Annotated in this window: 111 protein-coding genes, 3 tRNA genes and 2 rRNA genes (2 of these 116 running past the window's edge); 48 read left to right on the top strand and 68 right to left on the bottom strand. The window is 45.9% G+C overall.

From position 1 onward, the window contains the following. From trpD to rpe, 5 genes are all read right to left on the bottom strand, one after another. A protein-coding gene (gene trpD / locus ACYQ05_RS07545; RefSeq protein ID WP_459819840.1) for an anthranilate phosphoribosyltransferase crosses the window boundary here: on the bottom strand, positions 1 to 179 show its 5' end (the start). The gene continues 862 nt to the left of window position 1, outside the view; 179 of the gene's 1,041 nt are visible here — the first part of the coding sequence; its start codon is at positions 177 to 179; its stop codon lies beyond the left edge, outside the window. Then, complete coding sequence (locus tag ACYQ05_RS07540) at positions 176 to 772, bottom strand: anthranilate synthase component II (protein ID WP_459819838.1); 597 nt, start codon at positions 770 to 772, stop codon at positions 176 to 178. The genes trpD and ACYQ05_RS07540 overlap by 4 nt, the downstream gene beginning before the upstream one ends. A 12-nt stretch (positions 773 to 784) precedes the next feature. Further along, positions 785 to 2,308: an anthranilate synthase component I gene (gene trpE, locus ACYQ05_RS07535; RefSeq protein WP_459819836.1), complete on the bottom strand. Its 1,524-nt coding sequence runs from the start codon at positions 2,306 to 2,308 to the stop codon at positions 785 to 787. Positions 2,309 to 2,315: 7 nt separating this feature from the next. Beyond that, a complete protein-coding gene (locus ACYQ05_RS07530) occupies positions 2,316 to 3,020 on the bottom strand; it encodes a phosphoglycolate phosphatase (RefSeq protein WP_459819834.1) in 705 nt (234 codons plus the stop codon). A 69-nt stretch (positions 3,021 to 3,089) separates the two neighbouring features. Continuing rightward, the gene (rpe, locus tag ACYQ05_RS07525) at positions 3,090 to 3,797 is read right to left on the bottom strand and encodes a ribulose-phosphate 3-epimerase (RefSeq protein WP_459819832.1); all 708 of its coding nucleotides are present in this window, start codon (positions 3,795 to 3,797) and stop codon (positions 3,090 to 3,092) included. A 143-nt stretch (positions 3,798 to 3,940) separates the two neighbouring features. Between rpe and ACYQ05_RS07520 the strand changes: the two genes are divergently transcribed. The 3 genes from ACYQ05_RS07520 to bioD are packed head-to-tail and all read left to right on the top strand — an operon-like array spanning position 3,941 to position 5,972. Continuing rightward, positions 3,941 to 4,372: a phosphate-starvation-inducible protein PsiE gene (locus tag ACYQ05_RS07520; RefSeq protein WP_459819830.1), complete on the top strand. Its 432-nt coding sequence runs from the start codon at positions 3,941 to 3,943 to the stop codon at positions 4,370 to 4,372. A 4-nt stretch (positions 4,373 to 4,376) separates the two neighbouring features. Then, a complete protein-coding gene (locus ACYQ05_RS07515) occupies positions 4,377 to 5,270 on the top strand; it encodes a phosphoribosylaminoimidazolesuccinocarboxamide synthase (RefSeq protein WP_459819828.1) in 894 nt (297 codons plus the stop codon). 6 nt (positions 5,271 to 5,276) lie between these two features. Continuing rightward, a complete protein-coding gene (bioD, locus tag ACYQ05_RS07510; RefSeq protein WP_459819827.1) occupies positions 5,277 to 5,972 on the top strand; it encodes a dethiobiotin synthase in 696 nt (231 codons plus the stop codon). On the opposite strand, the gene ACYQ05_RS07505 is transcribed toward bioD, so the two are convergent. From ACYQ05_RS07505 to ACYQ05_RS07480, 6 genes are all read right to left on the bottom strand, one after another. Next, on the bottom strand, positions 5,958 to 6,593 hold the full coding sequence (locus tag ACYQ05_RS07505; RefSeq protein ID WP_459819825.1) for a carbonic anhydrase: 636 nt from the start codon (positions 6,591 to 6,593) through the stop codon (positions 5,958 to 5,960). The genes bioD and ACYQ05_RS07505 overlap by 15 nt on opposite strands. Before the next feature lie 86 nt (positions 6,594 to 6,679). Then, complete coding sequence (locus tag ACYQ05_RS07500; RefSeq protein WP_459819823.1) at positions 6,680 to 7,213, bottom strand: hypothetical protein; 534 nt, start codon at positions 7,211 to 7,213, stop codon at positions 6,680 to 6,682. Positions 7,214 to 7,222: 9 nt separating this feature from the next. Next, positions 7,223 to 9,556, bottom strand: coding sequence for a VWA domain-containing protein (locus ACYQ05_RS07495; protein ID WP_459819821.1), 2,334 nt, complete (start codon positions 9,554 to 9,556; stop codon positions 7,223 to 7,225). 59 nt (positions 9,557 to 9,615) lie between these two features. Further along, positions 9,616 to 10,434, bottom strand: a complete 819-nt coding sequence (locus ACYQ05_RS07490; RefSeq protein ID WP_459819820.1) for a CbbQ/NirQ/NorQ/GpvN family protein — start codon at positions 10,432 to 10,434, stop codon at positions 9,616 to 9,618. Between the two features lie 147 nt (positions 10,435 to 10,581). Beyond that, on the bottom strand, positions 10,582 to 10,935 hold the full coding sequence (locus ACYQ05_RS07485; RefSeq protein ID WP_459819818.1) for a ribulose bisphosphate carboxylase small subunit: 354 nt from the start codon (positions 10,933 to 10,935) through the stop codon (positions 10,582 to 10,584). Between the two features lie 24 nt (positions 10,936 to 10,959). Continuing rightward, positions 10,960 to 12,378 (bottom strand): form I ribulose bisphosphate carboxylase large subunit, encoded by a 1,419-nt coding sequence (locus ACYQ05_RS07480; protein WP_459819816.1) that lies wholly within the window; start codon positions 12,376 to 12,378, stop codon positions 10,960 to 10,962. A 270-nt stretch (positions 12,379 to 12,648) separates the two neighbouring features. Here ACYQ05_RS07480 and ACYQ05_RS07475 point away from each other — a divergent pair, with 270 nt between their 5' ends. Beyond that, on the top strand, positions 12,649 to 13,575 hold the full coding sequence (locus ACYQ05_RS07475; protein ID WP_459819814.1) for a LysR family transcriptional regulator: 927 nt from the start codon (positions 12,649 to 12,651) through the stop codon (positions 13,573 to 13,575). A gap of 9 nt (positions 13,576 to 13,584) precedes the next feature. Further along, positions 13,585 to 14,544 carry a LysR substrate-binding domain-containing protein gene (locus ACYQ05_RS07470; protein WP_459819812.1) on the top strand — a complete coding sequence of 320 codons (960 nt, stop codon included), beginning with the start codon at positions 13,585 to 13,587 and terminating at the stop codon, positions 14,542 to 14,544. 159 nt (positions 14,545 to 14,703) lie between these two features. On the opposite strand, the gene ACYQ05_RS07465 is transcribed toward ACYQ05_RS07470, so the two are convergent. The 13 genes from ACYQ05_RS07465 to ACYQ05_RS07405 form a co-directional block, all read right to left on the bottom strand. Continuing rightward, positions 14,704 to 16,962 (bottom strand): nitric oxide reductase activation protein NorD, encoded by a 2,259-nt coding sequence (locus tag ACYQ05_RS07465; RefSeq protein WP_459819810.1) that lies wholly within the window; start codon positions 16,960 to 16,962, stop codon positions 14,704 to 14,706. A 24-nt stretch (positions 16,963 to 16,986) separates the two neighbouring features. Next, positions 16,987 to 17,790: a CbbQ/NirQ/NorQ/GpvN family protein gene (locus tag ACYQ05_RS07460; protein ID WP_459819808.1), complete on the bottom strand. Its 804-nt coding sequence runs from the start codon at positions 17,788 to 17,790 to the stop codon at positions 16,987 to 16,989. 124 nt (positions 17,791 to 17,914) lie between these two features. Further along, positions 17,915 to 19,294: a ribulose-bisphosphate carboxylase gene (locus ACYQ05_RS07455; protein WP_459819806.1), complete on the bottom strand. Its 1,380-nt coding sequence runs from the start codon at positions 19,292 to 19,294 to the stop codon at positions 17,915 to 17,917. Positions 19,295 to 19,502: 208 nt separating this feature from the next. Then, the gene (locus ACYQ05_RS07450; RefSeq protein WP_459819804.1) at positions 19,503 to 20,483 is read right to left on the bottom strand and encodes a LysR family transcriptional regulator; all 981 of its coding nucleotides are present in this window, start codon (positions 20,481 to 20,483) and stop codon (positions 19,503 to 19,505) included. A 103-nt stretch (positions 20,484 to 20,586) separates the two neighbouring features. After that, positions 20,587 to 21,651, bottom strand: a complete 1,065-nt coding sequence (fba, locus tag ACYQ05_RS07445) for a class II fructose-bisphosphate aldolase (protein ID WP_459819802.1) — start codon at positions 21,649 to 21,651, stop codon at positions 20,587 to 20,589. A gap of 111 nt (positions 21,652 to 21,762) precedes the next feature. Then, complete coding sequence (pyk, locus tag ACYQ05_RS07440; RefSeq protein ID WP_459819800.1) at positions 21,763 to 23,202, bottom strand: pyruvate kinase; 1,440 nt, start codon at positions 23,200 to 23,202, stop codon at positions 21,763 to 21,765. 350 nt (positions 23,203 to 23,552) lie between these two features. Beyond that, on the bottom strand, positions 23,553 to 24,746 hold the full coding sequence (locus ACYQ05_RS07435; protein WP_459819798.1) for a phosphoglycerate kinase: 1,194 nt from the start codon (positions 24,744 to 24,746) through the stop codon (positions 23,553 to 23,555). Between the two features lie 118 nt (positions 24,747 to 24,864). Next, the gene (gap, locus tag ACYQ05_RS07430; protein WP_459819796.1) at positions 24,865 to 25,863 is read right to left on the bottom strand and encodes a type I glyceraldehyde-3-phosphate dehydrogenase; all 999 of its coding nucleotides are present in this window, start codon (positions 25,861 to 25,863) and stop codon (positions 24,865 to 24,867) included. A 60-nt stretch (positions 25,864 to 25,923) separates the two neighbouring features. Next, the gene (gene tkt, locus ACYQ05_RS07425) at positions 25,924 to 27,918 is read right to left on the bottom strand and encodes a transketolase (RefSeq protein WP_459819794.1); all 1,995 of its coding nucleotides are present in this window, start codon (positions 27,916 to 27,918) and stop codon (positions 25,924 to 25,926) included. Positions 27,919 to 28,068: 150 nt separating this feature from the next. Further along, a complete protein-coding gene (locus ACYQ05_RS07420) occupies positions 28,069 to 31,161 on the bottom strand; it encodes an efflux RND transporter permease subunit (RefSeq protein WP_459819792.1) in 3,093 nt (1,030 codons plus the stop codon). A 3-nt stretch (positions 31,162 to 31,164) separates the two neighbouring features. Further along, positions 31,165 to 32,505, bottom strand: a complete 1,341-nt coding sequence (locus ACYQ05_RS07415) for an efflux RND transporter periplasmic adaptor subunit (RefSeq protein ID WP_459819790.1) — start codon at positions 32,503 to 32,505, stop codon at positions 31,165 to 31,167. 4 nt (positions 32,506 to 32,509) lie between these two features. Beyond that, positions 32,510 to 33,766, bottom strand: coding sequence for a multifunctional CCA addition/repair protein (locus ACYQ05_RS07410; RefSeq protein WP_459819788.1), 1,257 nt, complete (start codon positions 33,764 to 33,766; stop codon positions 32,510 to 32,512). A 13-nt stretch (positions 33,767 to 33,779) separates the two neighbouring features. Beyond that, positions 33,780 to 34,787 carry an NAD(P)H-binding protein gene (locus ACYQ05_RS07405; RefSeq protein ID WP_459819786.1) on the bottom strand — a complete coding sequence of 336 codons (1,008 nt, stop codon included), beginning with the start codon at positions 34,785 to 34,787 and terminating at the stop codon, positions 33,780 to 33,782. A gap of 126 nt (positions 34,788 to 34,913) precedes the next feature. On the opposite strand from ACYQ05_RS07405, the gene ACYQ05_RS07400 reads away from it, so the two are divergent. The 5 genes from ACYQ05_RS07400 to hisI all read left to right on the top strand — a co-directional run bounded on the left by ACYQ05_RS07400 (position 34,914) and on the right by hisI (position 38,453). Further along, complete coding sequence (locus tag ACYQ05_RS07400) at positions 34,914 to 35,213, top strand: YcgL domain-containing protein (RefSeq protein ID WP_459819784.1); 300 nt, start codon at positions 34,914 to 34,916, stop codon at positions 35,211 to 35,213. Between the two features lie 199 nt (positions 35,214 to 35,412). Continuing rightward, positions 35,413 to 36,024, top strand: coding sequence for a superoxide dismutase (locus ACYQ05_RS07395; RefSeq protein WP_459819782.1), 612 nt, complete (start codon positions 35,413 to 35,415; stop codon positions 36,022 to 36,024). A gap of 99 nt (positions 36,025 to 36,123) precedes the next feature. Then, positions 36,124 to 36,690: a thioredoxin family protein gene (locus ACYQ05_RS07390; RefSeq protein ID WP_459819781.1), complete on the top strand. Its 567-nt coding sequence runs from the start codon at positions 36,124 to 36,126 to the stop codon at positions 36,688 to 36,690. A gap of 175 nt (positions 36,691 to 36,865) precedes the next feature. Next, positions 36,866 to 37,987, top strand: a complete 1,122-nt coding sequence (locus ACYQ05_RS07385) for a 3'-5' exonuclease (protein ID WP_459819779.1) — start codon at positions 36,866 to 36,868, stop codon at positions 37,985 to 37,987. Positions 37,988 to 37,997: 10 nt separating this feature from the next. Next, the gene (gene hisI, locus ACYQ05_RS07380; protein ID WP_459819777.1) at positions 37,998 to 38,453 is read left to right on the top strand and encodes a phosphoribosyl-AMP cyclohydrolase; all 456 of its coding nucleotides are present in this window, start codon (positions 37,998 to 38,000) and stop codon (positions 38,451 to 38,453) included. A gap of 58 nt (positions 38,454 to 38,511) precedes the next feature. On the opposite strand, the gene coaD is transcribed toward hisI, so the two are convergent. Both coaD and rsmD read right to left on the bottom strand, forming a co-directional pair. Beyond that, a complete protein-coding gene (coaD, locus tag ACYQ05_RS07375) occupies positions 38,512 to 39,015 on the bottom strand; it encodes a pantetheine-phosphate adenylyltransferase (protein ID WP_459819775.1) in 504 nt (167 codons plus the stop codon). A 20-nt stretch (positions 39,016 to 39,035) separates the two neighbouring features. Further along, on the bottom strand, positions 39,036 to 39,644 hold the full coding sequence (rsmD, locus tag ACYQ05_RS07370; protein WP_459819773.1) for a 16S rRNA (guanine(966)-N(2))-methyltransferase RsmD: 609 nt from the start codon (positions 39,642 to 39,644) through the stop codon (positions 39,036 to 39,038). 65 nt (positions 39,645 to 39,709) lie between these two features. Here rsmD and ACYQ05_RS07365 point away from each other — a divergent pair, with 65 nt between their 5' ends. Further along, positions 39,710 to 41,086, top strand: a complete 1,377-nt coding sequence (locus tag ACYQ05_RS07365; protein ID WP_459819771.1) for a GGDEF domain-containing protein — start codon at positions 39,710 to 39,712, stop codon at positions 41,084 to 41,086. A gap of 76 nt (positions 41,087 to 41,162) precedes the next feature. On the opposite strand, the gene ACYQ05_RS07360 is transcribed toward ACYQ05_RS07365, so the two are convergent. After that, entirely contained in the window at positions 41,163 to 41,732 is a 570-nt protein-coding gene (locus tag ACYQ05_RS07360) for a Tll0287-like domain-containing protein (protein WP_459819769.1), read from the bottom strand. Positions 41,733 to 41,744: 12 nt separating this feature from the next. After that, complete coding sequence (locus ACYQ05_RS07355) at positions 41,745 to 42,857, bottom strand: TRAP transporter substrate-binding protein (RefSeq protein WP_459819768.1); 1,113 nt, start codon at positions 42,855 to 42,857, stop codon at positions 41,745 to 41,747. Between the two features lie 92 nt (positions 42,858 to 42,949). Here ACYQ05_RS07355 and ACYQ05_RS07350 point away from each other — a divergent pair, with 92 nt between their 5' ends. Beyond that, entirely contained in the window at positions 42,950 to 43,288 is a 339-nt protein-coding gene (locus ACYQ05_RS07350) for a HopJ type III effector protein (RefSeq protein ID WP_459819766.1), read from the top strand. Continuing rightward, a complete protein-coding gene (locus ACYQ05_RS07345) occupies positions 43,285 to 43,626 on the top strand; it encodes a hypothetical protein (protein ID WP_459819764.1) in 342 nt (113 codons plus the stop codon). Before ACYQ05_RS07350 ends, ACYQ05_RS07345 begins: the two co-directional genes overlap by 4 nt. 9 nt (positions 43,627 to 43,635) lie before the next feature. On the opposite strand, the gene ACYQ05_RS07340 is transcribed toward ACYQ05_RS07345, so the two are convergent. From ACYQ05_RS07340 to uvrD, 4 genes are all read right to left on the bottom strand, one after another. Continuing rightward, positions 43,636 to 44,217: a YfaZ family outer membrane protein gene (locus ACYQ05_RS07340; RefSeq protein WP_459819762.1), complete on the bottom strand. Its 582-nt coding sequence runs from the start codon at positions 44,215 to 44,217 to the stop codon at positions 43,636 to 43,638. Between the two features lie 65 nt (positions 44,218 to 44,282). After that, the gene (gene mnmC / locus ACYQ05_RS07335; protein WP_459819760.1) at positions 44,283 to 46,277 is read right to left on the bottom strand and encodes a bifunctional tRNA (5-methylaminomethyl-2-thiouridine)(34)-methyltransferase MnmC2/FAD-dependent 5-carboxymethylaminomethyl-2-thiouridine(34) oxidoreductase MnmC1; all 1,995 of its coding nucleotides are present in this window, start codon (positions 46,275 to 46,277) and stop codon (positions 44,283 to 44,285) included. Further along, entirely contained in the window at positions 46,274 to 46,999 is a 726-nt protein-coding gene (locus ACYQ05_RS07330; RefSeq protein WP_459819758.1) for an ABC transporter ATP-binding protein, read from the bottom strand. Before ACYQ05_RS07330 ends, mnmC begins: the two co-directional genes overlap by 4 nt. Before the next feature lie 9 nt (positions 47,000 to 47,008). Next, positions 47,009 to 49,210, bottom strand: coding sequence for a DNA helicase II (uvrD, locus tag ACYQ05_RS07325; protein WP_459819756.1), 2,202 nt, complete (start codon positions 49,208 to 49,210; stop codon positions 47,009 to 47,011). 231 nt (positions 49,211 to 49,441) lie between these two features. Here uvrD and trxA point away from each other — a divergent pair, with 231 nt between their 5' ends. The 5 genes from trxA to hemE all read left to right on the top strand — a co-directional run bounded on the left by trxA (position 49,442) and on the right by hemE (position 53,581). Next, positions 49,442 to 49,768: a thioredoxin TrxA gene (trxA, locus tag ACYQ05_RS07320; protein ID WP_459819754.1), complete on the top strand. Its 327-nt coding sequence runs from the start codon at positions 49,442 to 49,444 to the stop codon at positions 49,766 to 49,768. Positions 49,769 to 49,881: 113 nt separating this feature from the next. Further along, positions 49,882 to 51,138: a transcription termination factor Rho gene (gene rho / locus ACYQ05_RS07315; RefSeq protein ID WP_459819752.1), complete on the top strand. Its 1,257-nt coding sequence runs from the start codon at positions 49,882 to 49,884 to the stop codon at positions 51,136 to 51,138. Between the two features lie 70 nt (positions 51,139 to 51,208). Further along, entirely contained in the window at positions 51,209 to 51,463 is a 255-nt protein-coding gene (locus tag ACYQ05_RS07310) for a type B 50S ribosomal protein L31 (protein WP_459819750.1), read from the top strand. Between the two features lie 124 nt (positions 51,464 to 51,587). Continuing rightward, positions 51,588 to 52,409, top strand: coding sequence for a thermonuclease family protein (locus ACYQ05_RS07305; RefSeq protein WP_459819748.1), 822 nt, complete (start codon positions 51,588 to 51,590; stop codon positions 52,407 to 52,409). Between the two features lie 107 nt (positions 52,410 to 52,516). Further along, positions 52,517 to 53,581: a uroporphyrinogen decarboxylase gene (hemE, locus tag ACYQ05_RS07300; protein ID WP_459819746.1), complete on the top strand. Its 1,065-nt coding sequence runs from the start codon at positions 52,517 to 52,519 to the stop codon at positions 53,579 to 53,581. Between the two features lie 59 nt (positions 53,582 to 53,640). Here the strand turns inward: hemE and ACYQ05_RS07295 are convergent, their stop codons facing one another. Genes ACYQ05_RS07295 through mutY form a run of 3 tightly spaced genes read right to left on the bottom strand, consistent with a single transcriptional unit; the run spans position 53,641 to position 56,236 of the window. Further along, the gene (locus ACYQ05_RS07295; protein WP_459819744.1) at positions 53,641 to 54,843 is read right to left on the bottom strand and encodes an EAL and HDOD domain-containing protein; all 1,203 of its coding nucleotides are present in this window, start codon (positions 54,841 to 54,843) and stop codon (positions 53,641 to 53,643) included. Positions 54,844 to 54,893: 50 nt separating this feature from the next. After that, the gene (locus ACYQ05_RS07290) at positions 54,894 to 55,166 is read right to left on the bottom strand and encodes an oxidative damage protection protein (RefSeq protein WP_459819742.1); all 273 of its coding nucleotides are present in this window, start codon (positions 55,164 to 55,166) and stop codon (positions 54,894 to 54,896) included. 2 nt (positions 55,167 to 55,168) lie between these two features. After that, a complete protein-coding gene (gene mutY / locus ACYQ05_RS07285; RefSeq protein WP_459819740.1) occupies positions 55,169 to 56,236 on the bottom strand; it encodes an A/G-specific adenine glycosylase in 1,068 nt (355 codons plus the stop codon). A gap of 58 nt (positions 56,237 to 56,294) precedes the next feature. On the opposite strand from mutY, the gene thiS reads away from it, so the two are divergent. From thiS to trmB, 3 genes are all read left to right on the top strand, one after another. Further along, positions 56,295 to 56,498 carry a sulfur carrier protein ThiS gene (gene thiS / locus ACYQ05_RS07280; RefSeq protein ID WP_459819738.1) on the top strand — a complete coding sequence of 68 codons (204 nt, stop codon included), beginning with the start codon at positions 56,295 to 56,297 and terminating at the stop codon, positions 56,496 to 56,498. A 62-nt stretch (positions 56,499 to 56,560) separates the two neighbouring features. Then, positions 56,561 to 57,349, top strand: a complete 789-nt coding sequence (locus ACYQ05_RS07275; protein WP_459819736.1) for a thiazole synthase — start codon at positions 56,561 to 56,563, stop codon at positions 57,347 to 57,349. A gap of 9 nt (positions 57,350 to 57,358) precedes the next feature. Then, positions 57,359 to 58,060: a tRNA (guanosine(46)-N7)-methyltransferase TrmB gene (gene trmB, locus ACYQ05_RS07270; RefSeq protein ID WP_459819734.1), complete on the top strand. Its 702-nt coding sequence runs from the start codon at positions 57,359 to 57,361 to the stop codon at positions 58,058 to 58,060. Positions 58,061 to 58,090: 30 nt separating this feature from the next. On the opposite strand, the gene ACYQ05_RS07265 is transcribed toward trmB, so the two are convergent. Genes ACYQ05_RS07265 through rph form a run of 6 tightly spaced genes read right to left on the bottom strand, consistent with a single transcriptional unit; the run spans position 58,091 to position 65,430 of the window. Further along, the gene (locus ACYQ05_RS07265) at positions 58,091 to 59,248 is read right to left on the bottom strand and encodes a murein transglycosylase domain-containing protein (protein WP_459819732.1); all 1,158 of its coding nucleotides are present in this window, start codon (positions 59,246 to 59,248) and stop codon (positions 58,091 to 58,093) included. A gap of 7 nt (positions 59,249 to 59,255) precedes the next feature. Continuing rightward, entirely contained in the window at positions 59,256 to 61,394 is a 2,139-nt protein-coding gene (locus tag ACYQ05_RS07260) for an AsmA family protein (RefSeq protein ID WP_459819730.1), read from the bottom strand. Continuing rightward, on the bottom strand, positions 61,381 to 62,877 hold the full coding sequence (locus ACYQ05_RS07255) for a putative bifunctional diguanylate cyclase/phosphodiesterase (protein WP_459819728.1): 1,497 nt from the start codon (positions 62,875 to 62,877) through the stop codon (positions 61,381 to 61,383). The genes ACYQ05_RS07260 and ACYQ05_RS07255 overlap by 14 nt, the downstream gene beginning before the upstream one ends. After that, positions 62,874 to 64,049 (bottom strand): radical SAM family heme chaperone HemW, encoded by a 1,176-nt coding sequence (gene hemW, locus ACYQ05_RS07250; RefSeq protein WP_459819726.1) that lies wholly within the window; start codon positions 64,047 to 64,049, stop codon positions 62,874 to 62,876. Before hemW ends, ACYQ05_RS07255 begins: the two co-directional genes overlap by 4 nt. Before the next feature lie 6 nt (positions 64,050 to 64,055). Beyond that, a complete protein-coding gene (gene rdgB / locus ACYQ05_RS07245) occupies positions 64,056 to 64,676 on the bottom strand; it encodes an RdgB/HAM1 family non-canonical purine NTP pyrophosphatase (RefSeq protein WP_459819724.1) in 621 nt (206 codons plus the stop codon). Between the two features lies 1 nt (position 64,677). Beyond that, the gene (gene rph / locus ACYQ05_RS07240; RefSeq protein WP_459819723.1) at positions 64,678 to 65,430 is read right to left on the bottom strand and encodes a ribonuclease PH; all 753 of its coding nucleotides are present in this window, start codon (positions 65,428 to 65,430) and stop codon (positions 64,678 to 64,680) included. Positions 65,431 to 65,638: 208 nt separating this feature from the next. Here rph and ACYQ05_RS07235 point away from each other — a divergent pair, with 208 nt between their 5' ends. Together ACYQ05_RS07235 and ACYQ05_RS07230 are read left to right on the top strand one after the other, a co-directional pair. Beyond that, positions 65,639 to 65,851, top strand: a complete 213-nt coding sequence (locus ACYQ05_RS07235; protein ID WP_459819722.1) for a hypothetical protein — start codon at positions 65,639 to 65,641, stop codon at positions 65,849 to 65,851. 128 nt (positions 65,852 to 65,979) lie between these two features. Continuing rightward, positions 65,980 to 68,355: a penicillin-binding protein 1A gene (locus ACYQ05_RS07230; protein WP_459819721.1), complete on the top strand. Its 2,376-nt coding sequence runs from the start codon at positions 65,980 to 65,982 to the stop codon at positions 68,353 to 68,355. Here the strand turns inward: ACYQ05_RS07230 and ACYQ05_RS07225 are convergent, their stop codons facing one another. Then, positions 68,356 to 68,889, bottom strand: a complete 534-nt coding sequence (locus tag ACYQ05_RS07225; protein WP_459819719.1) for a gamma carbonic anhydrase family protein — start codon at positions 68,887 to 68,889, stop codon at positions 68,356 to 68,358. Positions 68,890 to 68,972: 83 nt separating this feature from the next. Here ACYQ05_RS07225 and ACYQ05_RS07220 point away from each other — a divergent pair, with 83 nt between their 5' ends. Continuing rightward, positions 68,973 to 69,332 (top strand): PilZ domain-containing protein, encoded by a 360-nt coding sequence (locus ACYQ05_RS07220; protein WP_459819717.1) that lies wholly within the window; start codon positions 68,973 to 68,975, stop codon positions 69,330 to 69,332. 110 nt (positions 69,333 to 69,442) lie between these two features. Here ACYQ05_RS07220 and ACYQ05_RS07215 read toward each other — a convergent pair whose 3' ends face one another. After that, entirely contained in the window at positions 69,443 to 70,384 is a 942-nt protein-coding gene (locus tag ACYQ05_RS07215) for a DnaJ C-terminal domain-containing protein (protein WP_459819715.1), read from the bottom strand. A gap of 151 nt (positions 70,385 to 70,535) precedes the next feature. Here ACYQ05_RS07215 and ACYQ05_RS07210 point away from each other — a divergent pair, with 151 nt between their 5' ends. The 3 genes from ACYQ05_RS07210 to typA all read left to right on the top strand — a co-directional run bounded on the left by ACYQ05_RS07210 (position 70,536) and on the right by typA (position 73,743). After that, a complete protein-coding gene (locus tag ACYQ05_RS07210; RefSeq protein ID WP_459819714.1) occupies positions 70,536 to 70,757 on the top strand; it encodes a YjfB family protein in 222 nt (73 codons plus the stop codon). A gap of 110 nt (positions 70,758 to 70,867) precedes the next feature. Continuing rightward, positions 70,868 to 71,713 (top strand): M48 family metallopeptidase, encoded by an 846-nt coding sequence (locus ACYQ05_RS07205; protein WP_459819712.1) that lies wholly within the window; start codon positions 70,868 to 70,870, stop codon positions 71,711 to 71,713. Positions 71,714 to 71,922: 209 nt separating this feature from the next. Then, complete coding sequence (gene typA, locus ACYQ05_RS07200) at positions 71,923 to 73,743, top strand: translational GTPase TypA (RefSeq protein ID WP_459819710.1); 1,821 nt, start codon at positions 71,923 to 71,925, stop codon at positions 73,741 to 73,743. A 38-nt stretch (positions 73,744 to 73,781) separates the two neighbouring features. Here typA and ACYQ05_RS07195 read toward each other — a convergent pair whose 3' ends face one another. Further along, complete coding sequence (locus ACYQ05_RS07195; RefSeq protein WP_459819708.1) at positions 73,782 to 74,096, bottom strand: MGMT family protein; 315 nt, start codon at positions 74,094 to 74,096, stop codon at positions 73,782 to 73,784. A gap of 39 nt (positions 74,097 to 74,135) precedes the next feature. Between ACYQ05_RS07195 and pip the strand changes: the two genes are divergently transcribed. The 5 genes from pip (at position 74,136) to ACYQ05_RS07170 (ending at position 78,546) form a co-directional block, all read left to right on the top strand. Then, positions 74,136 to 75,092, top strand: coding sequence for a prolyl aminopeptidase (pip, locus tag ACYQ05_RS07190; protein ID WP_459819706.1), 957 nt, complete (start codon positions 74,136 to 74,138; stop codon positions 75,090 to 75,092). 2 nt (positions 75,093 to 75,094) lie between these two features. Further along, positions 75,095 to 75,532 carry a D-aminoacyl-tRNA deacylase gene (gene dtd, locus ACYQ05_RS07185; protein WP_459819704.1) on the top strand — a complete coding sequence of 146 codons (438 nt, stop codon included), beginning with the start codon at positions 75,095 to 75,097 and terminating at the stop codon, positions 75,530 to 75,532. 2 nt (positions 75,533 to 75,534) lie between these two features. Next, the gene (locus ACYQ05_RS07180; protein WP_459819702.1) at positions 75,535 to 77,202 is read left to right on the top strand and encodes a putative bifunctional diguanylate cyclase/phosphodiesterase; all 1,668 of its coding nucleotides are present in this window, start codon (positions 75,535 to 75,537) and stop codon (positions 77,200 to 77,202) included. Between the two features lie 72 nt (positions 77,203 to 77,274). Then, the gene (locus tag ACYQ05_RS07175) at positions 77,275 to 77,883 is read left to right on the top strand and encodes a hypothetical protein (protein WP_459819700.1); all 609 of its coding nucleotides are present in this window, start codon (positions 77,275 to 77,277) and stop codon (positions 77,881 to 77,883) included. Next, positions 77,884 to 78,546 (top strand): hypothetical protein, encoded by a 663-nt coding sequence (locus tag ACYQ05_RS07170; protein WP_459819699.1) that lies wholly within the window; start codon positions 77,884 to 77,886, stop codon positions 78,544 to 78,546. 5 nt (positions 78,547 to 78,551) lie between these two features. Here ACYQ05_RS07170 and ccoS read toward each other — a convergent pair whose 3' ends face one another. The 9 genes from ccoS to ccoN all read right to left on the bottom strand — a co-directional run bounded on the left by ccoS (position 78,552) and on the right by ccoN (position 87,590). Then, positions 78,552 to 78,788 (bottom strand): cbb3-type cytochrome oxidase assembly protein CcoS, encoded by a 237-nt coding sequence (gene ccoS / locus ACYQ05_RS07165; RefSeq protein WP_459819697.1) that lies wholly within the window; start codon positions 78,786 to 78,788, stop codon positions 78,552 to 78,554. 177 nt (positions 78,789 to 78,965) lie between these two features. Next, positions 78,966 to 81,476 carry a heavy metal translocating P-type ATPase gene (locus ACYQ05_RS07160; RefSeq protein ID WP_459819695.1) on the bottom strand — a complete coding sequence of 837 codons (2,511 nt, stop codon included), beginning with the start codon at positions 81,474 to 81,476 and terminating at the stop codon, positions 78,966 to 78,968. Continuing rightward, the gene (locus tag ACYQ05_RS07155; RefSeq protein WP_459819693.1) at positions 81,476 to 82,015 is read right to left on the bottom strand and encodes a FixH family protein; all 540 of its coding nucleotides are present in this window, start codon (positions 82,013 to 82,015) and stop codon (positions 81,476 to 81,478) included. Before ACYQ05_RS07155 ends, ACYQ05_RS07160 begins: the two co-directional genes overlap by 1 nt. A 286-nt stretch (positions 82,016 to 82,301) precedes the next feature. Continuing rightward, positions 82,302 to 83,774 (bottom strand): cytochrome c oxidase accessory protein CcoG, encoded by a 1,473-nt coding sequence (ccoG, locus tag ACYQ05_RS07150; RefSeq protein WP_459819691.1) that lies wholly within the window; start codon positions 83,772 to 83,774, stop codon positions 82,302 to 82,304. 159 nt (positions 83,775 to 83,933) lie between these two features. Then, positions 83,934 to 84,071: a hypothetical protein gene (locus tag ACYQ05_RS07145; protein WP_459819689.1), complete on the bottom strand. Its 138-nt coding sequence runs from the start codon at positions 84,069 to 84,071 to the stop codon at positions 83,934 to 83,936. Positions 84,072 to 84,135: 64 nt separating this feature from the next. Next, positions 84,136 to 85,059, bottom strand: a complete 924-nt coding sequence (ccoP, locus tag ACYQ05_RS07140; RefSeq protein ID WP_459819687.1) for a cytochrome-c oxidase, cbb3-type subunit III — start codon at positions 85,057 to 85,059, stop codon at positions 84,136 to 84,138. 21 nt (positions 85,060 to 85,080) lie between these two features. Further along, positions 85,081 to 85,266: a hypothetical protein gene (locus ACYQ05_RS07135; RefSeq protein WP_459819686.1), complete on the bottom strand. Its 186-nt coding sequence runs from the start codon at positions 85,264 to 85,266 to the stop codon at positions 85,081 to 85,083. Further along, complete coding sequence (ccoO, locus tag ACYQ05_RS07130; RefSeq protein WP_459819684.1) at positions 85,259 to 86,080, bottom strand: cytochrome-c oxidase, cbb3-type subunit II; 822 nt, start codon at positions 86,078 to 86,080, stop codon at positions 85,259 to 85,261. Before ccoO ends, ACYQ05_RS07135 begins: the two co-directional genes overlap by 8 nt. Positions 86,081 to 86,153: 73 nt before the next feature. Then, positions 86,154 to 87,590: a cytochrome-c oxidase, cbb3-type subunit I gene (gene ccoN / locus ACYQ05_RS07125; RefSeq protein ID WP_459819682.1), complete on the bottom strand. Its 1,437-nt coding sequence runs from the start codon at positions 87,588 to 87,590 to the stop codon at positions 86,154 to 86,156. A gap of 444 nt (positions 87,591 to 88,034) precedes the next feature. Between ccoN and hisB the strand changes: the two genes are divergently transcribed. From hisB to ACYQ05_RS07070, 11 genes are all read left to right on the top strand, one after another. Beyond that, a complete protein-coding gene (hisB, locus tag ACYQ05_RS07120) occupies positions 88,035 to 88,631 on the top strand; it encodes an imidazoleglycerol-phosphate dehydratase HisB (protein WP_459819680.1) in 597 nt (198 codons plus the stop codon). Then, positions 88,632 to 89,273 (top strand): imidazole glycerol phosphate synthase subunit HisH, encoded by a 642-nt coding sequence (hisH, locus tag ACYQ05_RS07115; protein ID WP_459819678.1) that lies wholly within the window; start codon positions 88,632 to 88,634, stop codon positions 89,271 to 89,273. Next, on the top strand, positions 89,274 to 90,023 hold the full coding sequence (gene hisA / locus ACYQ05_RS07110) for a 1-(5-phosphoribosyl)-5-[(5-phosphoribosylamino)methylideneamino]imidazole-4-carboxamide isomerase (protein WP_459819676.1): 750 nt from the start codon (positions 89,274 to 89,276) through the stop codon (positions 90,021 to 90,023). It abuts the gene before it with no gap. Further along, positions 90,020 to 90,793: an imidazole glycerol phosphate synthase subunit HisF gene (hisF, locus tag ACYQ05_RS07105; protein WP_459819674.1), complete on the top strand. Its 774-nt coding sequence runs from the start codon at positions 90,020 to 90,022 to the stop codon at positions 90,791 to 90,793. Before hisA ends, hisF begins: the two co-directional genes overlap by 4 nt. Next, complete coding sequence (locus tag ACYQ05_RS07100; RefSeq protein ID WP_459819673.1) at positions 90,790 to 91,140, top strand: phosphoribosyl-ATP diphosphatase; 351 nt, start codon at positions 90,790 to 90,792, stop codon at positions 91,138 to 91,140. The genes hisF and ACYQ05_RS07100 overlap by 4 nt, the downstream gene beginning before the upstream one ends. 12 nt (positions 91,141 to 91,152) lie before the next feature. Further along, positions 91,153 to 91,473 carry a histidine triad nucleotide-binding protein gene (locus tag ACYQ05_RS07095; protein WP_459819671.1) on the top strand — a complete coding sequence of 107 codons (321 nt, stop codon included), beginning with the start codon at positions 91,153 to 91,155 and terminating at the stop codon, positions 91,471 to 91,473. Positions 91,474 to 91,593: 120 nt separating this feature from the next. Then, complete coding sequence (tatA, locus tag ACYQ05_RS07090; RefSeq protein WP_459819669.1) at positions 91,594 to 91,842, top strand: Sec-independent protein translocase subunit TatA; 249 nt, start codon at positions 91,594 to 91,596, stop codon at positions 91,840 to 91,842. Positions 91,843 to 91,862: 20 nt separating this feature from the next. Continuing rightward, entirely contained in the window at positions 91,863 to 92,426 is a 564-nt protein-coding gene (tatB, locus tag ACYQ05_RS07085) for a Sec-independent protein translocase protein TatB (RefSeq protein WP_459819667.1), read from the top strand. After that, positions 92,423 to 93,517, top strand: coding sequence for a twin-arginine translocase subunit TatC (gene tatC, locus ACYQ05_RS07080; protein ID WP_459819665.1), 1,095 nt, complete (start codon positions 92,423 to 92,425; stop codon positions 93,515 to 93,517). Before tatB ends, tatC begins: the two co-directional genes overlap by 4 nt. Position 93,518: 1 nt before the next feature. Then, positions 93,519 to 95,402, top strand: coding sequence for a thioredoxin domain-containing protein (locus ACYQ05_RS07075; protein WP_459819663.1), 1,884 nt, complete (start codon positions 93,519 to 93,521; stop codon positions 95,400 to 95,402). A gap of 3 nt (positions 95,403 to 95,405) precedes the next feature. Further along, positions 95,406 to 96,086, top strand: coding sequence for a zinc metallopeptidase (locus tag ACYQ05_RS07070; RefSeq protein ID WP_459819662.1), 681 nt, complete (start codon positions 95,406 to 95,408; stop codon positions 96,084 to 96,086). An 8-nt stretch (positions 96,087 to 96,094) separates the two neighbouring features. On the opposite strand, the gene ACYQ05_RS07065 is transcribed toward ACYQ05_RS07070, so the two are convergent. Continuing rightward, entirely contained in the window at positions 96,095 to 96,820 is a 726-nt protein-coding gene (locus ACYQ05_RS07065; RefSeq protein WP_459819660.1) for a ComFC family protein, read from the bottom strand. A 150-nt stretch (positions 96,821 to 96,970) separates the two neighbouring features. Here ACYQ05_RS07065 and ACYQ05_RS07060 point away from each other — a divergent pair. Together ACYQ05_RS07060 and ACYQ05_RS07055 are read left to right on the top strand one after the other, a co-directional pair. Continuing rightward, positions 96,971 to 97,046: transfer RNA gene (locus ACYQ05_RS07060), tRNA-Phe, on the top strand. A 5-nt stretch (positions 97,047 to 97,051) separates the two neighbouring features. Beyond that, positions 97,052 to 97,135 (top strand) — tRNA-Leu (locus tag ACYQ05_RS07055). A gap of 96 nt (positions 97,136 to 97,231) precedes the next feature. Here ACYQ05_RS07055 and pgl read toward each other — a convergent pair. The 7 genes from pgl to ACYQ05_RS07020 all read right to left on the bottom strand — a co-directional run bounded on the left by pgl (position 97,232) and on the right by ACYQ05_RS07020 (position 106,036). Further along, positions 97,232 to 97,966, bottom strand: coding sequence for a 6-phosphogluconolactonase (gene pgl, locus ACYQ05_RS07050; protein ID WP_459819658.1), 735 nt, complete (start codon positions 97,964 to 97,966; stop codon positions 97,232 to 97,234). Next, positions 97,956 to 99,467, bottom strand: coding sequence for a glucose-6-phosphate dehydrogenase (zwf, locus tag ACYQ05_RS07045; RefSeq protein WP_459819656.1), 1,512 nt, complete (start codon positions 99,465 to 99,467; stop codon positions 97,956 to 97,958). Before zwf ends, pgl begins: the two co-directional genes overlap by 11 nt. Positions 99,468 to 99,469: 2 nt before the next feature. After that, positions 99,470 to 100,927, bottom strand: a complete 1,458-nt coding sequence (gnd, locus tag ACYQ05_RS07040) for a decarboxylating NADP(+)-dependent phosphogluconate dehydrogenase (RefSeq protein WP_459819654.1) — start codon at positions 100,925 to 100,927, stop codon at positions 99,470 to 99,472. A gap of 156 nt (positions 100,928 to 101,083) precedes the next feature. Then, positions 101,084 to 101,821, bottom strand: coding sequence for a DUF4395 domain-containing protein (locus ACYQ05_RS07035; protein ID WP_459819652.1), 738 nt, complete (start codon positions 101,819 to 101,821; stop codon positions 101,084 to 101,086). Between the two features lie 72 nt (positions 101,822 to 101,893). After that, positions 101,894 to 103,102 (bottom strand): methyl-accepting chemotaxis protein, encoded by a 1,209-nt coding sequence (locus ACYQ05_RS07030; RefSeq protein ID WP_459819650.1) that lies wholly within the window; start codon positions 103,100 to 103,102, stop codon positions 101,894 to 101,896. Between the two features lie 252 nt (positions 103,103 to 103,354). Further along, complete coding sequence (locus ACYQ05_RS07025; RefSeq protein ID WP_459819648.1) at positions 103,355 to 104,662, bottom strand: M16 family metallopeptidase; 1,308 nt, start codon at positions 104,660 to 104,662, stop codon at positions 103,355 to 103,357. Continuing rightward, complete coding sequence (locus ACYQ05_RS07020; protein WP_459819646.1) at positions 104,663 to 106,036, bottom strand: M16 family metallopeptidase; 1,374 nt, start codon at positions 106,034 to 106,036, stop codon at positions 104,663 to 104,665. Between the two features lie 85 nt (positions 106,037 to 106,121). Between ACYQ05_RS07020 and ftsY the strand changes: the two genes are divergently transcribed. The 3 genes from ftsY to ACYQ05_RS07005 are packed head-to-tail and all read left to right on the top strand — an operon-like array spanning position 106,122 to position 108,968. After that, positions 106,122 to 107,288: a signal recognition particle-docking protein FtsY gene (gene ftsY, locus ACYQ05_RS07015; RefSeq protein ID WP_459819644.1), complete on the top strand. Its 1,167-nt coding sequence runs from the start codon at positions 106,122 to 106,124 to the stop codon at positions 107,286 to 107,288. Between the two features lie 2 nt (positions 107,289 to 107,290). After that, positions 107,291 to 108,328 (top strand): DUF2914 domain-containing protein, encoded by a 1,038-nt coding sequence (locus ACYQ05_RS07010; RefSeq protein ID WP_459819642.1) that lies wholly within the window; start codon positions 107,291 to 107,293, stop codon positions 108,326 to 108,328. 13 nt (positions 108,329 to 108,341) lie between these two features. After that, complete coding sequence (locus tag ACYQ05_RS07005; protein WP_459819640.1) at positions 108,342 to 108,968, top strand: transglycosylase SLT domain-containing protein; 627 nt, start codon at positions 108,342 to 108,344, stop codon at positions 108,966 to 108,968. A gap of 79 nt (positions 108,969 to 109,047) precedes the next feature. Here the strand turns inward: ACYQ05_RS07005 and fabB are convergent, their stop codons facing one another. The 7 genes from fabB to ACYQ05_RS06970 all read right to left on the bottom strand — a co-directional run. Then, the gene (fabB, locus tag ACYQ05_RS07000; RefSeq protein ID WP_459819638.1) at positions 109,048 to 110,268 is read right to left on the bottom strand and encodes a beta-ketoacyl-ACP synthase I; all 1,221 of its coding nucleotides are present in this window, start codon (positions 110,266 to 110,268) and stop codon (positions 109,048 to 109,050) included. Position 110,269: 1 nt separating this feature from the next. After that, positions 110,270 to 110,785: a 3-hydroxyacyl-[acyl-carrier-protein] dehydratase FabA gene (gene fabA, locus ACYQ05_RS06995; RefSeq protein ID WP_459819636.1), complete on the bottom strand. Its 516-nt coding sequence runs from the start codon at positions 110,783 to 110,785 to the stop codon at positions 110,270 to 110,272. Positions 110,786 to 110,943: 158 nt separating this feature from the next. Further along, positions 110,944 to 111,019: transfer RNA gene (locus ACYQ05_RS06990), tRNA-Thr, on the bottom strand. Positions 111,020 to 111,109: 90 nt separating this feature from the next. Then, a complete protein-coding gene (locus ACYQ05_RS06985; protein WP_459819634.1) occupies positions 111,110 to 111,883 on the bottom strand; it encodes a type III pantothenate kinase in 774 nt (257 codons plus the stop codon). A 15-nt stretch (positions 111,884 to 111,898) separates the two neighbouring features. Beyond that, positions 111,899 to 112,654 (bottom strand): biotin--[acetyl-CoA-carboxylase] ligase, encoded by a 756-nt coding sequence (locus ACYQ05_RS06980; protein WP_459819632.1) that lies wholly within the window; start codon positions 112,652 to 112,654, stop codon positions 111,899 to 111,901. A 70-nt stretch (positions 112,655 to 112,724) separates the two neighbouring features. After that, a 5S ribosomal RNA gene (gene rrf, locus ACYQ05_RS06975) occupies positions 112,725 to 112,839 on the bottom strand. Positions 112,840 to 113,038: 199 nt separating this feature from the next. Next, a 23S ribosomal RNA gene (locus ACYQ05_RS06970) occupies positions 113,039 to 115,343 on the bottom strand (it continues 551 nt past the right edge of the window).

Below are 115,343 nucleotides of genomic sequence, written 5' to 3'. Positions count from 1 at the left end.
GAGGCAATCTCTTCTGGTGTTTCTCCTTTCATGCGCAACGCAATCAAAATGGCGCCAATCTGCGCGTCACTCGCTTGCCCACTCATCAAGGCTTGCATCACCTGTTGCATGGTCTCTTTAGACAGATCTTCTCGCGCTAATAGCTGTTCTAAAGCGGGTTTTAAATGCGCTGCACTCATGAATGGCTCCTTGCATGCTGCTCGAGGAAATTCTTTAACATTTGATGACCTTGGTCAGTCAAAATGGACTCTGGGTGAAATTGCACCCCTTCAATCGGCAAGGTTTTGTGACGCACCCCCATAATCTCATCAAAATCCCCCGCTTCGTCCTGCGTCCAAGCGGTCACTTCCAGTTCGTCTGGCAAACTTTCTTGATCAATCACCAAAGAGTGGTAACGTGTGGTCTCAACGGGATTAGGTAAGCCTTTAAAAACGCCTTCATCCTTGTGATACACCGGTGAAGTTTTGCCGTGCATAACCGCTTTTGCACGCACAATTTTGGCACCAAAAGCTTGACCAATGCTTTGATGACCTAAACAGACCCCAAAAATGGGGATTTTGCCGGCAAAATGTCGGATGACTTCAACTGAGATCCCCGCTTCATTAGGCGTACAAGGGCCTGGGGAAATCACCAGATAGTCTGGGTTCAACGCTTCAATCGCTTCCAATGTAATTTGGTCATTGCGATGCACTTCTACATGCTGCCCCAATTCGCCAAAATACTGCACCAGATTAAAGGTAAAGGAATCATAATTGTCGATCATTAATAACATGGCTTCACTCTCTTATTTATGCGCAGGAGGCACTGGATTGACCGTTTGCAATCCTTGGGTCACAAACTCAGCAGCACGGAAAATGGCGCGTCCTTTATTCATGGTCTCATCCCATTCCAATTGCGGCACAGAATCCGCTACAATGCCGGCACCGGCTTGAACAAACAAACGCCCCTCTTTTATCACCGCAGTCCGAATCGCAATCGCCGTATCCATATTGCCCTGCCAACCTAAATAGCCGACTGCCCCTGCATAAATCCCGCGTTTCACCGGCTCCAATTCATCAATGATTTCCATCGCCCGAATTTTCGGCGCTCCAGAAACGGTGCCAGCAGGGAAAGTCGCGCGCAATACATCCATCGCTGTCATTCCCGGACGGATTTTTCCATTCACATTAGAGACAATATGCATCACATGAGAATAGCGCTCAACCACCATTTTTTCCGTTAATTCCACCGAACCCACTTGTGCAATACGTCCAACATCGTTACGCCCCAAATCAATCAGCATTAAATGTTCTGCCAATTCTTTAGGGTCATTGAGCAAATCCTGCTCCAATGCTAAATCCTTCTCGAGCGTCGCCCCCCGGCGCCGTGTGCCTGCAATGGGGCGTACCGTCACCACATCGGCTTCCAATCGCACCAAAATTTCAGGCGAAGAGCCGACTATCTGAAAATCCCCCATATCCACATAGTACATATAGGGAGAAGGATTAAGATGACGCAATGCACGATAGAGATCCATCGGGCTGTCTTCATAAGGCACGGACATCTGCTGAGAAATCACCACCTGCATCGCATCCCCTGCCAAAATATACTCTTTTATTTTGGCCACTGCCTGCTTAAACGCCTCTTCGCCAAAACTGGATTCAAATTGCGATTCATCCAATTGATGGGCACTGGGGATATCCTGCGGCAGGGTCAAGGGCTGACGTAATTGCGCTTCCAGTTCGGCCAAACGCTGCTGGCCTTTTGTCAGCGCGTCTGGCTCTGACGGATCAATATGCACAATGACATGCACCTGTCCGCTCAAATTATCAAACACCACCAACTCTTCTGACACCAGCAGTTCAATATCGGGGGCGCCAATTTTATCCACTTCTGGCATTGAATCGCGCAGACGCGGTTCAATATAGCGCACCGTATCATAGCCAAAGTAGCCCACCAATCCACCGGAAAAGGCGGGCGCTTCTGGCAAATCCACCACCTTATAACGATTTTGAAAGGCCTCAATCCAAGCTAAGGGGTCTGCAGACACCTGATGCTCCACCACCGTATCCCCTTCAAATCGACGGATCTGCTCACCTCGCACTTCCAATCGTTGTCGACATGGTAACCCAATAATGGAATAACGCCCCCACTTGTCACCGCCTTGCACCGACTCCAATAGATAGCTATAAGGCGCATTGGCCAGCTTGTGATAGACACTTAAAGGGGTATCAAAATCAGACAACACTGTCTGCATCAAAGGCACGCGGTTATAGCCTCGCTGCTGATAATGCGCTAATTGAGCGGGGGTTAAGGTGGCGGTTTTCATAAAGGGTCTATGCTTCGTCTTTCGCTTTTAAATAATGAGGCAACTCTTCAAATGAGTCCAAAATCGCATCTGGATGATAGTCTCGAATATCTTCTCCATGATTATAACCATAGGTCATACAGAAAATATGGAAATGCGCCGCACGAGCAGCTTTGACATCACTTTTGGAATCTCCAATCATCAACGCATTTTCTGGTTCCACCTGCATCAGCTTAGCCGCATGCAAAAGTGGCATAGGGTCCGGTTTTTTCTTTTCGCAAGTATCACCACTGACGATAAATTCAAAATAGTCATAAAGCCCCTTATCTTTAAGCAATGGAATGGTAAAGGCTTCTGCTTTATTGGTGACACAGCTGATGCGGTAACCATTGTCTTTCATCCACTCCAGCCCCTCAATCACGCCAGGATAGACACGACTACGTTTTGAAGTATTGTCTTTATAGAGCTCTAAAAAAATGGGATAGGCTTTTTTCATTAATTCTGGATCTGGGTGTCCTTCTACCGAATTGACCAGAGCCCGCTCCACCAAGCGCTCAACGCCATTGCCTACCCAGTTGCGCACAGCCGCTTCACCTCGTTCTGGCAATCCCAGCTGCTTCATCATCTCATCCACGCAATAGGTTAAATCTGGCACGCTATCAATTAAGGTGCCATCAAGATCGATCAAGACAAAGCCCGGGCGGATTTTTTCAATATGTTGTTCTGTACTCATAAAATACTTTTCTCTCTTAAACAGCAAACGCCAGCATAGGCTGGCGTTTAGTTAGCATAATGGCGTCAATTACTCAACTTCAGCCAAGGCATCCCGCATCTGTTGAATCACAGTCTCAAAACGGTGTGGGTCATTTGGATTGGCTTTACCGTAAATACCCGAACCAGAAACAAAGGTATCACAACCCGCTTCGGCAACTTCAGCAATATTATCGACTTTAACGCCACCATCCACTTCCAAGCGAATATCAAAACCACTCTCATCAATTAACTTACGTGCCGCTTTCAATTTAGCCAAAGCGGAAGGAATAAAGGATTGTCCTCCAAACCCTGGGTTAACAGACATAATCAAAATCATGTCGATCTTATCCATGACATACTCAAGATAATGCAATGGGGTGGCAGGGTTAAAAACCAAGCCCGCTTTACAGCCTGAATTACGAATCAATTGCAACGAACGGTCAATATGTTCAGAGGCTTCAGGGTGGAAAGTGATATAGCTTGCACCCGCATTGGCGAAGTCAGTAATCATATTATCTACGGGTTTTACCATCAAGTGCACATCGATCGGCGCCGTTAACCCTTCACGATCCATATAGTTACGCAGCGATTCACACACAGTGGGCCCGATGGTTAAATTCGGGACATAGTGGTTGTCCATCACATCAAAATGCACCACATCCGCACCGGATAACAAAACATCTTTGACATCCTGCCCAAGCTGAGCAAAATCCGCTGACAAAATAGAGGGCGCAATCCAGTTTTCATGTTTAGCCATGACATTGATTCCTTCTTTTATTATTTAAATTAAAGTCATTCTATCAAATCCCATTGTGCAAAGAAAATAAAAACGGCCTCTTGTTTTACCGATTAGACGTGATAAGATTCCCACATCCTTAGCAAAAACATGGAATACGCAAAATGGGACACTATCCGGCAACCAAACCCATTCAGAAGCTGATCAAATTAACCGAAGTCCTCGGACTCGTTATTATCGCCATTGCCACACTCATTGCGACCGGTGAAGAGATATTCATAATGATTGAAGCCCGCACCGTAACTTTAGGTGACCTGCTCATTCTCTTTATCTATCTTGAAATATTAGCCATGGTTGGTATCTATCTAGATTCTGGTCGACTGCCTATCCGTATGCCGCTTTATGTCGCCATTGTCGCCTTGGCGCGTTATTTAATTCTGGATATGAAAAATTTATCGGAATGGAAGATGTTGGCCATTGCCACCACCATTTTCTTAATCACGATTTCCGTTTTAGTCTTAAGATATGGACACCTCAAGCTCCCCTATTCAGACTTTGAAAACCGTGAAAAAAACTTACGAGATAATGAGAAATAAACCCATGGAACAGACTGCTCTCTTTGAATCCCATCTAACCAGTGTCCCGCTTATCAACAAAGGCAAGGTGCGAGATCTTTATGATGTGGATGACAAGCACCTCCTAATTGTCACCACAGATCGCCTCTCCGCTTTTGATGTGATTTTGCCCACCCCCATTCCCGGCAAAGGCAAAATTCTGACCGAAACGGCTCAATTTTGGATGAAAAAAGCAGAACAAATCCTCCCCAATCAATTAGCGGATGATCTCAAGCTATCCGATATCCTCACCGCAGACGAGCTGGCCGAGTTAGACGGTCGTGGCATGATAGTGAAAAAACTCAAACCCCTGCCGGTTGAAGCCATTGTGCGCGGCTACTTGGTGGGCTCCGGCTGGAAAGAGTATCAACAAAAAGGAACGGTTTGCGATATCCCACTACCAGAAGGCTTGCAACTTGCTGAACAACTGCCGGAACCTCTATTCACCCCCTCCACCAAAGCTGAAGTTGGGGATCATGATGAGAATATCTCTTTTGACGAAGTGGTCAAGCTCATTGGGCAAGAGAAAGCGGAAAAAGTGCGTGACTACAGCCTAGCGCTTTATAAAATGGCCGCAGAGTTTGCCAAAGAGCGGGGCATTATCATTGCCGACACCAAATTTGAATTCGGCGAAGATGAGCATGGCGTCATTCACCTGATTGATGAAGCCTTAACGCCTGACAGCTCACGCTTCTGGCCAGCGAATAAGTACCAAGTGGGAAAAAATCCTGAAAGCTTTGATAAACAGTATATTCGCGACTATTTAGAAAGTCTCAACTGGAACAAAACCCCACCTGCGCCAGAATTGCCGCAAGAAGTGGTGGAAAAAACGATGGACAAATACCAAGAAGCCGCCTCTCGCTTAATGGAAAATCCATAATCGATCATGTCCCTTTCTCCCTTTACTGAGCTGGTCCAGCAGGTAGAGCAAGCGATACGACACAGGCAGCTTAAACGCCTGTTTGTGACCGGCACAGATACCGATGTCGGTAAAACCACCATTGGCGCGCAACTGCTGCAACAACTGCAACAGCAAGCGCCCAATCTTCACATCACCGCTCGTAAGCCGATTGCCTCAGGCTGTCATAAAACATCGCAAAATGGAGAATTGAGTTGTGCAGACAGTGAGCAGCTCTATCAAGCACTCAACGGCAAAACCCCTCTAGAAATCATCACCCCTTACCGCCTTGAACCGCCCATAGCGCCCACACTGGCACTGAAAAACGCGGGACAAACACTCACCACAGAAGCGCTCTATCAAGCCTGCATTAAAAAGACGGAAAAAGTGGATTTTGTCTTGATTGAAGGTGCAGGCGGCTTTTATTCACCTCTGTCCAGTCACGACACTAATGCACCGTTGGCAAAAAAGCTAAAATCCCCAGTCTTGCTAGTGGTCAAAGCGCAATTAGGCTGTGTGAACCACACCCTTCTGACAGCCGACGCCATCCGTCATCAAGGCTTAGACCTTTTCGCCATTGTGCTCAATTTTGCTCAACCCAATAACCAGAATGGAGAATTAATTCAACAGTTCTTGCCCGATATCCCTTTATACTGGGTACCTGAACGACTAAGTTTTGCGTAAAACAAAAGCTTCAGCAGCGCCTATATCGCTAATAGACACCCCCAAATCGCGCAGCAATCCAGTTTCAATATCATAAATCAACCCATGCACGCTCAAGGGTTGCCCCTCACTCCAGGCTTTTTGCACCACTGGAATATGGCAAATATTACGCACTTGCTCAATCACATTCACTTCACTGAGCTTATTCGCTTTCGCTTTCGGGCTAAAACCTTCCATTTGCGGCCGCAAACGCTGTAGATATTTTTTAACCGGACGAATCCAGTGCTCCACCATATCCGGCGCAGGCTCTGGACTCAACGCCGCCTTTACGCCGCCACAATCATAATGACCATTAACAATAATATGCTCAACCTTTAATACTTGAACGGCATACTCAATCACTGTCAGCGCATTCATATCACTTGAATTGATCAAGTTGGCAATATTACGATGCACAAAGACTTCACCAGGTGCTAACCCCACCAATTCATTGGCTGGCATACGCGCATCCGAACAACCAATCCAGAGATATTTCGGAGCATGTTGCTGGGCAAGGGTTTGAAAGTGATCTGGATTTTTCTCAAGTTCACCTTGCGCCCAACGACGATTATTTTCCAGTAGGACTTGCAGAGCAGAATGCATGGTTACTCCAAATTGTTATTTGAGAGTTTATTTTAGCAGAGTACAGCGGATATCAGCATTAGCCCATTTAACAAAATGATTTGATTTTAATCGATACAACTGAAACGGCAGACGTTAATACTGATATAGTCTTGATAGGCGTGTCCAGAACTCACCCAATTTTTGACTTTATTGGATATGGCTTGTTCTGTCATCTTTTCAGACAATTCTAAAGCCATACCATATTTAAACCTAGGGCTGCCCTTTTCTTCCACCACCAGCGTATCTTCTTCTACAAAAATTCGTCCGCTTTCAGGTTGACCGGGCATGGAGACAAAGTAATCTGTGGGATGCGCTTGCAGCAAGGCATTTAACTGACGATTAAACGATGTTTTACTCATGGGATTAAACTGATAATAGTCTTTAACCAATGCTTCTGCACGATCTAATAAACTCTGTTTCAGGGTGTCGATTAAATCGAACTGTTCGTCCCCTAAATAATAAATCACATAAGCGTCATTTGGACGGCCGATGGTTAAGGTTTCATCATCTTCAACTTTCAGCGCATGGCCATCTAGAATGGCTTGCAACGCCTGATCATCTAATGTTTCAATGGCTTGTTTAAACTGTTCTGTATTCATTTTGTCTCTTTAAGAAGTTAGGTTCGCAAACAGTGTCGGCAGTTTTTCAGGCAACTTCAAAACATTATCCACAATGGCATAACGATTCTGTCCAAAAATATTCTGCACATACTTATCTGCAAATTGATCTATGGTTAAACAGTAAGAATAGATCCCTTTAGACTCAAGCTCTTCAACTGCTTTTTTCGCGTCCTGTTTTAAATATTGGGTATCTTTCTCATCAATATCTGCCGGTTCACCATCGGTTATCACCAGCAGTAATTTTTGTTTGCTTGACTGTTTATCCAAATAACTGCCCGCATGGCGCATGGCTGCGCCCATTCGCGTGGAGAGTCCGCCCTTCATGCCAGCCAATCTCGCATGCACGTCTTCATTGAAAGGCTCTTCAAACTGTTTGAATTTCGTATATTGAACATCATGCCTACCATCAGAAGAGAAGCCGTGCACTGCAAACTGATCGCCAATGCCATGAATGGCATGAGACACCAAAATCGCCGCTTCTTGCGTCACTTCGAGAATGGTTTTCTCTGAACCTGGAACCAGCTCATTCGTCGACTCTGACAAGTCGAGCAATATCACCACTGAAACCTCTCGTGTATGAATCACATTTTTCATGGTGATTCTTGGATCGGGTTCTTGTCCCATACGCAGCGCGGTAATGGCCTCAACGCAAGCATTCAAATCCAATTCATCTCCGTCTTCAATACGGCGAATTCTTTGCAATCCAACTGGGCGCAATTTATCTACAATCTGTTTAATTCGGTGCGCGATCGGTTTATGCGTCTCTAAAATTTTCTCATAAAGCTCAGGATCACCTTTTTGCGCACGATGTTCAAAAAGGGTGACCCAGTTAGGTCGATAGAGTTGCGCTTTATAATCCCATTCATCATAGTGATAAGGTTCAGAGACCGGTTCAATCCCTTCGCTTTCATTATAGGAGACTCCGTGATCCTCATAGGGGTAAAGCTCTGTCTCTAACACCCAAACTTCATCATGATCCACATCCACCAGCTCGGAATCAATCTCATTGACCATTTCCATCAACGAGATTTTTTTACGTACAGTGGTGGGCTGGCTGCTGCGTCCGGCTTTAAGCATCTCCCACTCTTCTGAAGCCCAAACAATTCGGTTATCATCTCGATAAGGTAGACGCAATTGTTTCAACTGACTGAGCGACTCCCATTGGTCTTGCGTAGCATGTAGCACATTATAAAGGGTGATACCTAGATCCCAGGACCACTTTTCATTCTGAAGGTTGTCTTCTATCTCTTGATAAAAACGCTCGACGATCTCTTTTAGAGCATCATCTTCAAATGTTTCATTTGGGTCCATCAGCGCTAGGACTAATTTTTCTAAACGATAGGCTGTGCTTTGGGGATCCAAAGGTTTTGTCTGCTGTGCTGCTTTAATCACTTTAAGCCATAGGTTTTTCAGCCCTGGGAACTGTTTAATGGCGTTATATTCAACCCTTGCATCTTCAATCAATTCAATGAAGAACATCTGCTGTGGATTTAACTGCTCCATGGAAATCGCAGCTTGGGTGTATGCCAGATGGGAAGCCAAGTGCGCGGCCATTGCGCGATAAAGCTCTACCCCTTTAACTTCACCCAAATCATTGAGTGCATCGGGCAGATGAATGGCAAATTGCTCATAATAGGGTTTAAAATCCTCTGAATCCGACGCTGTCGGACGAATAAAGAAGTCACGCCCCCAAAAAGCACGCAGATAAAAATTAATCGAACGGTGGTGATTGATAAACAGCGTCCCTTTTCGTTGCTGTTTAAAGACCGCCTTTGAGTCTTCTGATTCTAGGGAAAAGTATGCCACTTGCGCCTGAAAGTCACGCGCATGCGCTTTAGCGCCCCACTGTGCCCAACGACGCAAACCGGAAACGGTCAGTTTCGACATTAAGGTGTCGATATTCAGCAACATTGGACGTAAACCACGGGGCGCTTTAGAACCGATGGTGTATACCAAAGAGAGATACTGCCGCACCAAATCAATATCCCCTGCGCGCTCGGCCACTACAGGCAGAGAATCCAGCATTAAAGCCACCACTTCGCCTGAAGTGACCGATGAGAGCTTCATGATGGTTTCTAAAATATCATCTAAAATTTCATCTTCAATCTTGGCCACCACTTGGGGGACAGATTCAAGATAGCTAATGACCACCTGATGACCTTTTCCGAGACGCGCAATCCCTTGTGCATTTTGCAACCAAATGGTTAAAGTCTGCTCATTCATAGAATGCGCAGCTTCTGCTATCAGCGCATCCAGCATTTCATCGAGCTCGGGGATGGCTTCAATTAGATCTTTTTTGATTTCATTGATTTGGGCGTTCATGGACCCCTCACTTTAAGTTAAATTTGACAAACATTACGATTGATACCGCCAATCACAGATTAGTCAAAAAAAGTGTCCACAGTTGTCATTAAGGTATCCAAAATATCATCGTCATCGGTCAGAGGTGTGATCAATGCCATCGTACACGCTTTTTTCGCTGGCACGCCTCGCTGGATCAATTGTGCCGCATAGACCAATAAACGGGTCGAAATCCCTTCATCCAGACCATGTCCTTTCAGGTTTCGTGAGCGTTGTGCCACCTGCACCAACTTCTCAGCAGTAGCTGGGTCAATTCCCGTTTCTTTGGAAACAATATCCGCTTCAATCTCTGCTTCTGGATAATCGAATTTAAAGCCACCAAAACGCTGTTTTGTCGATTGCTTAAGATCCTTCATCATTGACTGATAGCCAGGGTTATAAGAAATGACCAACTGGAAATCTGGGTGCGCCTCAACCAACTCCCCTTTTTTATCTAATGGCAGTACGCGACGGTGGTCAGTTAAGGGGTGAATCACAACAGTGGTGTCTTGACGTGCTTCTACCACTTCATCTAAATAACAGATTGCGCCAATTCTCGCCGCCACAGTGAGGGGGCCGTCTTGCCATTTGGTACCGTTAATATCAATTAAGAAGCGACCAACCAAATCGGATGCGGTCATATCTTCATTACAGGCAACGGTAATCAAGGGTTTATTCAGCTTATGCGCCATATATTCCACAAAGCGCGATTTACCACAGCCGGTTGGTCCTTTTAGCATGACTGGCATACGAGAGGCATAGGCCGACTCAAAGAGATCGACTTCATCTGCAACAGGACGATAAAAAGGTTCATTTTTAATTAAATATTGGTTGGGATCTAAAGCGTTCACTTCTGACATGGCTTTCTCCTAATGGGTGAATGGATAACTCTTAAAAATAAATACTGCATCAAATATCTATTTTTAAAGGTCATCAGCCGCCTGCCAAAGACAGGCGGTGATGAATAAGGCGCTTAAGGCATTAAAGCGCCTTTGAACAGGTCAAACTTATAGGTCACCACGCTTAACTAGCATGCGAGTGCCTTGAGTTTGTCTATAGTTGTCATAACCAATCAAACGCACATGGTTATTTGGGTTGGCTTTAATGCAAGCATCAATTTCATCCAATACTGCTTGTACAGAAGTTTCACCAAACATTGGCAACTTCCACATATACCAGTAGTACATAAAGGCATTTTCAGGCTCTGTATGCTCAATCGCAGGGTTCCAACCTTGATTGATGATGTATTGAATTTGTGCACGTAACTGTTCATTGTTCATCGGTGGCAAATAGGAAAAAGTATCCGCTTTGCGAGACTTTGGATCAGATAAACGTGATGGATAATCTTGTACTAGACTCATGATTGAATCTCCTTATTATTTCAATTACTTATGCGCAACGTCGAGCTTATCAACAGTGTCAAACTCGAACTTAATTTCTTTCCAGGTTTCCATAGCGATCTTCAGCTCTGGGCTATGCTCGGCAGCCTTGGTCAAGATCTCTTTCCCTTCTTTCTCTAACTCACGCCCTTCGTTACGCGCTTGTACACAAGCTTCTAAGGCAACGCGGTTAGCAGCGGCTCCGGCAGCATTCCCCCATGGGTGACCCAAGGTTCCTCCACCAAACTGAAGCACAGAATCATCACCGAAGATAGAGACCAATGCAGGCATATGCCAAACATGGATTCCACCTGAAGCTACGGGGATAACACCTGGCATCGCACCAAAGTCTTGATCGAAGAAGATACCGCGTGAGCGATCTTCTTTGATAAAGCTATCACGCATAATATCAATCCAACCTAAAGTCGCTTCTCGGTCACCTTCAAGCTTACCAACAACCGTACCAGAGTGAAGGTGATCACCCCCTGATAGACGCAACATCTTAGATAAGACTCGGAAGTGAATACCGTGGTGTGGGTTACGGTCTAATACAGCGTGCATTGCACGGTGAATGTGAAGCAACATGCCGTTATCACGACACCAGTTTGCCAAACCTGTATTCGCCGTAAAACCACCTGTTAGGTAGTCATGCATAATAATAGGTGAGCCAATCTCTTTCGCGAACTCTGCACGCTTATACATCTCTTCAGGTGTCGGCGCAGTTACATTTAAGTAGTGACCTTTACGCTCACCTGTTTCCGCTTCTGCTTTTTCAATGGCTTCTTGACAGAATAGGAAACGATCACGCCAGCGCATAAATGGCTGAGAGTTCACATTTTCATCATCTTTTGTAAAGTCCAAGCCCCCACGCAATGCTTCATAGACAGCACGACCGTAGTTTTTCGCTGACAAACCAAGCTTAGGTTTAATGGTACAACCCAACATTGGACGACCATATTTATCCATCTTGTCACGCTCAACTTCAATTCCGTGTGGTGGCCCACCGCAAGTCATTACATAGGCAAGCGGAACGCGAACATCTTCCAGACGCAACATACGCAATGCTTTAAACCCAAATACATTCCCAACTAAAGATGTCAGGATATTTACGACAGATCCTTCTTCGAAAAGATCAATTGGGTAAGCAACAAAGGCATAAAAGGCTGAATCATCACCTGGTACATCTTCAATGCGATAAGCACGCCCTTTATAGTGGTCCAAATCAGTCAATAGATCTGTCCAAACCGTTGTCCAAGTTCCTGTGGAAGACTCTGCAGCAACCGCAGCAGCAATTTCTTCACGAGGCACACCTGGTTGTGGTGTGACTTTAAAACAGGCCAGAAAATCTGAATCCTTCGGTTCATAATCTGGCATCCAATAAGTTTCGCGGTATTCTTTAACACCTGCATTATATGTTTTAGCCATGTTTTACCTCTTTTAACATTGATAGTAATCTGTTTTAATGAATCGCTTTGATCAAACAAATCATCAAAACGGTTTCCTAATCTGAAGCTCTGGCATGGGGTGCCTCGCTTTCAGTTGGCCCCATTAAAACAGTTATCCAATGACTCGGCAATCCATGATTTGTTATAGTAGATATAAACATTTGTTTATGATAGATAGAAAACTATAGATTAGTTCAACGAAACCTCGCTATAATCCAGTCACAGTCGTCAGAAACTTTTGAGAACCGTTATGCACAATTTACATATCACCGCACAACAAATCCGTATTTTCGAATCCGTTGCTCGCAATTTAAGCTATACCAAAGCGGCGCAAGAGCTGCACCTGACGCAGCCAGCGGTCTCGATACAGATGAAGCGTTTAGAAGAAAATAATGAAATCAAGTTGTTTGAAATGGCAGGCAAACAACTCACTTTAACCCCCTATGGAAAAAGACTATATCAGAGCTGCCAGCGCATCTTGGAAGAACTTAAAGACTTTAATAGCTATGTGCAAGCGACGCAAAATAAAATTGATAGCGAACTCCGCCTAGCCATTGTCACGCCGGCTAAATACTTTATGCCCTACATTCTCAAAGCTTTTTTAAATCGCTATCCCGATGTCAAACCGGTGGTCACGGTCATCAACCGTCGCCGCATTCTGGATGAAATTCAAAAAAATCAATATGACCTGATTGTGATGGGTCGCGTGCCCGAACAGCTCAATATGTCCGCTACCTCTTTTTATGAAAACGGATTGGTGGTTGTCTCACCACCCAAACATCGACTGGTTAAAGAGAAAAGCATTCCTCTGGAAGAGATTGCACAGGAACGCTTCCTCATGCGTGAACCGGGCTCAGGTGTTCGCGATGCCACAGAGGCTCTGTTTCAACAACACAATCTTGAGTTAAATCCCTATATGGAGCTAGGCAGTACGGAAGCCATTAAACAAGCGGTTATGGCAGGATTGGGGATTTCTATTTTGCCCCAATATGCGGTTCGCATTGAAAAGCGCTACCGCCACCTCGAAACCCTCGATGTTGAAGGCTTTCCTATTAAACGCACCTACTATATTGCTCGGATGAATACCAAGGCGCCGACCCCTGCCTCTGAAGCCTTTCTCGATTTTGTTCAATCCATAGATATTCCTAAACTTTTAGCCATGTCAGATACACGATAAGGATCCCCCATGCCCGATAGAATCTCTTTACTTGCTCGAAATGCCACCTTGCGCCAACTGCAAGTATTTGACAGCATTGCCCGCCTAAAAAGCTTTTCACAAGCCGCCCAAGAGCTAGGATTAACTCAACCCACTGTATCCGTACAGGTCAAAAAGCTCTCGGAAATTTTACAAGAGCCGCTGTTTGAACCCGATGGACGCAAAGTCAAACTGACCCCAGCAGGGCGTGCGCTCTATGAAGCGGTGCAAGTTGTTCTGGCGCAACTGTCTCGAGCAGAACAGAAAATACAGACACAAAAAGGCAAGACAGGGGGCACCGTCTCTTTATCCGTCATCTCCACCACCCAATATTTTGTGCCGCAAGTGATTCAAAAATTCACACAAATCTATCCGCATATTACTGTGGAGATGCGTGTTGGCAACTACGAAAATATGATGCAGCGTTTACAAGAAAACAAAGATGATTTTTATCTGTTAGGACAATCAGGACGCTCAAACGAAACGATTGACATGAATTTAGAAGCGCTGGCCATTAACCCGCTGGCATTTATTGCCCATGCCTCACACCCTTTGGTGGGCGTACCGATAGAACTTGAACAACTTCAAGAAGAAACCTTTTTACTGAGAGAGTCTGGTTCAGGCATCCGATCACAGGTAGAAAATGCGCTCAAAGCCCATCAATTTGAGCCAAAAACCCAAATGGTTTTAGGAGGAAATGAAGCCATTCGACTCGGGGTCATGCAAAATCTCGGCATTGCCGTGACCACGATTTCCACAGTGCTCACCGAAATTGAAGAGGGCAAAATCGCTCTACTCAATGTTAAAGGGTTCCCTTTAATCCGTCACTGGTATCTCGCCACCCCCAAAGATCGCACCCTATCTCTGGCTGCAGAAAAAATGATTCAGTTAATTCGAAATGAAGCGGAAAAGACCAGTCAAAAAGCCTTTGCTTTAATAGAAAATGCTTAGCGGTTAAGTGTATAAAACAATCAGATCAGAAATATACCGGATCAGAAAGACGGCCTAAAAAACCCTCGTGCCGGCTAAATTCCCCAGTCCTGGTCAAGTAGATGGATTGCCCTCAAGCAACCCACCCTGCTAAACCGATCTCACTGGGGGATTTCCGGTTTACTTGGTAATATTCATAAACACCTTAGGCAGTTTTTCAGGAAGCTGCTCGACATGATCAATAATGGTGTAATGGCTGCCGAAAATATCTGAGACATATTCGTCAGCTTTGGGGTCCATATTGATACAGTAGCTATAAATGCCCTCTTGTTGCAGCTCTTTCACCGCCACTTTGCTGTCTTCAATCAATAGGCGCGGATCTTTCACATCAATATCTGCCGGTTCGCCGTCAGTGAGAATCAACATCAGTTTTTTCTCTGCCGGCTGTGCAGCAAGATAATGGGCAGCATGACGCATAGCCGCCCCCATTCGTGTAGAAAACTCAGCTTCTATAGAAGCAATGCGCGCCTTGACTTCCTCTTCATAATGTTCAGAAAAACCTTTAATATGATGAAAACGCACTTCATGGCGCGTGTCGGAATTAAAGCCAGCAATCGCCAGACGATCTCCCAACTGATCCACCACCCAGGTCATAATGGCTAACGCCTCTTTACTTAGCTCCAATAGGGTTTGGCCGCTGCCTTCGACACGCTCATTTAAGGATTGAGACATATCCACCAGCACGGTCACCGCAATATCTCGACTGTCTGTAATGTGGCTATAATTAATGCGCGGATCAGGCACTGAACCCGATTTAAGATCAATTAAAGCGCGCAAAGCGACATCCAAATCTAACTCTTCGCCCTCCTCTTGGAAGCGAATCCGTTTTTTATTCTGCGGCTTTAACGCTTCAATCATCTTTCTCAGCTGCTTAATTAAACCGGTATGTTTTTCCAACAGACGATCCACTTGTCTAGCCTCACCTGCTGGCTGCAAGCGTTCATACACCGTTGCCCAATCGGGTCGATAGGTCTCTGACAGATAGTCCCATTCATCATAATGACGCGGTGGCAAGCTATCAGAATCCTCTACCAGCTTTTCTTCCGACTGGTACTCATTCGGCATCTGATCCTCCCCATCGTCTTCATCATAATGGAACCAGAGATAACGATTATCATCGCGATAGTGAATTTCAGTCTGATCAAAAAACAGATTGGGCAAGCTGTCGCTCGGCTTACGAGATTTCACATAGAAATCGGTTCCCAGCTTAACCATATCATTAATGCTGCTCGCCTCACCTTTCTCAGCCAAAATCTGATTAAATTGCGCTCTCAAAGCCTCAATCAACTCATTTTCTGGATCAAAATCTTCATCCATCAAAGCGCGAGATAGTCGAGCCGCTCGATAACGCATGCAGGACATTTTTTCTGGGTTACAAGCGCCTTTTTCAGGGACAGGATGCAATGCTAAAAAAATCGGCTTAAGGCCTGGAAAACGCGCCATTAATAGGCGGTCAATACGACAATCTTCAAAAACCGAGATAAACAACTGCGTGTGCGGTGCAAAATTATCTGCCATCACCTTTTGTGACCACTGCCAATGCCCCATCATATGGGCCACCATAGCCCGATATTGGTCTTTGCCTGATACCCCATTTTCCCCTTCGCAAACATCAGGCACGGCAATCAATTCATCATCAATATAGGGTTGTGGAATCCGCTCTTGGTCAAATGCCGTAGCAAAAGAGGAGAAGGGGTGCTCACAGCCCCAAAGCGCCTCTTTCATCATATTCAAATGACGCTCAATGTCTTTAAACAAGGTGCCTTGTCGCTCACGCTGAATAATGCTACGCGCATCTTGACTCTTTAATGAAAAATAAGCAATTTGCTCTTCCGGTGCATCCTTATAGTTGCGCGCGCCATACTGAATAAAATTGCTAATGCCATGCAAGCTCAAGCGGCCAATCAGCTGCGGCATGGACTCTAAAAAAGGAATCAAGCCGGGGCTTTCATAGATAGAGTGACTGTGAATCACATTTTCCGTCCCCGCGACCAATTGATCAATCAAAACCAGGTAGTGTTGTAAATCTTCAATACGGTCGATGCGACGGCAAACACTGCCCAAGGATTGCAAAAAGGGAATAATCGCTTTCTTATTGGGCGTACGAATCAGGTGTTGATAACTCCATTTGGCAATCAACTCAAACACCGATTCGCCTAGATGCTCTCCTAAAGCAGGCATCTCTTCCAAATAGACCAGTACCGGCTCGACCCCCATGCCTAAACGGCAGAGAAAACCGGCGCTTTCAATATAGGCTTTAACGCCCGCTTCAGAAAACTTGGATTCGGCTTCCGCCACACAAGCTGGAAAGACTTCTTGGGCCTGTTCAAACTTACAGCCAAACAGTTTTTGATACGACTCTAATTTTTCAGCGTCCATAAGATTCGCTCCTTAAAGTCGTCATTAAGCGCCAAAAATCATTTCAATCGTGCTATCCAAAGTTTCACGAATATCTGCATCATCAGTAATCGGACGCACCAATGCCATTTTACAGGCGTCGACTGGCGTAATCCCTTGGGCAATTAAGGTGGCCGCATAAACCATCAAGCGAGTAGAAATCCCTTCATCCAAACCATGGCCTTTAAGATTACGCGCTGCTTCACCAATTTCAACCAACTTGCTCGCCATCTCTTGATCAATGCCCGCTTCTTTCATCAAGATCTCTGTCTCTTTCTCTTTTTCAGGGTAATCAAAATCCATCGCACAGAAACGCTGTTTGGTGGATTGTTTTAAATCCTTCATCATTGACTGATAGCCTGGGTTATAAGAGATCACCAACTGGAAATCTGGGTGTGCTTTTACCAACTCCCCTTTTTTATCCAGCGGCAATTCACGACGGTGGTCTGTCAAGGCGTGGATCACCACCATCGTATCTTGGCGTGCTTCCACAATCTCATCCAAATAACAGATGGCACCATAACGCGCTGCCAAGGTTAAAGGTCCATCTACCCATTTTGTCCCATTTTCATCTAAAAGATAACGCCCCACCAAATCGGCAGCAGTGATGTCCTCATTACAAGAGACTGTGATCAAAGGCTTGTCCAGCTTCCAAGCCATATGTTCCACAAAACGGGATTTACCACATCCCGTAGGCCCTTTGACCATCACCGGCAAACGTGCTGCATAGGCTGCTTCATAAAGAGCAATTTCATTACCTTGCGCTTCATAAAAAGGTGCTTGTTCGATTTTGTATTGCGAAATATCCATTTTTTCTCCCTCAAAAGTCATTGTCGTCACTTCTCATTGACGATAATAACCTTATTTTTTAGTCAACTATAGAGATTAAAAAAAACCCCTGCCGAAGCAGAGGTTTTTTGCGAAGACAAGTGAATTACTTGTGAACGCCCAACTTCTCTCTCCAACCAGGATAGAGTCTGTCGGCATCGTGTGGGAAAGATTCGAATGCGCGCGCAAATTCTTTATGCTCTTTCGCGAATTCAACAGGATCAGCCCCTTCTTTCCAGCACTCATAAGCTTGACGCAATGAGATCGCACCTGCAGCAGGAGAATCAATGTGCCCATAAGCACCACCACCAGAAGTATTGATCACATTTGCATGGCCTAGGTTTTTAAAGAAGCCAGGCAGACGTAGCGCATTCATACCACCAGAGATAATAGGCGTTGTTGGGCGCATGCCTAACCATTTTTGATAGAAGACTGGACCTTGTGCTTCATCACGCTCAATCATATAAGCGATGTTTCTATCATCCGCATCCCCTTCCATCTTACCGTAGCCCATAGTTCCTACGTGGATACCAGAAGCCCCTAGTAAACGAGACATTTTAGCTAATACAAACGCAGTATAACCACGCTTAGAAGAAGGTGAAGTCACCGCACCATGACCCGCACGGTGGTAGTGCAAGTATTGTGAAGGATAGTTACGACGTGCAGTCGTGACCATACCAGGACCACCCACATAACCATCCACTAAGAAAGCAACATGAGGCGCATTTTCACCAAAAGTTTCTAGGATGTAGTCTGCACGTGCCAACATTTCGTAGTGGTCATCTGCAGTGATGTTTGCAGAGAACAACTTAGCTTGTCCGGTTTCATCTTGTGCACGTTTCATTGCATCCGCAACCAATGGAATGACTTTTTTCATTGGTGCAAAAGTCTGGTTACCTTGTGGCTCATCATTTTTGATAAAGTCACCCCCCAACCAGAACTGGTAAGCGGCTTCCGCAAAAGGCTCAGGACGAAGGCCTAACTTAGGCTTAATAATGGTCCCTGCGATATAACCACCATCTTTCACATCACGGCCCAAAATACGCCATAGATCAGAAATATCAGATGCTGGACCATCATATAGATAAAGCTTAGACTCAGGAACCCAGAAATCGATCATTTGCAAGTTCTTAACATCGCCCATCCCTTGGTTATTACCAATGGTCAACGTTAAGAAAGAAACCAACATGGTTTTACCATCACGCATATTGCGATCAAATAGCGCAAATGGGTATGCAATTTTAACAAGCCCTTCTGCTTCATCAATTTCATAAACCAAAGCATCAACAGATTTAGTGAAATCATCTGTTGTGCTTACTTCAACATTCGTTCCAGTTGAAGATTCTGCTGCAACGTGAGCAGCTGTCGCTAAAAATTCATGACCCTCTGCTGGTTCCATTTTATAGGCGACAAGAATATGCTCTTGGCCTGCAATTAAATCTTCTTCTTTCAAAGATAAATCCGCATAACGATTGGACTGATCCATGGTGTTACCTCTACTCAATATGCAATCCATAAGGGTTGCTTGGGTTAAATACCCAGTTCACATTGAACTGGGTGCCTAAATAAATTTCAAAATCTATTCTACTGCATCGTTCGATATATACAAATCAATAATAATTATTACAACTATATAGTTTTGTCTATATCTTTATATAGAGGTCATGATCTAAGTAATAGGTAAATGTCGAATTTCAGCCCTTGTCGGACGCAGAGGCTGTGGAGGTAAAAGGTGCTTGAATAAAATCTTGATATTTCAGACCGGCGCCTTCCTGTTTTATAAGCTTAATCAATCGTTCCGTCGCAATCGAAAGAGATTTGCCTTTGGGATAAGCGAGATACCAGTGACGCATGATAGGAAAGCCCTCAACATCCAGCACCACCAAATCTCCTCGTTTAATCTCATCTGCCAAGGTAGGAAGTGAAGTAATTGAAATGCCTAGATTTTGCAAAAGTCCGAGTCGAATCGACTCATTACCGCCAAGCACCATTTTAATATTGGGCACAAATCCAGCCTGTTCAAATACCATCTCAATATGTGCACGAATCCCCGAGCCCGTTTCTCGCATCAAAAAAGGCTCATCAACTAAATCCGCTAACCGCAAACCTTTTTGACCGGCCAATGGATGTTGGGCATTGACCACAACCCCTAGCGGGTTCTCAGCAAAGCGAACAGAGTCGACATTGAGCCCTTCGGGCGGAACACCAAGAATATAAAAGTCATCTTTATTGCGCTGAATACGCTGGATCAATCGCTCCTTATTTCCCACCTGCATCGCGACATTGACCTCGGGATATTGCACCCTAAAATCATGAATGACTTTGGGAATAAAATATTGTGCGGTGGTCACCACTGATAATTTAATCTGCCCACCAGATACGCCTTTAATGCGGTTAATCTGCTCTTCTGCTTCCACTAAAGTTGTCAAAATACCTTTCACAGCCTCATAAAGGATCTCCCCTGCTTCGGTGAGATACACCTTACGCCCAATCTGTTCAAAAATGGGGATGCCTATGGCTTCAGTTAATTTTTTCACCTGCATGGAAACAGTCGGCTGCGTTAAATGTAACGATTCAGCCGCTTTCGTAAAACTGTGATAATGGGCGATCGCTTCAAACACTTGCAGCTGACGCAAAGTGGCATGGCGGGCAATTTGACTGATTCTTTTAGACATAGAGAATAATCTATTGAAAACAATAGATTCATTGTATCTTTTTTAGATACAAAAAAGCCAGGCTATGCCTGGCTTTTTTAAACTTTCAGCGTTGAATTAAATTTTAGATTACACGCTGATCTAATTCACCACTTTCATAACGTTGGTACATTTTTTCAAGACCAAGAGACTTAATCTTGTCTGCATGACCTGCTGAACCAAAGGCTTCAAAACGCGCAATACAGATACCTTTCATCGCTTCTTTAGCAGCCGTAAGGAACTTACGAGGGTCGAAGTTTGAAGGATTATCATGCAAGTGCTTACGAATTGCACCAGTTGAAGCCATACGCAAGTCAGTATCGATATTGACTTTACGTACACCATGTTTTATGCCTTCAACAATCGCATCCACAGGCACACCATAAGTTTGACCCATGTCACCACCATAGTCGTTGATGATTTTTAACCACTCTTCTGGTACAGAAGATGAACCATGCATTACTAGGTGAGTGGTTGGGATACGCTCATGGATTTTACGAATTTGGTCGATCTTAAGCACATCATCACTTGGCTTAGAAGTAAATTTGTAAGCACCGTGAGAAGTCCCTACTGCTACAGCGAGTGCATCCACATTGGTCAATTTTACAAATTCAGCGGCTTCTTCAGGATCTGTCAATAACATAGAGTGATCAAGCTCTTCGTCAGAACCGTGCCCATCTTCTTCACCCATTTTACCGGTTTCAAGAGAACCTAAACAACCTAGCTCACCCTCTACAGAAACACCGGTTGAATGCGCAACTTCAACCACTTTACGAGTCACATCAACATTGTATTCAAAAGTTGAAGGCGTTTTCATATCTGACATTAAAGAACCATCCATCATCACAGAAGTGAAGCCAGATTGAATCGCACGCGCACAGACGCCTAAATCTGAACCGTGATCTTGGTGCATAACAATTGGAATATGAGGATACATTTCAACCGCTGCTGCAATCAAGTGACGCAACATAGGTTCACCCGCATATTTACGCGCACCAGCAGACCCTTGAAGGATAACAGGAGAGTTCACCTGATCGGCGGCTTCCATAATCGCCTTAACTTGCTCCATATTGTTTACATTAAACGCTGGCATCCCAAAGCTATGCTCTGCCGCGTAATCCATTAGTTCACGAAGTGTAATCATCGCCATGTGCGTGACTCCTATAGGTTAGTTAAAAATTTAATTTTTATACAATTAAGCAAAAAATTTATTTTGCCATTGTATCAGTTTCACCTCTGAGATGAAATGTCATTTACCCTCTCAAGGGACCTTCACAATTTCCATTCGATTGGTTCCACCCATCACACCACGGGCTTGGCCACGGGTCAAAATGACCAAGTCATCAGATTCTACCATGCCCAACTTCTTCAAGCCCTCTAGCACTTCAAACTCAATCTCTTCATCCGTCAGACCACTATAATCAAAGGTATTGGGATAAACACCCCGGTAAAGTGTGACTTTACGACGGGTTTCCAAATGGGGCGTTAAAGCAAAAATCGGAATCCCTGAACTGATACGCGACATTAATAGCGGTGTATTACCGGATTCAGTTAAGGAGGCGATACATTTGACATCAAAGTGATTGGCAGCATACATAGCCGCCATAGCAATGGTTTCATCAACCGCATTAAAGCGCTCATCCATCCGATGCGTAGATTCGCGCACTTCACGCGCTTTTTCCGCCTCTAAAGCGATATTCGACATCGTTTCAATCACACGACTCGGTGAGTGGCCAACAGCCGTTTCTCCGGAAAGCATCACCGCATCGGTCCCATCAATCACCGCATTCGCCACGTCAAATACTTCAGCACGGGTTGGAATCGCATTTTCAATCATGCTCTCCATCATTTGTGTGGCTGTAATGGTCACGCGGTTTAATTGACGCGCGCGTTTAATCATTTTTTTCTGTAAAGCGGGCAGACGGGCATCTCCGACTTCCACACCCAAGTCTCCACGCGCAATCATAATGACATCAGAGGCTAAAATAATGCCATCAAGCGTCAAATCATCATTGACCGCTTCCGCACGTTCAATTTTTGACACAATCGAAGCTTCTAAACCTGCCTCTATAGCCAAACTACGACACAACTCGACGTCGTCTGCTGAACGCGGAAAAGAGAGCGCTAGATAATCAGCGCCGATTTTGGCTGCCGTAAAGATATCCTGCTTATCCTTTTCAGTTAGGGCATCTGCGGAAAGCCCACCCCCTAATAAATTAATCCCTTTATTATTGGAAAGCTTGCCACCGACCACCACTACGGTCTCTATACGCTGTCCATGAACTTCTGTCACCTCTAACACTAGACGCCCGTCATCCAATAATAGACGATCGCCCGGTTTCACATCTTCTGGAAGCTTTTCGTAAGTGATCCCGACTTCTTTATTATTCCCTTCATTAATCGGTACATTCACATCCAGTGCAAATTTATCACCTGGATGTAAATCAACAACGCCTTCAGCAAAGCGACCAATTCGAATTTTTGGCCCCTGTAAATCGACCAAAATACCAATTTCACGATCATATTTCTTTGCCGCTTCGCGGACTTGTTTGGCTCGATTAAGATGCTCTTCTGGATCGCCATGCGACATATTGATGCGCACCACATCCAGGCCAGCCTGAATCATTTTATCAATTTCACCTTCACGGTCTGTCGCCGGCCCTAGGGTGGCGACAATTTTGGTTCTTCTCATGGTTTTCATAAATCTGTGTTACCTTTTCCATTCATTTTTGAAAGAAAGATGACTCGGTAAAGCAACTTAATTGATTTACCGAGACATCCTCTTACTTTCAATGAGACCTTTGCATGAGTGGGATGCGAGCTAAAAATGAGAAAAAATTTTCCATATCTAGGCGGGAAACGCAGGTAATAGCCAGCTATTGCCAAGTTTTCCAACAACGATTTGGGAAATTTTAGCCATTTTTAGCCGTAGATCCATCTCGTGCAAAGGTCTCTCAATATTATTAGCTGATTGCGCAGGCATTTTACCCTGCACAATCAAGCCATTAATGAAGCTTTAATGACAGCCTCCATTAAAGCTTCAATCAGATTTTATTCAGCTGCGCGTTTTTCCAACATCTCCACTGCAGGCAGTTTTTTGCCTTCCAAGAACTCAAGGAAAGCGCCCCCACCTGTAGAGATATAAGAAACTTTATCTTCAATACCATACTTATCAATCGCTGCTAAGGTATCTCCGCCCCCCGCAATTGAGAATGCGGGAGACTCGGCAATGGCCATTGAGATCGCTTTGGTACCTTCACCAAATTGATCAAATTCAAACACACCCACCGGACCATTCCACACGACAGTGCCCGCTTTTTTAATGATTTCGGCGAGCTCTGCTGCAGACTCAGGCCCAATATCAAAAATCATATCATCATCAGCGACTTGATCTACCGGTTTGATTTCCGCTTTGGCTTCAGGTGAAAACTCTTTACCTGTCACGACATCTTTCGCTAAAGGAATTGCTGCGCCACGCGCTTCCATGATCTCATTCAATTTTTTACAAGTCGGGATTAAATCTTCTTCATACAAAGATTTACCCACATTGTAACCAGCAGCAGCAATAAAGGTATTGGCAATACCACCCCCTACGACCAACTGATCGACTTTTTCAGAAAGCGCTTCTAACACGGTCAATTTCGTTGAAACTTTAGAACCCCCTACAATCGCAACCATGGGGCGTGCAGGATTATCCAGTGCTTTACCCAATGCTTCTAACTCTGCAGCCAAAAGTGGACCTGCACAGGCAATCGGGGCAAATAGGCCAACGCCATGCGTTGAAGCTTGTGCACGGTGCGCTGTTCCAAATGCATCCATCACATAGACATCACACAAAGCCGCATATTTTTTGGCCAAAGCTTCATCGTCTTTTTTCTCACCGACATTAAAGCGAACATTTTCTAAAAGCACCACTTCGCCTTCAGCAACTTCAAAGTTGCCATCCAGATAGTCTTTGATTAAACGGACTTCTTCACCGAGTTTTTCTGACAAGTCTGCTGCAACCGGCGCCAAAGAGAACTGCTCATCATATTCACCTTCCGTCGGGCGTCCTAAATGAGACATCAACATCACTTTTGCGCCCGCATCTTTTGCCATTTTAATGGTATTCATCGAAGCACGAATACGGGCATCAGAAGCGACTTTACCGTCTTTAATCGGCACATTTAAATCTTCACGGATCAGCACGCGTTTGCCGGCTAATTGACCTTCTTTAGCTAAAGTTTCCATTTTTAGGATAGACATCAGAGTACCTCTTAAGTTAATAAAATTCTATTTATGAACATACTGTTCACAATACATTCATAAATAGTCAATAGAAAAAACCTCATGTGGCGAACCACATGAGGCTTACAATGAAAGACTATTGTCCTACATGCTCTACAAGACGCATCATATTGCAGGTATAACCATACTCATTGTCATACCAAGCAACAATTTTGACGAAAGTTGGATCTAAGGCGATACCCGCTTTTGCATCAAAAATCGATGGATGTGAATCACCACGGAAATCTGTAGAAACATTCGGTTCTTCAGTATAACCCAGTACACCTGCCAATTCGCCTTCAGAAGCGGCTTTCATCGCTGCACAGATATCCTCATAAGTGGTTTCTTTTTCCAACTCAACAGTCAGATCAACCACTGAAACATCAGAAGTTGGGACACGGAAAGCCATCCCTGTCAACTTACCATTTAAGTCAGGCAATACTTTACCGACCGCTTTTGCAGCACCCGTAGAAGATGGGATGATATTTTCTAGAATCCCGCGACCACCACGCCAGTCTTTCATAGAAGGACCGTCAACGGTTTTTTGAGTCGCTGTTGCCGCATGAACGGTTGTCATCAAGCCGCGCTTAATACCAAAGTTATCGTTCAACACTTTCGCAACAGGGGCTAGACCATTTGTTGTACATGAAGCGGCAGAAACGATTTTTTGACCAGCATAAGTTTCATGGTTCACACCATAAACAAACATTGGTGTGTGGTCTTTAGAAGGTGCAGATTGTACAACTTTCTTCGCACCTGCATCCAAGTGCGCTTGGCAACTCTCTTCAGTCAAGAAGAAACCGGTACACTCAAGGACGACATCCACATCCACTTCACCCCATTTTAAGTCAGCTGGGTTACGCTCTGCAGTGATGCGAATGGTTTTGCCATTCACCACCAAGTTACCATTTTCAACAGAGACATCACCATCGAAACGGCCATGAACTGAATCATATTTCAGCATATAGGCTAAATACTCTGGATCCAACAAGTCATTGATGGCAACAATTTCAAGGTTAGAAAACTCTTTCGCTGCTGCGCGGAAAGCCATACGGCCAATACGACCGAATCCATTAATACCAACTCTAATAGTCATTATTTACTCCTAATCATTGAGCGCCTGAAAACAGACGCTCCGTTAATAATAAAACTGTTTTTAGCCTAAAAGTTTCTCAGCGTGGGCGACCACATTGTCCACGGTGAAACCAAACTCTTTAAAGAGAACATCACCAGGCGCTGACTCACCAAAGGTATCGATGCCGACCACATCGCCTTCCAAGCCAACATACTTACGCCAGAAGTCAGTCACACCCGCTTCAATCGCAAGACGTTTCACACCTGGAATCAAGACCGCATCTTTATAGGCTTGATCTTGGTCATCAAACATATCTGTAGATGGCATGGAGACCAAACGCACTTTATGTCCTTTTTCTGTCAACACATCAAATGCATCTGAAGCCAAGCCCACTTCTGAACCGGTGGCAATCATAATCAACTCAGGCGTACCTTCACAGTCACGCAAGACATAGCCCCCTTTCTCAATCAACTTGACCTGCTCAGGCGTTCTTTCCATTGGTTTCAAGCCTTGGCGAGAGAAGACCAATGCAGTTGGCGCCTTATCACGCAAGATGGCAATTTTCCAAGAGACTGCAGACTCGGTGGCATCACAACCACGCCAAGTTTGGAAGTTTGGAATCAGACGCATGGTCGCAATCTGTTCAACAGGTTGATGCGTTGGACCATCTTCACCCAAACCAATGGAGTCATGGGTGTATACATAGATGGTGCCAATTTTCATCAATGCTGACATACGCAAGGCGTTACGCATATATTCCATAAACATGAGGAAAGTCCCGCCATAGACTTTAAAGCCGCCATGCAGCACCATCCCATTCATCATATGCGCCATACCAAACTCACGCACACCCCATGAAATGTAGTTACCATCTGGGTGAGACTTGGTCACTTTAACCGAACCAGACCAGTTTGTTAGGTTGGAACCGGTCAAATCCGCTGATCCACCAAATAGCTCAGGAAGCAATGGTCCCAAGGCTTCAATCGCATTTTGAGACGCCTTACGTGAAGCGATGGCTGGCATCTCTTCTTGAGTTTTTGCAATAAACTTATCAAACTCTGCTTCAAAGTTCGCTGGCAATTCACCTGCCATACGACGCTCAAATTCTGCCGCCAACTCAGGATATTCAGCCTTGTAAGCTTCAAAGCGAGCATTCCACTCATCTTCAGCCGCTTTGCCTGCTTCACGATGATCCCAGCCTTTATAAATCTCTTCTGGAATTTCAAAAGGCGCATACTTCCAACCTAAGTTCTCACGCGTCGCAGCAATTTCCTCTTCCCCTAAAGGGGCACCGTGACAATCATGGGTACCACATAGATTAGGTGAACCAAAACCGATGGTCGTTTTAGTACAAATCAGGGTGGGTTTATCCACAACCGATTTCGCCTCTTTAATCGCCGCATCAACTGCTTCAGCATTATGACCATCAACATTGCGAATGACATGCCAACCATAGGATTCAAAACGACCTGCAGGATCTTGCTCCATCCAGTCATCAATATGACCATCAATAGAGATATTGTTATCATCCCAGAAGGCGATCAGTTTACCCAGACCCATCACACCGGCAACCGCACCGGCTTCATGAGAGATCCCTTCCATCAAACAGCCATCACCCATGAAAACATAAGTATGATGGTCAACAATATTGTGACCAGGCTTATTAAAGGTTGCCGCTAAAACTCGCTCGGCGATCGCCATCCCTACTGCATTGGCAATCCCTTGACCTAGAGGCCCGGTTGTCGTTTCAATTCCGGGTGCATAGCCATATTCAGGGTGACCCGCACATTTTGAATGTAACTGACGGAAGCTCTTAAGATCCTCCATGCTCACGTCAAAGCCTGTCAGATGCAATAACGAATAAAGCAACATAGAACCATGACCATTAGACAACACAAAACGGTCACGATCTACCCAATTTGGATTGGTCGGATTATATTTCATGTGGTCATTCCACAAGACTTCAGCTATATCCGCCATCCCCATGGGGGCGCCTGGATGACCTGATTTGGCCTTTTGTACTGCATCCATACTTAAAGCACGAATAGCATTCGCGAGTTCTCTACGAGTAGGCATTGATTACTTCCTCAATTTAATAAAAATTCGGCGTACTGACTCCTTTCTTCAAACACAATCGTGCAAAACGACGCATTCAAAGAAAAGCGTTCAATAACATTATGGTTATTCCATTTTCCCTTAATTTTGCTCATTCATCAAGTTTTCTTATCAAAAAGCTGCTTTCGCTCGTTCATAAAATGACAACAACACTGGGATCACCAGCAGGATCAATAAAGTGGAAAACATCAGTCCAAAGGCGATGGCAGCGGCCATTGGAATTAGGAACTGAGCTTGCAAAGAGGTTTCAAACAGCAAGGGTGTTAAACCTGCAATGGTGGTTAAGGAGGTGAGTAGCACCGCTCGCACCCTTTGTACAGACGCTTCTTCCAAAGCTTCCATTACACCCATCCCCTCTTCTCGTAACCGTTTATAAAAGCTGACCAAAATAATCGAGTCATTCACCACAATTCCCGATAAGCCAAAAAAGCCAAACAACGACAAGAGGGTTAAGTCGAGTCCCATCCACCAATGCCCCATAATCGCACCAATCAAACCAAACGGTATCGCCGCCATCACAATCAACGGCCAGCCATAAGAGGCAAACACCCAAGCCAAGACAATATAGATCAGTGACAAGCCCACAACCAGTCCAATCAACATATCGTGAAAGGTCTCTTTTTGGCGTTTTGAGGTGCCTTCAAAGCTGTATTTTATACCGTATTTTTCTGCCAACTGAGGCAAGGTGGTTTGCGCAAGCGTTTGCAAAATACGCTGCGCATTATTCACGTTGCGATCCACATCTGCATTGACCGTCACTGACAAGTGGCCATTATAATGGCGCACCACATCAAAACCGCGCTGGGTTTGCCAAGTGACAATGCTCGCCAAAGGCACTTGCTGACCATTAGGCGCGGTGACCCGTACTTTTTGCAAATTAGCTAAGTGCGCTTGTTCACTCTGTGGCAGACTGACGCGCACCTCTATTTCATCTTCCCCTTCGGTATAAATCTGTATTAAACCACTGCTAAAACGCTGCGCCAGTTGCTGACCCAAACTTTGATAGGTAAAACCTAAAGAACGGCCCGCCGGCGTAAGATGATAAATAAGTTGATCGCGCCCATAAGGCAGATCATCATGGATACTGCTCACACCAGGGATATCCTGTAACACTTGCTGCAAATCAATGGCGGCTTGCTTGAGCTGTTGGGGCGCCGCCCCTGTCAATTGAACATCAATATCACTCCCTGGAGGCCCCGCTTTACTCTCGACAATGGTTAAGCTTTCCAAGCCTGCCGCTGATGGAATATTTTGATACCAACGCTGAATAAAAGCGGCATTACGCGTCTTGCGGTGATCCGGCTCGACCAGTTCCACCTTTACCCCTCCATGCACTGCGCCGGTTGCTTCAGCGCCTTTATGAAATTGAACCACGGCCACCTTAACCATCCCGGGTTCCAGCTCTTGCTCAGTTTTACGCAGCGCTTGATAAACTGTCTGGGTAAACTGCTCGACTTTTTCTGCTGGCGTCCCAGAAACAAATTGAATATAGGCACTCACTTTGGTGGATTCAGGGGAAGGGAAAAAGACAAACGCCAAACGCCCGCCTGCTAATAAACCAATCGAAAAAATCATCAACCCCAAAGTGGTCGCCAGCACCACAGCTCGATTTTGCAGGCTCCAGCGCACCACTTGACGGAAATAACCAAAACGGAAACGGTCAATAGCGGCCTCTAATTTGGCGCGAAAACTCGTCGGTTTCGGAGGCGTCACTCGGGCCAGCGCCCCTTTTAAATGCCCAGGCAACACGAGAAAACTCTCTAGCAATGACGCAAAAATCACCGCAATCACCACCAGCGGAATGGCAAAAAGAATATTCCCCATCTCCCCACCAATCATCATCAGCGGAAAAAAAGCGGCCACCGTGGTTAAGGATGAAGCCGTGACGGGGGCTAACATACGATGCGCTCCCCCTTCTGCCGCCTGCAAAGGAGGCTCGCCCATCTCATGATGCGCCAGCGCATCCTCACCGACAACAATGGCATCATCTACAATAATCCCCAGCGCCATAATCAACCCAAACATGCTGACCATATTAATGCTACCGCCAGCCAAGTAGAGAATCATTAAAGTCATCATAAATGAGACCGGAATCCCTACGGCGACCCAAAACGCCACTCGGCCATTAAGGAAAATATAGAGAATCAACACCACCAGCAGCAAACCGCCGACACCATTGTTGACCAACAGCATAATCCGCTGTTTGACCAAAGACCAGGTTTCATCATACACCTTCAACTTAATTGAAGGGGGAAGCGTTGGGCGCACATCCTTCAGCCACGCATCCATAATTTGCGACGCTTTAAGCGTATCACCATTTTCCGCACGTTGCAGCTGCATTTCAATCGCTGGATGACCCTCCACCTGTATAATCGGTGCATTTTTAACCGACCGTAATTGCGCATCACCAATCTCCTCTAAAGGAAGAGACAGTTTATCGTTCTGCACCACCGGCATTTTGGCAAAATCTAACGCGCTGCGCCCTTGGGTCACGGCGCGCAAATCCCGCACACTGTCCTCATCTCCTACCGTGCCAGATGGCAGATCCACACTGTTTTGCGCAACCTGCGTTTTCACTTTATCGGGCGTAAGCTGAAACGCTTGCAGATTCTCTTCTGGAATCTCGATCGCCATCTCCTGTTTAGGCAATCCATTAAACTGAATACGATCAACCCCACGGTCCAACAGCTGCTGCTCAAATTGCCGCACCCAATGCCGTAGAGTTTTTAAGTCTCCATCTTCCGCAATGACCAGCAGTTTCGCCACCGGCTCATAGCGTGTCAACCGTTCGACGACAGGCTTAAGTGCGTCACTCGGCAAATTACGTAACTCCGCCACTTTCTGCCGAATCTGATCAACCGCCTGGACCATATCGGTGTCCGGCTTAAACTTCAACATCACCAAAGAGGACCCCAAAGAGGAGGTTGACGTCATCTCATCCACATTGTCCACCGTCTTCAGGGCTCTCTCGATGGGCGTCGTAATCGATCGCTCCACATCCTCTGCATTCGCCCCTGGCCAACTCACCCGCACAGACGCATAGTCCAATTGAAAATTAGGGAAAAACTGCACATTGAGTTTGAGTAAGGCAACAACCCCAGCCAGAATCATAATGAGCATCACAAGGTTATAGGCCACCTTATGACGTGCAAACAACCCAATAATGCCGTGTGAATGAAATTTTTTTACCGATTGCTCTGCCATGGGTTATGCTCCCGTCTTTGAAACAGCTTGGTCAACCGGTTTGACTTTCAAGCCTTCAATCGCATTCGGAAGATGGGTGACCATAACCTGCACCCCCGCCCCTTTTACAAGCTGCAACGGCTTAAGCAGGGCCCATTTTTGCCTCTGCCCTGCCACAGAGACAGGCACATCGCCCAACAGCTGCACCTTTAACTTTTTCAAACGGCCATTTTCCAATAAATAGACATGGTCCATCCCATACAGTGCGGTATAGGGCACCGCAAAACTATTTTGCTCTGCAGGCAAGCTTAAATCAAAGTGCCACAAAGCCCCTGGTAGTAGGGCAGGACTGGGGATTTTGGCATTTTCTGAAAATTTTTCCGGCTTTTGGGTGAATTGCTCAGCGCGATCCGCCACCATGGGCTTAAAAAAGGCCTCTATGGTACCTGTTTGCGCTTGCGCAGCAAAGCGAACCAAACTCAGCGCCACTGGACCTGTTGCCGAAAGCGTTTGCGCAACCATTGGCATCCCCGCCTGCCATTGTGAATAGAGACGATCAAATAGCGTCATCGGCATTTCAGAACGAATTTCCAGTTGCTGCGGCTCATAATAAGAGAGTAAGGGGGTATTTGTATTAACATGATCGCCTTGTGCAACTTGTACTTGCGCAACACGCACCTTTGCCGGGGCGACCACATAAGCACGCTCTGCATTGAGCTTGGCTTGTGCCAGCGCGACTTCAGCTGCCTGCACTTGCGCGTGTAACTGCTGCAATCTCGCCTGCTGCTGCGATACGGCTAGCTGCGCTTGCGTTACCGCCTGCTGTTGCCGTACCACCGCTTCTTTGGCCAAGTCTAAAGCGGATTGAGAGGCTAAATGTTTTTTAATCAACTGTTGCGTACGATGAACGGCTGTCTTTTTCAATTGCAAAATCGCTTGCGCTTGCGCGAGCTGCGCCCGATTAGCTTCGGTTGCCAGCTGCTGCATCTGCCATTCGGCCTTCGCTTGCGCCAGTTGTGCTTGCGCTTTCTGCACTGGCAGCATTCGATCCGCCTTGCTTAAGGCCACCAGCAGCTGCCCCTTTTCCACAGTCTGCCCTTCACGCACCGGTAATTGCGCCACCACACCGCTCATTGGCGCAACCACCTTCACCAGTTGTGGGGCTTCCACCTTTCCATAAAGAGGCGCTACCGGATGCCAAGTTTTTAAATGAAGAGGTTGCACCTCTACTGGCCACACCTTCTCCTTAACGGCTACAGGTGGCTGATGCGGTTTGGTGGCCTTTAAATACGCAAAAAAACCAACCGCTGCCAGCAAAATACCGCCAGCCAGTAGATAAGATTTTATTTTGGAACCCTTAAACATAGTGTCACCCTTTAATTCTTTTTAACTCTGATAAATACGTTTGTAATCTCTGTCGTCGCACTTGATGCACCTGTTCGCCAATGGCTTTACCCTGAAAGCCCTGTTGCAGAATGGACTGAATATCCACAGACTCTGATACGGCCAAGGCTTGCTGCCAAAATGTTTTTTGTGGATAAGGGCTATTTTCAAAGCCTTTGCGTCCTAGATGGTCTGCATAACAGCAAGTTAGGAGTTGCTGAAAAGATTCTGGGTGCTTAAAAGCATGGGTCTGCTCTAAAACGCACAAAATCGCGTCTACATCCCCTGCTTTCGCATAGTCCAATCCCCGGTGAATCTCACCATGCCAGCGCGTCACCAATTTAGCAAAGGCCGTTTCTGCTTTTGGAACCCGATAACGATGACACAACCGCTCAACAATGGGCACGCCCAGCTGTTCATGCTGCGGATGACTGGGCCAGTGTGTAGGATCCGTCACACATTTGCCCACATCGTGCATCAAGCAGGCAAAACGTATCGAGATCTCTTTGGAAAGCGGGACAGCTGCTTGCAACACCATCATTGTATGAGTGCCCGCATCCCCTTCCGGATGCGATTTAGGCGACTGCGGAATAGAATACAGACAGTCAATTTCTGGAAACAGGATTTTTAAAGCGCCAATCTCTCTTAAGGTTTCAAAAAAAACTGCTGGCCGTTCAGTGTTCAAAGCTTTGACAACCTCTTGCCACACGCGCTCCGGCGTTAAGGCTTGCAACTCTCCAGAATCGGCCATCTGCTGCATTAACGCTTGCGTCTCCGGCGCAAGTTTAAAGCCAAAAGGCGCCAACTTAGCCGCAAAGCGTGCCACCCGCAGGACACGAAGCGGGTCTTCGGCAAAGGCGGGGGAAACATGACGTAACAGACGTTTGGCTAAATCTTTTTGCCCACCATAAGGGTCAATAATGGCGCCCGTTTCTGGGTCTTGTGCCATGGCATTAATGGTGAGATCTCGTCGTAAGAGATCCGCTTCCAAAGAGACCGATGGATCAGCAAATACTTCAAATCCATGATAGCCCTGCCCTTGCTTGCGCTCTGTGCGCGCAAGGGCATACTCTTCTTTGGTGTCAGGGTGAAGAAAAACTGGGAAATCTTTGCCCACCTGGACAAACCCCTGCGCCACCATCTGCTCTGGGGTAGCGCCCACCACGACCCAGTCACGGTCGTAATTAGGCGCTCCCAACAAGGCATCACGAACCGCGCCTCCCACCAAATATGTTTTGCTCATTAAAAGAGACTCACTAAGGGACTTCTACCGGATTTTCAATATCCAAAATAGCCAACTCTTGCGGATCTCTCCCCGCTTCACGACGTAAAAAGTTATAGCGCGCACGCAAATGATTAGGCACCACATAGGTAGAGAGCGCATGCTCTAAACAGGCGGGTTCAAAACCAAATTGGCTCTGAAAATCTTGATCGGTCACCATATCTTGATTCAACATCATCAGTTGCGCTTCAGAGCTAGAACGAATCGGGGCCAAACGTCCCATCTTCGCCATCAATTTAGCGTTCATTGAACACATTGGGAACACCATGGCATCCTCTTTCCCCATCAACTCTGCCACAGTTTTTGCCAAATCCACCAAAGTCAGGCGCTCCTCACCCGCTGCTTCAAACCGTTTGCCGGCCGCAGCAAAATTAGGCACTAGGTTAACAAATGCTCGCGCAAAATCTTTTATCCACAAAGGCTGCACTAGGGTTTTGCCATGAGGCACAGGTAAGAATGGCAGCAGCTTCAATTGTTGCTGATAGCGACTGGTGACGCCATCCTGCTCCCCGATTAACAAGCCGGCGCGCATAATCGTGGATGGCGCATTTTCCAAAGTTTGCATCATCGCCTCTAGCTCTCCAAGCGCTTGTCGCCAAGCATCTTCCGTCTGACTTGCATCGGCGCCTAAATAAGAGAGGGTGAGTACTCTTTTCACCTCACTTTGCTGAATCGCTTTACGAAGGCTGCGATTCACTGCCGCCAACGCTTCCAATGTAATCGCTTCTGTGCCACTTGACAGGTCAGCTGATAAATTAATAACAATATCCGCCCCTGCTAATTGGCGCGCTAACGAAATTGCATCCGTTAATGGACTGCATTGCCCAATCTGAGTATTTTTAAACAATAATAAATCACGGTAGCGTTCTGGTCGACGTACTAAAACTTTACAATGATAGCCCGCTTTAGAAAGCGCATAGAGAATGGCACGCCCTACAAATCCTGTGCCGCCAATCATCACCACTTGTTTGCCTAAAATCACAATCCTTTCCTTTCTATTGATCAAGTTCCTTAAGCTTAAAGATTTCCACCTTTTAGTCAAGTGCAAAAGCCCTTGAAACCTGACAATTTTGTTACAATGATGTCAAACCTAAATAAGGACAGTATGATGAGCGAACCGATACAAGTTTCTGCCTATAAAACCAAAAAAACGGAAGAGTTGTTTCTTTTTGTCCCCACAGACAAAGGCGTTGAGAGTCTATCTGATGAGCTATTGGTGATGTTTGGCGAACCGATTCACGTCATTGACTTTGAACTCACACCCGATCGAAAAATGGGGCGCGAAGAGGCCGCCAAAGTGTATGAAAGCATCCAGAAAAAGGGCTATTTTATGCAAATGCCCCCTTCAGAAAAAGAGAAGTGGAGTGACATTACCCCGCCACCGGAGCACTTGGATAATATTTTATAAGGTCGCCGAGTCCTATTTACTTGCCCACCCCTCGCTGTTGTTCAATAACGGAATGAGCCGACTGCCTTTCATCAAGCAGGTAAGCATGATTAAATTGGTCGCTGATGTTTTAAAAACCACACAACTTACTCAACTATTTACAAATTCATTATTGTTGATAAAATAAATACGCCTTCTAACTAACCAAAAGGGATACATTATGGCTTTTACACTACCTCCTCTACCTTATGACTATGACGCTTTGGAAGTATCCATTGATGCTCGCACTATGGAACTTCACTACACCAAACACCACCAAACTTACCTCAATAACCTGAATAATGCGATTGCAGATACCCCTTTAGAAGACAAAAGCATTGAAGAGTTGTTGGCAGCCGCTGGAGAAGTGCCTGCAGTCGTGCGCAATAATGGTGGCGGACACTGGAACCACTCTTTCTTCTGGGAAATTATGACCCCTGACAGCATGGGACGCCCTGAAGGCGCTTTAGCAGATGACATTAATCAGACCTTTGGCTCTTTCGAAGATTTCAAAAACCAATTCAACACTGCTGGAGCAACACGCTTTGGTTCAGGTTGGGCTTGGTTGATTGTTAATAATGAAGGCAACCTTGAAGTCTGCTCTACACCTAACCAAGACAACCCATTGATGGATGTCGCCGAAGTAAAAGGGACACCTATTTTAGGATTGGATGTATGGGAACATGCCTACTACCTACGCTATCAAAATCGCCGCCCTGATTATATGCAAGCGTGGTGGGATGTCGTTAACTGGAACAAAGTCAACGAACTGTATCAAAACGCTAAAGCCTAAAGCTTAAGGTTTTTATCATGACCTTTTATCCCCAGCCCTGCTGGGGATTTTTATATTGAACCTTTGCAAACCTATGCACGAACGCAAAAGGAGACAAAAATGGTGAGCTTAATAACACCTATCTGTGATTTCGACGCTCCTGCGATTGATTTTGAATTACCCGGTGTCGACGGCCAAATGTGGACACTTGAAAAAGCCAAAGGTGAAAATGGCTTATTAGTCATGTTTATCTGCAATCACTGTCCTTATGTCAAAGCGATACAGACCCGATTGGTAGAAGATGCGCGAAAACTTCGCGATGAATATGGGGTGCACAGCATTGCCATCATGTCAAATGACCCGAATGAATATGAAGAAGACAATTTTGACAATATGAAAAAGGTGGCTGAAAAATTTGACTATCCTTTCCCCTATGTTTTAGATGAAACCCAAGCTGTTGCCAAAGCCTATGGCGCCGTTTGCACACCTGACTTTTTTGGCTACAACAAAGCGTTAAAGCTCCAATATCGCGGCCGCTTCGATGCCTCACGTAAAGAGACCGCGCCCGAAGGCACCCAACGTGATCTACTAAATGCGATGATACAAATTGCCCAAACCGGTAAAGGCCCCCAAGAGCAAATTCCCAGCATCGGCTGCTCTATTAAATGGAAAACTGCTCTGGCCTAATATTTCCACACACTTTCGTTAGATAAAAAAACATCTAACAGCAGAACAGATGCAAGAAATGAAACAAAATTCGCAGCAGATGCAGTAGTGGCACAGACCCTAGAACAATTTACCCCCTTTCTACTTTAAGATTCGGTAAAATAGGGACTTTCTCAATTTTCGAAGACCCAACATCATGAGCAATGCCCAGCTAATTTTTATTGATAAACGCAACCAACCCATTAAAGAATACCTTGTCGCTGTCGCAGCATCGGATGGACTCGACATTAAAGGCATACAGGTCATTGCTTCTCCTGCAAAAGGCGAGAAAGCACTCACCACGGCCACTTTGAAAATTCCGCCTTTAGAAGAGTTAGATTTTAATCCTCAAAAAATCACGGAGACCATCCTCAACCAACTCATGATAGAGGGTGAACCGCACACTGTAGAGCAAATGATCGACAAATCGGTCGAAGAGGCCAAAAAACGTCATGGAGATAAAGCCGATGAAAACAAAATTCGCGCTGCGCTGAAACGCTCGGTAAAAAAACTCAAAGAAAAAGTTCACAGCTTAGTCGAAGAGTTCACAAAATCCGAAGTGCTCAATTTAATTCGTGAACGCCGTAACGACGCCTTATTCAAACTCAAAGAAAAAGACCAAGAGCTCAAAGGCAAAAAAGTGGTCTGCATTGATATTGAAGCGACCGATGTCTCCACAAAAGATTCTGCAGATATTATTCAGATCTCTATATGCGATCTTGAGGGCAATGAAGTCTACAACCAACTGATCAATCCAGGCTATGACATCCCTGAAAATGAGAAGCACAACATCACCACTGAAATGGTCAAAGACGCACCGATGCTGGCTCAAGCGTGGGAGGAGGTGCACCAAATTTTAAAAGACGCCGATGTAGTCTTAGCCTATAGCACAGAAAGTGACTTTGCCTATTTAGAAAAGAGCGCCAATAAAAAAATTCTCGATTTTGAACTGGATTACAACACTTGGTTAGATGTGGCGGAACCGGCTAAAGACCTTGTGGGCGCCCTGCGTTGGCAGAGTGAAAAAATGTACTGGTTCTACAAAACGCCCAAATTGACCGATGCCTATGAGAAAATCCTTGGCAAACCTTTCCCCGGCGATGCTCATGATGCCCTGGCAGATGCGCGCGCAACGGCAGAATTGATGAAGGCAATGCTGGAAAAAGGACGTAAATCCCAAGTGAGCATTAAAAAGCCCGAACCGGTCAAAGAAGACATTAGCAATAACCCCTTTGCCCTCGCCTTCGCCCAAGCCAAACGCAAAAAGAAATCTTCATAAGCGACTGAATATGACAAACGACCAGCCTACTTTTAAAAACTTAGAAAAAGCCTCAAAGGGAGAGGCTTTTGATTGGAACGCGCTTAAGCATAAACTGAAGTTCGATGACAACGGCTTAATACCTGCCATTGCCCAGCAGTATGACAGTAAAGAGGTCCTAATGATGGCCTGGATGAACCTCCAAGCACTCGAAGAGACTTTACAAACTGGACGCGTCTGCTACTGGTCTCGCTCTCGCCAAAACTATTGGCGTAAAGGAGAAGCTTCCGGTCAGATTCAACAGCTAAAAGGGTTACGCATCGATTGTGATGGCGATGCCCTCTTATTGTTAGTCGACCAAACCGGCCCCGCCTGCCATACTGGGCGCCAAAGCTGCTTTTATACCGCTGTAAAAGACGATCAAGCCGAAATATTAACCGATCCATTGATCGACCCTGAAACACTCTATGGCAAAAAGACGACTTAACCTGACGTTTACCTATTTTTCAGACCTAGATTCAGAAACCTTTATCTCGCTCTAGCACTTACATCCCACCCGTGCCAAACTTCTCATTAAAACGCTTTTGAAGCGCTTGAGCGACAATAGGGGGGACAAACTCTGACACATCCCCATTCAATCGCGCAACCTCTTTCACCAAACTTGAAGAGATAAAGGCATACTGCTCGGCTGGCGTCATAAACATGGTTTCAATCTCAGGCGCCAGCTTACGGTTCATAGAAGCCAACTGAAATTCATATTCAAAGTCCGACACTGCACGCAACCCTCTTAACAGCACATTACCTTGAATTTGATGCACAAATTCCACCAGTAAGCCATCAAATGCCATCACCTCCACATGAGGGAGATGGGCGGTGACCTGTTGCACCAATTGGACACGGCTGTCCAAATCAAACAGTGACTGTTTATTGCGATTATTGGCCACAGCAATGACCAAACGATCATAAAACCGGACTGCCCGCTCCACTAAATCCAGATGCCCATTGGTAATTGGGTCAAAAGTGCCTGGGTATACCGCCGTAATAGACATAACTTTTCCTAATTTAATTTCTATTCTTGTTGACGAAACAAGCCGTATTTTACCTGAGCGGTGGTCTTCTCACGCACACATTTCCACCCTTCAGGCATTTGCGGCCAAGGTAATGACTTTTCTTGTTCTAAATAGAGCCATCCAGAAGGCCGGAGCAACTGCTGTTGAAAAATACCATCGATAGTCGGCTGCATCAAACCTTTATTAAAAGGTGGGTCGAGAAAAATGCCATCAAATGTCGTACTCATTGTAGAAAGCTGCTGCAATGCGTCTACCAACAAAACTTGTGCATTGTTAACCTCAAGAAGCTGCAGATTTTGCTTCAATTGTTGTGCAGCTTGTGGATTCAATTCCATAAAGGTCACCGACTGCGCACCACGAGACAGAGCCTCCAACCCTAAAGCGCCTGAGCCCGCAAAAGCATCTAAGCATTTGGCGCCTGCGATCTCAAACTGCAACCAATTAAACAGGGTTTCACGTACCCGATCTGCTGAAGGTCTCAACCCTTCTGCAGATAAAACCGGTAATTTTCGGCCTCGGAACGCCCCGCCAATAATACGCACCTCTCCAATTTGTCCGCTCTTGAGACGACGCTTAGCATGCTTGTTAAATGGTTGTTTAAATGACATTTTCCACCTTTTTCATATATAATAAATTTTTATAATGTTAATGACAAAAAAGTGTTAATTGAACCATGATCCAATATGAATCCTGTTACTCGGCAGAAAATAACCAACTGCTCATCCAACAGCAAACACTAATTAAAAGCATTTTACCGCAAGTGGTGGAAGGTTTTTATCAAGCCTTGCTAAACAATCCAGAAACCCAAAAATTTCTAGATGAAGACATTGTGCGTAATCGTCTATATCACGCACAAAAAAAGTGGCTCATCAATGTATTACAGCCTCATACGGAAGCTGATAAAGAAGCTTTCCTTGCGGAGCAATTCAAAATTGGTGAAATTCATGCCCGTATAGAACTGCCGCTCTCATTAATGGAAGAGGCGACTTGGTTCTATAAAAAACTCTTTTTTCAAGCGCTTATTCAACAACCGCTTAGAGACGGCTCTGTCTCCTCTGACAAATTATTAGCACGCTCAAAACTGTTTTTAATTATTGCAGAAATTATCGAATTTAGTACTTCACAGATCAATAACGCCTATCAAAAACAAGAAACACGACTGACTCAAGAAAAGCAAACGCTTGCCCTGACCTATTCAGATGGCGAATTTGCCCATGAACTGATTCTGATCAAAAGTGAAATCACTGAGTGGTTGCTGGAAACCATTCTTCAGCTTCAAGAAGGAAAACCACCTAAATCTGAAGATTTTAGCAACACCGATTTTTATTTATGGATCACGCATCGATTACCCCTGATTGAAGAAACCCACCCACAGTGCCAAAAAATTTATCAGCTGACTGAAAAATTGTCTAACTTTATCCAGAGCAATCAAGCACAAGCTTGCGATCACTTTATTGAGACGATTCATCAACTCAAAAATCAAACCAAAGAACTCACCTATGCACTCCAAGAGCTATCAGATGATCTCCGTAAGGAAAACAGCAACCGAGATCCTTTAACCCGCTTATTCAATCGTCGACTTCTGGAAGCGGCCCTAGCTAAAGAGCATCATTTAGCGCGTACGAAACATGCCTCTTATGCCATACTGATGGCTGACATTGATCATTTTAAAAAGTTTAATGACACCTATGGCCATGAAGCGGGTGATGTCGTTTTAAAAGAGGTGGCACAACGTCTTCAAGCGCAAATTCGAGTCACCGATTTGGCTTTCCGATTTGGTGGAGAAGAGTTTTTAGTCTTGCTTCCTGCGACAGAAGAGGTCAGTCCTCAAACCTTAGTCGCCATAGGGGAGAAGATTCGTCGGGCAGTTAAAGCTACCCCAATTAACCTGCATAATCAAAGGCTAACTGTCACGATCTCTGTTGGCATTGCACAATATGACCATCATCCTGACTATATACATACATTACAAGAAGCCGATGCCGCACTCTACCAAGCGAAAAAACGTGGGCGTGATTGTGTCGTCCTTTACCATCAAGACCAAAAGTAAAGTCGCATAAGCCTTTCACTTCACCTGTGCATAAGATATACATAAGATATATTTATGCACAAGCTGCTCTCTTAGGTTAAAGCGTTTTTTTAAAACTAAAGGCACCACGAATATCACCGACACGATAACCTGTCGCTTGATCATTTGGGTAGAGTTCATGCACTTTTTTCGCTACCGCAGGCGCCAACTTCTCACCATGACAAGCCAAACACACGCCACCCGTAGGAATGGCTTTCATATAGCGAAAAACTGGACGGCCGTTTTCCATCACCTTGGCACCATACTCTAGTGTTTTTACATTCTTACCAGCGGCCTTAGCTTGCTCAAACTGCTGTAAAACCTTCTGCTCAAAAGCATCTGGTGCATCATTCGGATTACGGGGTTTTAAACTGACCCGTTTCACTTGCCAACCGGATTGATGAGCCACATTCTCGGCAATTTTCGGGGCTTTCAGATGACACACATCCAGCGCATGCACTGGACCACCGGATTTCATCGCCTTAACCAGTTCGGGTTTTAGCTGCCCAAGAAACTGCTTCGCCAGTTGCCGTCCCTCTTTTGTTAAAGAGGTTAAATCTTCCGCTATCGAGGGCATAGAGACTGCTAAAAATGCAGCTGCTGCGCCTGATAAAAACCATTTTTTCATCTTAAACTCCTTTTAATAGATACCTTGTCGAGCATTTAAGAAAGTTTGTTCACTGATTTGCGTCCATTGACTGATGGCGTGTTTAAAGGCTTTTTGGGATGCCCAAACTTTCGCCGCAAACTTATCTTTTGCCGTAGCCTCTGCCAACACTTCATCACTCAATTGACGCAAAGTTTCAAGCACCTCTTTAGGGAAGGTTTTTAATTGTACCCCATGTTTTTCCACCAATGTTTTTAATGCGGCTGGATTGCGGGCATTATACTCAGCCAACATCTGTTGATTCGCAATGCGCATTGCATGACGCACAATGGACTGTAAATCTTCTGGCAATGCATTAAACGCCTTCTCATTAATCATACACTCTATGGTTGATCCGGGCTCATGCCACCCTGGCGCATAATAATATTTAGCTGCTTTATAAAACCCAAAGGCAAGATCATTATAGGGGCCCACCCACTCAGTCGCATCAATAGCGCCCGATTGCAGCGATTGAAAAATTTCCCCACCAGGTAAGGTGACCGGAATCCCGCCCGCCTTTTTCAAAACATCCCCACCAAAACCGGGGATACGCATTTTAAGCCCTTTAAGATCCGCCACCGAGCGAATCTCTTTATTAAACCAGCCGCCCATTTGAGTGCCGGTATTACCTGCTGGATTGGGAATTAATCCAAAAGGCTTATAAGCCTCTTCCCAAAGCTGTAACCCACCCCCATTATAGAGCCAAGCATTCATCTCATCGGCCGTTAAACCAAAAGGAACGGAAGAGAAGAAAGGCGCTGCAGGGATTTTACCTTTCCAATAGTAAGCACCTGCATGTCCCAATTGCGCATTGCCTTGAGAGACCGCATCAAACACTTCAAAAGCGCCTACCAATTCGCCAGCACCATACACTTTCACCCGAATTCGGCCGCCTGACATCTCTTCAATTAAACGCGCCACCTGATTGGCCCCTGTTCCCAAGCCGGGAAAGTTTTTAGGCCAAGTGGTCACCATTTTCCAGTGATAGGTTTTTGCCGGTTGCGCGGTGACCGCAGCGCTGTTTTCTTCGCTTTTTTGACCACAGGCAGATAAGGTTGTAGCGGCTGTTGCACCCGCAATCGCCCCCAATAGCTCCCTTCTTTTCATCACAGACTCCTTTAGATTCATTTATAATTTTGCATTTTAACACTCAAGCCTCGATTAAGTAATCGGCTTAATTTAAATTTGAATAGAAAATCATGAATATAGAACAATTAATCGTGCAACTGCAACAAGCTCCCATGCACTTTCAGCAAGTGATGGCTGTGATTGATGACACCTATGACTTTACTCCTACCGCCTTCCAAAATGGCGCACTCAATAACGCTGCGGGCGAAAATAATGGCTCCTGTAAACTTTTTGCCTTTGCTAAACGCCACCATTTGGACAAACAGAGTACTTTGAATGGATTTGGTGAATTTTATCTGGAAGTTTTGAGTCATCCAGAAGGAAAAAGTCATGCCAATATCCGCAATTTTATCAAAACAGGCTGGGCAGGCCTTCACTTCGAAGGCGACCCCTTAAAGGAAAAATCATGAAAAGGCAATATCCAGAATTGGCAGAGCTATCAACTGAATCCGCAGACACTTTGGTCAAAATTCAGCTGGTTTTTCAACAAGATTTAGACGCACTTAAACCGCTTTTAAATACAGATCTCTCTCACATCAGCCATTTCGCCAGTCCAACCGGAGACATCCAAATCGAGCGTATTGAACGGCTCAAAGAGCGCCGCTATATTTTGCATTATCAAATGGGCTGGCAAATCAATTATAGCTGTGCGGATCAAACGGCAAGCGGACAAATAAAGGAAAAATTACACTTTATTTTAGAGCCGGATGGCACCGTCATCTTTAAGCCTCTCAAACTGGAAGCTTAAAAGAGACCTTTAAAACCCGACTTCAACCCCAATATGTAAACTCGAATCTAAATTATGTGTACCATGCTTTGAAAACTTCGCTTCCAAATTACGATAGCCAATAAAAGCATTCACTTTCGGTAACACTCTCAATTCACCACGGATGCGTGCATCTGTCGCATTTTCCGCTTTTCCACCCGTAATAATCTGAGGGGAGTATAACCATTCTGCCGAAATCGCCATGGGCATAGCTGTCGGGAACCAATAACGCCCCGCCAGCCCGAGCATTAAGCCATAACCATCATCATCATTTTTATCTCTGTTCAAATAGAAAGCTTTTGCTTTTACGCCAAAGTCCAAGTTATCACTGGACACCCACCCTTTGCGATTCACTTGCAAATGGACGCCAACAAACTTATCCCCTGGGCTGTTATAAAAATAATTGGCGCCTAATCGGGTCACATCCGTTGCCGTCTCTTTTAACGAAAACACGCCCAAGTCTGCTGATTTATCAGAGAGGCTAATAGTGCCTCCTACGTACCCAGCCGCCCAAGCCGTACTGGTGGCAGCCAAACTCAATACACAACTATTCAACCACAGCTTCAATCTCATTTTTAAACTCCTTGTAGACTTGTAGAAATGCAAAGTGCATTATAAATACCCTTCAGGCAATTCTATCATGAATTTTGCCGCTTTCGCCATTGACGAATGGCAAATCGTGCCGGATGGGTCGCTTTCCGGGTGCGTTCGCTTAAAAGGCTTGGCAAACCCTGCAACTGCTGAACACACTCTTCTGCTGCCAAAAAGACGGACATTAACCCTCTAGGCCCATGTCCATTTGAAACCAATAAGCCGGGCTGATACTGGAGCGCAGAATATTGATGCGGCATTTTACTGGCATTTTGCTGTAAAAACGCCTCATCCATCTGTCGCCAATCAGGCACCCGTCCCAAAATGGGCAGATGATCAGGTGTTGTCGGTCGAAAGCTCACTCGACCTTGAAGCCTATGACAGGGCGCCACCTTTATATCCGGCAATGCTTGTTGCAACTGCGCCAAATTTTCCTGATCAGCGTCTGTTCGGGGAATAGTAGATAAATCTGGCGCTTCAAAAGTAGCGCCTGTGACCAACTCATTAGGTTTAAACACCGAATACCCTTGATGGGTCACCACGCGTTCACTGTCCACTAAAGGCGATTGCACACAGGAATTGGCTACAGTGGTGACTTGCCCTTTCACCGGTCGAATTGGCAACCCCAATTTTTGATTGAGTGACGCATTTAAGGCACCTGTCGCAATGGCCAAAACCGAGGCATAAAAATCCCCTCGAGCGGTTTGCACTTGCCAAGTCCGAATTTTCTCCTGAAACTCCCAGTCCTGCACGGCTATGCCCGTTTGCACCTGAATATTTGGATGATGTAAACAGGTCGCCACCACAGTTTTCGGCGCCACCCAGCCGCCTTGTGGGAAAAATAGACCAAAATAAGAGGTCTCCACCCCCCATTGCTGCTGTATGGTTTGTGGAGACCACCCTTGCGCAAAATCTGCTGGCAAGCTCACCCTTTCCAGCGCTTGCTGTAGGCGCTCAACCATCTTCGGCGAAATAGCCAGCTGTAACAGCCCTTTAAAAGCGCCTTCCACCTGTCCCGTCTCGATCCAAGGCTTTAACCAGCGAAGGGTGGCTTCAAACCCCTGCAAATAAAACTCACTGCGCAAATTCCAATCTGCTGTTACTAAAGGGTGAATGGCGCCCGCCGCATTGCCAGAAGCTTGCGCGGCAATGGTCGCTTCGGCTTCTAACACCGTCACTTCATAACCCGCTTCCGCCAATGCATAAGCCAAGGTCGCCCCAGCCAATCCAGCGCCTACCACTATGGCCGACTGCGCCTTCACTTCAAAAGAGGAGGCCGGCGCAAACCAAGGCGCTTTATCCCGAGTAGAAGCGTTCTGCTGCTCCTTAGGCCAATAACCAAAACAGAGCTCACGCTTTTTGCCAAACCCCTTATCTTTTTGTACCTCAAAACCTGCTGTTTGCAACCCTCGTCGCACCAAACCCGCAGCGGTAAAAGTAGCAAAGGTTGTCCCCGCACGACTCAACCTCGCCATCTGTTGAAACAGCGCCGGCTGCCACATCTCAGGATTTTTTGCCGGTGCAAAACCATCCAAATACCAGGCATCGACTTCCAGCCCAGCCGGCAGTTGTGGCAACATCTGCTGCACATCCCCAAACCATAAATTGAGTTGCACTCGGCTATTGAATAGCCGCAAAGTATGGCGTCTGGGCAATAAAAGCGGATAATCAGCCAACAGTTCAGAAGCTAAAGTGGAAAATTGTGGCCACTGTTGGTAGAGCTGCGTTAACACCTCTAATGGAATGGGATGCTTTTCAATGGCGTGATACGCTAAAACGGCCTCTTGAGGTGCGGTTTTCAGCCAGTGGTGCACCGTGACCAAAAAGTTTAAGCCACTGCCAAATCCCGTCTCCACAATACAGAACTGTTTGCTCTGTTCAAACCGTTGCGGCAGTTGATTGTGCTGTAAAAACACATACTCGGTTTCCGCTACCCCATCTTGAGTATTGAAATAAATGTCTTCAAAAGTTTCCGCATAGGGCACGCCTTCCGACAAACGAACCTTGGCAGGAACAATCCCAATAAAATCGGCCTGCTTCATAAAACGTTATTCCTTACCCCCTCTGCGGTCAACTGAAAGTGGTCATTGCTCACCCTTTGACTCTGTTGTGAATCATGGGTCACCCATAAGGCGCAGCGAGATGTATTTTCCTGTTGAATATACGCATGGATCAACGCCTCAACCTGTCGACTGCTCTGCTCATCTAAATTGGCGGTCACTTCATCCAATAGCAACACCTTCGGCTGTAATAGCAACCCTCGAATCAACGCCAACCGCTGTTTTTCCCCGCTAGAGAGCTGCCAGATCGGCTGTTGCAGAATCGAAGCCGACAAACCTAAACAGGCTAAACCGCCCTTTAAGCGCTGAGCAAACTCAAGGCTCAAATCGTCCAACTCCTGGCAGGACTGGGAATTCTGGCTTTTTTTCACCTTTTTTGAGGGTTTGTCTGAACACTCTGTTGAAGGAGTGGGGAGCCATTTCGCCAATTCATCAAAATGAGCTTGCACCGTATCATGCCACCAAGCGGTTTCTGCACCAAACCACATCACTTGTCGCCGCCACTGTGGTGCCGGCAGACTGGATTGCGCTTGATGCTGCAGCCAAACCTCTCCCTGATGCGGCTCCAAGTCTGCCAAAGCGCGCAGCAATACAGATTTTCCCACCCCTGAAGCGCCCATCAGGGTTATGATTTGACCGGCGGCGACCTCAAAACTCACTTCCGCTAAATAGGGAGGACAACTGACCTTTTCGACCTTAAACAATTTAACCTCTTATATTTTTTGCAGGTTAGCATAACCCGCTACCAACCATTTACTTCCGGCTTGTTCAAAATGAATGTGAATGCGTGCATGTTCACCACTGCCTTCACAGGCCAGCACCACTCCCTCACCAAACTTCTGATGAAACACCTGCTCTCCAGGTACATAACCCGCTTGCTGATGCAGAGCCGCCTGCATACAGGATTCACCCAACTGTCGTGTCGGTTGAACATCAGCTTGCGCATGATTCATCCGCACCCAATGCACACATTCATCGGGAATCTCCCGTAAAAAACGCGAAGGATGAGGATAAAATTCTTGACCATGCAAGCGACGACGGCTGGCATAGGTCAAGGTCAGCGATTGCTCCGCGCGCGTAATGCCCACATAGGCCAAACGGCGCTCTTCCTCAAGTCGGTAGGGCTCCTCTAGCGACTGCTGTGAAGGAAACAGCCCCTCTTCCATGCCCACGATCATCACCTTAGGAAACTCCAAACCCTTAGCCGCATGCAAGGTCATCAGCTGTACAGCCGTCTCGCCTGCTGAAGCCTGTTGCTCTCCAGCCTCTAATGAGGCTTGTGCCAAAAACTCAGCCAAGGGTGAAAGTTCTGACGCTTCTTCCTCATCCAAAAAGTTGTCTGGCGCGTCGTCTGAAGTTTCAAACTGCGAGACCGCATTGATCAACTCATCCAAGTTCTCCAAACGCCCTTGTCCCTGCTCAGAAGCCTCTTTTTCAAAATAGAGCTGTAACCCTGAGCGGCTGATCACCTGCATCACCAAATCTTGTAATGTTTCCGGCTGGCGTGCATCGAAGTCCTCAATTAATGAGAGAAACCCTTGCATGGCTGTGGCTGCTCGAGCGGTCAGCCCTTTTTCCGCAATCATTTTCTGCGCAGCGGCCCATAATGAAAGATTCTGTTCACGCGCCACCGTCCGAATCTTATCTGCAGTTTTGGCGCCAATCCCCCGCGGAGGGTGGTTGTGAACCCGCTCAAAAGCAGCATCATCATGCCGATTCAGTACCAGCCGCAAATAGGCTAAAACATCTCGAATCTCAGCGCGATCGTAAAAGCGCAGGCCGCCATAAACCCGATAAGGAATCTGTGCTTGTAACAACGCCTGCTCCAACACCCGCGACTGTGCATTGGAACGATACAACACCGCCACTTCATCTCTCGCACCGCCCTGTTCACACCACTGCTCGATTTGATGGCACACATAGCGCGCCTCATCCACCTCATTAAAGGCTTCATAAATCTCAATCGGCGCACCCTCTTCACCTGCCGACCATAGATTTTTCCCCAGACGCGTTTCATTATGCGCGATCAGTCCATTGGCCGCCTTCAATATGGTATTGGTTGAACGGTAATTTTGCTCTAAGCGAATCACCTTAACGTCGGCGAAATCTTGATCAAACTGACGGATATTTTCGATTTTTGCCCCCCGCCAACCGTAAATCGATTGGTCATCATCCCCCACCACAAACAGCTTGCCTGTGCCACCTGCTAAAACACGTAACCACGCATATTGCAAGCTGTTGGTATCTTGAAACTCATCCACCAAGATGTGACGAAACCGCTGTTGATAATGCACCAATAGAGCCGGATTTTTTAACCACAGCTCATGGGCGCGCAATAACAACTCTGCAAAATCGACCAAACCTGAACGCTGACACTGCGCTTCATAAGCTTGATAGATCTGCACCATCTTTTTCACAAAAGGGTTGTTTTCCGGGTCAATATGGTGCGGACGGCGTCCGGCCTCTTTCTCACCATTAATAAAAGCTTGTACTTGTCGATGTGGCCATTGCTTCTCATCTAGGTCCATCGTCTTCAGCAGGCGCTTAATCACGCGCTTTTGGTCATCACTGTCGAGAATTTGAAAATTTTGCGGCAACCCCGCCTCTTGATAATGTCGACGCAGCAACTGATAGGCAATGCCATGAAAAGTACCCATAGTCACCTGTTGGGCTTGCGAGCCAATCATCTGCTCCATCCGCCCACGCATCTCCGCAGCCGCCTTATTGGTAAAGGTCACCGCCAAGACATTATAGGGCGAGGCCCCGAGCACCTGAGTTAACCACGCGATGCGATGAATTAAAACGCGCGTTTTTCCGCTACCAGCACCGGCCAAAATCAACGCATGGGTTTCATCTAAGGTCACCGCCTCGCGTTGCGCTTCATTTAAACCTTCAATAATGTGGGAAATATCCATCTAAATTCCATTAATTTACAATGAATGCTTGCAATTTAATTTCAAGCAATGTAATAATTACAAAATAAAAATTTTCTTTTTGTTGACTTTGTCATATTATTGCAACGACAAAGTCACTAAAATCAGAATCACACTCCTGAACGCCCCTCAACTTTTGCGAATGTTTAAGAACCTTCATTGCGTTTTTAACTATGGCCTCAGGAGTATCATTATAATCGTTAGGAGAGATACATGAGTGAACATATTACTGCAACCAGTGATGCAACCTTTGAAGAAGATGTCCTAAAGTCTGACATCCCCGTTTTAGTCGACTTTTGGGCTGAATGGTGTGGACCTTGTAAAATGATTGCCCCAATTTTGAACGAAGTCGCGCCTGAGTACGCCGGCAAAGTAAAAATCGTCAAACTCAATATTGATGAAAACCCAGAGACGCCACCTAAGTATGGGGTTCGTGGGATTCCTACTCTAATGCTATTCAAAAATGGTGCTGTCGATGCCACTCAAGTGGGCGCGCTTTCCAAGTCTCAGCTCACCAGCTTCTTGGATAACAATCTATAAAACATGCTTTCTATTGCTGAAGGCAGCAGTCCTTCAGCAAATCACCTTCTTCAACTTTTCCGTCACTGCTTTTCACAATAACCCTAAACAACTCAATCAATAGACAAGAAACTATGCACTTATCTGATTTAAAGAAAAAATCTGCCGCAGAACTTTTAGACATCGCAAATGAACTCGGACTCGAGAATGTCGCACGTCAACGCAAGCAAGACATCATTTTCGCCATCCTCAAAGCCCAAGCAGCCAATGGCGAGGACATCTATGGCGAAGGCGTTTTAGAAATCCTACCGGATGGTTTTGGTTTTTTACGTTCTGAAGAAGGTTCCTATTTGGCAGGTCCGGATGACCTCTATGTCTCTCCTCGACAAATTCGTCGTTTCGGATTACGCAAAGGGGATACGATTTTTGGCAAAATTCGTCCACCAAAAGAGGGCGAACGCTATTTTGCCCTGCTCAAAGTTGAACAGATCAACTTTGAACCCCCTGAAATGGCACAGAAAAAGATTGCATTTGAAAACCTCACCCCATTACACCCTACCGAAAGGTTGCGAATGGAGGTCGGCAACGGCAGTACCGAAGATATTACGCCCCGCATTATCGATATTGCCGCACCCTTTGGTAAGGGACAGCGCGGTTTGATTGTCGCGCCGCCAAAATCAGGGAAAACGGTCATTCTGCAGCAAATGGCCCAGTCGATTGCAGAAAACCACCCTGAATGTTACTTGATTGTGCTGCTGATTGATGAACGCCCAGAAGAGGTCACCGAAATGCAGCGCACCGTTAAAGGCGAAGTCATCTCCTCTACCTTTGATGAGCCAGCCACTCGCCATGTGCAAGTGGCCGAAATGGTAATTGAAAAAGCCAAACGACTCGTCGAACACAAACGCGACGTGGTGATTTTACTTGACTCCATTACCCGTTTAGCACGCGCTTACAATACAGTGGTCCCAGCCTCTGGCAAAATTCTCACCGGCGGGGTCGATGCCAATGCCCTACACCGTCCTAAACGTTTTTTTGGTGCCGCGCGTAATATTGAAGAAGGGGGCTCTCTAACCATTATCGCCACCGCCTTGGTTGACACCGGCTCTAAAATGGATGAAGTGATCTTTGAAGAGTTTAAAGGAACCGGGAATATGGAACTGCACCTTTCTCGTAATATCGCTGAAAAACGTATTTTCCCAGCGATCAATATCACCAAATCCGGTACCCGAAAAGAAGAGCTGCTGCTCACACCTGAAGAGTACCAAAATATTTGGATTCTCCGCCGCTTCTTACAGTCTATGAGTGAGGTCGAGGCGATTGAAACATTGATCGAACAAATGAAAGTCAGTAAAACCAACCAAGCGCTTTTTGCTTCAATGAAGCGATAAAAGCTTGCAAAACAAATAGAAGCAAATTATAATTCCTCTTTTATAAAAAACATATAACGGAATTGTCACTATGAAACCAGGCATTCACCCAGAATACAGAGAAGTCGTTTTCCAGGATATTTCAACTGGCACCACTTTTTTAACTCGCTCAACCATCAAGCCTAAAAATGATGAAACAATCACCCTTGATGGTCACGAGTATCCTTTGATTCGTGTAGAAGTTACTTCAGCTTCTCACCCTTTCTATACAGGTCAACAGAACCTTGTGGATACCGAAGGACGCGTGGAAAAATTCCGCCAAAAATATGGCATGCGCGGCAAATAATTTTCACTCCTTCTTTACCCTCCTTAAACCGCCTTTTGGGCGGTTTTTTTATCCAATTGAACTCATCCCTTTTTAACAGTAGAATAAACGCATTAACAACCTTTGCTTCATAAGGACTATTTTTGTGCGCCCTGCCAGCCTATTCTTTAGCTTATTACTCGTCCTACCAACGCTCGCCTTTGCGGAGATGCAAGATTGTCAGCCCATTAAAATCGATAAATGGGTCAAAATGGATTATGCCACCGCTGGCAATAAAATGGTTGCAAAAGGCGTCACCTATCAACTCAATGGCCTCTATGCGCCCTTAAGAGCGCAAAAAAGCAAATTTTTTCAGCAACATGGACAACCGCTTGCCAAGACCGCACAAAAAACGCTCAATCAAATTCTGGCCGATCACGATCAAATGGTGGGCATAGAATATGACAAAGTTAAAGTCGATAAGTTTCTACGCGTTAAGTTTCACGGCTATGTTAAAGAAGGCAAACGACTGATTTCAATTGAAAAGCTGATGATTGAACAAGGGTTGGGGCTTTTCTTACCTGAAGCAGAAAACAGCCGTCATGCCAAATGCTATCTTCAAGCCGAAGCGGATGCGCGCAAAAATGTGGTGGGTTTATGGGCGGTAGAAAAAAAATATCCCCAGCTCCATTTTCCACTCGTTCAAAGCTCGCAATTGACATTGGATGATATTGGCTTTCGCATAATCCAAGGGCCGATTAAACAAGTTTGGAAAACAAGTAATAACTATATTATCAATATGGATACTACCGGCATTCGTATTAAGAAAAAAGATTGGCACCGTTTTGATTACCAAAAATTGAAAGCGCTTCAAGGGCAAACAGTTGAAGTGCGAGGCTATGGGTTTATCTATAATAAAGCCATGTATGTGGTGATTCAGAGCCCCAATGCCATTAATCTATTAGATGCTTTACACAATCAGCCCTAAAGCCAAAAGAAAAATCAGTTAAAATAATGCTTTTTTCTTCATAGAGAACCTTTGCCCCCTTTCGGCAATGCTAAGCAATAAAAGCCTCTTTAAACTAGGAATTGAGAATGGCAGAATTACAGAACGATCGTTTTTTACGCGCCCTATTAAAACAACCTGTCGATCGCACCCCAGTCTGGATGATGCGACAAGCTGGGCGTTACCTTCCTGAATATCGCGCGACACGAGCCAAGGCGGGTTCATTTATGGATCTATGCCGAAATAAAGAGCTGGCTTGTGAAGTCACTTTACAGCCATTAGAACGCTATCCATTGGACGCGGCCATTCTTTTTTCCGATATTTTAACCATTCCTGATGCGATGGGGCTTGGCTTACGCTTTGAAGCCGGCGAAGGCCCCGTTTTTGACCACCCTATTCGCACCCAAGCCGATGTAGACAAACTGCATGTCCCCGATATGCAAGATGATTTAGGCTATGTGATGGATGCGGTAAGCACCATTCGCAAAGCGCTTAATGGCCGCGTCCCTTTAATTGGTTTCTCAGGCAGCCCATGGACCTTAGCTACCTATATGGTAGAAGGCGGCTCTAGCAAAACCTTCTCAAAAATCAAAGCGATGCTGTTTGACCAACCAGAAATGCTGCATCAAATTTTAGAGGTCCTTGCAGATTCTGTCACCGCTTACCTCAATGCGCAAATTGAATCTGGCGCCCAAGCCGTGCAGATTTTTGATACTTGGGGCGGTGTGCTCACCCCTCGTGACTATCAAGCCTTCTCTTTGCACTATATGCAGAAAATTGTCGATGGGTTAATTAAAACGCGTGAAGGCAGAGAGATCCCAGTGATCCTCTTTACCAAAGGTGGCGGATTATGGCTGGAATCGATGGCAGAGACTGGTGCACATGCCTTAGGCGTAGATTGGACCTTAGACCTCGCTGATGCACGCGCTCGCGTGGGCGATAAAGTGGCATTACAAGGCAATATGGATCCCACTGTACTTTACGCTTCACCGGAACGTGTCCGTCAAGAAGTGGCGACCGTATTAGAAAGTTATGGTCAAGGCACTGGACATGTCTTTAACCTGGGGCATGGTGTACACCCAGAGATCAACCCTGAAACGGTGGGCGCTTTTATTGACGCAGTTGTCGAACTCAGCCCCAAGTACCATCCATAAGCCATCCATTAAAAAGCCCCTTACGGGGCTTTTCTCTGCTCAAAAAACTTTTAATGAGCTTATTTCTCCTCAATCTCCATTTTTTGCGCCGTCTGCATCGCTTTAAGCATGGCTTGGGAGATATCTTCAGAGGTGATGCCATCAGGTAAAGACTCTGGCACCTTTCCTTGCTCTAAGGTCAGCACTATTTGCAAGACTTGCCCCAGTGGGCCTTTATGGGATAATAGTGCAGCTTCCACATCTGAACTCAATTTCATTTGCGCCAACAGCTGCTCTAATGGCACATCCATCATGGCTTCTAAAGTTGAGAATAAGCCTACCGTATAATACGTCTCTTTTGCAGGTTGACCTATTTTTTCGCCAATCAGTTCGCAAAAGGTAGCTCTAACCAAAGCTGTTCTAAAGAGTTCAGGGGGTTTATCTTCTAACATTGTCAAGACTAACATACCGCCCCAACATTGCAACCGTTTCAAACCAAACCTTAATACGGCATCGTGAACGGAGTGCAACTTCTCACTCTGCATCCCACCTAAAAACTTTATCAGTTTTTCACTGAGCGCCACATCTTTAGAGATCACCTGACTGACTTCAACTAAACTCACATCGGGATCATTCAGTTTAGAGAGCAGTTCTAATACACTCAATTTGGAAGGTGGAATTGCTCTACCTTCGACAATTTTGGGCTTGGCAAAAAAATAGCCTTGAAAATAATCATAACCTAGACGGTGACAAAAAAGATATTGCTCTTCGGTCTCTACTTTTTCCGCAAGCAGCCGAATTCCCTTATTCTTTAATCTTTGCGTATGCTCAATCAGTTTTCGCGGACCCGCCTGCAAAATATCCACTTTAATCAGATCTGCGACATCCTCTAATGGTTGAAGCTCAGGGTGAAAGATATAGTCATCTAGCGCAATGGTAAAACCATGACTTCTCAGTTCTTTTAATCTTCTAATCAACGCTGGTGTCACATGAACATCTTCCAGCACTTCAACCACCACATTTTTTACCGGTAAAATATGACGCACCTGGCGGTTCAATAAACCTTCAGTCAAATTAACAAACGCTTTTGCCTCACCCACCAATTCATTTAGGCCGAACTCACCCAACGTATTCATAATTACCTGAGTAGTGGCTTCTTCCCCATTCAGAATATTGGCAATATTCTCACCCTTACCATTTCTAAAGAGCAATTCATAAGCATAGGTACGAAACTCTCGATTAAAAATGGGCTGCTTAGCAATATAGATCTCTTGACTATACATAGTCGTCCTTTTTTTATTCAGGTGCCACCAACTCTTTTAGTGGTCCTTTTTTATTCAGGTGTCACAAATTCTTTGGGCATCTCTATCTCCTCCCCCCCAAATAAAAATTTCTCCATCTCTTCTTTTAAAAATGTTTGCGCTTTAGGGTCTAAACTCGAAAGGCGATATTCATTGATTAAAATGGTTTGCTGATTCAACCATTGCTTCCACGCCTCTTTAGAAATATTCTCATAGATTTTTTGTCCTAAAGGTCCTGGAAAAGGCGGGAAATCTAACCCTTCTAAGGTTTCGCCCATTTTGACGCATTTGACTTTTCGACTCATTGTTAAAACACTCCTTGAATTGTCTTCTTAATCGGGGCAGGTAACCCCATTTTTACAGCACTTTGTCGGCTGACCCACACCCCATTATCCGCTTTTATCGAAATGGAATCGGATAACACCACCTTCACAGGGTGTAACCAAAGATGATAATGCGTAAAGGTATGCTTAAATTCTGTTTGTAAATCCCACTTTGCCTTTTTTATCAATTCTATCAAATTCTTAGGGACATCACTAGGAGAATCCTCATTGATTTCAGATTGTGGCAGACACCACATCCCTCCCCAAATCCCGCTTTGAGGCCGCTTTTGCAGCCAGATACGCCGCTGCGGATCCTCAATGAGCCAAAAGCGCGCATGGCGTTCAGGTTTTTTGACTTTTGGCTTCGGTTTTGGATAGAGATTGACCGCTTGCCGTTGAAACGCAAGGCAGTTTTGTTGCCAAGGGCACTGGTCGCAATTCGGCTGGCTGCGACGGCATACCGTCGCCCCCAAATCCATAATCGCTTGCGTATAGTCATCAAATCGCTCCGCTGGCGTCAGCTGATCCGCCAACTGCCAGAGCGCCTGTTCGGTCTGTCGCTCACCTGGCCAGGTTTCAACGGCTTCTAAACGCGCCAAAACCCGTTTGACATTACCATCCAAAATGGGAAAGCGCTGTTGCCCAGCAATGCTTAAAATCGCCCCCGCAGTCGAACGGCCAATGCCTGGCAATGCCATCATTTCTTCAAAAGTTTGCGGAAATACGCCTCCATACTGCTGCACAATCTGCTGTGCCGCCTTGTGTAAATTGCGTCCCCGCGCATAATAGCCCAATCCCGCCCAATACGAGAGCACCTCCTCTTGTGACGCGGCGGCTAAATCCTGAAGTGTCGGAAAGCGTTCCATAAAGCGTTGATAATAAGGAATCACCGTCTGCACTTGCGTCTGTTGCAACATAATCTCTGAGACCCAAACCCGATAGGGCGTTTTATCCTGCTGCCAGGGCAAATCATGACGCCCATACTGGTCAAACCAGTTTAATAAGGCGTGTGACAATTCTGTAGCTTTCTCAATATTTTTAAACTGCATCATTCGGATAGGTGCTCAAATCAGTTATAATGGACACTTATTATAGTTGAAGCTCAAAACCATGATTACAATTACCGTTAATGGAAAGCCGCACCAATTAGAGGCTTCAGCCACCGCTGAAACTTTGGTGAAAAAACTTGGATTAGAGGGCAAACGCCTGGCGATGGAACGCAATGAAGAGATCATCCCGCGCAGTGAATATACAAAAACGCCCTTGCAGGATGGCGATAAAATCGAAATCATTCATGCTGTGGGCGGTGGATAGCGTCGGTTAAAACACACTCGCCTCAACCCCAAATCCCTTTTACCCTTATTTTGGAGAAACGCATGTCAAATCAAAATGATACCTTTACAATTGCTGGAAAAACCTATCAATCACGCCTACTTGTGGGCACCGGCAAATACAAAGACATGACGGAAACGCAACAAGCGATTGAAGCCAGTGGCGCTGAGATTGTGACCGTAGCCATTCGCCGCACCAATATTGGACAAAACCCAGATGAACCCAATTTACTGGATGTGATCCCACCTGAAAAATATACCATTCTACCCAATACTGCTGGCTGCTATGATGCCGAATCGGCTGTACGCACCTGTAAATTGGCGCGCGAACTGTTAGATGGACACAACTTGGTCAAGCTAGAAGTGCTCGGCGATCAAAAGACCCTCTTCCCCGATGTGATTCAAACGCTGAAAGCGGCAGAAGCGTTGGTGAAAGATGGCTTTGATGTGATGGTTTACACTTCTGATGACCCATTGATTGCGAAAGAGCTCGAAGAGATTGGCTGCTGTGCGGTCATGCCTTTGGCTGCCCCAATCGGTTCGGGCTTGGGCATCCGCAATCCACATAATATTCGTCTTATTATAGAAAATGCAAATGTGCCTATTTTAGTGGATGCGGGTGTGGGAACCGCTTCGGATGCAGCGATTGCCATGGAACTCGGTGTGGACGGTATTTTGATGAATACCGCCATTGCTGAAGCGAAAAAGCCTGTGTTGATGGCTTCTGCAATGAAAAAAGCGGTAGAAGCGGGACGCGAAGCCTTTTTAGCCGGCCGCATGCCTAGAAAAGCCTATGCCTCCGCCTCTTCCCCCCTTGATGGGACTTTCTTTTAAGATCTCATTATGACAACGGAATCTATTGAACCGCAAAAGCGGCGCATTAAAAGCTTTGTTTTGCGCCAAGGCCGGCTTTCTAAAGCACAACAGCGTGCCCTAGAAACTCAATGGCCAAAATTTGGTGTAGACTTTCAACCGCAAGTTTTAAACCTTTCCGAACTTTTCGGCCGTCAAGCGCCGACCTATTTGGAAATCGGTTTTGGCATGGGGAAAAGTCTTGCTGAGATGGCGCAAATGCGGCCTGAGCATAACTTTATTGGCATTGAAGTCCATCGCCCAGGCGTGGGCGCACTGCTAAAAGAGGTGGAAGAGCGCCATTTAAACAATGTTCGCGTAGTGAACCATGATGCCGTCGAAGTGCTTGAACAGATGATTCCCGATCAAAGTCTTGCCGGCGTTTATCTCTTTTTTCCGGATCCTTGGCATAAAAAACGTCACCATAAACGCCGCATTGTCCAACCCGAATTTGTCGCCCTGATTGCTCGCAAACTGCAAGCGCAAGGCATTTTCCATATGGCGACCGATTGGGAAGATTATGCCCACCATATGATGGAGGTCATGACTGAAGCGCCAGATTTTGAGAACACCCAACCGCCGATGCAATTCACCCCCAGACCAGATGATCGCCCGCTGACAAAGTTTGAAACGCGTGGCCAACGACTTGGGCACGGCGTGTGGGATTTAGTGTTTCGTAAAAAAGCGCACTGAGCCAGTTTTTACCTGTAACGTCCTCTCTTACTAGGTCTCGAATGCTCTTTTATTGCGCGTCACCTTTTGTACATAGCGGCGCGCTTCTGCATATTTTAAATGATGCGTTAAATGCGTATAAACCTGACTTGGGCTCATGCGATTAATGCGCGCAATCGCACTGGAACGGCTTGAAGCAAAGGCTTTAAACACATTCCCCGCCCCAGTATTGTAAGCCGCAATGGCACAATACTCTCTTGACTTGGGATGTTTAATTTTCACCAAATAACGGTAATGCAATAGATAGAGATAAGCACTGCCCATTTCGATATTTTTATGCGCCTGAAAGAGATAATTTTTGCTGGGAATACCATCCTTTTTAAACAAAAAGCGGTGTGCATCACGCCCTGCCGAGCGCGGTACAATCTGCATTAAACCAAACGCCGGAATCGGACTCATGGCATAGGGGTTAAAGCTGCTTTCAGTTTTAATAATGGCAAAAATCAATGCCTGATCGAGTTTAAAGCGCTTGGCATTATATTTCACCGTCCCGGCATAACGGTGCGCCTGGTCATCCTGATAGTGCTTCTCCATAGCAAAGGTGACAAAATAGCGCCGCTTACCATGGTAAATATCTTGATGATACGCTTTTTTCAGCAAATATTTGGCATACTGATTCGCTCGCCATTGGGTATGGATCGGCTTATGGTATTGGTCCTTGACCAATGGATAGAGAAAAGGTTGACCTTTTAAGTCGACCGCTTTATCAGAAAGCAAATCGACTTTTTGCGGATCTTCTGGGGTCAGCAACGTGGTGATAATCGCTTTCTGCAAAGCTTGCTTTGGGCTGGATTTTTCTAAAGTCTCAACCCGAATCTGACCCGTCTCAAAATTGATAATGGCACGCGTCTGATATTTGTCTAAATACTTCACATACTCTTTGGGAGAAGCGACTTTCTGATCGCCCCACTGCTTGGCTAACCTTTGCACCAATAGCGACACTTGTCGACGCAGTAACCGATCCACTTCTGGAAGGCCGGTCGCAGGCAGTTGACTCATCACCGCACCCGGCACATTCCCTCGATAAAGACTTCTGCCAGTTGAAACAGAGCGACGCACTTCAGTTGGTGTACAGGCAGCGAGCAAGCCCACACCGCCCAAAAGCGTTGAAGCTTTTAAAGCGGTCTGTAAAAAATGACGACGCTTCACCTCCTCCTCACTTTCTTTGAAGAAACTGACCCAATTTTTGCAATATGGCCTGCCGATTTTCTGGACTGTTGAGCAGTTTTTTCACTTCTACTTGCCAAATCGGCTTTTGTAAGGTTCCGACAATTTTAAAAGGCACCACCGCCTGGACTAAATCCTGATCTTTCGGCTTCAGCAAACGTGCTTTTAATGACATATTAATCGCTTGTGAGACTAAATTGACTTGCCCAACGCCTAAAGCTTTATATTGAGAAGCGGTTAAGTCAATCTGTCCGATATAATAAACCCCCTCTCGCACCACACCTTTTAAATTAAGTTTTTGAAAGCGCGTGATAGGTTGCCTGTTTTTCTTATCGGCATACAGCAATTGATTCAGATTGCCCCCCACGAGCTGGCCTTGATTTACCACAAGCTGTAAATTGCCATTCATATGCCCTAACCAAGCTTCTCTATTACTGCCGTGTGTATACAGTCGAAAACGGCCACTGCCCTGTCCATTCAAAAGCGGCTTAACTTCTATATCCTGCCATAATCGCTGCAAATTCACTTGCTCAAAGCGCCCTTCCATTTCATAAGCCGGCGTCTGTCCATTGACATTTAAACGTAACTTACTGCGCCACAGACCACCATAAGGGTTAAAATCAAAAGGCGCAAACGCAAGTTGCCCGTGATCGGCTTGGAAAGTGGTCTCAAGCTGTTTTAGATGCACCCCCTGAATAATTAAGGTGCCCACTTGAAGATGCCCTTCTGCCTTCAATGCCCTTAAAGTAGAGACCGGCACAGCAAAGGGCAAATACACCGTTTCCACCGATTTTTGCACAGCAGGACTGGGGTTTTGAGCATTTTCGCTCAATTTTGCCTTTGACGAAGGAACCTCTCGCTTAGCTTGATAGTAATCTAAATTCAACTGGTCAATATTGAGCGTAAAATTCATCTCCATAGGATCATTGAGAGAACGCTGCTGCTGCCAAATGCGTCCTTTTATATGAGCGCCATCCCAATTTAACGCCAAATCGGTCAACTGCCATCCTTGAGGGTGCCACTGCCAAGAAAACTGTCCAGATAAGTGCGTCAAGGCTTTTTGATGGGTAAAGTTGGGCAGCGACCCGTTGAGATGTCTGGCCCAACTTTTCAGATTCACGTCACTGAGAACAGTGTACCCTTGCCACTGCTGCTGTTTTAAATCTGCCGTAAAGTCCAACACCACTTCCGATCCCAAACCTTTTAAAGAGAGCCCACTGAGCTGCAACTGCCCTTTCTGTGCTTGATATTGCAGCTGCTGAATCGCTAACTGTGCATTTAAAGGGGGTACATGTAATTCTTGTGGCAACCTTAGGTCCACTTTTCCCTGCAATTTTTGCAACTGCCATAGCTGCGACTGACTTAAGTATTGACCTTGTGCATTGAGTGTGACTTTACCCGTCATCGGCGATGGTTCTTTAGGAAGCCAACGTTTAAATTGAAACTGTGCATTCAATGGAAAGGGCTCTTGGGCTTGAAGATCAAATGCCATTAACTGCAACTGCTCTAGGGTCTCAATAGGCTTTTGTTCAGCCGTTTGCAATTGAACCTTACCTTGATCAACAAATAGACTTTTAAGCCGCCATTCCACGGCGGAGGGTGACGATACCGTTTGCGAGGAAGCGCCATTCTTTAAGCTCACAGTGGAAAAATGCCATTGGGCAATCTGTGGAGACTGGGTTAAGTTTACAACCAATGGTTCATAGGCATTGAGTTGCTGCAAGGCTAAGGCCATCTTCCCTTTTGCAAGGGTTAAAGTCCACTGCGGCTGTTGGATCTGCAAGTGGGTAATGCGAATTTTCTGCTCCACAAACAGCGCCCATAAAGAGAGGGCGATCTTCACTTCTTGAATATTGAAGCGGCTGTTTTGCACCGTTGTAGTTAGATAGCGACCATCCAGCCGACCTGCCACATGAGAAACCATTAGGGTTAATGGAAAAGCGTCTGCCTTGATATCCGTCTCCTTCATCTCCAGATAGACCCCTCTTTCCGCCGCCAGCTTTTTCAGCTGGGGTTTGAAACGATTAAAGTCCATCCAGTGAATGGCGCCCCAATACCCTAAAAGCACCAACCCCACAAATAGCGAGGCCATCACCAACGTGCGTTTTATCCATTTAAAAATCTTCATCTTCCATCTCACTTAATGTGTGTTTAACTTTATGCGCCCAATGGAGATCGCCTGCTAACTCATCAAGATGCTGCTGCCTGAAGGTTTCTGCAGACTGAGGGGCTCCTAGAAACCGTCCTTGTATCAGATCACATCCTAAACTTTTGAGCATTAACAGTTGATCTTGAGTTTCCACCCCCTCAATAACCACGGCTTTGTTCAGTGCCAGACAAAGTGCAATCAAACCTTTAACCAGTTGAAAAGCCGCCTCATCTTGTAACAGCCCCTGGGTTAATTCTTGACTGATTTTGACATTGTCAATTTCAGCCAATCGCAATAAAGAAAACGGAAACGCCCCTTTCCCCACATTATCGAGCGTAAGCCCAATCCCTAATCGAGCGAGTTTTTGCAGCTGTGCGATCACATCGATTCGCTCCAATGCAAAATTGGACTCATCCAACTCAAGAATGACCCACTCTGCGGTTAAGTCTCTCTGTAGCAGTTGTCTCTCTAGCCAACGTGGAAATTCAGGATTTTGCAACTGATCTACCCCGACGTTAAACGCCATTTTATAGCCACGCCCTGCTTCAACCAACGCTTGTAAAAAATCTAACGCCCGCTCAATCAACTGACTGCTCAAGGCCTCATTTAAGTCTCGGTTATCGATCCATTTTAACGCCTGCTCTAAACTCATCCCAGCCAAATCCACTTCCGCAGCTGACCACTTTGCCTCTATGCCATCAACTTCTATCTGCTGTATATCGCACACAGGCTCATAGGTCACATGCAGCTGTTCCAACGTTATGGCTTGCTGCAAAGTACGCTCTAACCGTAATCGCTTTCGATTTTCCGCCTCTAAAAACGCATTGTAAAAACGAATGCAGCCACGGCCTGCCTGCTTGGCTTGATACATCGCTTGATCGGCTTGCTCAATCAGTCGATTGATATAGGCGGACAACGCTTCCATTGTTGGAGTTTGTGCGCCACCGCCAACGGCCACACCGATAGAAGCCCCGATTTGCGCCAAACCTTCGGTTAAATGATACGGCTGTGAGAGATGATCAATCAGTTTCTCTGCGAGCGCTTCTAGTTTAGGCAGCGCATTCTGCTCCGGTAAGATCAAAACAAATTCATCTCCACCGATGCGCAGTACCCAATCACTTTTCCGTACTGAGCCCTGCAATCTTTGCGCTACCTGTTTTAACAAGGCATCTCCTGCCTGATGCCCAAGGGTATCATTCACATATTTAAAACGATCAAGATCCACAAACAGCACGGCGACCGGATTTTCAGTGCGCTGAGACTGAATAATGGCCGTTTTAAGAGATGCATTCAGCTGAGAACGGCTAGGAAGTTGCGTCACGGGATCAAAATAGGCGTCTAAGACCTGTTGCTCAATACGATTCAATAGAGCTTGGCATCGAGCGCCTTCGGCTTGATCGACGAGGTGCTGCTGTAAAATCTGTTTGAGTTGATTCAGCATCTGTTCAATGTCTTTCATCATAAAAACTCGGCAACGACATCATTTAAAAATTGCTGCCCACGTGCAGTTAATCCAAAATGGGTCTCGGTTTGCTGCATCAACCCCTTGTCTTGCAAATGTTGCAAGGTGTCCGCCACCTGAGCAAAAGGCAGACCGGTTCGTTGGGTAAAGAGGGCTTTTTCTAGCGGTTGCTGTAAACGCAATGCATTTAACATAAACTCAAAAATCAACGCCTCCGCAGCCACCTCTGTAACGCGTCCGACCGTCTCAATACTGGAGAGTGGCTGTTGCTGACTCTGTTGCATCATTTGCAGATAAGCGCCTGGCGACGCTGGCATCTGAGTACGAATCACACGCTGCTCTGCAGGCAATGTCAGCTTACCATGAGCACCTGCCCCCAGCCCAACATAGTCCCCAAACTGCCAATAATTTAAGTTATGTTGACATTGAAAGTCGGGCTGAGCGTAGGCCGAAACCTCATAATGCTGATACCCCGCCTCGGCCAACTTTTGCTGACAAACCGCCTGCATCTCATCAGCCAACTCCATCTCCGGCAAAGGGGGCGGCTGTCGATAAAACGGGGTGTTGGGTTCCAGCGTTAATTGATAGTGCGAAATATGCGGCGGCGCCAAAGCGATCGCCTGCTCAATATCGGCCACAGCCTGATCCAGCGTCTGATGGGGCAAGGCGAACATTAAGTCTAAGTTAAAATTATCAAAACCAGCGGTTTGCGCCGCTTCAACCGCCCGCTTCGCCTCTTCTGATGAATGAATCCGTCCCAAAGCGTGCAGCTTGTCATTCTCAAAGGACTGTATGCCAATGGACAGGCGATTGACACCGGCTTGGCGAAAACCGGCAAACTTCTCATAATCCACCGTCCCGGGATTGGCTTCTAGCGTAATCTCTATCTCACTGCCAAACCCTAGCCGCATCTTCGCTTGGGTTAAAAAATAACTTAATCCCGCTTCCGACATTAAGCTCGGCGTGCCACCGCCAAAGAAAATGCTCTGTATCGGCCGCCCCCAAATCAACGGTAGGGTGCGATCCAGTTGCTGCAACAGCGCCTCAATATAGGCCGCCTCTTGCCCCTCCGCTTTCAGCGTATGCGAATTAAAGTCACAATAGGGACACTTTTGAACACACCAAGGGTAGTGCACATAGAGCGTTAGTGGCAGCGGCGTAGTGAGCTGCACTGCTCTTTACCTTTCGGTAGCCAGACGGATTTGATCACTCGCCGCCCGCATTTGCGCTATGAGCTGAGCCATCGCTTGGGCGCGATGGCTGATCTGCTGTTTCTTCTGTGCAGGAAGCTCGGCAGCACTTTGACCGGATTCACCCACTTCAAAGATGGGGTCATACCCAAAACCGCCATTTCCCTGTGGTGCCGTTAAAATACGCCCCGCCCATCTACCCAAGCCCACTATGGGCGTCGGGTCTTCTCCATGGCGCAAAAACACCATGGCACAGTAAAAATTGGCCGTGCGTCTGCTTTCTGGAACGCCTTCTAATGCCGCCAACAACTTCTGCACATTCGCCTCATCCGTCGCATTTTCTCCCGCATAGCGCGCAGAGTAGATCCCCGGCGCACCGCGTAAAATATCCACTTCCAAGCCAGAATCATCAGCAATCGCAGGCAACCCGGTTTTTTCCGCCGCAAAACGCGCCTTTAAAATCGCATTTTCAATAAAGGTGTGCCCCTTTTCCTCTGCCTCTTCATTAAAATAATCCGTTTGCGGGCGGACTTTCCAGTTAAGCGGTGCTAAAAGATCCGTCATTTCTCGCACCTTGCCCGCATTGCCAGAGGCTAATACCAGCTCCATTTTAGGCCTCCTCTGCCTGCGCTCTAGCCCGCTTCCATTCAACTAAAACGACTTTTTGCGCAGCAATTAATTCAGCAATGCCTTTTTCGCCCAAGGCCAACATCGCTTCCATCTCTTCACGACTAAAGGGTTCTGCTTCAGCCGTCCCTTGAATCTCGATAAAGCGCCCCGTTTCTGTCATCACTAAATTCATATCCGTCTGTGCATTCGCATCTTCTGCATAATCTAAATCCAGTACCGGCACCCCCTCAAACATACCCACTGAGACCGAGCCGACATGATGCAAAATGGGATTTTCTGTCAACACCCCTTCTGCTAGGCAGCGCTCTATCGCCATGGCTAAAGCGACAAAGCCTCCCGTAATCGAAGCCGTCCGCGTCCCCCCATCCGCTTGAATCACATCGCAATCCACAGTGATGGTCAGTTCGGGCATTTTACTTAAATCCACCGCCGCCCGCAGGGAACGGCCAATTAAGCGTTGAATCTCCATGGTGCGTCCACCTTGTTTACCGGCATCGGCTTCCCGACGCATACGACTGTGGGTTGAGCGAGGCAGCATGCCATATTCGGCCGTCACCCACCCTTGTCCCTGACCTTGCAGAAATGAAGGCACTCTCTTTTCCACAGTGGCATTACAGATCACTTTGGTGTCACCAAACTCAACCAAAACGGAACCTTCCGCATGTTTGGTAAATTCTGGTGTAAAACGCACTGGGCGCATTTCATTCGGTTGTCTTTGACTGGGTCTTTGCATTATTCTCTCTTTAATTATGGTAACGAATTGTTGGGTAAATTATACCGCTAAACCTCACACCTGCTCTTATTCTTGATATCAATCAAAAACGAAAGCAATATTGTTTAATTTATCACCAAATAGATAATTTTTATTTGAAGTTCATAAGGTAAATACAGTATAGTCTTATCAAATTTTTAAAAAATACAACTTTCTGAGGTGTACCACCATGAAAAACGTCATTAACTTATTGATTGTTTTAACAATTACCGTTATCATCCCCCTCGCAGTCATCCTAGGGATCTGGGCAGGTTATTTACCTGAAGTGCTTGAAGTCTATATTGCACAATTTGCAGTGGCAGCAGCGATTTTCATTATTGTAGGCGGTAACCTTTTCTTAATCTATAGCGACATCAAAACTGGACGCTACAAAAAACAGTAATCATTTACCCGCATTGAGAATGAACAACCCAGCCTAAGCGCTGGGTTTTTTGTTTGCACACCTTTCCTGTCGATTGTTATAATCGTGACCACAATTTTATCTATCCATACTTGGTATAAACAAATTCTATGTCAGATGTCGAAGCCTCTAAACAAAAATCCATTTGGAAACGCCTCCTATTATGGCTATTTTTCTTGGGCGCCTTACCTGTCTTGGCTTTATTGATTTATGCCGCACTCCTTTACCCTAAGCTGCCGGATGCCTCCTCTTTAAAAGAGGTCACCTTTAAAGTCCCCCTCAAAATTGTAACCGCTGACCACAAACTGATTACAGAAATTGGCACCGAAAAACGCATTCCTTTAAAGTATACCGAAATTCCAGAACGGATGACGCAAGCCATTGTTTCTGCAGAAGACGAGCACTTTTTTGAACATCATGGGGTGGATTTAAAAGGCCTTGCACGTGCGGTTTTCGAGTTGATCACAACGGGGCATAAAAAATCTGGGGGCTCCACCATTACCATGCAGGTCGCCCGTAACTTTTTCCTCACCAAAAAGAAAAGCTATCTACGGAAATTTAAAGAAATTCTTCTAGCCATCAAGATTGAACAAGAGTTGAGCAAACCAGAAATTTTAGCGCTCTATTTGAACAAAATTTTCTTGGGTTACCGCTCTTATGGGGTAGCAGCTGCGGCACAAACCTATTATGGCAAACCGATTGATCAGCTCAGTTTAGACGAATATGCCATGATTGCCGGTTTGCCGAAAGCCCCTTCTGCCTATAATCCTATTGCCAACCCTGAACGCGCCAAAATTCGCCGTAACTATGTGCTCAGACGCATGTATGAAAATGGATACATTACAGAAGCTGAGATGAAAGCGGCGCAAGCGGTCCCCATTCATGCGAAACTCTCTGGTGCGCGCATTGAGGTGCGCGCCAATTATGTGGCGGAGATGGCGCGTCACTTTGCCATTCAAAAATTTGGTCCCGATGCCTTAACACAAGGCTTAACCTTAGTGACCACGATTAACAGCACCCTGCAAAATACCGCTAATCAGGCGGTTGCTAATGGTTTACAAGCCTATGAACGACGCCATGGCTATCGCGGCCCAATTACTCACCTATCACCGACACAGTTAATCGATACTGAGCAAGTCAAGCAAACGCTTGATCAAGTACCGACCTATGCCAATTTAAAAGTGGGCGTGGTCACAAACATAGCCCAAGAAATGGCATCCATTCTGCTCAAAGATGGACAAACTATCCAGCTCACGCTAGAGACCTTAAAATGGGCCCGTCCTTTTATCAGCGTCAATAAAAAAGGCCCAGAGCCTAAAAAGATGGCCGATATTTTGCATACAGGGGATGTCATTTATGTCATTAAAGAAGCGGATCAATGGCAACTGGCGCAAAACCCGACCACCGAATCCGCATTAATCTCCCTACGCTCTTCAGATGGTGCGATTCAAGCCTTGGTAGGCGGATATGACTATTTCCGCAGTAAATTTAATCGTGTCATCCAAGCAAGACGGCAAGTCGGCTCCAATATTAAGCCCTTCCTCTACTCCGCTGCCCTGCATAAAGGCTACACCGCTGCCAGCACCATTAATGATGCGCCTGTAGTGTTTCATGATTCCGCTTTGGAAGATATTTGGCGACCTGAAAACTATTCTGGACGCTTCTATGGCCCGACCCGTTTGCGCAAGGCTTTGGCCTATTCTCGAAACTTAGTCTCTATTCGTTTATTACGCCAAATAGGCATACCCTATGCCATAGAATATATTCACCGTTTTGGCTTCCCTCTTGAAGAGCTCAATAAACACCGTGATCTCTCTTTAGCCTTAGGCTCGGTGCAGTTTACCCCTTGGGAAGTGGTCAGAGGCTACGCCACTTTCTCCAACACCGGATTTTTGATTGAACCTTATTTTGTTAAAACCATTTTAGACAATAATGGTAACCCTATTTATCAGGCACTGCCCAAAAAAGCTTGCCAAAACCAATGCAATGAGGCCGACCCCCATCAAGCCAAACGTGTCATCTCCCCGCAAAACGCTTACATTATCACCAGCCTCATGCAAGATGTGATTCGGTATGGGTCAGGCCGCAAGGCAAATATTTTAAAACGATTGGACATTGCTGGAAAAACTGGGACCACCAATGATCAAAAAGACGCTTGGTTTTCTGGCTTTAATCCCGACATCACCACCACCGTTTGGGTTGGCTTTGACCAACCCGCAACGCTTGGGCGCCGAGAAGTCGGAGGGCGCGCGGCCTTGCCTATCTGGATTGATTATATGCGTGTCGCACTCAAAGACTCTCCCAATCGACCCTTTGCACGCCCAGCAGGACTGGTCAATATCCCCATTGATAAACAGAGCGGTAAAGCGGTACCCGCAGATACCCCGGGGGCGATCTTTGAAGTGTTCCGAAAAGAACACGCCCCCAAAATTCCTAATGTGAGAGAAAAGAAACTGGAAGAAATGACCCAGGAGCTGTTTGAGTAATCACTGCTCGCTTTCTTGGTGAGTGTTTTTCAATTCAACATAATGCTCGGCCGAATATTTAAAAAAGGCTTTTTCTTCCTCGCTCAAGGGGCGAACCTTTTTCACCGGCGAGCCGACATACAGATAGCCGCTCTCCAATACCTTGCCCGGCGGAACCAAACTGTTGGCACCGACCAGCACATGCTTTTGCACTACCGCATTATCCAAAACCACAGCACCCATTCCAATTAAGCACTCATCTTCAATGACGCAGCCATGTAAAACCGCATTGTGCCCAACCGTCACATCTTTACCCACAATGCATTGAGAGCCTTTTGTCATATCCGATTCATGCGTGGTGTGCACCACCACCCCATCTTGAATATTAGAACGATCCCCAATTTTGATCTCATTCACATCACCTCGCAGGGTAGCATTCGGCCAAATACTCACGGCTTCTCCCAACGCACAACGACCGATCACGACAGCGGATTCATCCACCCATGCTGACGCTGCAATTAGCGGTGTCCAGTGTTTAAATTTACGTATTGCCATCTGTTATTCCTTTTTCTAATAAAAATCACATTCTTATATATTACAATAATCCTCACAAATATTCAGAGAGAGGAAACCAAACCATGACTTTAAGCCGTGGAGAAAAACAAGCCATTGAAGAGAAAAGACGTCATACTCGAATCCCATTCAATCGGCCAGTCACCCTTTTTATCAATCAGCAACAAGAAACCGGTACCATGACCGATTTCTCGTTACATGGCGTCGGCCTAATCTGCCATCTTCCGCTTAAGCCTGAAGATCGGGTTGAAGTCCGTTTTGAAATCCCGGAATCACAAGGAAAAATCTATCACGATTTTCAATTCAAAGCGGAGGTGCGTCACTGCATTGATCTCTACCCAGATCCAGAAAAACATGTAGGGGTAGAGTTAGAGACGCCTACAGAAGAATATATTGAACTGTTTGAAAAACTGGCCGCTTCTTAAAACCACGCCTTTTAAAAAGTCACTGCTTCCCATTTAAATTGAAGCAACCATAAAAAAGCCCCTTGTGCTTTACTCACACAAGGGGCTTTCTTTTCATTTAATTTGCAAATTTAAAAATGTGCGCGTGGATTAAATGGCATTTTTTCTGCCATCTCTTTATAGAACTGCTTACGTTCCTCTGTATTGGCTGGCGGTGTATGGATTTGAATCACCACATACTGATTGCCATTTTTACCTAAACCACGTCCTTTAATGCGCAACTTAGCGCCGGATTGACTGCCAGCAGGAATATTCATTTTGACCTTACCTTTTAAAGTCGGCACTTCAATTTTTGCGCCAAGCGCAGCTTCCCAAGGCGTCACAGGAAGATCTAAATAGACATCCTCACCTTCTACACGATAGAGCGGATGTTTTTGCAGGTCAATCTCTAAATAGAGATCTCCATTCGGGCCTCCGCCATAGCCGGGGGCGCCTTGGCCAGCTAGACGAATGCGCTGTCCTTGTTTCACCCCTGCAGGGATTTTGACCTTAATGGTTTTCTGTTTATTAACGATATGACCTGAAGGTTCTTGAGTAGGCACCTGCAGCGTTAAGGTACGCTCCGCTCCATTCACTGCATCTTCTAATGGAATTAAAACCTTAACAATTTGATCCTCTCCACGCTGTTGGAAGCTGCCTTGACCACCAAAGCCGCCACCGTAGCCTCTGGAACCACCATAACGGCCGCCTCCCCCAAACAGGGACTCAAAGAAATCACTGAAATCCGCCCCTCCAGCTTGGCCGCCGCCGAAGCCGCCAAAGCCAAAATCATTGGGATCAAACTGCTGCCCCCCTTGGAAACCGCTGGTATTACCAAACTGGTCATACATCTGGCGCTTCTCTGAATCACTGAGCACTTCATAAGCCTCACTGATCTCTTTAAACTTCTCCTCATCACCCGTGGGTTTATCAGGATGATATTTGGCAGCCAGCTTACGATAGGCTTTTTTGATCTCTGCCTCACTGGCGCCGCGATCCACCCCTAAAATTTTATAATAATCCTTATATTCCATCTTATCCCTTTTCCTTTATCAGACTGAATGCTCTTTTATATGGGGACAAATGCTAAATTTTCAATAAGCATCACAAATGGCTAAAGCTTTTAGAAAAGTAACCGATAACTTATTTGCCCTCACTCATTCATCCCTGAACTAGGAGCTTACAATGGACATCTCAAATATCTCAGCCAATGGCGCGATTTCTGCCGCTTTGGCACAAAAACAGGCAGGCAATTTAGCAGAAGTACAAACAACAGTGTTTAAAAAAGCGCTGGACACGCAAACGGAAAATGCGTTGATGCTGATCCAGTCTGTCCCTCAACCTCAACAACTGAGCACGCAAGGCCTGCCCCCAAATCTAGGCAATACTATTAATACAAAAGTTTAAATAAACTGCACAAAATTGCTAAAATTCCCAGTCCTGCTTGCTTATTTTAGGCGTCAGGACTGGGGATTTTGTCTTTTTAACGCTCTTATTTTTACAAAGAATAATCTACCATGCTCATTTTTCGCTTACTGATTATCAGCCTTATCTTGGCTTTTGGGCTTCAAGGTTGCGCTTCCTCGACCAAAAGTGGTGCTGTGGGGGTTCAGCGTAACCAACTGTTAATTGTGTCCGAAAAAGAGATGGAAAAAAGCGCCCAAAAAGCCTACCAACAGATCCTAGACAAAGCCAAAAAAGCCGGAAAACTCAATCCTGATCCCAAAATGACCGCACGTGTGCGCGCCATCGCTAAACGGCTCATTCCGCAAACAGCGGTGTTTCGTAAAGATGCGCCTAATTGGGATTGGGAAATCAATGTCATTGACTCTCCTGAACTCAATGCTTGGTGTATGCCAGGCGGAAAAATTGTGGTCTATAGCGGCATTATTCAAAAGCTGAAGCTCACGGATGCCGAATTGGCAGCCATTATGGGCCATGAAATCGGCCATGCATTACGCGAGCATGGGCGCGAGCGCGCCTCCGAAGCCATTATTCAACAATTTGGCCTGCAAGCTTTGGCACTGGGCACAGGGGTCAAGGGGCCTTATTTAGATTTAGCCAGCACTGTTGCCCAGGTAACATTCACGCTGCCTTTTAGCCGTCTTCATGAGACCGAAGCAGATCATATTGGCGTTGAACTCGCCGCTCGGGCAGGCTATAACCCTTTTGCCGCAGTTAAAGTTTGGCAGAAAATGATGAAAATTTCTAAAAATGCGCCGCCCGAACTCCTCAGCACCCACCCCTCAAGCAAACGACGAATGGAAGACCTGAAAAAATATGCGCAAAAACTCTATCCCCTCTATGTAGAGGCCTGCAAAAAATTAGGGATTCAGCCACAACCGCCAAAGGTACCTGATTAATCAATGTCCTTTACTTGAGGTAAGTGAACGACTAAAAATGACTAAAATTTTTTAGCGCGCTTATAACATCTGCAAAGCCTAAAAAAATCCTTTCCCAAAATCTTTTTAAATTCAAGTATAATACTGCCTCATTTTTTAGCCAAATGGTTGCGATAGCATGAGATGGGTTCTCTGTTTTGCAGCCTCCGGCGTGCAATTCTGAGAGACCTATGAAAACAGATCACATTCGTAATATCGCGATTATCGCCCACGTTGACCACGGTAAAACCACCCTCGTTGACCAACTTTTACAACAGTCCGGCACCTTTGATGAACGCAAAGAGATGGGCGAACGCGTCATGGATTCCAATGATTTGGAAAAAGAGCGCGGCATTACCATCCTATCTAAAAATACCGCCGTTGAATGGAACGGCTACCGCATCAATATTGTGGACACTCCCGGCCATGCCGACTTTGGTGGAGAAGTTGAACGTATTCTCTCCATGGTCGATTCGGTACTGCTTTTGGTGGATGCTGTCGAAGGTCCCATGCCTCAAACACGCTTTGTGACCGAAAAAGCCTTACAACAAGGGTTAAAACCTATTGTTGTCATTAACAAAGTGGATCGCCCGGGTGCGCGTCCGGATTGGGTATTGGATCAAACATTTGACCTATTTGACCGCTTAGGCGCCACCGATGAACAGCTCGATTTTGATGTACTGTATGCGTCAGGCCTCAACGGCTATGCCGGCTATGATGAAGATGTGCGTGAAGGCGACATGACCCCCGTCTTTGAAACCATCGTGGAAAAAGTACCCTCACCGGATGTTGATTTAGGGGGACCTTTCCAAGTTCAGTGTATCTCTTTAGATTATGACAACTATAAAGGGGTCATTGGCACGGGTCGCATCAAGCGGGGGGCAGTGCAAGCGGGAATGACCGTCACCGTTGTCGGCACCGATGGTCAAAAACGCAATAGCAAAATCTCTGAACTCTTTGGTTTTAAAGGTCTTGAACGCATCAATGTCGATGAAGCCCATGCGGGAGATATTATTGCTTTTGCTGGGATTGATCCACTCTATATTGGAGATACGATTTGTGATCCTAATCATCCAGAGGCTTTACCCCCAGTTTCCGTCGACGAACCGACTGTGAGCATGACTTTCCAGGTCAATGACTCACCTTTTGCGGGTCGCGAAGGCAAGCTCCTCACTTCACGCCAAATTCGCGAACGTTTAGACAAAGAGCTCCTAACCAATGTGGCCTTAAGAGTTGAAGACACCGATGATGCCAATAAATTCCGCGTCTCCGGTCGTGGTGAGTTGCATCTGTCCGTTCTCATTGAAAATATGCGTCGTGAAGGTTTCGAAATGGGCATTTCACGTCCTGAGGTCATCTTCCGTGAAATCGATGGCGAGATTCAAGAGCCTTATGAAACCTTAACCGTCGATGTGCCTGAAGAAGCGCAAGGCACCATTATGGAAAAACTGGGACTGCGTAAAGCCGAAATGACCGATATGGTGCCCGATGGACATGGGCGTGTGCGCATTGACTTTGTCATTCCTTCTCGAGGTCTAATCGGCTTCCGCACAGAATTTATGACCGCCACCCAAGGGGAAGGTTTGATTTTCTCCAGCTTCTCCCATTACGGTCCTAAATTTGAAGTTTCCGTCGGTGAAAGAACGCGTGGGGTATTGGTCTCCATGGAACAAGGTAAGGCCTTAGCCTTCTCACTCTTTAATTTACAAGAACGCGGTCGTCTCTTTATTGGTCATGGGGATGAAGTCTATGAAGGAATGATTATCGGCCTGCATACTCGCTCTAATGACTTAACCGTGAACCCCATTAAAGGGAAACAGTTGACCAATATGCGTGCTTCGGGAACGGATGAAGCCTTAACCCTGACGCCGCCAACCCGTTTCACACTGGAGCAAGCTTTAGAGTTTATTGATGACGATGAGCTGGTGGAAGTCACCCCTGAAAGCATTCGCTTACGTAAAAAACTGTTGACCGAGCTGGAACGTAAGCGCGCAGGGCGAGGCAAGAAATAAACTTTCATCGCTTTTCACCCTAAACAAGCCCGCTTTAATCAGCGGGTTTTTTGTTTGAATCGATACAATTTTTGTTTGAAATCCACCACCTTTCCCGCTTCAATCTTAACCCCTTCTGCCACCAAGAGTGCCAGCTTTTGTTCAGCGCCTTTGACATAGCCGCCCATTTCTCCATTACTTTTGACAACGCGATGACACGGCACCTCAATAAGATTTGGGTTGCGTTTTAATACTTGCCCAATGGCTTGATAAGCTTGCGTTCCCATCGCTCGCGCCAGCTCCCCATAGGTCGTCACATAGCCAACGGGAATTTGTTTGAGCAGATCATAACACTGTTGTTGAAATGGCGTCATCTCGTGCAAACCTTTCATTGAACCGCTACAATATCCTTTATGAATACGCAAAATATCCTTTACCCCCCAATTAAGCCCTATGTGCAACACAGTTTTCAGGTTGATGCGTTACATCACCTTCACCTTGAAGAGTGTGGCAATCCAGAGGGGATTCCCATTCTATTTGTCCATGGCGGACCCGGAGGCGGTTGTTCGCCAATTCATCGGCAATTTTTTAACCCTCGTCTCTACCGCATTATCCTGTTTGATCAAAGAGGGTGCGGTCAGTCGCGTCCTCACGGCTGTTTAACCCATAATACCACGACCCACTTGATTGAGGATATGGAAAAAATCCGTGCATTTTTAAACATTGAACAGTGGGCGCTGTTTGGAGGTTCCTGGGGCAGCACCCTCAGTTTGCTGTATGCGCAAGCCTATCCAGAACGGGTATTAGGGATGGTTTTACGGGGTATTTTTCTAAGCCGTGCTCAAGACATTGATTGGTTCTATCAGGCCGGTGCGAATCGGCTTTTCCCTGATTATTGGCAAGATTTTATCGCCCCCATTCCGGAAGAGAAACGCGATCACCTGATTCAAGCCTACTATGAACTCCTCACGGGAGAGAATGAAGTCTTGCGCATGAAAGCTGCTGAAGCTTGGTCTATCTGGGAAGGTCGCACTTCCACTTTAGAAACCGATGAGGCCATTGTGCAGCACTTTGCTGACCCCTTTCATGCACTGGCGATGGCGCGTATTGAGTGCCACTATTTTCTCCATCACAGTTTTATTGAGCCCAATCAAATCCTTGAGCACGCCTCGCTGCTCCCTAAAGTGCCGACAACGCTGATTCATGGGCGCTATGATGTGGTGTGCCCCATTGATCAAGCCTATGCCTTAGCGGAAGCTGTACCGCATGCAGCCCTGCAAATCGCCCCCACCTCCGGCCACTCTGCCTTAGAGCCAGAGATTTTACAACGCCTCGTCACAGCAACCGATCGTTTGGCCGGAGAAATCTAAGTATGATTTGTTTACTTCAGCGGGTAACGCAAGCCAAAGTCGAAGTCGCAGGTCAAACCATTGGTCAAATCGGTCAAGGCATTTTGGTTTTGGTCGGTTTTCAAAAAGAAGATCATGTGGAAAAATTGCAAAAAATGGGGCATAAATTGCTACATTATCGCCTGTTTGCAGATGCTCAAGATAAAATGAACCTCAATGTGCAGCAGATTGAAGGCGACTTACTGCTAGTGCCGCAATTTACGCTCGCTGCGGAGACTCACAAGGGGTTAAGACCAAGTTTTTCCAGTGCTGCCGCACCTGAAGTCGCGCGCCAGCTGTTTGCGCAATTTGTCGAGCAGATTGCGCAAACTTATCGTCCACCACAAACTGGTCAATTTGGCGCCGATATGCAAGTCAGTTTAACCAATGATGGTCCAGTGACTTTTTGGTTAGAGGTTTAATCATGCTCGATACACATCAATGTAATACCTTAGTCGAAGCCAGCCAGGTCACCTATTGGCAATGGGAGGCTGCATCTGACTTGATTTCCGGGCCTGCTAAACTCTTCTCCCTATTTGACCTACCCCCTATGCCCCACTGTCCATTAGAACGCATGACAGATAAGGTGCTCCCGCAAGATCGCGCTCTGATTTATCAAATGTTTTATCAAGCCCAACAAGGCGAGCCGCGCGTTGAGGTCAGTTTTCGCGTACAACAACATTCAGGGCGTATTCTTCATTTAGAAGCGGTCGGCTTTGCCCAATTTAACGAACAACAGCAATTATTAAAAATTGAAGGCAGTGTGCAAAATATCTCTCGCTTTCACAAAGCCGAACTGCTCCCCGAATTTCAACGCCATCACGATACACTGACCGACCTGCTCAATCGAGAAGGGTTTATGGAAGCGGGCGAAGCCTTTTTAGCTCAAACGCAGCACCCACATGCGGCCTTATTGGTATTTGATATTGACCGCTTTCAGAAAATTAATGAGAGTTTAGGGATTGAAGCCGGCGACAGTCTATTAACCTTACTGGCCCAGCGCCTAAAACAGATTGTGCGTGAACATGATATTATTGCACGCCTCAGTGCCGATGAATTTGCCATATTGATTAAACAGGTGAAGTCAGAAAAAGAGCTCTCAATGCTAATCAACCGGTACTGGCAAGCGCTTAAAGCGCCTTTTGTGTTAAATCACACCCCCATCTCTTTAAACTTTAGTCTTGGCATTGCACGTTATCCCGAAGAGGGTAAAAATCTACAGCAACTCTTGCAAGCCGCCAATAGCGCCCGCAATGCGGTGAAACAAAAAGGCGGCAATGGTTTTCAGTTCTATCACCCCTCACTCAATAGCACTGCGCACCAACAACTACAGCTAGAAATCGAATTACAGCAAGCGCTCAAACATCAAGAAATTCAAGTCCTGTTTCAACCCCAAGTGCACGCACACACCGAACAACTGTATGGCGCCGAAGCCTTAGTTCGCTGGCAACACCCCAAACTGGGGCAAGTTTCACCGGAACAATTTATTCCGCTGGCAGAAAGTAATGGATTGATTCTTGAGCTCGGGCGTTACATCATTCAACAAGCCATTGCCCAAGCGGTTCAGTGGTGGCAACAGGGGCACCCGATCCATATCGGGATTAACCTCTCTGCACGTCAATTTAGCGACCTTTCCTTGCTGGACTTTATGAGCCAACAGCCTCATTTTCCAGAAGTGGCACCCTATTTGGATATTGAAATCACCGAAACCACTGCCATGCGCGATATTGAACAGAGCTTACATTTGCTTGAGCAGTTTAAAGCACACCAGCTCGCACTTGCGATTGATGATTTTGGCACGGGCTACTCTTCGCTGGCCTATCTGCAAGCTTTTCCCATCGATGCCCTAAAAATTGACCGTGCTTTTGTGCTCAACTTAGACAATGAAACCGGGCAATCTCTATGCAGAGCCATTATCCAATTGGGCAAAAGCCTTAATCTACAAATTATTGCCGAAGGCGTGGAAACTGAGACGCAAGCCCATTTTTTACGTCAAGAAGGCTGTGATATTTTTCAGGGCTACCTTTTCGGTAAAGCCATGCCATCACAACAACTGGAAAAGAGCTTCAAGCTAAACAATGAAAAGTTTTAGTCAGACTCCCCCCACTCTTTAAAGTGCCTCAATGGTATAATTATTTTTTTATAAATTCATATAAAGGAAGCCATGCAATACAAAATCAATGCGCACGAAGCCTATGCAGCGAAAATACCACATCATATTTTTAACCTTAATATCATTTTGGTCCACCTTTTTATTCCGATGATTGTGCTGGAAATCGGCGATAACACGGCAGAACTGCTATTAACGCCACTGATCTCCTCTCTGATTATTGCCTATATCTATTTCCATGGTAAAAAAGTAGAAAAGACCGAAAGCTGGTTTGTGGCAGCACACTGGAAATTGGCATGGAAACGCAGCAAAATCCTTTTATATAGCTATGCCGCAGCCGGCGTGATTATTGCCATCTATCTACTGATTAACAAACTGTTCCCAGGTGGCATGACAATGAATGACTTCTCGACCACAGGTTCTCAAACCAATATTGGTGAAATTATTACCGTGCGTTTTGCAGCCACCATCATTTTTATTGCCGCCCTCATTACTTTTCTGCAAACCGGAATTTCTGTATTTGATGCAGGAAATGGCATTATCGACCCCAGTATCGAAAAACTGATTCCTCGGGGAGAAGATGCAAATGAAGTGCTTGGGGAATATGATGATGGTCATGTGGAAAAACCTGCAAAAGAGGCCGAGCGGAAGGACAGTGAATAAATGAAAGCTTTCCTTAAAAATCGCTCTCCCCTCTTTTGGGTATTGGTGATCGGATTCGGACTCATGTTTATTTTAATGGTCACTGCTCCCACACCAAAAGGCAATCTTAATCCGAATCAGCTTCCTTGGAATGCGAAAGTGCTCCCTAATCATCAAATACAAGCCTTAGGGTTGATGATTCCAGAGAGCACTTTAGAAGATGCCATGAAACGCTATGGTAAAGATGTCGAAATCCAGCTATTTTCCAATAAGGATGAGAGCGAAAAAAGCCTAGAAGCCTATTTTCCAGTCATTTATATTGGCAGCATTAAAGCCGCTTTGCTGCTGAAACTGAAAGCTGATGACGCAACCTTAAATGATTTCTACAATCGCTCTCCAGCAACGACCGTCACCCCAACAGGACAGCGACAAGTCACACTAGCGAGTCAAGATATTGCCAGTAGCCTCAAACTCCCTATTGCCGCCATCACTTTAATTCCCAAAAAGAACCTGACCTATCGCGCTATAAAAATGCGTTTCGGCGACCCCGAACAGATTCTTAAAGAAGAAACCACCCAGATAGAACGCTGGCGCTATCCGCAATATGGATTAGAAATCATCTATGATCCAGATGGTCCTGATGCTTTACAATACGCACCGCAGTTTGCATCAGGAACCCAATAAGTTTTTTATTTCTCTTTATTTTCTTTCTCTTTATTTTCGGTTGATGATTGAGCCTGCTCTTTAACAGACTCTTTTTTCTGTGATTCAGCATCAAGAGGCGACTCTTCATCGATCAAAAATATCGAGTGCGCTGCCCCATCCAAATCATCAAAATGGCCTTTTTTCGCCATCCAAATAAAGACCACCACCACTAAAAAACCAAAAATCAACATCATTGGAATCAAACCATAAATAACTTCCATCTCTTTTCCTTTCTCTGAGACCTTTGCATGATTGGGATGCGAGCTAAAAATGAGATAAAATTTTCCATATCTAGGCGGGAAACGCGGGCAATAGCCAGCTATTGCCAAGTTTTCCAACAACGATAGGGGAAATTTTAGCCATTTTTAGCCGTAGAACCATCTCGTGCAAAGGTCTCTCTATCTAGCAAAGCGGCGATTGCGTTTAGCGACCGCACGTTCACTATAAAAGGTACGGATCCGTGCCGCATTCCCCACCACCACTAAACTACTTATCGGCATACTAATGGCGGCGATTAAAGGTGTCAGGAGCGCTCCCATCGCCAAAGGCACCATAATTAAGTTATATGCAATCGAACTGGCAATATTTTGCTTAATGGTGCGTAGGGTTCTTTCGGAGAGCGCGACCGTCGTTTCAACGGCTAAGAGCTCATTATTTAGTAACACCACATCCGCACTGTCCATGGAAACATCCGTTCCAGAGCCTAAAGCAAAGCCCACATCTGCACGCACCAAAGCAGGTGCATCATTCATCCCATCGCCTGTCATGGCAACTTTGTCCCCTTGCTGTTGCAGCTTGGCAATCATCGCATGCTTATCTTGTGGCAAGACTTCCGCAATCACCTCCATTCCACCGAGTTTTTTCGCCACAGCTTGCGCAACCACTTGACGGTCGCCACTCAGCAGTGTGACCTTGCAGCCTCTCTGCTTGAGGCGATGAATCAACTCTTCGGCATCTTCACGTAATTCATCTTCTAGAAATAAAATCCCTATCACCTTTTTATCTTGCACCACCCACACAGCGGTACGACCTTGTTGACCTTGCTGCTCCTGCGCTTCGATTAAATGATGCGGAATCTCCACTTCATAGCTTTGAATCCAATTAGCCGTGCCGATATAGTAATGGTGGCCACGCACCTTACCTTCTACGCCTTTACCAGGATGCACCTGAAAAAAGTCCAACTCGGCCAATCGCGCTTTCAGTTGCCCGTAGCGTTCTGCTAAGGAAGCAAAGACGGCCGCACCGATACTGTGTTCACTCCTGGATTCGATATGCCCCACATCGATCAAAATCTGATCTAAATCTTTTTGGTATTCAGGCAGAAACACCTCATCAACCACTTTCATCTGCCCTTTTGTCAAGGTTCCGGTTTTATCAAACACAAAGTGATTCACACCACTTAAGATTTCTAAAACCGCGCTGTTTTTAATCAAAATACCGAAGCGCGCGGAAACACCCGTCGCCACAGCCGTCGCCATTGGAGTTGCCAAACCAAACGCGCAGGGACAGGTGATAATCAATACAGAAGTCCCAGCCATCACCGCAGTCGCCAAATCAGCATGCAACATCCAGTAGACAAAACTCAAAACAGCTAAACTAATCGTTGTTGACACAAACCATGGCATAATTTTTTCGGCGGTACACTGAATCGGCGCTTTGGAGCCCTCGGCCTCTTCCACCAAATGTACAATACGACCCAGTGTGGTCTCTTCTAAAGTGGCCTCCACTCGAACCACAAGCTCGCCATCCAAATTGATGCTTCCAGCCGCTACCTTATCCCCAATGGATTTAGAGATCTCTGTGGACTCACCACTGAGCATCGACTCATTCACCATGGAGGCCCCCCGAATCACTTCACCATCCACCGGGATCTTATCTCCCGGCAAAATTTGCACTTCATCCCCTTTTTTCAAACGTCGCACCGGTACAATTTCAACCGTTCCATCGGGCTTGAGTTGTCTTGCCACCTTGGGTTGTAGATCTGCTAGACGGCGACTGGCATCGACCGCTTTATTACGAGAAATCGCTTCAACATAGCGGCCGATTAAGAGCAAAAAAATAAAATCAATTAAGGTATCGAAATAGACACCTTTAGCAGGCAGCCAACCTATGGTGACTATGGTCGAATAGAGGTAGGTGGTGAGAATGCCCAGAGAAATCGAGACATCCATATTGACTTGTTTCGCTTTTAAGGCGCCCCAAGCGCCTCTTAAGAAAGGCTGTCCAGAATAGGCCAAAGTGATGGTCGCAATAATAAACTCTAACCAATAAAAGTAGGTGCGATAGTGCAAATCCTCTTCGGCGCCACTATAAAGTGCAACCGAGAACCACATGACGTTCATCATCGCAAAGCCAGCAAACCCTAGACGATAAAGCAAATCTCGATTGGCTTTACGAAATGCAGCTTCTGATTCAGTGGGGTCATAAGGCGTTGCATCATAGCCAATTTTATTCAACGCTTTGACGATTGCAGACAACGAGACCTTGCGATTATCCCAGCGAACTTTAATTTGCTTATTGGTAAAATTGACCTTGGCATAGAGGACACCCTCAATTTTTGCCAAGGTGTGCTCAATTAACCAGATACAAGCGGCACAGTGAATCGCTTCAGAAACCAATGTAATTTCACGAACATCACGATCCGTTTGCGTAAATTGCGCTTGGACTTCATCATAATCCAAAAATTCCACATCAGGCGTGGGAGGAGGTGGGGGCGAAAGAAGCTCCCCTTCCGGGGTTCGGCGATAGAAGCTTTCTAGCCCCGCTTCATAGATGGACTCACAAACACCTGCACAGCCGTGGCAACAAAACTGACGCTCTTCATCCTGAATGGGACGGTAAACAATTTCGTCTGCTGGTGGCAGCGATTGACCACAGTGAAAACAGTGTCCATCCTGTGATGTATGCATCACTTATGCCCTGTAGATTGTGTGGTTTTCGTATGACTGTCAGGATTTTCCTGCACCATCATTGTACGCCCTATCTGAAAGAGATCTTCACCTCGTTTTAATTCTAATACAAAGTCATATTTTCCTTTTAACGGCAGGTTAATCTCCCCTTCATATTCACCTACTTGGCCTGTTGGCTTCAAAACACTTTGACCATCATAAGCCTTGTTGGAAGGCCGATAATAATAAAGCACCGCTGAATCAACATTAAACGGTTGACCATATTTATCTTTAACTAAAATCGTATAGTGCTGCGGCTTATTTTGCGTCAGCAAAGGCAAGTTAATGTCAATTTGCCAAGCCATCTGCGCCATTTTTTCACGTTGGGCAATAATCTTGCCCATGTTTTTTCCTTTCTCATAGTAATCTTTTATGGTCAAGCCGGGAAAAGTAATAATGGATGCACTCACAAGATAGATATGCACGAGTAAAACTGCAGCCAAAAGCGCATACCACAAAATAACAATCGGATTTTTCCAGGGGTTACTCCAGTCTTTCATTTTCATCTCTTTCCTAGCCCTCTTTTATACCTAAAAAATAACCCACCCAAGGTTTGTCCCTAAGGTAGGTCATTATATTGAACCTTTTCACTCAAAGAGTGAATTAAAAATGGATAATTCTCAGAGATCTTTGCATGAGTGGGATGCGAGCTAAAAATGAGAAAAAATTTTCCATATCTAGGCGGGAAACGCAGGCAATAGCCAGCTATTGTCAAGTTTTCCAACAACGATTTGGGATATTTTAGCCATTTTTAGTCGTAGAACCATTCTCGTGTAAAGGTCTCTTTTATCGAGGCTTGGGACCAATAAACACACTCTCATAAACTGCTTTAATTTCTGGGTGCAATTGATCTGTCACAATAATTTTAATCGGCACATTTTTAGACTTTAGACTATCTGCGGGCACTCGCACGAGCAAGGGAGAACTGCCGACATTCCCAGACTCAATGGTTAAGCCTTGGTTTGCAATAGCAATCGTCCCTTTAGGCCCTTCCACCTCAATATGGGCTTTCATTGTCTGCGAATTTTTATTGACAATTTTAACCATATATTTGTTTTGGATATAGCCATTACTCATTTTGACAAATAATGGCGCACGATCATGCAACACTTTCACATCAATGGGTGACATCGTTGATAATCCATAGATCATCGCTGCAGCCGCTAACGTCATAATTGAAGTATAAACAATTACACGTGGTCGCTTCCATAATGGCTTGGGCGCTTTACCACCCAGCTCTGCTAATGAAGCATAGCGAATGAGCCCCTTCGGTTTATGGATTTTTTCCATCACCGAATCACAAGCATCAATACATAAACCACAGGTAATACAACCAAACTGCTGCCCTTTACGAATATCCACGCCAGTTGGACACACGGCTACACAGAGATTACAATCAATACAATCACCTAACTTAGGGGGCTCCTCTCCAGGTTTCGGACGACGCATTCGACCACGAGGTTCCCCACGCTCACGATCGTAAGTGGGCACAATGGTTTCCACATCAATCATTGCCCCCTGAATACGGGCGTAGGGGCAGAACCCAATACACACCTGTTCACGCAAAAAGCCAGCAAAAAAGAACGTGGCAACAGTCAGTGATAAAATAATGGTGGTTTCTGTCGTGGTCCAGTCAAGTGTAAACAGTCGTTTCCATAAGCTGATAATGTCGTCAAAGTAACCAACAAATGTGATGGCCGTTAGAAATGAGAGGCCTAGCCAAAAAAGCCAAATGGGCAATTTCTTTTTAATTTTTTCTAATCCAAACGGCATCTTATCAAGCTTTTTAAGCTTATTTGGACCGCCAACCAAACGATCCTCTATATAAGTAAAGACATCGGTCCAAACGGTATGAAAGCAGAGATAACCACACCATAATCGCCCCGCCACCGCAGTGACCGCAGCCAAAGCCAAAGCAAAAAAGAGCAGAATCATCGCCAACACCCAAATATCTTGAGGCAGTATGGTGAGTCCAAAAATATGGAATTGTCGATTTGGCAGATCGAAAAGAATTGCTTGGTGTCCATCCCAACGTAAATAGACGGCCAAAAAGAAACTTAAATAAAGAGAGGCACCAAGCCACTTTAATGTTCTAAAACGCCCTGGAATTCTTTTTGCATGTACAACACCCTGTGTATGGACTTCAAGTAATTCGACACCGATCGCATCCAAATTTTTATTTGTGGTATCAAATTCATCTAATAGTGACCCTGTACCTGCATCCCGCTTATAATCGGTTTTTTTATCTTGCTCGCTCATTAATTAATGCCTTTAATGAATAGGAAAAGTAGATGTATCAAACATGCATCATAAAATGATAGTTTTATATTTAACCAATTGAATGCATACATACATCTAAATTAATCTAAATAAAAAAAGGGGTCCCCCCCTTTTTTATATCGAAATAACTTTAAAAGGTTACTTTTTATTCTCGTCCTTCTCTAGACCCTCAATCCCTTTAATCGCTTTCCATGCAAAGCCTAATAAAGCGGCAACGGTAAGTACCAGTGCGAGAATTGATCCGTATAAAACCCAATCATTATTTAAATCACCCATTGTAAACTCCTCAGTAAATAATATTATGAAGAAAAAAAGGAGGCCTAAGCCTCCTAATTTATGCTTATTGACCGCCCCCTAATTCATGGACATAAACGGCTAAGCGCTTAATATTCACCTCAGCATCAGGTAAGCGATGTTTAAACGATGGCATTTCCGCACGACGAGTACCTGCTAGATACTCTCCATTCTTTTTAACATTCACGCCATATTTAATAGTATGAATATAGGATTCGAGCATCTCCTCCTGAGTTGGATTCATATTTGGCGCAAAACGCCAAATTTGATCCGTCAAGTTTGCCGCACCCGCAGGAGCCAATGGCTTTCCTGTAGGACCATGACAAGCGAAACACATCCCTTTTTTAAACACTGCTTTACCGGCAGCATATTGTGGTTCTTCGCCTTTCCCTTCTGACAAAGCCAAAGCATAATTTGCGACCGCTTTAACTTCATCATCTGTCAAATTCCCCATCATACCGCGAGCCGGCATATTTCCTACGCGTCCATTGGAGATAGAGGCCTGAATCTGTTGAATCTTCCCACCCCATAGCCAATCATCATCGGCTAATACTGGAAAGTTAGGATTACCTTGTCCACCTACGCCATGACAAGCTGCGCAATAGTCACCAAACAACATTTTTGAAGTTGCTACGGAATAGGCTTTCAAATCCGGATCTGCCAAAATTTGAGCTGCAGGTAGAGAAGCCAATTTCTCCTCTTTATCTGCAAATTTGGCTTTTCGCCACGCCTTAAGTTTTTGGTAATCCTCTTCATACTCTTTAATAGCTGTCCAACCCGAAATCCCTTTTGTATAACCATCCGCAAGAGGAATGGTCGGGTAGTAAATCGAATAAAAAATAATCATTACAAAGCCTGCATAAAAAGCGAGCATCCACCATAATGGTGGGGGATTATCTAATTCTCTAATATCTTCATCCCAGATATGCCCAGTATTGCCTTCATTAGGCCATGGGTTGTGATGTGCCATAGTCTTTCTCCTCAGAATACTTTAATCGTCGTCTTTTAAAATCCGGTATTTTTCCTGCTCAAGCTCTTTTTTTCGTTTAGGATTGAGCGTTTTTGCAAAGGCGATTAGCATGCCGAAAAATACCACGATTGTTATAATCAATCCTGCCCAATCTTGGCCTGTCATTGCAGACCAGTTGGTACTGAAATAGGCTTCTAGCTTACTCACGATAGGCCTTTGAGTCATCTAGTTTAACCATAGTGCCTAGTACCTGGAGATAGGCGACCAATGCATCCATTTCAGTTTTACCCTTAATGGCTTCATCTGCATGTTCGATCTCTTCATCGGTATAAGGCACACCCAGCATACGCATCACTTCTAAACGCTTTTTCATATCACGGTGCGTTCCGAAGAAATCTTTTTCAATGCTATTTTCAGCTAACCAAGGATATGCAGGCATTACAGACTCTGGTACCAGATCTTGAGGACGAATTAAGTGCATCACATGCCACTCATCAGAGTACTTACCACCCAAACGCGCCAAATCAGGACCTGTACGTTTAGAACCCCATAGCATCGGATGGTCATACATAGACTCAGTTGCAAGTGAGAAGTGACCATAACGCTCACGTTCATCACGGAATGGACGAATCATTTGAGAGTGACAGATATAACACCCTTCACGAAGATAGATATCACGCCCGGCAAGCTCTAAAGGTGTATAGGGACGCACCCCATCACCTGGCTTCCAGTCCGGCATGACAACCTTGCCATTTTTGATTTCATACAATTTTTTATCCGAAACGATTTTACCGTTCTCTTCTTTAAAAGTTCGAGACCAAACTAATTCGGGAAATTTTTCATTTTTAGCATTCCCGTATTTGTCTACGCGCTCTGTATAATCCACAGCACTTTTAAGGTAAAACAACGGCACGATTTCTACAATACCAGCGATAGAGACAACAAAAGCTGTCATCGTAAATAATGCAAAAATATTCCGTTCTAACCGTTCTTGTAAATTTTTTGGTTTTTCATTTGCCATGAGTTTTGCTCCCCAACTCATTAATTAACTATGACTGGTTCAGCGCTCGCATTGAACCAGTCTATTAGATTTATTAGGCGTTTGCAGTAGCGCCCGCTGAAACGGTTTGCTTAGCATTCGCCATACGAATCGTCATAATAACGTTGTATAGCATAATGACTGCACCGCTCATAAATAAGAAGCCCCCTACAGCCCGCATAACATAGTATGGATGCATCGCAGAAACCGATTCCGCAAAGGTATAAGCCAGCACACCATACTCATCATAAGCGCGCCACATCAAACCTTGCATAATCCCTGACACCCACATCGCCACGATGTAGAACACGGTGCCAATGGTCGCCAACCAGAAATGGAAGTTAATGAGCTTCATTGAATACATTTCAGTTTTCCACAGCTTCATCACCATATGATAGATGGCACCGATAGAGACCATGGCCACCCAACCTAAGGCACCAGAGTGCACATGCCCAACTGTCCAATCTGTATAGTGAGACAACGCATTGACCGTTTTTGAAGCCATAACTGGACCTTCAAAAGTGGACATCGCATAGAAAGCCAACGAAATAATTAGGAAACGAAGGATATAGTCTGTACGCAATCTATCCCATGCACCTGATAGCGTTAACATACCGTTTAAAGCACCCCCCCATGAAGGGATAATCATCGCCAAGGAAATCACCGCGCCTAAAGAGCCCGTCCAGTCTGGCAAAGCTGTATATTGTAGATGGTGAGCACCCAACCACACGTAACCAAACATTAACGCCCAGAAGTGAATTACTGATAGACGATATGAGTAGATGGGACGCTGAGCTTGCTTAGGTACAAAATAGTACATAATGGCGAGGAAACCAGCAGTTAGGAAGAAACCTACTGCATTATGACCCCACCACCATTGGATCATTGCATCTTGCACACCCGCAAACATAGAGTATGAGCGGAACCATGAAACGGGCACGGCCAAACCATTCACCACATATAAATAAGTGATGGCAATCATCATCCCTAGGAAGAACCAGTTTGAGACGTAAACATTGGGCACTTTTTCTTTATCACGAGACGCAATCGTCATCACAAAGTTGACGGTATAAAAAGTCCAAACAATTGCAATCACAAGCGCTAAAGGCCACTCTTGCTCATGATACTCTTTAGAAGTCGTCATCCCTAATGAGATAGAAACAACTACCCCTAAAAGGCCGATGGTATATAGAATTGCCGTAAACCAGGCCAAACCATTACTCCACAGGCGCACACCGTTAGTACGCTGTACAGAATAAAATGCCGTTGCCATCAGGGTCATCCCCCCAAAAGCAAAAATCACGGTATTCGTATGCATCACACGCAAGCGTGCAAAAGTGATCTCGGCAATATCGAAATTCAACACTGGATAAGCCAACTCAAAAGCGGCATAGGTACCAAACATGGTCCCCAACACCAAAAAGACAACAGCGCCTACCGTGAGGTACTGGACCACGCCATTATCATATTGTGGTTTAGTCGTTGCATCCATAATGGATCCTCCTTTAACTTAAAATAATGTATCTAGCTCGACTTTTGACGCAATTTGTCAGAATTCGCACTCAATACGGTATCGTTTCAAGTGCGATTGTAATTCAGATCGAAGTCTGAAGAAAGCATGAATTCCCTAAAAAATTAATTTGAATCAATATTTCATCTAACTCTATTGCTTCAAACAAGCCAGGTCATTAATACCTAAGATTTTTAATTCATCTATTATCGCAAAACTCCCTAAGACTATCCACGTGCCTGACCCCAGTATTTTTTATATCCACATCAACCAATCTTATCAATCCTAACGCATTATGATTTCAAACTTAAAATGACTCCTTAATACCTCTTAAAATCTTCTAACTTAATCATGCCTGCAATCGCTTTTTGGACAACCCCCTCACAATCTTTTATACTAATTAGGATTTTTTGCTGGAGTGATGGAATGCAAGCTGCTCGTACTGCGACGATAGAGCGCAACACCCTTGAAACACAAATTAAAGTTCATCTAAACCTGGATGGCAGTGGCCAGGCCAATCTGCAAACTGGCGTGCCTTTTTTTGAACATATGCTCGATCAAATCGCGCGTCATGGGCTGATCGACCTGGATATTCAAGCGCAAGGCGACACCCATATTGATGACCACCATACAGTAGAAGATGTGGGGATTACGCTCGGCCAAGCCTTAAAAGCGGCAGTGGGCGATAAAAAAGGGATTACCCGCTATGGTCACGCCTATGTACCACTCGATGAAGCCCTTTCACGTGTCGTAATTGACCTCTCTGGCCGACCAGGATTGGTGTTTCATGCGGACTTTACCCGTGCCTCTATTGGCAGCTTTGACACCGAACTGGTCTATGAATTCTTTCAAGGATTTGTAAACCATGCGCAAGCGACAGTGCATATCGACTGCTTACGCGGTCACAACGCACATCACCAAGCAGAAACCATTTTTAAAGCCTTTGGGCGTGCTCTGCGCATGGCGTTGAGTCCTGATGCGCGTTTAGGAGATCAACTGCCTTCAACCAAAGGAGCGCTATAAGTGGCCGATCAAAAACTGATAGCGGTCGTAGACTATGGCATGGGCAACTTACGCTCAGTCTCAAAGGCCGCTGAGCATGTGGCACCGGCACAGAGCCGGGTGATTGTTACCCAATCTCCAGAAGACATTCACAATGCGGATGCGATTATCTTTCCCGGTCAAGGTGCCGCCAAGGCGTGTATGCAAGCCTTAATTGACACCGGTCTAGAACACAGTGTACAACAAGCGGCTCAAGAAAAACCTTTTTTGGGGATCTGCATGGGGCTGCAAGTGCTGTTCACTCACAGCGATGAGAATGAGGGCGTAGACTGTTTAAATATTCTGCCGGGAACCGTGACCCAGTTTCAGCTCGACAACCCGGAATTAAAGATCCCTCATATGGGTTGGAACCAAATTGAGCAAACACAAACGCATCCACTCTGGCATAAAATCCCACAAAACAGCCGCTTCTATTTTGTGCACAGTTATTATGTACAACCGGAAAACCGTGATCTCATTGCTGGAAAAACCACACATGGTGAAACCTTTACTTCGGCTGTGGCGGCCAACAATCTTTTTGCGATCCAAGCGCACCCAGAAAAGAGCGCAGAAGTGGGTTTACAGCTTTTTACCAATTTTATCCAATGGGATGGACAGATTTAAATGTTATTGATACCTGCAATTGATTTAAAAGATGGCGAATGCGTTCGTCTGCGCCAAGGGGTTATGGAAGATGCTACCGTTTTCTCAGGGGACATTGTCGCCATGGCGAAACGCTGGGTAGATCAAGGCGCGCGTCGTCTGCATATGGTCGATTTAAATGGCGCTTTTGAAGGCAAACCGATGAATGCCTCTGTGGTTCACCAAGTCCACCAAGCGTATCCTGATCTCCCCATTCAAATTGGCGGCGGGATTCGCGATCTATCCACCATTGAAGCCTATTTAGAAGCTGGCGTACAATATTGTATTATCGGCACTAAAGCTGTACATGACCCAGCTTTTGTTAAACAAGCCTGCGAGGCTTTTCCAGGGCATATTATGGTTGGCCTAGATGCTAAAGAGGGCTTTGTCGCCATTAATGGTTGGGCTGAAGTGACAGATCATCGCGTGGAAGACCTTGCCAAACGCTTTGAAGATGACGGCATTGAAGCGATTATTTATACCGACATTGGTCGAGATGGCATGATGCAAGGCGTTAATATCGAAGCCACCCAAGCCTTAGCGCAAGCGGTGAATGTACCGATTATTGCCTCGGGCGGCATCACCAATCTGGATGACATTAAAGCCTTGGCAACTATTGAAAAAGATGGTGTGATCGGTGCCATTACCGGCCGTGCAATCTATGAAGGCACGCTCAATTTTGCCGAAGCTCAAGCCTTAGCAGATCAACTCTCTGCGGAGCAGACACCATGAGCCTGGCCAAACGCATTATTCCCTGCCTTGATGTCGACAACGGCCGCGTGGTCAAAGGCGTGCAGTTTGTCGATATTCGCGACGCCGGCGATCCAGTTGAAATCGCCAAACGTTATGATGAGCAAGGCGCGGATGAGCTCACTTTTTTAGACATCACCGCCACCAGTGACAATCGAGACACCCTCGTGCATGTGGTGGAACAAGTCGCGAGCCAAGTGTTTATCCCCCTAACCGTAGGCGGCGGCATTCGCTCGGTGGACGATATTCGCACCATGCTCAATGCCGGTGCCGATAAAGTCGCGATTAACTCAGCCGCCATTTTTAATCCAGGCTTTGTGCAAGAAGCCTGCGAAACCTTTGGCTCACAATGTATTGTGATTGCCATTGATGCCAAAAAAACCTCAACGCCCGATGAACCTGATCGTTGGGAAATCTTTACCCATGGTGGACGCAAGCCCACTGGTATCGATGCCATCGATTGGGCACAAAAGATGGAAGCGCTCGGCGCTGGCGAACTGCTGGTGACCAGCATGGATCGAGATGGCACAAAAAATGGCTTTGATCTTGCACTCACCCGAGGCATCGCTGATAGCGTTAAAATTCCGGTCATCGCTTCTGGCGGCGTGGGTCAGCTGGAGCATTTAGCTGAAGGCATTCAAAAAGGGCATGCCGAAGCGGTTTTAGCCGCCAGCATCTTTCATTTTGGTGAATATACCATTCAACAGGCCAAACAGGCCATGCAAGCCCAAGGCATTGAGGTCAGACTATGAACACGCCCGTAAACAACGACATCTTGCAACAGCTCGAACAAGTCCTCGAGGCACGCAAATCGCAGTCACCCGATGAATCCTATGTGGCCAGTCTGTATGCCAAAGGCGTAGAAGGCATCCTAAAAAAGGTGATCGAAGAGTCTGCTGAAGTTCTCATGGCTGCCAAAGATGCGGATCACAGCCACAGTGAAAGCGATCAAGCACACCTTATTTATGAAGTCGCCGATTTATGGTTTCACACTATGGTACTATTAGCGCAGCAAAATTTATCCTCCCAACAGGTGCTTGCCGAACTGCAACGCCGGTTTGGGTTAAGCGGTCATGCTGAAAAAGCCAGCCGAAAGTAGAAGGAGTCTGTCATGACAGAAGAAAAAAGTATTTTTAGCAAAATTATTGATCGAGAAATTCCTGCAGATATTGTTTATGAAGATGACAAATGCATTGTGATTAACGATATCAACCCAAAAGCCAGAGTCCATCTTCTGGTCATCCCCAAAAAGCCAATCAAAAGCTTGTTTGATCTCAAACCAGAAGACAAAGACTTGATGGGACATATGATGCTGTTATTGCCACAGTTGGCACAAGCACAAAATCTGGATGGCTTTAAAACCGTGATTAATACCGGTGAAAGTGGCGGTCAGGAGATCTTTCACCTGCATATCCACTTACTGGGGAATTAAGAGATCTTTGCATAAGCAATACGCGTGCAAGCCTCTAGTATTATTTATCACATAGCGATAAAATTTTGCTAAGATGAGCAGCCATTCTATTTAATATAATTTTATTTTTCGGAGACAATTATGGGCATTAGTATTTGGCAACTTTTAATTATCTTAGCCATCGTTTTGGTTCTATTTGGCGCAAAACGCCTACGCAATGTCGGTTCAGATCTAGGCAGTGCGATTAAAGGCTTTAAGCAAGCGGTCAAGGAAGAAGAGAGCAAACCTGAAGCCACTACAGAGCAAAAGCTTGAAAAGAAAGATGGGGAAAATGTTTTTGATGTCGCAGCAGAAGAGAAAAAGTCTGCTGAAAAATCAGATAAAGCTTAATGGTTCGCTGATCACCCATCATGTTCGATATTGGCTTCCTCGAAATCTTAGTGACCTTAATTGTTGCCTTATTGGTGATTGGTCCAGAACGCATGCCAGAAGTGGCACGCAAAATAGGAAGCTTTGTGGGTCGCACACGACGTTTTATTGATTCGGTTAAAGAAGACAGCGAATTTCGCCATGCAGTGGATGAGTTAAAAGAAGCGGTTGATTTTGAAGAACAGAAAAAAGAACTGACGTCACTTTCCCAAGAGATACACTCTGATCTCAATGAAGTCACGCACAATATCGAGCCGCTTGACTTCAACAATTTAAGTGATGACGCATTTCACCGTCCTTTTGACGCGCCAGAAATCGCTGAACCCGGTCAGTTTCGTAAAGCGCCCACCCCCCCTGAACCTCCTAAGCCTGTAGAACGCACGGATAATACGGATAAACCCTTGGATAAGCCCGTCTCTCCCAAGGAAAAAGAGCAGACGGTGGCGTCGACAGAAGCCATTCAACAAAGGCCGGCCTCTCAACCTAAGCCCGCTCAACCAGAGCGTGTTTCGCAAACAACTCATCAACCAACCGAACGCTCATGAGCCAGACTGCCTTACCGCCAGAAGATAAAGAAATGAGCCTTATCCAGCACCTGCTGGAGCTGCGTGATGCTTTGACCAAAGGGATTTTGGCCATTATTGTGGTCTTTTTAATCCTGTTTCCCTTTGCCAACGAACTCTATACCTACATTGCCCAACCGTTAATCCATTATCTCCCTCAAGGCGCGAGTATGATCGCCACCGGTGTGGCGTCGCCCTTCTTAACCCCTTTTAAACTCACTTTTATCCTCGCCATCTATTTGGCGATGCCTTTTCTCCTCTACCAAATATGGAAATTTATCTCACCCGCTCTCTACACCCACGAAAAGCAGCTGCTCGGCCCCATTCTCTTTTCCAGCTCTTTCTTATTCTATGCCGGCGGCGCCTTTGCCTATTATGTGGTATTTCCGCTTGTTTTCCGTTTTCTTTCCACCACTGCGCCGGAAGGCGTCACCATTGCCACAGATATTTCGTTGTATCTCGACTTTGTCATTAAAATGTTTTTTGCATTTGGTGTCGCCTTTGAAGTCCCCATTGTCGTGGTCGCGCTCATCCTAACAGGCATGGCCAGTGTGGAAAAGCTCTCACATGCCCGCCCTTATATCATTGTGGCGGCATTTGTCATTGGCATGCTGCTCACGCCACCGGATATCATTTCACAAACCTTATTAGCAGTTCCGATGTGGCTCCTCTATGAAGCGGGCGTCTGGATTGGAGGCATTGTCAAAAAACGACGTGATCAAGCCAAAGCTGAACGCGAAGCCGCAGAAGAAGCGGCTTTCCAAGCCTCCTTGAATGGTAATCATGATGCACCTGATCCCTCTCCCACAACCGGTGCTACGTCTCCAAAAGCGCCTACAGATGATGGCGGTTCAGACACAGGTATTGATGCGAATGATCAAGAATATGAGTTCGATGATCGCTATGCTGATCAACTAGATGATGACAAAGACTGGGATGCCGCCTTTGATGCCATTGAGAACGAGATGGCTGCATTGGATGAGCAATATGAATCCCAACACAAGACTCAAGAAAAAACGAATAACGAAAAACCCAGTAAATCGGAAAAAGAAAGTCCCGATCAAAAAGAATAAAATGCCAAAATCCCCAGCCCTGCAGGTACAAAACGGCTTTTTAAGGCACTTGCTCAAGCAGGGACACACCAGCCAGCCTGTGCAGGACTGGGGATTTTACCTTTTTTTGCCATTTTGGCGATGGCTCTTCTTGTTTAGCTTGACCTTTACCGCTCAAGCGACACCTTCAAACTTATCCACCCATACCCTGCTGAATCACCCCTCGCCCTATTTGGCGATGCATGCGCATGACCCCGTTCATTGGCACACTTGGTCTCAACAGGTGCTCGCCAAAGCACAAACGCAGCAGAAATTGATTTTGATCTCCAGTGGTTATTTTGCTTGTCACTGGTGCCATGTGATGCAGCGCGAAAATTATCAAAATCCAGACATTGCGCAATATCTAAACCAACACTTTATTGCCGTCAAAGTGGATCGTGAACTCTCTCCCGATTTAGACGCCTACCTTATCCGATTTTCTAAACAAGTCACGGGACGAGCGGGCTGGCCACAACATGTTATCCTGACACCAGACGGTTATCCTGTTGTCGCCTTTAGCTATCTGCCGCCCAAATCCTTTGAACGCACCTTGAAAAAAGTGGTGAATTTTTGGCAGCAGCGCCCTCAACAGATGGTGCAAATGGCCAAAGCCTTTACGCCACCGGCCACGCCTTTACAGCCCCAACCCCTGACCTTGAACGCTACCCGCTTCCAAAAATCCCTCTTCACACAACTGGATGCCGCGAAAGATGAGATGAGTGGCGGCTTGGGCAGCAGTAAATTCCCCAATGCGCCTTTACTCAACGTATTGCTGCAAAGGCCAAGCCTGCCCGCCTCCATAGAAGATTGGCTCAAATTGACGCTTAAGAATATGCGCACTCAGCACCTACAGGATCACATCAATGGTGGCTTCTTCCGCTACACCACTGATCCTGATTGGCAACATCCCCACTTTGAGAAGATGCTTTATGACCAAGCTCAACTGATGGAACTCTATCTACTTGCTTATCAACGCTGGCATCAACCACAAGATCTGCAAACCGCGCTTTCAACCTATCGCTATGCCATGCAGCATTTATGGCATCCTGCAACACAGCTTTTTCAAAGCAGTGAAAGTGCCATTAATCAGCAACATGTAGAAGGCGGTCACTACCTATTTAGCAAAGCTCAGCTCCGACAAAAGCTTTCTGCACCGCTTTATCAAGTCGTCAGTAAGGCTTGGAAACTCAATCAACCTGCGCCGTTTGAAGCCGGCTGGCTCCCTTCACCTGAAGGCATTCCGTCACACCTTTGGCCACAGATTCAGCAAGCTCTGCAAACTCCTGCCGCCCAAATCCCACATGACAGCAAAAGCATTCTCAGCTGGAATGCGCTCATGCTAAAAGCGCTTTATCGGCTCAGTGTAGCTCTCCCTCCACAATCCCAACAAGCTCAAACGGTCTTAACACAAACCCTTGCCCTGCAAGATCGTCTCCTCTCTCTACTAAAAACCCCCAATCCACCTAGAGCTTTAAGTCAAACGGGCCAACCCATGGGAGAAGCCACACTTGAGGAATACAGCTATCTTATTGAAGCCTTGAGAACTGACCAACAGCTGGCCACATCTGATCAAAAGACCCACTTCTCGCCTTGGATAAAAGCCTTAACGAAAACCGCCCAACAACAGTACCTCACCCCTTTTGGCTGGCGACTTTCTCACGAACCCCTACTGCCTGGACAGACCGGTCACTGGGTGATGGCGGATGACGCAGTGCCCAGTGCCACCACTCCGCTGCAATGTCAGGCGCCTGAACAGGTCGCACAAGTACAGGATGAGCTCTTACAGATGCCCATCCAGTATCCTTCTGTGCTGCCGTTACTGCACTGCCTAGACGACGCGACAAACCCTAGCAAACTTAAACCTTAAACCATGCCTATTCTCATTATCGGCCTCATTCTACTTTTTCTACTAACCCAGCTGCCCTACTGGTGGACGAAAGCCATTTTGAAGAAATATGCCGCACCGGTTCCCACTATTCCTGGAACCGGAGGTGAGTTTGCCCAACATTTGATTAAAAAATTTCATTTGCCCATCACGGTAGAAGTGACAGAGCAGGGCGACCACTATGACCCTCTACAAAAAGTGGTGCGCCTCTCTTATGACAATTATCACACCAACTCCTTAACAGCCATTGCCACAGTCGCCCATGAGATCGGACATGCGTTACAAGATCATCAGCACTATGAACCGCTCTACCAACGCACAGAACTGGTTCAACGCAGTCAGTGGCTACATAAATTTAGCGCGATTGCCTTAACCGCCACCCCCATCTTAATTCCCTTAATGCATACCCCAATCATTGGCATGATCACCTTTGGTGCCGGTTTTATTGCGATGGGTGTGCCTGTTATGATTCACCTCGCAACCTTACCTGTTGAATTTGATGCCAGCTTTAAACGCGCCTTACCGCTCCTGAAATCAGGCAACTATCTGAACGACAAACAACTCAAAATTGCCCACCGAATTCTACTCGCCTGCGCCTTGACCTATGTTGCCGCTAGCCTATCGAGCCTGTTAAATTTATGGAAATGGTTTAAAGGCAATCGTTAAGGGTGGGACTAATCTTTCACACCCCGAACCATCACTGCATTGACGACATACTGCACTTCGGTTTCCGCTTTGATCACTTCGGCTAAAGCATTTAATGAGTAACCCGTGGTCATAACATCATCGACCAAAAGCACAGAGTGGACGCCCTGAAAATATTCAGGTTTGACTTGAAATGCCCCTTTAATATTTTGTTTTCTTTTCTCCAGTGCTAAAGACGATTGCGGTGGCGTATCTTTAATGCGCTGCACTGCAAAAGGTAAAAGCGGAACACGGAGCACTTTAGCTAAAGGCTTCGCAATTTCCAAAGCCGAATTAAAACCGCGTTCTAATAAACGATTCGGGTGATTGGGCATCGGGATAATCGCTTCAACCCCGAGTGTGTGCAAGGTCTGTTGATGAATAGAGTAAAACAGCTCAAATAATAAGCGGCTTAAATGGGGTTCTGGATGAAACTTATAACGCAAAATTAACTCGCGCATGACCGTTTCATAAATAAATCCAGCCACCGTCTCATCAAACGCAGGTGAATCCTGCAAACACTGCCCACAAAGACTATGAGGCGGCAGCGCTTCTGGCAAGGGACGGCCGCAACACCGACAACCTTTCACAATAGGCTTTAATTGCAATAAAGCCTCTTCTCCTAAATCAAATTTTAAACTCGGCGCTCCTGTTAAAACACAGGTTGGCGGAAACAGCCATTTTTCAAGTTCAGCGAACTGCATTCTATGGATCACCCCCTCCTCTTTCCCTCACACGCCCCCATTTTGACACATTTATTTCCCAATGAGCGCAGTCTATTTACCCCTAGCAACTTTTTTGACATTTTTGAAAATAGCATTTGACACCCTATAGGCCGCTCTATATAATACGCGGAATCAAATTTAGGTCGCATAGCTCAGTCGGTAGAGCAAAGGATTGAAAATCCTTGTGTCCCTGGTTCGATTCCAGGTGCGACCACCATATTTGCGAGCGTGGTGGAATTGGTAGACACGCCAGATTTAGGTTCTGGTGCCTTTGGTGTGAGAGTTCGAGTCTCTCCGCTCGCACCATCTCCAAAACCTCAATTGAGTAATCAATTGAGGTTTTTTTATTTCCACTCTATACAATCCTCTCTCTTTTCGACTACTCGCTTCCTCAGTAATTGCTTAATTGCTTTGGCCTAATGCGGCCTGATCGATATAGACCTTTGTCTGTTGACCTTTAACAAGTGCGATGGGTAAATTGGCCTGATGATTCAGCCATTGGGCAACGGCTGGTTGCTTTGCTGCACCGGTAATGAGTTTTATCAATAAACGGCATTTAGAAAAGGCCCCATAATTTAAACTCACCCGCTGGGGCGGCGCTTTCGGTGAGTGATTTTCAATAATGATGGGCGCATATGCCCAATCATTGTCACAAGCCTGTTCACAACAGATCGGCTGCACACTCTGACCATTCGCATGGTTGGGAAACAGACTGGCGGTATGTCCATCTTCGCCCATCCCTAATAGACACAGGTCGAATGCCTTCACTTTGTCAAGCAAACAAGCGTACGTCTTAGCAGCGGCTTGCGCCCCCTTTTCTACCTGCATAAAGTGCATATTTTGCTGAGGAATAGCAACCTTAGCTAACCAATTTTTGCATAACGCTTGGCTATTGCGTGCCTCATCTTCACTGGGCAAAACGCGTTCATCTCCCATATAAATATGCCAATGTGCCCAGTCGGCGTCGGCTTGGCTCAACAGCTGATAGCAACGCTTGGGCGTAGATCCCCCAGCAGTCATAAAGTGAAAAGCCCCATGGGTCGCAATCGCATGCTCAGCAAGGGCTAAAATTTCTTGCGTCAACTGCTGGGCTAAGGTTTCAGCCGTGTTAAATACCCGCCAATTGTCAGGCACCATCAACGGAATCCTCCTCTTTCTCCTGATCATGCTGATCAATCTCCGTACGCCAAGTCTGATCCGGATGTTCAAACAATTTCCGTGAACCTTCTGGTCCCCAACTGCCAGCTGGATAGGTATCAATATAGTCTGTCTGCGTGGCCCATTCAGCCAATACGGGATCCACAACATTCCATGCCGCTTTGACTTCATCAAACCGCAAAAAGAGCGAACGATCCCCTTTGACCACATCTAACAAGAGCTCTTCATAAGCATCTATTTTGGTGTGGTCATCATGTTTCATTGTCGCATCCAGACTGATCGGCTGCACATTCATCTCTAAGCCTGGCTGTTTAGCCATCATCTCAATTTTAATGCTCTCATCCGGCTGTATGCCAAACACAATCCAGTTAGGTTCCATCTTTTTCACCTGTGAATCACGGAAAAACAGCTTGGGTGGGTGCTTAAAACAGATGGAGACCAAAATTTTAGACGCTTTCATATTTTTACCCGTTTGAATATAAAACGGCACCCCTTCCCAGCGCCAGTTATCAATGTAGAGTTTTAGAGCGGCATAGGTTTCTGTTACGGAATCCGGCGCCACACCTGGCTCCTGCAAATAACCAGGGACAGGCTTGCCATGCACAATGCCTTTTGTATATTGCGCTCGATACGCTTGGAATTTAACTTGCTTTCTTTGAATGGGTCTAATCGACTTAAGCAGTTTGACCTTTTCGTCTCTTAAAGCTTCGGCCTCCATAGAGGCGGGTGGCTCCATGGTGACCAAGGCCAAAAGCTGCAGTAAATGACTTTGAATCATATCTCGCAAAGCCCCACTTTGGTCATAATAACCCGCCCGCTTGCCGACCGACTTATCTTCGGCGTGTGTAATTTGGATATGGTCAATGGTATTCCGGTTCCACAAAGGCTCCATCAGCGCATTGGCAAAACGAAACACCATAATATTTTGCACCATCCCTTTACCCAAATAGTGATCAATCCGGTAAGTCTGTTCCTCCGTCAACGCTTGAGAGATGCGATGCTGTAACCGCTCCGCACTTTCTGCATCATAACCAAAAGGCTTTTCAAGCACGACACGACGCCAACCGGTGGTTTCATCCAATAACCCATGCGCCTTTAATTCAGTGGTCACTGGGGCAAAAAGATCTGGGGCTAAAGAGAGATAAAAAACGATATTGGGCGCGTACTGAGGCGCTGCCAATCTTTCTGCCAATTGCTGATACGCTTCAGGCTGAGTGATGTCCATTTGCACATAATCCATGCGTTGAGCAACCGCATGGAAAACTTGCGCATCAAAGCCGCCCCGAGCAATAGGCTCAATATGCTTACGCACTTCTGCCTGCCAATCGGCTTGTGACCAATCACGACGGCCAATGGCCACGATTCTCATCCCCTCAGGTAGACGTCCCACACGCTCTAAATGATAAAAAGCGGGCATGAGCTTCGTCAGAGATAAGTTCCCAGTTGCCCCAAAGACAACATAGGTATTGCGCTCAATCATCCTTAAACCTCATAGGTAGTGGCACTTACATGACCGCCTGACTGAATCCAATCTGTATGAAAAAACTCTCCGCGTGGCGCATCGACACGCTCATAAGTATGCGCACCAAAATAATCTCGCTGCGCTTGGATTAGGTTTGCTGGCAACACTTCACTGCGATAGCCATCAAAAAAGGCCAATGCCGCACTTAAAGCAGGCGTTGGAATTTGTCGCTCAATGCCCAAAATCAGCGCTTTTCGCCACTGAGGCTCCGCCTGCTTAATTGCTTTTTCAAAAAAGGGCGCTTGCAGTAAATTTGGCAAATCTGGCTGTTCTTCATAAGCCTGTTTAATCTCACCTAAAAAGCGGCTGCGAATAATACAGCCACCACGCCACATCAGCGCAATCCCCCCATAGTTTAAATCCCAATCATAAGCTTTGGCCGCTTCGGCCATCAGCATATACCCTTGCGCATAGGAGATGATTTTAGACGCATACAAAGCATCATGAATGGCAGAAATCAGTACTGCTTTCTCTGTTTCAGAGAGCTGTTGATCTTGAACCGTTCGTGGATAAATTTTTGAGGCGGCGACCCGCTCATCTTTTAACGCGGATAGACAGCGTGCATACACAGATTCCGTAATCAAAGTCACTGGCACCCCGAGCTCTAATGAGCTGATACCGGTCCATTTCCCCGTCCCCTTCTGCCCAGCCGCATCCAAAATTTTATCGACCAGTGGCGCACCATCCGTATCTTTAAATTTTAAAATTTCGGCTGTAATTTCAATTAAGTAAGAGTCTAAAACCCCTTTATTCCACTCAGAAAAGACTGCCTGACACGCATCCGCACTCAGACCCAACCCTTCTCGCATGAGATGGTAGGCCTCTGCAATCAACTGCATATCCCCATACTCAATCCCATTATGCACCATCTTCACATAGTGCCCAGCACCACCATCGCCGACCCAATCACAACAAGGCTCACCTTCTGACTTGGCCGCAATGGTTTGAAAAATAGGTTTCACATATGGCCATGCCTTTTTATTGCCGCCTGGCATAATCGATGGTCCAAAACGTGCCCCCTCTTCTCCACCAGAGACCCCTGTTCCAATAAACAAAATCCCTTTTTCTGCAAGCGCTTTTGTTCGACGCTCTGTATCCAAATAATGCGAATTACCGCCATCAATAATAATGTCACCCTCATCCAACAACGGCACCAGCTGCTCAATCAACGCATCCACAACCTCGCCCGCCTTGACCATCAACATCACCTTACGCGGTAAAGCCAATGAATCCACCAACTCTTTTAAGGAGTAAGTCGCGCGAATGGGCAAACCTTGCGCACGCTCCTGTATAAACTCGTCGGTTTTTTGCCGAGAACGGTTATACACGCTCACATGAAACCCATGTTCCGCCATATTTAACACTAAATTTTGCCCCATCACGGCAAGACCGATTAAACCAATATCTGAAGCTGACATAATTATTCCTTTAAAGCTAATAAAAACCCTTTCAACCTATTTTACCCATACTGATTACTCAAGTGCTTATCATTTGTGTTACATCTATGTCTTATCAATAAAAAAGCCCTGTGCATTGGCACAGGGCTTGATGAATTAAGCAACGGATTGCGTTCGTTAGCTTGAAGATTGATTGGCTTGCCGTTCTTTATTTTTACGTGCGATCTCTTCCCAATCGATATTATTGCAAGCTTCACACTCTTCTTTAAAGATCCCTAGCTTGACCAGCAAAGCGTGAAGCTGACAACCGACACAGAACCCTAAAATCGCCTCTAACCACATAAAACCTAAACAGACCCAAACCAATATCAATGGAATATAAGGAGACATATAGTTATAGGTGTCTGGCAAAACCTTATGACCCACAATGGCATTGACCCATTCTGCAAACACTTCGGGATTAAAGAAAACCAAACAGACGGCAATAAAGGTTGAGCCTAGCGTCCAGGCGACCCGTTTGGGCGCTAAAGGTTTCCAAACGGGTTTTTGCTTACGTGCCAAGAATGAGGCAATGTAAATTGTGGGTGAAAAACGGGAAGTGAACACAAACATGCCGGCAATCATTTCAAACAGCGCATAAAGCAATACATAGGTTTGTGTAGAGTAATCGTAGGTGCGTTTAATCGCTTGCACGGAATAGATGATATGATTATCCCAGTCGGTATCCATGGTATCCACAGCGGTATTTCCATCCACAATCCAGTGACTTCCATAAACCGCATCATATAAAGTGAAGCTCATATAGATGGGAATAAACAACAAGATACCGGCTCTAATCCGCACCGCAACATCATTGATATAGATGGGTTTTTCATGTGGATCTCGGAACCACAAATTTTTGATCACTTCTAACATCTTTTCTTCTCACCCTAAAACAACTTAAGGGCAACTATAGCACTTCTACTTTGCTTTAACGATTAATATTATTTATGGTGACTTTTCTAAATTGAATTGACGAATCAAATGTTCCAATTGCTGAGCATAATTTTCAACTTCCTCAGTTGAAAGGGTACTTTTTTCTGCATCCTTCGCTACGCTTTCAGCAATGGCGCTGATATGTTCTATTTGAGTTAAGAGTTGCTCCGTATATCTCTCTCCCTGGTCTGCAGCTTGAGCCACTTGACTATTAATGGCATTAATCTCTTCAACAGCTTGTACGATTTCTTTTAAGGCTGCCCCCGCTTCAGAAGCTTCGCTGACACTGAGCTGTGCTTTTTCTCGTCCCAGACTCATTTTTTGATAGGCCTCTTGGGCATTCGACTGCAACCCTAAGATCATCACTTCAATCTGTTTAGCTGATTCCTGAGTTCGGTTTGCCAGTTTGCGCACCTCATCTGCCACCACAGCAAAGCCGCGCCCATGCTCTCCCGCTCGCGCGGCCTCAATCGCAGCATTAAGGGCTAATAAGTTCGTTTGTTCCGCGATCTCTTTAATCACTGCTAAAACAGAACCGATATTCTCACTGTCTTCTCTCAACTGTTGAATCACATACGAGCTGCTTTCCACTTCCTGTGCAAGAGCTGAAATAGAAGTCACCGAATGATTCACTACCGTTAATCCATGCTGTGCCGACTGGTTGGCATGCTGTGCCGCTTTATTCGCTGCTTGACTGTCATGCGTCATCTTTTGAATAATTTGCGCGGTTTCTATTAAATGGGTTTGCGCTTCGTCAGTCTCTTTTTTCTGTTTCTGAATCCCATCCTGCGTTTGCTTCGATAAACTTTCCAACTGATCGAAAGATTGAGCCAACTGATGGGAGACTTCAGCAATTTTGGACACCATCTGCCGAAGATTTTCCACCATCTGATTAAAACTGGTCGCCATTTGACCGATAAAATCATCGCTCTCTAAAGTACATTGAAATGAAATATCGTTTTGACTAATGGCATTGACCGCTTCACCTATGCGCTGCAGCCGCTTTAACAGCATAATATTCACCAGCCAATAGCTAAATAAACCCATTACAATCCCCGCCGCAATACAAGCTGCGACAAACCACTCCAGTAAACCTTCTTTAAAAGTCACAAAAAGACTGGCAAACACTGGAAAAATCAATCCCATGCCTATACCAAACGCCAAAAATGCGAAAAGCATGCGACGCAAAATGCTGGGACGACGTGAACTCAAGGAAACCATAAGAGACCCTATTTATTTAAAATAATGTTAGCCAATTTCAAAAGCAAACTTAATGCCAATTTAAAAAATACAACTCATCAGTATTAAATCTATCAGGAGATAGATGACCATCAAAATTATAAAAAATCAAATTTCCTAACAGTACGTACAAGATTTGACTTTTTAGACTTCTAGCCCGTTCTTGTCATAGTTTTAACAAAAAAGCGGCCAAAAGCCGCTTTTTTATCAACACATAAATCCTTTATGGTTGAGTTACTTGGGCTGCCCCACCATCACTTTTATCATCCGCTCTGGATGGATATGTTTACGGCATGCCGCTAGAACATCGGCTTTGGTTAAGGACGCTATTTTTTGCGGGAAGGTGTGTAAATAGTCTGTCGGCAGGTTGTAGAAACCGATCATGGAGAGATAACCGACAATTTTCCGATTGCTGTCAAATCGTAAGGGGAAACCGCCGATTAGGTTGTCCTTAATCGCTTGCAATTTTGCTTCGGTAAACTGGCCTTGCAAGAATGCTTTTAAGGTTTCCTGCACCACCTGATCCGCCGCTTTGGCGCTGGCATTTTTGGTACTTAATCCAATAATAAAGGGCCCTGGTTGCTTCATTGGCACAAAGTAGCTGTAGACGCTGTACACCAAGCCGCGATCTTCACGCACAGTCTGCATTAACATTGAGGCAAAACCGGCACCGCCCAGAAGGTGGTTGCCTAGAAAGAGCGCATAGTAGTCTGGATCGCCGCGCTTAACCCCTTCTTGCCCTAAATAGTAATAGGTTTGTGAAGAGGGAAAGGATTTGACCAAGGTTTGCGCTTGTGTGACCGCTTTAACAGGCGGCAGTGGCGCGGGTTGAACGCCTTTGGGTAAATATTGGGTGACCTTTTCTGCCAGCTGTTTGGCTTGCGATAAATTCACATCCCCCACAATGGCTAGGGTGGCATTTTTTGCGGTGTAGTAGCGTTGATAAAACCGTTTAAGCGCTTTGGGGGTTAAGGTTTTTACGGTCTGCTCAGTGCCTGAAACCGGATGTGCATAGGGGTGGTCACCATAGAGCGCTTGCCAGAAGGTTTCAGACGCAATCGCACTCGGTTTGGTTTTTTTCTGTTTTAACGCCTCTAGTAGGTTGGACTGCTCACGTTGAAAAACGTCTTGTGGGAAAGAGGGAAAGCCCAAAATTTCTGAAAACAGTTGTACTGAAGCTTGATAATTCTCTTTTCTGGTCAAGGTTCTTAAGCTGAAGGTAGCCATATCTCGCTCCACCGCTTGACCATAAACTGCGCCATAGCGATTAAAGGTATCGGAAATGGCATTTTCTGAGTGATGAGAGGTGCCGGCACTGAGCATGGCGGCTGTCATATTGGCTACGCCCCATTGCTGGCCATCCCGCGCTGAACCCGCATCAAAGGAGATCTGTAAATCGACCATTGGAATGCCTGGTGCATAGACGTACATCACCTTGGCTCCTTTTGTCGTGTGCCAAGATTGAATCTGCAAAGGCGCTGCCTGCGCTGTCATCCAAAACAGCGACAACCCCATCAATAGGAAAATTTTAAGCTGTTTCATCTATCTTAATCCTCCACTCATCGGTATCTCTGTTGACTTTTGCACGGCCTTTTCACCATTGGGTAATAAAATGCCGACGGTGACCTTATCTGGGCTAAAGTATTTTTGGGCAACAGCTTGGATTTGTGCGGGAGTCACTTTTCTGAGATTTTCCACCCAGTGATCCATTAAATCTGCCGGCAAACCCACACTGATCAAAGAGCCAATCAACATGGCTTGCCCCATGGCTGAGTCTTGCTGATAGACATATTGCGCTTCTGCTTGTGATAACACCCTTTGTAATTCGGCTCTGGAAACTGGCTGCGTTTGTAACTGCTTAATCTGAGCCCAAAACGCCTGCTCAAGTGCTTGCACACTCTGACCTTTCGCTGGCGAGCCTTCAAAGAAAAATGCCGACTTCCAACGGCTGGTTTCATCAAAACCGGCACCTGCAGAGAGTGCTATTTTTTGTTTACGAATCAACTGTTTGGTGAGTCGCGCACTGTCATCTCCATCTAAAATACTGGCCAAGACTGAGAGCGCATAAACTTCTTGCTTTTCTTTGGCGGTCTTTGCACTGGGTAAGCTCGGCACATGAAAGCCCATAATCAGACTGGGCACTTCAACCGGACCTTTCATCATCAGGCGACGCACACCCAGTTGGGCAATCTCATATTGGGGTTTAATGGACGGGATCGGTTTTGAAGGAATCTCGCCATAGGCCTCTTCGGCAAATTTTTTCACTTCATCCGCGGTGACATCCCCTACGACCACTAGCGTTGCATTATTGGGGGCGTACCATTTATGGTACCAATCACGCACATCGGCCAAGGTGTAGTGCTGAATATCGGTCATCCAGCCAATGGTGGGATGGTGCAACGGACTGTTCATAAAGGCGGTGGCCATAAAGCGTTCATAGAGCTTCGCTGTGGGCTTATCTTCGACCCGCCAACGCCGCTCTTCTGTGATCACCTGACGCTCTTTTTGAAACTCTTTTTCATTAAAGACCAGGTTTTGCATGCGATCTGCTTCTAACTGCATAACAGATTTAAGGTAGGGTTTACCCACAATCTGAAAATAGGCGGTGTAATCCCGAGAGGTAAAGGCATTTTCACGTCCGCCCATTTGGGAGACGCGTTTTGAAAATTCACCAGGTTTTAAGTGCCAAGTGCCCTTAAACATCATATGTTCCAGCATATGCGCAATCCCAGTGGTGCCATTGACTTCAAAGTTGGCACCGGTGCGATACCAGACTTGATGCACCACCACGGGGGAGCGGTGATCCTCTTTGACCACCACATGCAGGCCATTCTGCAAATCAAATTCCGTCATTTTGGCTTGAACGCTGGTGGCAACCAGCCAAAACAGCACGATGAATCTTAATCCCTGTTTCATTTTTTGCACAATCCTAAGTTCTCTATGTTGAGTTGTTATAATAATGTTATGCATTCTAACCAACATTGAATAAAGTGTGAAACCTATGTTAAGTTTTTTTAAACGTAAGAAAAAAGAAAATCTTCCAGAATCAGAAGCGCCAGAAAATACGTCTTCATCCTCTGAACCGGCCAATCAAGCGGACAAAGAGGCGCCATTAGAAGCCCCTATTTCCGAGTCTTCCGCATCTCAAGCCCATACGCATGAAAGAGAAGAGGCGGAAGTCGCAACTGAAAAACCCGCCACAGAAGCTGAGTTGCCCGCCGAACCCACTGAGAAAAAAGGCTTTTTCGCCCATCTCAAACAGAGTCTTACCAAAACGCGGAAAGGGTTTACCGAGAGCCTGGCCAATCTCTTTTTAGGTAAAAAAGAGATTGATGACGACTTATTAGATGAGTTGGAAATGATCTTACTCACTGCCGACATCGGTATTGAAACCACGGAACGCATTATCCAAAACTTAACCGATCAAGTTTCGCGTAAAGAGTTGAAGGATCCTGAAGCGCTCTATGAGAGTCTGAAAATCCAATTGCGTGACATCCTGCATCCCGTTGAGCAACCACTCGACATTGAGCAAAAACCGCAGGGGGAACCTTTTGTTATTTTAGTGGTGGGTGTCAATGGCGCGGGCAAAACCACCACCATTGGCAAACTGGCCAATCAATTTAAAAAAGCGGGCAAGTCGGTCATGCTGGCTGCTGGAGATACCTTCCGTGCCGCAGCGGTGGAGCAGCTCCAAACTTGGGGAGAGCGCAATGGCGTACCGGTCATCGCGCAAAAAACTGGCGCCGATTCGGCCGCTGTGATTTTTGATGCGGTGCAGTCTGCTAAAGCCAAAGGCGTAGATGTGGTGATTGCCGATACTGCAGGACGTCTCCATACGCAGTCTAATCTGATGGAGGAGTTGAAAAAGGTGAAACGCACCATCACGAAAGTGCTGCCCGATGCACCGCATGAAGTCCTTTTGGTGCTAGATGCTGGCACCGGTCAAAATGCATTAAGCCAAGCCAAGCTGTTTAATGATGCGGTAAATCTCACCGGTTTGGCCATCACCAAACTCGATGGCACCGCCAAAGGCGGCATTATTTTTGCCTTAGCCAACCAACTTAAAGTGCCTGTTCGTTTTATCGGTGTGGGCGAAGGCATTGAAGACTTACGCCCTTTTCATGCCAATGACTTTATTGAAGCGCTATTTGAAACTCAGAAAAAATAAGTATGCAACTGCCTAATACCACCAATGCGGCTTACATTTATGCTTTTAAGAAGGGCTATCGTATGGCGATGGAGGGTAAGCCTTTAAGCTTTATGCCCAGTGAAATTCGTCGCGATGAGCAGATGCGACAATATTTTCAAATGGGTTGGGATCAATTCCAGGAAGAGCTGGCCAATGGTCAGAAACTGGAAGAAAAAACCCCTTGGCGTACTCGGTTTGCTTGGACTTTTATGGCCATAATTGCTGGCTTAGGCACCGCCAGTTTAATGATTCATCAAATGCAGTCCGCTCAAGCGCCTCAAGAGACGGCCTCTCATCTTCCCGCACAACCGCCTGCAGCCAGCGTACAAACACCTATTCAACCTCCAGCAAATTCAAACACTGAAAAAACGCGTGAAGTTGCCAAAATCCCCAGTCCTGCCATATTAAAAAATGAGACGATAACGCAAAAGCCGTCTATAGAACCCAAAGAAGCACAACTGAGACTGCTTCCGACCCCTCATCAAGCTTCAAAACAGACGGCTGACAACACCACAACTGTGACTAGAGAACCGTCAGCGCCTACTCAGCCTAAGATTAACCCCCAATCCGCTCCAGCGCCAAAAGCCGAAACGCTTGCTCTGCTCAAACCAGAAGCAAGAAACGATCTTAAACAGCTGAAACAACAGAACGCTCAAAAATCGGCTCAGTTCGCCTTCTCCCCTTTGGTCAAGAGCCCCATTCACATTAAACAAGCGGTACTCGCTGAAAATGTTAAAAACCGTCAACCCATCCATCCACTCAACTCGCCAATCCCGAAATATATCCGTCAAGTCTATTTCTTTACCCAAATAGAAAACGCCAAAGGTCAGACCATTTACCACCGCTGGATTTATAAAAATCAAATTATGGCCCAAGTTATGCTTAAAATTAACAGTCCACTCTATCGAACTTGGTCAAGCAAACGCTTAAGCAGTCGCTGGGCAGGTGAGTGGACAGTTGAAATTTTAAATGCCGATAAGCAGCCTATTTATCGCTATCAATTTCACTATATTCGTTAGGAAAGATAAAAATATGCCAATTACCAAACTTCTATTGATCACCCTTTTCAGCACCTTAATCATGAGTGGCTGTTCAATCAATCCTACGCCACCTAAACACGTCTATACAGATGCTTGTAAACTCTTTCATTTTGAGAAAGAGTGGTATCACGCAGCCAGTAAAGCGGAAAAACGGTGGGGGATTCCCAAAGCCACCCTTTTGGCCTTTGTACACCAGGAGTCTCGATTTACAGGCGATGCAAAACCAAAACGAGACTACTTCTTAGGCCTCATTCCACTGCCCCGGCGCAGCTCAGCCTATGGTTACTGTCAAGCCAAAGATGCGACCTGGTCTGAGTACAAGTATGCCACAGGCAATCGATTCGCCAGCCGAGACGATATTACTGATGCGATGGACTTTATCGGCTGGTATAACCACCTCAGTCATGTACGATTAGGCATCTCTAAACAAGACACTAAGCGACTTTATCTGGCTTATCATGAAGGGCGTGGAGGCTATAAGCGACGCACCTACTTAAAAAAACCCTGGCTGATGAAAGTCGCCAATAAAGTCGCCTATCAAGCAAAAATTTACCAAAAACAGATACAACGCTGCAAAATACGTTATCGATGTACAGATCCTTGGCCTTTCTGTCGATAAGCTTAATTTTCCACACAAACAAAAAAGCCGCTCAATCGAGCGGCTTTTTATCACAGTTAAAAGAAGATCTAAAAGTGCATTAACCTTTAAACTTCTCTACCACCAAAGAGGCATTGGTGCCTCCAAAGCCGAAACTGTTACTCATAATGCGTTCAAGTCCCGCATGCTCTTCCACCTCGGTCACAATCGGCATGCCTTCGCATTCTGGATCTAGATTTTCAATATTGATAGAAGGCGCAATAAAGTCATTTTCCATCATCAGCAGACTATAGATCATCTCATGCACCCCTGCTGCTCCTAGAGAGTGACCCGACATCGATTTGGTGGAGCTGATTTTTGGCATTTTTTCTCCAAACACCTGTCGAATGGCAGCTGCCTCTTTTGTATCTCCAACCACCGTAGAGGTGCCATGAGGATTAATATAATCAACCTCACCATTGACGGTAGAGAGCGCCATCTCCATACAGCGAACCGCCCCTTCACCAGAAGGCGCTACCATATCATAACCATCTGAGTTTGCGCCATAACCGACGATTTCTGCATAGATTTTCGCGCCTCGATCAAGGGCATGCTGCAGCTCTTCAACCACCACCATGCCGCCACCGCCGGCAATAACAAAACCATCACGGTCAGCATCATAAGCACGAGAAGCCTTTTCTGGACAATCATTATATTTAGTTGAAAGCGCACCCATCGCATCAAATAACACCGACATGGTCCAATGCAACTCTTCTGCACCACCAGCAAATACGACGTCTTGTTTGCCCATCTGGATCTGCTCAAAGGCATTCCCAATACAGTGCGCACTGGTTGAACAAGCTGAGCTAATCGAATAATTCAACCCCTTAATTTTAAACGGGGTGGCTAAGCAAGCAGAAACCGTACTGCCCATCGTACGCGTGACCATATAAGGTCCTACACGACGCACGCCTTTGGTGCGGGCAATTTCTACGGCTTGGGTGGAGTTAGAGTTAGAGCCGCCACCAGAGCCCGCAATTAATCCCACACGTGGATTGGAATACTGCTCTTCCGTCAAACCAGCATCTTTAATGGCTTGATCCATGGCAATATAGGCATAAGCGGCACCATCCCCCATAAAACGCAATTGTTTGCGTGGGATATGATCTTCAAATTTAAGATTCTTAACCGCACCATGTACCTGTGAGCGCAATCCATTTTCGGCATACTCAGGTGCAAATACAATGCCAGACTTTCCTTGACGCAAGGCCTCAGTGACCTCTTCTGCATTATTCCCTAAACTGGAAACAATGCCTAACCCTGTTATCACCACTCTTCTCATATTAGAAATTATCCGTATTGGTAAATAATCCGACTTTTAAATCTTCAGCTGAATAGATTTCACGGCCATCCACATACATTCTAGCATCAGCCAGTCCCATATAAAGCTTGCGTTTAATCACGCGCTTCATATCGATGACATATTCCACTTTTTTAGCGGTCGGTAGGACTTGGCCGAAAAATTTCACATCCCCTGCACCGAGTGCTCGTCCATGACCCGGTCCACCTGTCCAACCCAAAAAGAAACCGATCAGCTGCCACATCGCATCCAATCCCAAACAACCCGGCATGACTGGATCGCCTTTAAAATGGCATTCAAAAAACCACAAATCAGGGGTTACATCCAACTCCGCTCGAATTTCACCTTTATCATATTTCCCACCCTCTTCACTAATCAGAGTAATGCGATCAAACATAAGCATCGGCGGAAGCGGGAGCTGTGCATTGCCTGGACCAAATAGCTCTCCACGACCACAAGCAAGCAGTTCCTCTTTGGTGTAACTTGATTTTCGTTCCATCATCTTTTCCATTCTAAAAATTACTGATCATTATAACAGGGGGGAATTGAGTTATACAAACTAGCACCTTACAAATTGATATTAATCAATAAAAGAAAAATTAACACGGTGATATAAAAAAACCGCATTCTAATGCTCTAGAATGCGGTTTAAAAATATGGTGCCGAAAGAGGGACTTGAACCCCCAACCTACTGATTACAAATCAGTTGCACTACCAATTGTGCTATTTCGGCGAGATGGAGCGTATTATAATAATTCTTTTTTTGATGTCAACTTTTTATAGTTAGCTAATTCAAAAGAAGATGACTGAACGAATTGGACACTCATAAACTGGAAATAAGCCTATCCATCCCAACAAAAACCAAGTTATCTTCTAGCTCGGTTTCATACTGCAGCATAGGCTCAACCGCTTTCGCATCCCCGCCAGTTAAGATAAATAGATGGGGATCATTTTGATAGTAATTTAAAATCTCTGCCATTAAGTGATTGAGATAAGAGACAGTCATCAGGTGCGTCCCTCCAAGAATAGCGGATGCTGTATTAGTGGAAAAGAATGGAAGGTTTTCATCTTTTGCCGCTATTTCAGGCATCTCTAATGGCAGCTTCAACGCAATACCTGTATGATCCAAAATACACTGCTGCTGAAGTTTTAAGCCAGGCGCAATAAAGCCTCCTAAATGAACCTGATCAATTAAGGTATCTGAAGTCATCGCCGTTCCCAAATCAATCACTGTCAAATTGGTTTCATAGAGTTGATAGGCGCCCAAAACGGAGAGCCAACGATCAACACCCAGCTGATAAAAAGGTTCATAACGCGTGGTGATACCACAGCAGGTTTTTTGCACCTGTAAATAAGTCGGCAGAATGTGATAGTGCTTCATTAAAGCAGCATTTAAAAGTGACTCTAATTGTTTGGGGGCGACTGAGGCAACATAAATTGCTTTCACTTTCTCCGGTAATTCAGACAAAATATTATCTGCCTGGTTCTCATCAGACCAACACTCATTACCGACGGTTTGTAAAAAATCGATATGTTTTCGTTTTTTAATCGCAAACTTTGTACGACTATTGCCTACATCAATCAATAAAATTGCCAATACCTACTCCTAAATCTATCTCAATGAATGTTGACTGCTTCTAAGGGTAATTAACTGCTCATTTTTTTCCACTAGGCACTCCCCTAACGCATTTAATCCCCGATAAACCACTTGATCCTCTTCACCTGCAGCCAACAGTTTAACGCTTTGTCCCAATTTTAGGTAATCGTTAGCGATCGCATATTGTAATTCATCCTCACTGAGTAAAAACTGCTCTCTCTCAGATAATTGTAAAAGCGAATCAATTAAATTAAATAAAAGTCGCTCTTTGTGGACACCTGCTAAAGCAGAACGCCCATCTTGGAAACCTGTTCTGACCTTTTCCGTCTTTTTTTCTGTTAAATTGATTCCGATCCCGATAGAGAGCTGTGTAAAATCAGTCCCCGCTTGTAACACTTCAATTAAAATACCGGCCAATTTGCCCTGGTCATCATAAATATCATTTGGCCACTTAAAGTACAGCTGAGTACTTGGATATATAGATTGAATCGTATTAAGTGTTTTTAAACCTACCAAAATTGAGAGGCCATGCAACGCATTGATCGCCTTAGGGATAGAGATGCCCAAAGAAAAAGTCAAGCTGGTCTTATCAGAATCCCACGATTTCTGAAAAGTCCCCCTTCCTGCCGTCTGATACTGCGTATAACATAGGCAAGGAAATTGAAGCCGTGATCTATTGGCCATTAAAAAATCACTGGTCGACCCTAAGTATTCAAAAGCATGAACTTGTAAATTGGGGAAAGTCTCAGTTAAGCGTAATGAAATGTCCATAGACGAATAATGATGGCACTTATAAAAAAACCCAACTGACGTGAGCCAGCTGGGTTTTTGGAATAGATAAGCTTGGGGATGACCTACTCTCACATGGCACCTGCCACACTACCATCGGCGCTGAGACGTTTCACTTCTGAGTTCGGAATGGGATCAGGTGGTTCCATCTCGCTATGGTCCCCAAGCAATTGGGTTATGTACATTGTGTAAATGCTAAATGCACACTGCACTGAATTCGGAATAGATTCACTTTTAAGTCTTTTGTAAAGTTGTAACGTCAGGTCAATGTCCTTACAAGTTTTATTCAATCTTTAGAACTTGTCATCTTCTTTTAATCACTCAACCTTTGCTTAAGCATAGTGCTTAAGGTTACTTTTGAGTTGTATAGTTAAGCCTCACGAGTAATTAGTACCAGTTAGCTTCACCCATTACTGAGCTTCCACACCTGGCCTATCAACGTCCTAGTCTTGAACGGCTCTTCAGGAGACTTAAAGTCTCAGGGAGAACTAATCTTGGGGCAAGTTTCCCGCTTAGATGCTTTCAGCGGTTATCTCTTCCGAACTTAGCTACCCGGCAATGCCACTGGCGTGACAACCGGAACACCAGAGGTTCGTCCACTCCGGTCCTCTCGTACTAGGAGCAGCCCCCCTCAATTCTCCAACGCCCACGGCAGATAGGGACCGAACTGTCTCACGACGTTCTAAACCCAGCTCGCGTACCACTTTAAATGGCGAACAGCCATACCCTTGGGACCGACTTCAGCCCCAGGATGTGATGAGCCGACATCGAGGTGCCAAACACCGCCGTCGATATGAACTCTTGGGCGGTATCAGCCTGTTATCCCCGGAGTACCTTTTATCCGTTGAGCGATGGCCCTTCCACACAGAACCACCGGATCACTAGAACCTGCTTTCGCACCTGCTCGACGTGTCTGTCTCGCAGTCAAGCACCCTTCTACTCTTGCGCTCATTGCACGATGTCCGACCGTGCTGAGGGTACCTTCGCGCTCCTCCGTTACTCTTTGGGAGGAGACCGCCCCAGTCAAACTACCCACCATACACTGTCCCTGACCAGGATTCACTGATCTAGGTTAGAACCTCAACACGACCAGGGTGGTATTTCAAGGACGCCTCCGCCGAGACTGGCGTCTCGGTTTCTCAGGCTCCCACCTATCCTACACAGGTCGTGTCAAAGTCCAGTGCAAAGCTGTAGTAAAGGTTCACGGGGTCTTTCCGTCTAGCCGCGGGTACGCAGCATCTTAACTGCGAGTTCAATTTCGCTGAGTCTCGGGTGGAGACAGTGTGGCCATCATTACGCCATTCGTGCAGGTCGGAACTTACCCGACAAGGAATTTCGCTACCTTAGGACCGTTATAGTTACGGCCGCCGTTTACCGGGGCTTCGATCAGGAGCTTGCACCCCATCACTTAACCTTCCGGCACCGGGCAGGCGTCACACCCTATACTTCCTCTTTCGAGTTTGCAGAGTGCTGTGTTTTTAGTAAACAGTTGCAGCCACCTGGTCTCTGCAACCTAGTTCGGCTCCACCCGCAAGGGGCTTCACCTACTTTAGGCACACCTTCTCCCGAAGTTACGGTGTCATTTTGCCTAGTTCCTTCACCCGAGTTCTCTCAAGCGCCTTGGAATTCTCATCCTGACCACCTGTGTTGGTTTGGGGTACGGTTTCTATATACTTGAAGCTTAGAAGCTTTTCTTGGAAGCATGGCATCAATCACTTCGCCCATAATGGGCTCGTCATCACCTCTGAGGATTGATTCGCCGGATTTGCCTAGCGAATCTCCCTACTGGCTTGAACCTGGATAACCATCACCAGGATGATCTAGCCTTCTCCGTCCCTCCATCGCGGTATATAGAAGTACAGGAATATTAGCCTGTTTCCCATCGACTACGCCTTTCGGCCTCGCCTTAGGGGCCGACTAACCCTACGTCGATTAACGTTGCGTAGGAACCCTTGGTCTTTCGGCGAGGGAGCTTTTCACTCCCTTTATCGCTACTTATGTCAGCATTCGCACTTGTGATATCTCCAGTAAACCTTTCGATTTACCTTCGCAGACTTACACAACGCTCCTCTACCATGCCTTACGGCATCCGCAGCTTCGGTACACTACTTAGCCCCGTTAAATCTTCGGCGCAGGCCGACTCGATCAGTGAGCTATTACGCTTTCTTTAAAGGGTGGCTGCTTCTAAGCCAACCTCCTGACTGTCTAAGCCTTCCCACATCCTTTCCCACTGAGTAGTGTTTAGGGACCTTAGCTGGCGGTCTGGGTTGTTTCCCTCTTGACTACGGACGTTAGCACCCGCAGTCTGTCTCCCATGATTGCACTTGTTGGTATTCGGAGTTTGCCATGGGCTGCTAAGCCTTGACGGCCCGCTAGACCATAACAGTGCTCTACCCCCAACAGTGAGACATGAGGCACTACCTAAATAGTTTTCGAGGAGAACCAGCTATCTCCGAGCTTGATTAGCCTTTCACTCCGATCCACAGCTCATCCCCGCATTTTTCAACATACGTGGGTTCGGCCCTCCAGTTGGTGTTACCCAACCTTCAGCCTGGCCATGGATAGATCGCCCGGTTTCGGGTCTACTCCATGCTACTTGCGCCCAGTTAAGACTCGGTTTCCCTACGGCTCCCCTATTCGGTTAACCTCGCAACATAGAGTAAGTCGCTGA

The sequence above is a fragment of the Galenea microaerophila genome (assembly GCF_054657255.1).
The sequence above is the reverse complement of the archived record's forward strand: the minus strand, read 5'-3'. Positions and strand labels throughout refer to the sequence as shown.

Excerpts from the sequence above, each read along its gene's own strand:
- fba (WP_459819802.1), bottom strand. The coding sequence starts at position 21,651 with ATGGCGATGATTACACTTCGTGAACTAATGGATTACGCGGCAGAGCAT.
- ACYQ05_RS07340 (WP_459819762.1), bottom strand. The coding sequence starts at position 44,217 with ATGAGATTGAAGCTGTGGTTGAATAGTTGTGTATTGAGTTTGGCTGCC.
- ACYQ05_RS07500 (WP_459819823.1), bottom strand. The coding sequence starts at position 7,213 with ATGAATACAGAACAGTTTAAACAAGCCATTGAAACATTAGATGATCAG.
- typA (WP_459819710.1), top strand. The coding sequence starts at position 71,923 with ATGAAAACAGATCACATTCGTAATATCGCGATTATCGCCCACGTTGAC.
- ACYQ05_RS07235 (WP_459819722.1), top strand. The coding sequence starts at position 65,639 with ATGAAAAACGTCATTAACTTATTGATTGTTTTAACAATTACCGTTATC.
- trmB (WP_459819734.1), top strand. The coding sequence starts at position 57,359 with ATGACAACGGAATCTATTGAACCGCAAAAGCGGCGCATTAAAAGCTTT.
- ccoN (WP_459819682.1), bottom strand. The coding sequence starts at position 87,590 with ATGGATGCAACGACTAAACCACAATATGATAATGGCGTGGTCCAGTAC.
- mnmC (WP_459819760.1), bottom strand. The coding sequence starts at position 46,277 with ATGAAGCAGGCCGATTTTATTGGGATTGTTCCTGCCAAGGTTCGTTTG.
- ACYQ05_RS07075 (WP_459819663.1), top strand. The coding sequence starts at position 93,519 with ATGCCAAAATCCCCAGCCCTGCAGGTACAAAACGGCTTTTTAAGGCAC.
- ccoS (WP_459819697.1), bottom strand. The coding sequence starts at position 78,788 with ATGGAAGTTATTTATGGTTTGATTCCAATGATGTTGATTTTTGGTTTT.
- ACYQ05_RS07145 (WP_459819689.1), bottom strand. The coding sequence starts at position 84,071 with ATGGGTGATTTAAATAATGATTGGGTTTTATACGGATCAATTCTCGCA.
- ACYQ05_RS07475 (WP_459819814.1), top strand. The coding sequence starts at position 12,649 with ATGCACAATTTACATATCACCGCACAACAAATCCGTATTTTCGAATCC.
- ACYQ05_RS07035 (WP_459819652.1), bottom strand. The coding sequence starts at position 101,821 with ATGTTAGAAGTGATCAAAAATTTGTGGTTCCGAGATCCACATGAAAAA.
- ACYQ05_RS07175 (WP_459819700.1), top strand. The coding sequence starts at position 77,275 with ATGCAATACAAAATCAATGCGCACGAAGCCTATGCAGCGAAAATACCA.
- ccoO (WP_459819684.1), bottom strand. The coding sequence starts at position 86,080 with ATGGCAAATGAAAAACCAAAAAATTTACAAGAACGGTTAGAACGGAAT.
- hisA (WP_459819676.1), top strand. The coding sequence starts at position 89,274 with ATGTTATTGATACCTGCAATTGATTTAAAAGATGGCGAATGCGTTCGT.
- ACYQ05_RS07415 (WP_459819790.1), bottom strand. The coding sequence starts at position 32,505 with ATGTTTAAGGGTTCCAAAATAAAATCTTATCTACTGGCTGGCGGTATT.
- ACYQ05_RS07520 (WP_459819830.1), top strand. The coding sequence starts at position 3,941 with ATGGGACACTATCCGGCAACCAAACCCATTCAGAAGCTGATCAAATTA.
- ccoG (WP_459819691.1), bottom strand. The coding sequence starts at position 83,774 with ATGAGCGAGCAAGATAAAAAAACCGATTATAAGCGGGATGCAGGTACA.
- tatA (WP_459819669.1), top strand. The coding sequence starts at position 91,594 with ATGGGCATTAGTATTTGGCAACTTTTAATTATCTTAGCCATCGTTTTG.
- ACYQ05_RS07160 (WP_459819695.1), bottom strand. The coding sequence starts at position 81,476 with ATGCATACATCACAGGATGGACACTGTTTTCACTGTGGTCAATCGCTG.
- ACYQ05_RS07290 (WP_459819742.1), bottom strand. The coding sequence starts at position 55,166 with ATGAGTCGAAAAGTCAAATGCGTCAAAATGGGCGAAACCTTAGAAGGG.
- pgl (WP_459819658.1), bottom strand. The coding sequence starts at position 97,966 with ATGGTGCCTGACAATTGGCGGGTATTTAACACGGCTGAAACCTTAGCC.
- ACYQ05_RS07095 (WP_459819671.1), top strand. The coding sequence starts at position 91,153 with ATGACAGAAGAAAAAAGTATTTTTAGCAAAATTATTGATCGAGAAATT.
- ACYQ05_RS07210 (WP_459819714.1), top strand. The coding sequence starts at position 70,536 with ATGGACATCTCAAATATCTCAGCCAATGGCGCGATTTCTGCCGCTTTG.
- hisI (WP_459819777.1), top strand. The coding sequence starts at position 37,998 with ATGACAAACGACCAGCCTACTTTTAAAAACTTAGAAAAAGCCTCAAAG.
- mutY (WP_459819740.1), bottom strand. The coding sequence starts at position 56,236 with ATGATGCAGTTTAAAAATATTGAGAAAGCTACAGAATTGTCACACGCC.
- ACYQ05_RS07530 (WP_459819834.1), bottom strand. The coding sequence starts at position 3,020 with ATGAGTACAGAACAACATATTGAAAAAATCCGCCCGGGCTTTGTCTTG.
- rph (WP_459819723.1), bottom strand. The coding sequence starts at position 65,430 with ATGCAAAGACCCAGTCAAAGACAACCGAATGAAATGCGCCCAGTGCGT.
- ACYQ05_RS07470 (WP_459819812.1), top strand. The coding sequence starts at position 13,585 with ATGCCCGATAGAATCTCTTTACTTGCTCGAAATGCCACCTTGCGCCAA.
- ACYQ05_RS07505 (WP_459819825.1), bottom strand. The coding sequence starts at position 6,593 with ATGCATTCTGCTCTGCAAGTCCTACTGGAAAATAATCGTCGTTGGGCG.
- rpe (WP_459819832.1), bottom strand. The coding sequence starts at position 3,797 with ATGGCTAAACATGAAAACTGGATTGCGCCCTCTATTTTGTCAGCGGAT.
- ACYQ05_RS07260 (WP_459819730.1), bottom strand. The coding sequence starts at position 61,394 with ATGAAGATTTTTAAATGGATAAAACGCACGTTGGTGATGGCCTCGCTA.
- uvrD (WP_459819756.1), bottom strand. The coding sequence starts at position 49,210 with ATGGATATTTCCCACATTATTGAAGGTTTAAATGAAGCGCAACGCGAG.
- ACYQ05_RS07195 (WP_459819708.1), bottom strand. The coding sequence starts at position 74,096 with ATGACGCCATTTCAACAACAGTGTTATGATCTGCTCAAACAAATTCCC.
- ACYQ05_RS07345 (WP_459819764.1), top strand. The coding sequence starts at position 43,285 with ATGAAAAGGCAATATCCAGAATTGGCAGAGCTATCAACTGAATCCGCA.
- thiS (WP_459819738.1), top strand. The coding sequence starts at position 56,295 with ATGATTACAATTACCGTTAATGGAAAGCCGCACCAATTAGAGGCTTCA.
- rsmD (WP_459819773.1), bottom strand. The coding sequence starts at position 39,644 with ATGTCATTTAAACAACCATTTAACAAGCATGCTAAGCGTCGTCTCAAG.
- fabB (WP_459819638.1), bottom strand. The coding sequence starts at position 110,268 with ATGAGAAGAGTGGTGATAACAGGGTTAGGCATTGTTTCCAGTTTAGGG.
- ACYQ05_RS07390 (WP_459819781.1), top strand. The coding sequence starts at position 36,124 with ATGGTGAGCTTAATAACACCTATCTGTGATTTCGACGCTCCTGCGATT.
- gnd (WP_459819654.1), bottom strand. The coding sequence starts at position 100,927 with ATGTCAGCTTCAGATATTGGTTTAATCGGTCTTGCCGTGATGGGGCAA.
- tatC (WP_459819665.1), top strand. The coding sequence starts at position 92,423 with ATGAGCCAGACTGCCTTACCGCCAGAAGATAAAGAAATGAGCCTTATC.
- ACYQ05_RS07225 (WP_459819719.1), bottom strand. The coding sequence starts at position 68,889 with ATGGCAATACGTAAATTTAAACACTGGACACCGCTAATTGCAGCGTCA.
- ACYQ05_RS07215 (WP_459819715.1), bottom strand. The coding sequence starts at position 70,384 with ATGGAATATAAGGATTATTATAAAATTTTAGGGGTGGATCGCGGCGCC.
- ACYQ05_RS07255 (WP_459819728.1), bottom strand. The coding sequence starts at position 62,877 with ATGATGAAAGACATTGAACAGATGCTGAATCAACTCAAACAGATTTTA.
- ACYQ05_RS07465 (WP_459819810.1), bottom strand. The coding sequence starts at position 16,962 with ATGGACGCTGAAAAATTAGAGTCGTATCAAAAACTGTTTGGCTGTAAG.
- tatB (WP_459819667.1), top strand. The coding sequence starts at position 91,863 with ATGTTCGATATTGGCTTCCTCGAAATCTTAGTGACCTTAATTGTTGCC.
- ACYQ05_RS07455 (WP_459819806.1), bottom strand. The coding sequence starts at position 19,294 with ATGGATCAGTCCAATCGTTATGCGGATTTATCTTTGAAAGAAGAAGAT.
- tkt (WP_459819794.1), bottom strand. The coding sequence starts at position 27,918 with ATGCCTACTCGTAGAGAACTCGCGAATGCTATTCGTGCTTTAAGTATG.
- ACYQ05_RS07180 (WP_459819702.1), top strand. The coding sequence starts at position 75,535 with ATGCTCGATACACATCAATGTAATACCTTAGTCGAAGCCAGCCAGGTC.
- ACYQ05_RS07480 (WP_459819816.1), bottom strand. The coding sequence starts at position 12,378 with ATGGCTAAAACATATAATGCAGGTGTTAAAGAATACCGCGAAACTTAT.
- coaD (WP_459819775.1), bottom strand. The coding sequence starts at position 39,015 with ATGTCTATTACGGCGGTATACCCAGGCACTTTTGACCCAATTACCAAT.
- ACYQ05_RS07070 (WP_459819662.1), top strand. The coding sequence starts at position 95,406 with ATGCCTATTCTCATTATCGGCCTCATTCTACTTTTTCTACTAACCCAG.
- rdgB (WP_459819724.1), bottom strand. The coding sequence starts at position 64,676 with ATGGAGCTGGTATTAGCCTCTGGCAATGCGGGCAAGGTGCGAGAAATG.
- ACYQ05_RS07205 (WP_459819712.1), top strand. The coding sequence starts at position 70,868 with ATGCTCATTTTTCGCTTACTGATTATCAGCCTTATCTTGGCTTTTGGG.
- ACYQ05_RS07400 (WP_459819784.1), top strand. The coding sequence starts at position 34,914 with ATGAGCGAACCGATACAAGTTTCTGCCTATAAAACCAAAAAAACGGAA.
- ACYQ05_RS07360 (WP_459819769.1), bottom strand. The coding sequence starts at position 41,732 with ATGAAAAAATGGTTTTTATCAGGCGCAGCAGCTGCATTTTTAGCAGTC.
- ACYQ05_RS07030 (WP_459819650.1), bottom strand. The coding sequence starts at position 103,102 with ATGGTTTCCTTGAGTTCACGTCGTCCCAGCATTTTGCGTCGCATGCTT.
- ACYQ05_RS07025 (WP_459819648.1), bottom strand. The coding sequence starts at position 104,662 with ATGAAACAGCTTAAAATTTTCCTATTGATGGGGTTGTCGCTGTTTTGG.
- ACYQ05_RS07490 (WP_459819820.1), bottom strand. The coding sequence starts at position 10,434 with ATGTCAGAAGTGAACGCTTTAGATCCCAACCAATATTTAATTAAAAAT.
- ACYQ05_RS07435 (WP_459819798.1), bottom strand. The coding sequence starts at position 24,746 with ATGTCTATCCTAAAAATGGAAACTTTAGCTAAAGAAGGTCAATTAGCC.
- ACYQ05_RS07395 (WP_459819782.1), top strand. The coding sequence starts at position 35,413 with ATGGCTTTTACACTACCTCCTCTACCTTATGACTATGACGCTTTGGAA.
- hisF (WP_459819674.1), top strand. The coding sequence starts at position 90,020 with ATGAGCCTGGCCAAACGCATTATTCCCTGCCTTGATGTCGACAACGGC.
- ACYQ05_RS07450 (WP_459819804.1), bottom strand. The coding sequence starts at position 20,483 with ATGTCTAAAAGAATCAGTCAAATTGCCCGCCATGCCACTTTGCGTCAG.
- ACYQ05_RS07005 (WP_459819640.1), top strand. The coding sequence starts at position 108,342 with ATGCCAATTACCAAACTTCTATTGATCACCCTTTTCAGCACCTTAATC.
- ACYQ05_RS07350 (WP_459819766.1), top strand. The coding sequence starts at position 42,950 with ATGAATATAGAACAATTAATCGTGCAACTGCAACAAGCTCCCATGCAC.
- fabA (WP_459819636.1), bottom strand. The coding sequence starts at position 110,785 with ATGGAACGAAAATCAAGTTACACCAAAGAGGAACTGCTTGCTTGTGGT.
- ACYQ05_RS07100 (WP_459819673.1), top strand. The coding sequence starts at position 90,790 with ATGAACACGCCCGTAAACAACGACATCTTGCAACAGCTCGAACAAGTC.
- ACYQ05_RS07495 (WP_459819821.1), bottom strand. The coding sequence starts at position 9,556 with ATGAACGCCCAAATCAATGAAATCAAAAAAGATCTAATTGAAGCCATC.
- ACYQ05_RS07275 (WP_459819736.1), top strand. The coding sequence starts at position 56,561 with ATGTCAAATCAAAATGATACCTTTACAATTGCTGGAAAAACCTATCAA.
- ACYQ05_RS07410 (WP_459819788.1), bottom strand. The coding sequence starts at position 33,766 with ATGAGCAAAACATATTTGGTGGGAGGCGCGGTTCGTGATGCCTTGTTG.
- ACYQ05_RS07295 (WP_459819744.1), bottom strand. The coding sequence starts at position 54,843 with ATGTATAGTCAAGAGATCTATATTGCTAAGCAGCCCATTTTTAATCGA.
- ACYQ05_RS07310 (WP_459819750.1), top strand. The coding sequence starts at position 51,209 with ATGAAACCAGGCATTCACCCAGAATACAGAGAAGTCGTTTTCCAGGAT.
- dtd (WP_459819704.1), top strand. The coding sequence starts at position 75,095 with ATGATTTGTTTACTTCAGCGGGTAACGCAAGCCAAAGTCGAAGTCGCA.
- ACYQ05_RS07385 (WP_459819779.1), top strand. The coding sequence starts at position 36,866 with ATGAGCAATGCCCAGCTAATTTTTATTGATAAACGCAACCAACCCATT.
- ACYQ05_RS07515 (WP_459819828.1), top strand. The coding sequence starts at position 4,377 with ATGGAACAGACTGCTCTCTTTGAATCCCATCTAACCAGTGTCCCGCTT.
- pyk (WP_459819800.1), bottom strand. The coding sequence starts at position 23,202 with ATGAAAACCATGAGAAGAACCAAAATTGTCGCCACCCTAGGGCCGGCG.
- ftsY (WP_459819644.1), top strand. The coding sequence starts at position 106,122 with ATGTTAAGTTTTTTTAAACGTAAGAAAAAAGAAAATCTTCCAGAATCA.
- ACYQ05_RS07485 (WP_459819818.1), bottom strand. The coding sequence starts at position 10,935 with ATGAGTCTAGTACAAGATTATCCATCACGTTTATCTGATCCAAAGTCT.
- ACYQ05_RS06980 (WP_459819632.1), bottom strand. The coding sequence starts at position 112,654 with ATGGACATTTCATTACGCTTAACTGAGACTTTCCCCAATTTACAAGTT.
- ACYQ05_RS07010 (WP_459819642.1), top strand. The coding sequence starts at position 107,291 with ATGCAACTGCCTAATACCACCAATGCGGCTTACATTTATGCTTTTAAG.
- ccoP (WP_459819687.1), bottom strand. The coding sequence starts at position 85,059 with ATGGCACATCACAACCCATGGCCTAATGAAGGCAATACTGGGCATATC.
- hemE (WP_459819746.1), top strand. The coding sequence starts at position 52,517 with ATGGCAGAATTACAGAACGATCGTTTTTTACGCGCCCTATTAAAACAA.
- hisB (WP_459819680.1), top strand. The coding sequence starts at position 88,035 with ATGCAAGCTGCTCGTACTGCGACGATAGAGCGCAACACCCTTGAAACA.
- ACYQ05_RS07540 (WP_459819838.1), bottom strand. The coding sequence starts at position 772 with ATGTTATTAATGATCGACAATTATGATTCCTTTACCTTTAATCTGGTG.
- bioD (WP_459819827.1), top strand. The coding sequence starts at position 5,277 with ATGTCCCTTTCTCCCTTTACTGAGCTGGTCCAGCAGGTAGAGCAAGCG.
- ACYQ05_RS07230 (WP_459819721.1), top strand. The coding sequence starts at position 65,980 with ATGTCAGATGTCGAAGCCTCTAAACAAAAATCCATTTGGAAACGCCTC.
- ACYQ05_RS07170 (WP_459819699.1), top strand. The coding sequence starts at position 77,884 with ATGAAAGCTTTCCTTAAAAATCGCTCTCCCCTCTTTTGGGTATTGGTG.
- rho (WP_459819752.1), top strand. The coding sequence starts at position 49,882 with ATGCACTTATCTGATTTAAAGAAAAAATCTGCCGCAGAACTTTTAGAC.
- pip (WP_459819706.1), top strand. The coding sequence starts at position 74,136 with ATGAATACGCAAAATATCCTTTACCCCCCAATTAAGCCCTATGTGCAA.
- ACYQ05_RS07420 (WP_459819792.1), bottom strand. The coding sequence starts at position 31,161 with ATGGCAGAGCAATCGGTAAAAAAATTTCATTCACACGGCATTATTGGG.
- ACYQ05_RS07460 (WP_459819808.1), bottom strand. The coding sequence starts at position 17,790 with ATGGATATTTCGCAATACAAAATCGAACAAGCACCTTTTTATGAAGCG.
- ACYQ05_RS07220 (WP_459819717.1), top strand. The coding sequence starts at position 68,973 with ATGACTTTAAGCCGTGGAGAAAAACAAGCCATTGAAGAGAAAAGACGT.
- trxA (WP_459819754.1), top strand. The coding sequence starts at position 49,442 with ATGAGTGAACATATTACTGCAACCAGTGATGCAACCTTTGAAGAAGAT.
- gap (WP_459819796.1), bottom strand. The coding sequence starts at position 25,863 with ATGACTATTAGAGTTGGTATTAATGGATTCGGTCGTATTGGCCGTATG.
- ACYQ05_RS07155 (WP_459819693.1), bottom strand. The coding sequence starts at position 82,015 with ATGAAAGACTGGAGTAACCCCTGGAAAAATCCGATTGTTATTTTGTGG.
- ACYQ05_RS07355 (WP_459819768.1), bottom strand. The coding sequence starts at position 42,857 with ATGAAAAGAAGGGAGCTATTGGGGGCGATTGCGGGTGCAACAGCCGCT.
- zwf (WP_459819656.1), bottom strand. The coding sequence starts at position 99,467 with ATGATTGAGCGCAATACCTATGTTGTCTTTGGGGCAACTGGGAACTTA.
- ACYQ05_RS07020 (WP_459819646.1), bottom strand. The coding sequence starts at position 106,036 with ATGAAACAGGGATTAAGATTCATCGTGCTGTTTTGGCTGGTTGCCACC.
- trpE (WP_459819836.1), bottom strand. The coding sequence starts at position 2,308 with ATGAAAACCGCCACCTTAACCCCCGCTCAATTAGCGCATTATCAGCAG.
- ACYQ05_RS07365 (WP_459819771.1), top strand. The coding sequence starts at position 39,710 with ATGATCCAATATGAATCCTGTTACTCGGCAGAAAATAACCAACTGCTC.